We start from the raw sequence: 115,343 nt of genomic DNA on the forward strand, positions 1-115,343 counted from the left end.
AATAAAATGTACTTTCACATAAATTATTATTCTAAGTTTTAGGGGGGAAATGCGTGTCTTTTGGTAAGAATAAGCTGTACAATCCTGAACCGAAGAAGAAACCATTATTGAAGAAAGCGCTAATAAGTACAGGGCTTGTAACCATTCTTGCTACTGGGATTGTATTCGCAGAGGAATCTAGCAATGTAAGAACAGTTCAGCATGTGTATGTTAATGGTGAGCATATCGGACTAGTAAGTGATGCCAGTGTTGTTGAAGAAGTTATTCAATCGAAATTAGCTAAAGCTGATAAGTCATACGAAGATGCTGATCTAGCAATTGCAGAAAATGTAAAATTAGTTCCTGAGCTAGTCTTTAATCCTACATACAACAATACGACAATAAGTAATTACTTAGAGAGTAATCTAACAGTTAAAGCGAAAGCGGTAGAATTAAAGATTGGTAATGACGTAGTAGGATATTTTGATAGTAAAGAAGCAGCCGAAAAAGTAATCGAAGACTACAAGCTTAAATATGTTGATGCAGAAACATTAGCAAAAGTAGAAGCTGCAAAGTCTACGAATAAGGAATCAGACGTTCCCCAAAACGCTGAAGCTCCAAGTAAATCCGCAGACCTTGCAGTAGGAGAATCTACTATATTAGACGTTACATTATCGAAGGATGTTTCATTTTCTGATAAAAAAGTAGACCCAAATACTATTTTAACGGTTGCGGATGGTTTGAAGCTGTTAGAGAAGGGGACATTAAAGGAAGAGAAGCATACGGTTAAAGAAGGAGAAGTACTGGGATCTATTGCTTCCAAGTACAACCTGTCTCTAGCATCCCTATTAAAGTTAAATCCTTCTATTAAAGAGGATACGCTAATTCAAATTGGCCAAGAACTAAATGTAACCGAGTTAAAGCCATTTGTTGATGTTATTGTAAAAAAAGAAGAGAAGAAGGAAGAAACAATTGCCTTCGAAACAGAGATTAAAGAATCAAAGGAATTACTAAAAGGTGACGAAAAGGTAACACAAGAGGGCTCAGATGGTGAAAAGGTCGTACACTATACGGTGGAAATCCGAAATGGTAAGGTTAGTGACCGCAAAGTATTAGACGAGAAAACCATCAAGGAACCAGTTAATAAGGTTGTAGTAAAAGGTACAAAGGTGATTCCATCTAGAGGAACTGGGACCTTCAAGTGGCCAACCTCTGGTGGCTATATTTCTAGTCATGTTGGTTATCGTTGGGGAGCATATCATAAGGGACTTGATATCGCTGGCCCAAGCAATCGTACAATAACCGCAGCTGATAATGGAACCGTTGTTTTTGCTGGTTATCAAGGAAGCTATGGAAATAAAATTGAAATAAACCATAATAATGGAATGAAAACTGTCTATGCCCATCTTGCATCCATTAATGTAAGTGTTGGCCAGACTGTTCAGCAGGGTCAACAAATAGGAATTATGGGTTCGACAGGTAATTCTACAGGTATTCACTTACATTTTGAAGTGTATAAGAATGGTGCATTACAAAACCCACTAAGCTATTTAAAATAAATAGTATAGCAGGAAAAGAGCTGGTCCACAGAATACATGATGGACTAGCTCTTTTCATACTATTTAAAGAGGGATATAGCGCAGCGACAAGACATTTAGGTAAAAGTACGATAAAATAAAGGTCATATACGACTTAGTTGAAAACAATGTGAAATGATATATATATAAAATCTTGAATAAGGAAGTGTTAGGATGGCACAGAAAATTTTAGTTGTTGATGATGAACAGCCGATTGCAGATATTTTAAAGTTCAACTTAGAAAAAGAAGGCTATGAGGTTGTTTGTGCATATGACGGAGATGAAGCAATTAAACTAGCTGAGGCAGAAAAGCCTGATTTAATTTTACTTGATATTATGCTACCGAATAAGGATGGAAATGAGGTTTGCCGAGAAATTCGCAAAACACAAACCATGCCAATTATAATGTTAACAGCCAAGGACTCAGAAATTGATAAGGTATTAGGACTTGAGCTTGGGGCAGATGACTATGTGACAAAGCCATTTAGCAATCGTGAGCTAATTGCACGGGTAAAGGCAAATCTAAGAAGACAGCAACAGATGCCAGAGGATTCGGTTAAGGAAAACAAGGATATCACGATTGGATCATTGGTTATTCATCCGGATGCCTATACCGTTTCACGCGATGGGAAGGAAATTGAATTAACCCATCGTGAATTTGAATTATTACATTATTTAGCTCGCCACATTGGTCAGGTAATGACAAGAGAGCATTTATTAGAGACGGTGTGGGGCTATGATTATTTTGGTGATGTACGAACTGTAGATGTTACCGTAAGACGACTACGTGAAAAAATAGAGGAGAACCCAAGTAACCCAGCCTGGATTGTAACACGCCGTGGTGTTGGTTATTATTTACGTAATCCTGATCAGGAGTAGGTTATATGCATAAGGTTGGTTTTTTTCGTTCGATACAATTAAAGTTAATTCTTATTTATATTTTATTATTGCTAGTCGCTATTCAGGTCATTGGTTCATATTTTTCATCCTCTTTGGAAAGAGAATTAACAACGAGCTTTAAAAGCTCGATTAATGACAATATTAATGTGCTTGGCCACTATTTGGAGGGCGCTTTTACGAAGGAACGAACGGATGATGATGAAACCACACTAGGGGAAGACCTACAAGGAATCATTCGAGATATTGATACCAATAGTAATTGGAAGTTATTTGTGGTCGATAATCAAAGTCGCATTCAAGCAACCAATAACAATAGTGAGCAGTCGAAGGTCGGAAAAAAGATGACCTTCGAAATTGTACAAAAGGCACTGTTATTTGGAAATGAGCAGACTGCGGATAAGAAGGATAATAATAATAATCGTGTTTATCTAGTTGCAAAGCCATTATTTGATGATGAAGGTAGTGTAGCTGGGGTTATTTACGTAGAAGCTCCATTTGAAGATATTTATAATCAGTTGGAAGAAATCAATCAAATTTTCTTAAATGGTTCTTTTTGGGCTATTTTGATTACAGCTATTTTAGGGGTTTTAGTAGCAAGGGCTATTACAAAGCCAATTATGGAGATGCGTAGACAGGCGCAAATCATGGGTAAGGGTGACTTTACCCAGAAAGTAAATGTCTATGGTACTGATGAAATCGGTCAGTTAGCAATTGCTTTTAATGATTTAAATGCTCAGCTTAAGCACTCCTATGCGAAAACAGAAGAAGAAACAAGAAAGCTTAACTCCGTTCTAGAAAATATGTCTGATGGTGTTATTGCGACTGATGAGACAGGTGCCGTTACGTTGATGAATGAGGCTGCTGGATTTCTACTTAGTGTCAATCCAGAGGAAAGCTACGGAGAGTTTATCATTGATGTGCTAAAGCTTGATGAAAAAAATGTGGATCTTAGCGAACTACCGGATAGTGGATCAATGATTATCGATTTTAGTGATGATCAAGAAATATTCCTAATTCGTGCAAACTTCTCAACAGTGACAGATGATAATGACGAGATAACTGGTTTTATCACAGTCATTAGTGATGTAACCGAACAAGAAAATTTGGAACGAGAGCGTAGAGAATTTGTATCGAATGTATCCCATGAATTACGAACACCATTAACGACGATGAAAAGCTATCTAGAAGCGTTAATTGATGGCGAATGGCAAAACAAAGAAATTGCACCGAAGTTTCTAGAGGTTACCCAAAATGAAACAGATCGTATGATTCGTATGGTTAATGACCTTCTTCAATTATCAAAGATTGATAATAAGGAGCATCAACTGCATATGGAAAAGGCTGACTTTGTTAGCTTGTTCCATCATATTATTGATCGATTTGAAATGAATATGCCTGAGCATATCGAATTTGTACGAGAGCTTCCTAATGAAAGGCTTTATGTTTGGATGGATAAGGATAAGCTAATCCAAGTTATGGATAATATCATCACAAACGCGATTAAGTACTCGCCTGAAGGTGGAACGATTACCTTTAAGTTGTTGAAGCAGCGACATCAAATCATCGTCTCCATTGCTGACCAAGGTATGGGAATTGCCTATGACAAGCTAGAAAAGATATTTGAGCGTTTCTATCGTGTTGATAAAGCCCGGACTAGAAAGCTTGGTGGAACGGGGCTAGGGCTTGCAATTTCTAAGGAAATAGTGGAAGCACACCATGGTAGAATCTGGGCTAAAAGTAAAGAAGGAAAAGGAACAACGATACTATTTACACTACCGCTAATGGGTAAGAAGCGGAGGGGTAGCAAATGAAATTAGAGGTAATTAAATCCTATACGCTAGCAATATTAGTCGGTATTAGTTTTCTATTGACGTTTAGCCTTTGGAGCTATCAATCAAATAGCCCATATTTAGAAGAGGAAGGATTAGTAAATGAGGAGGAAATTGACTTAGGGGGTACCACGGTAACGAAGAAGTCAATTGTTCAGCCAACATCCATTATTTTTAATAAATATGATAACTATTTTGGCTTCAGTGATCCCGGTGAACGTGAGGATCTCTACCATGATATACAAACCTGGGTCCTTTATAATTTTCGAGTGACAGATGCAAATGGTGCACCCAATGAAGGTCCGCAGGTGGAGTTGACATTTCCTGATGCGCTACCAATGGAAATGATTCCGTCTATTTTTACGGTAAACAATACTGCTGAAATTGACATGCCTGAGAATATGTTCTTTCAACGAATGTTTATCTCGTTAAAATCGAACAACAATACATTAACCTTTATTTTTCTCTCCACAGATGGAAAAACACAGGTTAAAGCCGATGTTAATAACACACAGAAGCGTGAATTACTAAATGATTATATGGTTAAATTAACGGGGCTAGAAGAATATACCATGATTGACGATCCAGGCTACCCGATTTATATCCCGATAAATCCAGTGGATATTACTAAATATTATTTGGACTCAGCAATAATTGCTCCAGATGTTATGAAAAATATCCTATTCTTAGATCCAGCTGAGGTCGTAGAGAATGTTTCTGATGATAATGAAATCTGGTATCAGGATGGACAACGATCGATGCGAGTTTTTAAAAATAAGCTAAGCATGGAATATATTAACTCACAAGAAACGGTGTATAACCCGATGTCGGTTACCGATTTATTAGATAAAAGCATTAATAGAATAAATAGCTATAAAGGCTGGACAGATGACTTCCGTCTAGAAAGTGTTAATACAGCACAAAACAATATACGTTTTCAAATGTATTATGATGGCTATCCAGTTTTCAATCCTGATAATTTAACGATTATCGAACAGCGTTGGATCAATGATGAAGTCACGGAACAACGACGCCCATTATACCAAATCACGGATCCATATCCAGAAAGCTTTAAATTAGAATCAGGAAACGAGTTAATAAAATATTTAAAAAGTCATCAAACGTATAATTTAACCAAGATAGAAGATATCCAGATTGGGTATCGCTTATATAGTATGGAAAGTCTAGGAAATTCAAGAACGCTTACCTTAATGCCTTCGTGGTATGTTAAGATGGACGGTGAATGGCTTCAGGTAACAATAGACAGTGAGAATGTAAATAGAAAGGGAGTGAGCTGAGGATGCAGTGGGGACAAATTAAAACATTATTTATCCTCTGCTTCTTCCTTCTCGATATTTATTTATTATTTCTAGTTATTCAGAAGCAGAGTAATGAGGATCTTCCTTTAAAGGAGACAGAAGAGCTGCGGGAACAGGAACAAGAACTGGAATTAGAAAATATTAAATATCCAGATAATCTACCAGATTCCATTCCAGACGAAGCATATGTCTCGCTTAAACAAAAAACGTTCGATGAGTCTGAAGTGAAGCAAATTGAGTCCCAAGAAAACCAGGAAATACGAATTGTAAACAACAGTTTTATCCTAGGAAAATTTAAAAAGACAATTGCAATTCCAGAAAATGCTACAGACGAAGATATAGAAAGACTGATATCCAGTACGGTATACTTAGGCAATGAGTATAAATTTGAGTATTGGGATGAAGAAAGTAACGTGCTCGTCTTTTTCCAGGTGATAAAAGATGATCGGCCGGTATATTACAATCAAAATGGCATGATCATGATATATTTAAACGATAAAAATGAAATGATTGCCTATACCCAATCATTACTAGGAGAGCCTTCACCTATTAATGATGAAAAAACATTAATAACCCCGTTAAAAGCAATTTACACACTGTATGAAAATAGATTGCTACTATCCTATGATGAGGCAACAGAGGTTGAAATGGGCTATCATTCGATGTTACCACTGGAAAGCGGGACACAGGTTTTAGTTCCAACATGGAAAATTACGATTAATGATACGAAGGAACGTTTCGTAAATGCTGCACAGCGCTATGTAATCAAGGTTAATGATGACTTTGTGAACAGTGTTTTGCATATGAGTATTGATAATCTTATTGCCATCAAAGGACAGGATGAATTTAAAGAGAGCATGCTAGAAATATTACAAAGCAGGCTAGGAGATAATCGGAGTGAATCAGAATGACATTACGTTTTAGTGTTCTAGCATCGGGGAGTACGGGAAATGCTTTTTACATCGAATCTGATAAAGAGAAGCTCTTAGTCGATGCAGGACTTAGTGGGAAACAAATGGACAAGCTTTTCAGTGAGGTACAGCTATCTCCGAAAGACTTATCAGGGATTCTAGTTACACACGAGCATAGTGATCATATTAAAGGTCTCGGTATTCTTGCACGAAAATATGATTTACCAATCTATGCAAATGAAAAAACCTGGAAAGCGATGGATGGCATGATTGGCAAGCTATCCATTGACCAGAAATTCACCTTTAATATGGAAGAAGTAAAAACGTTTGGCGACATCGATGTGGAATCCTTCGGTGTATCCCACGATGCAGCTGAGCCAATGTTTTACGTCTTCCGAAGCGGTGGAAAGAAAGTCGCACTTGTTACAGATTTAGGCTATGTATCCGAGCGAATCAAGAAAACAGTCGAAGGCGCAGATGCCTATATATTCGAAGCAAACCACGATGTCGGCATGCTCCGAATGGGGCGCTACCCTTGGAGTGTAAAACGCCGCATACTCGGTGATTCTGGTCACGTATCCAACGAAGACTGTGGCTTAGCCCTAACAGATATCGTTGACAATAATACAAAGCGAATCTACTTAGCACACCTAAGTAAAGATAACAATATGAAAGACCTTGCACGCATGTCCGTCGGAAATATTTTAACAGAACGCGGTATTAATATAGAACTACATGATACAGACCCAGCAGTACCAACAGCATTGTATGAGGTTATTTAGCATTGGTGTAGGCGAGTCTAAATAGAAGAGCGCTAATAGACTGAGTTGGTGGAAAACGCGGTTTATAGTCTAATAGAAGTGTTCTAATAGACTGAGTTGGTGGAAATCGTGGTTTACAGTCTAATAGGAGTGTTCTAAAAGACTGATTTAGTGAAAATCGTGGTTTACAGTCTAATAGAAGTGCTCTAAAAGCCTGAGTTAGTGAAAATCGGGGTTTACAGTCTAATAGAAGTGCTCTAAAAGCCTGAGTTAGTGAAAATCGGGATTTAAAGTCTAATAGGAGCGTTCTAAAAGACTGAGTTAGTGGAAAACGCGGTTTATAGTCTAATAGGAGCGTTCTAAAAGACTGAGTTAATGAAAAACGTGGTTTACTGTCTAATAGAAGTGTTCTAATAGACTGAGTTAATGGAAATCGTGGTTTACAGTCTAATAGGAGCGTTCTAAAAGCCTGAGTTAGTTGAAAATCGTGGTTTATAGTCTTATAAAAAAACCTAATAGCCTAATTTCATCAGTACTCCCATAAAAACGGCCCTTTCAAAAGCTAAAAACTCCTCCTTAAAAATAAAGGGGGAGTTTTTTACTCTATTCAAAGTAGGTCCATCGTTTAACACCTGTCGCTTTAAAATTTTGCTCCAGAATCCTAGAGATTGTCTTTTTTGAAACAAGGCCACACCACTCATAAATTCCACTAGTTGTAATTCTCTCTTCAGGAAACAATATTTTATACTCCTGTACATTCCGCAATACCGCATGTTCTAACAACTCTGTATAACCGCAATTAGAACAAATACAGTTTTTCCTTCTTCCCTCGATATCGAGGCTAATGGCATGGCAATGCTGACAGCATATTCCCTTCTGCAATTGTTCATATTTATATTGTGGTAATCGGGTATAGGGCGATTCCTTTTGATGAAGTGAGATTAGCTTATTAGCGAGGGCTTTGTGTCGATTTGTGATTCGACTGGGATTGGTATTTAGTCGTTTTATTAATCGATTTAATTGGCTTGGAAAAATAAAAGGTTTGTTTGCTGGTGCTTGATAAAGCATGAATTCAGGGTTGATGAAAATAACAGAAGCATGAATGGGGAGATTGATTCCTTGGTTTTGCAGTAGCTGCCTTAATAATGACTCAGTACGTTCAAGCTGTATCAGGGGATTATTAATTTCAAAATTATCCTTTGTATAAAATCGGTTGGAATCATAGTAGAAGTCCCCCTCGTAATTCTTAACCTCAAACATATAAATCGCATCCGTAATTAATAGGGAATCAATCTGAAATGTAGTGTTATTCACTTGAAGCATTAAATCATTTACTAAAATGTGGTCAATTTCGAGGTTTTGTAGGAGGGTATCGAATAATACTTCTCCCTCATAGCCTTTCGCCTGATTATAAAGATCTTGCTTGTTCTCATCATCTAAAACCATACGACTGTTTAAAATCTCTAGTAATTCTAGTTTGGCGGGTTTTATTCTTTCCTTAAGAATCATTGTTCACAACCTTTCTATTATCTCTTTAAAGGCTATTATATAAAAGGCTCCGCACAATAGCTACCAAAATTAATAAAATTCTAACAACAATGCAAATAATCAAGTGATAGATGTTTATTCCTGTTAGAAAAGCTCATAATATAAATATGATTTGGCCACTAAAGGCATTGCAAAGGAGTTTAAATGTATGGGCTATTATAATCAACATTATCCCCCAGACCCGAATAGAAAAAGAGGGAACCGCTGGGTACTCCCACTTATCATTGGCATTATTGCGGGTGCATTGTTTGTTTCTTTTATTATTCCAGGAATAGTGGATAAGGGAGATAGAACAGCAGATAATGGGGCATTACGTAATAATGACAATTCAACTGATATTGGAACGAGGCAGGTTGTTTCACTAGATGTCTCAACACGGATTACCGAGATAGTGGGAAATGTTTCCCCTACCGTTGTAGGGGTTTCCAATATCCAGAATCAGACAAACTATTGGGCGCAGCAGGAAGCTGCTGAGGCGGGTACTGGTTCAGGGGTGATTTACAAAAAGGATAATCAATATGCCTATATCGTTACCAATCACCATGTAATTGAGGGCGCTGATGAAATTGAAGTACAGCTGAGTGATGACTCCGTACTCAAAGCAAGGCTACTAGGAACGGATTTATTTTCTGATTTAGCAGTTTTACGTGTAGATGGAAGTAAAATTAAGAGCACCATTGATATGGGAAGCTCTGATGCACTTAAGGTTGGGGAACCAGTTATTGCCATTGGTAATCCACTAGGACTAATGTTTGCAGGATCCGTTACGCAAGGAATTGTAAGTGGAAAACAACGTACAATACCACAGGATTTTAATATGGATGGTCGTCCAGACTGGCAGGCAGAGGTGATTCAGACAGACGCTGCGATAAATCCTGGGAATAGTGGTGGTGCCCTCATCAATATGGATGGGCAGCTTGTTGGGATTAATTCGATGAAAATTAATCAGGAAGCGGTAGAAGGGATTGGATTTTCTATACCCATTAATACAGCGAGACCGGTAATTGATGAGTTAGAAAAGACAGGCCAGGTGAAACGGCCGTATTTAGGTGTCGAGATCTATTCATTGGACGAGGTACCTCGTTCAGAATGGGCAGAAACATTAAATTTACCAGATAATATTGAAGGTGGGGTTTACGTCTGGAGTGTAGAACCACTATCGCCAGCGGCTAAAGCTGGTATGGAGCGGTTGGATGTCATTACTGCATTAGATGGGAAGCCAATAGGTAATGTTATTGAGCTGCGAAAGGTTTTATATCAGGAAAAAGAAGTAGGCGATCAAATTAAAGTCACCTATTATCGAAATGGTAAAAAGCTGCATTCTACCATGACATTACGTGCACAATGATAACCATTGTTTAGAGATAGAGTAAATTCTTTATGAAAATCTGTGCCAGGAGTCGAGATATACGTATGTATTCGCAAAAAAAGCTAAGGGAGCGATATACATACAGATACCGACTGACCTGGCAATTTTTATTTGTAATAAAGAGCTTTATGAATCTCCATTAACCACAAATTTTCCCCAATGAGACAAAAGAATGAGAGTATAATGTCCCACAAGTTATCCCCATTTTTAAAAAGTTATTCACATTATGTGTATAAAAATAACCGTATATCTATATTTTGTGGTCGAAAAAGGATGAAAACACAAAATACCTACGAACATTTGTGCATATGTGGATAACTTTGTGCATAACCCAATAGAATACAGTTGATAATCTGTTTATAACTGAATTTTTCCTAAATATGCTTTTCCCGAGGCTGTAAACATAATATAAGTAAAAGAATCATAGCAACAACATCCAGTCTAGCCTGGAAGGCAAATACGAGAAGACCTTGCTCAAATAGGATTGGGAGTTTCGTTAAATAAATGGCACCTGCCATAATTACGATTAATGGAATCGCAGCTTTCTTTACATATAATCGTGCAATGATAAGCGAACCACATCCAATTTCTGTGAGGGCAACAAAAAATGCCGTTGTACGAGGATATGGGATTTCTAAATTTAAAAAATTAACCATATCCGGTGCAAGTAGTTTCATCATACCTGAGGTAATAAAAACAAATCCAACTACATAACAAATCCAATTATCGATTCTCATTTGCCATCTAATAGACGTCTCCCCCTATACGATAGTGTGTCGTCCATTCAATATATGCAAAAGATAGGACAAACTTTCCTATTTTAATTTGTACCAATTTAATCTTCTTCCTCCTAAACTACTGATTATCAAAAATATGCAATCACCAAATGATTTGAATCGAAAATGAGCTTGTCTCTTGTCCACATATCCATATGTTATGAATCTGTATAGGAAAAATATAAGTGAGTCGTTCAACATAGCAACGAACCTCTCGCCCTTTCTTTAGCATTCTAAAAACTAAATATGGTTGGGGAAATTGATTTCGCACAGGTAAGCGAGCTTCGGATAGAAACCGATTTGTATAGAGAAATAGTCCAATCACATGACATACAAGAAATGTTCATGAAAAATGCTTGCGACAATAGTTAAATAAACTTATAATTTTCTTTATAATTTGTAAAGATGTATAGTAGATAGGAATGACCAATCCTAGAATCGATTTGATACATAAAGGAAGTGCTTGCATGTTAAAACGTTTTTTCTCGTATTACAAGCCACATAAGCGGCTTTTTATTATTGATTTTACCTGTGCGGTATTTGTAGCTATACTGGAGCTTGCTTTTCCTGTAGCAGTACAGGAATTCATTGATAGGCTTCTACCAACGGAAAATTGGAATATAATTGTGCTAGTAAGTATTTCCCTATTAGCTGTTTATTTATTAAGTACATTTATGCAATATATTGTCACCTACTGGGGACATAAACTAGGGGTAAATATTGAAACCGACATGCGCCAGGATTTGTTCCAGCATGTACAAAGACAGTCCTTTCGATTTTTCGATAATACGAAAACAGGACATATTATGAGCCGAATTACAAATGATCTATTTGATATTGGAGAATTTGCCCATCACGGACCAGAAGACTTTTTTATTGCGATTATGACATTTATCGGTGCGTTTGCATTAATGTTCAATATAAACTTCCACTTGTCACTAATTATTCTAGTTATTGTACCAATTCTCATATGGTTAATTACGTACAGTAATATTAAAATGAACCAGGCATGGAAATCGATGTATGAAGAGATTGCAGAAGTAAATGGTCGTGTTGAGGATGCCGTATCAGGTGTCCGTGTCGTACAATCCTTTACGAATGAAGACTTTGAAACAAAGCGCTTCACAAAGGACAATTATAACTTTAGAAAGGCAAAGGTCGCTGCTTATAAAGTCATGGCGTTTGTTCATTCTAATATTTACATGATGATGCGCCTGATCGTACTTGTAGTGCTTGTCGTTGGTGCATGGCTGACCTTCAATAAGCATATGTCTTACGGGGAACTTGTTAGCTTTATTCTTTTCACGAACGTTTTATTCAATCCAATCAATAAAATAAGTGCATTACTAGAATTATATCCAAAAGGAATGGCCGGGTTTAAACGATTCACTGAAATTCTTGATACAGAACCAGATGTCCAAGATCGCAAAGGTGCGAAAGATGTGAAGGACCTGCAAGGCTTTATCTCCTTCCACAAGGTAACCTTTGGTTATGAGAAAACACAAGGGCCAGTAATTAAGGCAATGAGCTTCAATATTAATGCAGGTGAAACGGTAGCCTTCGTTGGGCCATCAGGTGCTGGAAAAACGACCATCTCATCCTTAATACCGCGCTTCTATGATGTCGATAGTGGTCAAATTACCATTGATGGAATAGATATTCGCGATATGACAAAGCGGTCACTAAGAGAGCATATCGGAATCGTACAGCAGGATGTATTCTTGTTTACGGGAACGCTTCGTGAAAATATAGCTTATGGAAAGCTAGATGCGACAGAAGAGGAAATACAGGAAGCAGCAAGAAGGGCCCATTTGGAGGAATTTATTAATGAATTACCAGATGGCTATGAGACACAGGTTGGAGAACGAGGACTGAAGCTTTCTGGCGGTCAGAAGCAACGGATTGCAATCGCGAGAATGTTCCTGAAAAATCCACCAATCTTAATTTTAGATGAAGCAACCTCGGCACTAGATACGGAAACAGAAATGATTATCCAGCAAGCATTAAATGAGCTTGCACAAAACAGAACGACATTAATCATTGCACACCGACTAGCAACGATTCGCAATGCAGACCGAATCATGGTTATTACGAAAAAAGGAATCGAAGAAGAAGGTAGTCATGAAGAGCTAATTAGAAGAAATGGTGTATTTGCTAACCTGCATAAGGTTCAAATGCACTAAAAGATTTACTACTTTAGATAGGTAGTAAATTACAATAACAAGGACTTCTGGTCATAGCGTATACCACCCGTGCGAACGGGTGGTATTTGTTTTTATAGGTTAATTATTATCAAGAACAAATTCTAGTATGGCACGAGAGAACTCTGCTGGACTTTCCACATAAGGATGATGGCCGCTTACCAATTGCTTATAAATCCCATTAGGAAAATGGAAGCTCTCTTGATGTCTAGGCCCAACAGAATGATCAAATAACCCCGACAGCACGAAAGTAGGTACTTTCACTTTTGCTGTTAGATGTGTGAAGTCTTGGAAATATTCTTCATTGGAAAATATGTACTGCTGAAAGTCAGGCTGTGGTGAGAGAGCTTCGTCGATTATCCCAAGTCTTTGCTCATCCTCAGGTGTTTTAAACTGTAATTTATAGAATAAATTCTTTTCTATTAGCTGTTTTACAGTCGAGTAAAATGTATTTACAATATTAGAGGTATCATTAATTGGATTAAGCTTTTCTGTAATTCCTAACCATTCTTGACCCTTCAAGATCTGGTGTGTGAATGAATCTGCCATATTTAATGTAGAATTTGTTAGGATGAGTCCCTTTGTATGTTCTGGAAAACGGTGTGTGTAATTTACCGCAAGTAACCCACCAAAGGAATGCCCCAAAACATACCATTCTTCTATCTGAAAATAACTACGCACTTCTTCTATATCCCGAATCAACCGCTCAAGGGAGTAATCACCGTTTTCAGCTAAATCAGAACGACCACATCCCCTTTGGTCTAAATAGATTATTTCCAGTTGCCCATGAAGGAACTCACTAGTAAAATGCTGAAAGGATTTACTCCAATAGCCAGGGCCACCATGCAAATAAATGCACGGAACTCCTGCACCTTCCTTTTCTATGTATAACGTAACTCCATCACTAGTTTTTATATGCATCGTATCCTCCTAAAACAATCCCCTAAAAATCACATTGGCTGAGACTGGCTTCCGTCCCATTTCTCTCGCCCAAACAGATAGTTGACCAATATGATGAATCTCATGAGCGATAATATGGTGGAGAATCTCTTCCTTCGTAAATTCTCCCTCCATCCATGGAGCAGTCACGATAGCATTCCTATTTCCAATACTTTCATTCGTAAGAAATGCCTCAATTTCATTTCGATATGTTTCGGATAGAGACTGAACCTCATCTATTGTTGAAAAACTACTAAAATCGATGGCAATATCTTCTTTCTCCTGTATGGCACGAATCCAGCTATATTCTACATCGATAATATGTAAAAAGGTATTTAGTATATTACCTACGCCACCGATACGCTCTTTAATCAGTTCTTCCTCTGAGAGCTGCTTACACCATTCCAGCCACTCATCCCGAACCTGCCAATTATATTGGAAAAACGTATAAAACATATCCACCCCTCCTAATCAAAATAAGTTCGACATGCGTTTCCACCATTTGTCGATATTTCCCGGGAAATGCTGAATATACAATTTAAAAAAACCGTTAAAACCCGTAGCGTAGCGGCTATTGATTATTTAACATATCCTCTAGTTCCAGTAGATGCTCCGACAGCCATAGCATCTCGTGAACAAAGCGCTTTGGTGGTCCTTTTCTAGTATCTAGCTCTGTATCCAGCCACCATTGACTTTCCATATACCATAATAGTTTCAACGATTTTGTTAAAAGACCAGTTTCACGGGGATGAAAATAGCGATACCCCTCTAAAAATGCCAGTGCATGGTGAACCTTGAATTGCTCGCCATCGAGTGCACCAGAAATAACGGCCCTTCCAATATCTAAGGTGAGAAAGTCATATTTCATTCTATCGAAATCAAGAATAGCAGCTAACTCATCAGGCTGGAATAAGATATTATCTACCCACAAATCACGATGAGACAGCCCAGTATGATGGGTAATAAATGCTACTGGATTAACTATTTCTAGCAGCTTCAGCTGTTGTTCGAAAATGTGTTCTAAATGGTGTTTATTCTGTGCGAGTACATTATTACGCATGGAAGCCCAGTACGAGTATCTTACTTCTTTCTTTGGTGGTTGAAATGCCGTGGTGTGATGTACAGAGGAAAAATTGTTTTTTAAGATGTAGTGTAGCTTACCAGTATAATACCCTAGGTCAAACATCTGGCTATCTGTTAGCTTTCCAGCGTTAACAGTATTCCCCGAACAATAATCCAGTACGATAAAATACTCCCCGCCACTAGATTGCAAGAATAAATCAGTGCCGTTAGTATGGATTTTAGGAGTTGGAAACGAATGCCGATGCAAATAATTTTGAATTTGATAAACATGCTTTAATTCTGCAATGGAATATTTCTTCAAGCGTTCCTTATGATATTGCTTCAATAAATAGGTACCATCATTCGTCTCAACCTTCCATTTTAGGTTCAGCCAACCTTTCCGAATCGGATCAACTGCTTCTATTCTCAGTCCGAATAGTCTTTGGAAATGATGTAAAATATCCTCTTGTATTTCCTGATCGGTTAGCAGACTCCCCATAAAATCACCACCCTTGCTCCCTATTATGTAACTATACCTGATTATCTACCCAATGACAAGAACATATGTTTGCAAAAAACCTAATGAGTGAACCTAATAATCCAATTCGTATTGAATAAGCCGAGCTTCTATCCCTTTAAACCATTCACTACCATTTCTATTAATCTCTTTAAAGCCAAGCTTTTCAAGCATTCTTCTTGATCGATGATTAGTTTCATGGGTCTCTGCATGAAATACATGAATCCCCAGCTTTTTGTTAGCATAGTCCATCATTTTCTTAGAAGCTATAAAACCAATACCCTTCCCCCATAAACTACTCTCTCCGATAGCAATTCCTAATTCTGCAGTATCTCCTACAATACAAGCTAAATCTGCATACCCAACTAATCGCTGATCTAGTTCAATTCCCATGCGAATGAAGTCATCCTTCTTGTGATGAACACATTGCTGCCACCAATTATATACTTCATCGGGCTCTCTATTTAAATCCCAGTCGTTAGCCAAACAAAATGCCTCATCCTTACTCCAAGCCAAGACAGAAGAATAATCTTCCAGCTTAATGGGTCTAATTTTTATGGCGGAAAATTTCTCAGCCACAACCATCACCCCTTCGATATAACAAAGCTGCACCTCAACCTGAGATGCAGCTCTCTGCTTATTCGCCAGACTGTCTATCGTAATTTCTCTTTAGCATGCCAGTCCCCTTCATCATGCCAAGCTTCTCATAATATGGGACCAGATCATCATCACAGCATAGGTCAATCATATACAAATGCTCGAGCTGCTTTAGCATTCTAGAAACTAATTCATTACCAATTCCCTTTTTCTGATAAGCAGGTAAGACCTCCAGTAAAGGAATATAGGCAGAAAGGACGCCGTCACTAATGGCAGTAATAAAGCCAACGACCTTGTTCTTACCCTCATCAATGGCTAATACCACATGGCTACTACCTGCTAATAATTTTAAATGTGTCCTTGCGCTAGGTGGATTTGGCCAGTCCACAAAAAAGCCATCTACCATCGCAGTCGAAATGCCATTCATTGAATTCACATACATCATATCTATCAACTCCCTAAATAATATGAAAAACAAGATAGGAAAATTGATAGAATCAATTATATAGCAACAAAATCAAAACCCCCTAAACGCTATAGAACAAAGTACATTCACTACGCCTTTTTAACCTGCTTCAGATGCTCCACTCGATTCCAATCCTTCAGCACCCAATCGCCATTTTCCCAAGCGATTGTGGAAATACTAGTATTTTCTATTTTTTGTTTACCTAAATCAACCTGGTCGCGAGAAACTATCTTTAGTATTCGATAGATTACTTGTCCGTGTGCAACTATCAAGATCCTTTTTCCAGCATGCTTTTCCTGTACCTTCTCAAGTCCAGTCATAATCCGCTTAGCAAATACGTCAAGCTCCTCCTGATTAGGGTAATTAAAATCAGGGTATAGCTTGGACCGTTCCTCCATCGTTAATCCTTCACCATCACCAAAGAAACGCTCCGCAAAGTCATCCATCACTTCAAATGGAAGCTGTAAATAGCTATTGATGATCTCCGCGGTTTTCCTAGCTCGCTGTAATCCACTTGAAATAACCACATCATAATCACTTGCTAAAAGCGAAGCGCCACAAGCCTCCGCTTGTCCAATTCCTTTGCTATTTAAAGGGATATCTGTCTGTCCCTGCATTCTTTTTTCCGCATTCCAGTCTGTCTCCCCATGTCTCACTAAATACACTGTAGTCATATGTGCCACTCCTGTCTAATCTATTTATCTATGCATATAAATCTATTATATATGTAATGAAGCTTTCTAGCTCACCATAATAATAGTCGATTTGGTCTAGATAGTAAAAAGTGGTAGCCGTGTTTACAGCTATTTCCTTGTCAGAATACAAATGGATCTTCTTTTCTAAGCCAATGCCAATTCCTAGCTCAATATGTGTACCCTTTCCACCTGGCAATAGCACCAAAATAACATCGCTAGCCTTAACCGCATCCCGTTCTGTTATTCCAATCGCACGTAAATCAGCTACAGCCATTGCTCGACTATTTTTCGTCCAGTCATACGTATGAACGTGACCAGCAGCTATCAACCGATCCCGTACTCTCCGTACAATTTCTTTATTATCTAACCCTGAAGCAATGTAAAAATTCATCGATTACCCCTCACCATTTCCCACTCATTGGCTAGTAGTCCATAAACCACAAGATCAACAAAGTGATCATATAACCATTCGCCCTGCCGAATTTGTCCTTCTATTGTAAATCCAAGGCGTTCTGGAATTTTACGGCTTTTGATATTTTCCATCGCTGCTCGAATCTCTATACGATGTAATCCTAAATTCTGGAAGCCATAATCAATCAATGCACTAGTAGCTCTTGTTATAATTCCTAATCCTTGAAAATCCTTTCCTTGCCAGTAGCCAATTACACCGGCTCGATTGGCCCAATCAAACTGGTTATATCCCATCATGCCACAGAGCTTACCCTGATAGTACACACCTAGAATTAATCCAAGTCGCTCTTCATACGATTGCCAAGCATAGCGAATAAAATCCTTAGAATCGAGTACCGTTCTTGTTTCGTCTACCCATGGGAGCCATTCCCGTAAGTACTCTCGAGAGCGATCAGTAAGGCGAAACAGTTCATGAGCATCCTTGACATCCAATAATCTCAACGTGATTTCTTCATCAACCGCATAAACAAACAAAGAATCGCCTCCCGATTTCTAACATCAATCATAACACAGTACGAATAAATTTAAGAAAATAATCTTTTTGCTTTCCTTAATTTTGTTATAATTATGATAAATTATTAAAGATGAAGCGTTTTTAGTACTAAAATTAGGAGAAAAAAACCTCCAAAGACAATATAGTGCTGCCAATGATTTTTGTTGTAGATGATTCTCCCATTGATATATCGCGAAATGAGAATCAAAACAATAATAAAGAGATAAAAAATCATGGATATTGTCACACCAACTATCTCTAGCAATGCAAAGCAAAGAAACAATGCGTGTACTGCAATGTAGAAATATAACACCTTGATTTGACTAGAAGAAAGAGATTCATGGTTTTTATAAAGCATCATAAAAGCTGCAAGTAGCATCATGATACAGTATAAGATGATAAGAATTATAGAAATCATATAATTTACCCCCTATCTATTTTTTTCCACTATACAATGTGGGGTTAACCCCATGTAAACAAGTAAATTAGGTGATGACATGAAAATTGGACAATTTATAAAGGAAGTTGAAACAACAAAGGATACCGTACGTCATTATGAAGCATTACATCTACTTCAGCCCGCATGGGAAAATACACATCGTATTTATGGGCAAAAAGAGGTGGAGGACTTTTTCGTTATTAAGGAAATGCAGTCATTTGGTCTATCCTTAACCGACATTCAAGCTTTATTTCATTTAAAACGACAAAATGGTTGTGGAAATCCCACTCTTATCGAGGGTGTCATGACAAAGCTTGAAGATATGAGAGAAAAGATAGAGGAAGAAGAGAAACAGATACAGAGGAAAAAGCATCAATTAACAGAGACGATGCAAGCAATACATTTATTAGCGGGTGATAAAAATGCCAACTTGTAAAAGCTGTGGAACGGAATGGGCATGGAAACAAACAGTAAAGAAAACATTCTCCAACATGAAGTGTCCACATTGTGGGGAGAAGCAATATTTAACAGCTAGGTCTAGAAAGAAAAGCAGTGTTGTCGCCTTTTTAGCTCCTTTAACGCTTCTGTTTTCTTTCATAGTTAATTTTTCATCGATTGTCACTATTATCCTGTTAATCGGATTATCTATCGTATGGTTTGGTTTATCTCCATGTATCGTTGAATTATCCAATGAGGAGGAGCCACTTTGGTAGCAATAGGGACTTCAGGAGGGAACAAAATAAAGGATCAAATCAAACAAACCTTTAACCAACTAGCAAAAGTTTACGAAAAATCGATTGATACAAAGAGTTTATACAATAGCGAGTATGAAAGACCGGCAATGATGAGTCAGCTACCGGATAGCCTTCATCATAAAAATGTTCTTGATGCGGGATGTGCAGCGGGTTGGTATACCGAGCAATTGCTTGGACGAGGAGCAAATGTTGTCGCCATGGATATTAGTCCAGAAATGGTACGGACAACAAAAAGAAGAGTTGGCGAAAGTGCAGAGGTAATCTGTCAGGACTTAGAAACGAAGCTACCATTCGCAGATAATTCCTTTGACTATATTATTTCCTCCTTAACCCTGCATTACATGGAGAATTGGGACCATCCATTTCGTGAATTCAAACGGATATTAAAGCCAAATGGAATTCTGCTTTTCTCCGTCCATCATATATTCACCGATTTGAAGCTGCGCCAGGACTATCATTATTTTTCTACTGAACAGCTAACAGATGAGTGGAATAAAGAAGGAAAAACATATACTGTTCCGTTTTACCGGAGACCTTTACAAGCTATCATCAATAAAACAATACAATATTTTTCTCTTCAAGAGATTATCGAACCCCAGCCTACCATGAACATGAAGGATCAGGCACCAAGGGTATATGAAAATCTCATGAAAAGTCCACAGTTTTTAATCATTAAATCAGGAAAGCAGTGAGAAAATGAGTAAGTTACATATTCGAAAACTAGATAATGAATTAGCGGAACTAATTTCCTTTATGACCAATAATACATGGGATTATCATACCGATCCTAAACCAAGGAAAGAGCAAATTGAAAAAGCCTTTCGAAACGGATGGTACCAGGAAGATAGGGAAACTTTCTGGGTTGAGCACGATAAGGACAAGATCGGATTAATCATTATTCATGATATAAGTGACACCATTCCCCTATTTGATATTCGTTTAGCAGATAATGCTAGAGGAAAGGGTTATGGAAAAATTGCAGTCAGCTGGATTGTAGACTACCTATTAAGTTTGCCAGAAAAGAAGATTAGGATTGAGGCATATACGAGAAGTGATAATCTAGCAATGAGAAAAACCCTATCTAACTGTGGATTTGTAAAAGAAGGCTATTTAAGACAGGCTTGGGAAAATAACGATGGCAGTGTTTCAGACTCTGTTCTGTACGGAATGATACGTCATGACTGGGAAAACAAGGCTCAGACACCAATAGAATTAGATAAGTTGCCTTATTGAGTGGAGGATGCCAGTCACTTCTTAAAAATAGCCCGAACCTATACCTTCCAAGAAGGTATGGAAGATTGCTATGTTTGATTAAAGAAAGATGAGTACATTGCTAGAGATTAATAAGAATATATAAGCTGAAAAACAAAATAGTAAATTACGAACTAGGAGGAACTTATGAATATTAGAAAAGCAGTAATATCGGATGCTAACGGAATTGCAAAGGTTCATGTGGATAGCTGGAGATCCACGTATAAAAATATTATTTCGGATTCGTTTCTAAATAGTTTATCTTATGAAAGGCGAACCGAATTATGGGAACGAAATACTACCAGAGAAGGAAATTATGTTTTTGTTGCTGAAAGTGAGAGTGGCGAAATCGTTGGATTTGCTGATTGTTGTAAAAGAGAAAATAATCATATCGAAAACGCAGGTGACTTAACCTCAATCTACCTACTGGAGAAGTATCAAGGACAAGGGATTGGTAAGCTGTTGTTGAAAGAACTTTTCCTAAAGTTCAAGGAGCTTGGATATAATAAAGTATTTGTTGAAGTATTAGAAGATAATAAAACACGGTACTTCTATGAATATTATGGAGCAGCCCTTGTTAGGACAGAACAAATAACGATAGGAGATGCTGAATTAAATCTACTAATCTATGAATGGGACAATCCTAATAAGGTATTGGAAAGACTACTAGGTGAAGCAAATGATTAAAGAAAATTATCCATAACTGGAAAAATTACTGCACAGAAGCCAATTTCATTAGAATAGGTTCTACTAGAAAGGCGTACCGGGTTGCGGATTATGTTGTAAAAGGTGTATTTACATCCAATTGGCAATAAGCAGTCCAAAGCAGAGTTGGATATTTATAATCAAATGGAGGAAAAAGGGTTAAGCTTTCTTTTTGCAAAGACGTTCTATGTTGATAATCATATATCCATTCAACAATACTTTCAGCCATTAGAGCTACTTGATGGTCAATCATTTGAAATTGACCCGAAAGCAAACGTGTCCCTTATTCCAAGCATGTATGAGGAGACATTAAGCCTATTAGATACCGAGTTTGATAGCTTTGACTTAAAGAATAGCAGTGATTATGGGTTGAATAATGCGAACCAGCTTGTTTTTATTGATTATGGTATGAGCAAGCATTTATATGAAACAGAGTGGGTACCGTTAGCAGAAGCGGGAGTTCTTCCGCAAATTGACTTTGCCACCTGCCGTGTCTGTGGATTGGAGAAAGAACTACGGATGTATGGAGATAATGATGATGATAAACGTTGTTATGCATGTGGGAAGGAATAGCATGAGTGGGATGAAAATAAAATAAAGGGAGCAGTTCTAAATCTAAAACTGCTCCCCACAATAAACGTATCCCATTATTTAAAAGTATAAATGCTAATTCGCAACCTTCTCCTCATGCTTATTCCGCTTTTTCCCTTTTTCTTCTCCATCAACAATAACGCTATTTCCGTTAAAAATACCGCCATCCTCAATGATAATGCCACGAGAGGTTGCACTTCCAGTTAGCTTGCCCTTTGCTTCAATTTGCACCTTCTCTGTTGTTTCTACATCGCCACGAACTTCTCCAGCAATGACGATATTTTTAGCCTTAATGCTTGGCTCGACATAGGCATCTTTACCAATGTAGACATCCCCATTAGAAACAATTTCGCCCATTACCTTACCATCTACTCGTAAGCTAGTTGCCAAGGTGATTTTTCCTTCGATAACCGTATCTGAACCGATAATGGTTTCAATCACTTTTTCATCCTTTTTCTTGCTAATCATATGTCGCTTCCTTTCTACTCCGCTATTCGATATCGAATTCCCCGTATATGTTGAAATAGTCTTTCGGATCAACTGGTTTACCATTGATGATCACTTCATAATGAAGATGTGGGCCAGTACTCCTTCCAGTGCTGCCAACAGAACCAATGATATCGCCCTTCTTCACCTTGTCTCCAACCTCTACGTCAATTTCCATCAAATGGCCATATAACGTCTGATATGTTCCAGAGTGTTTGATTTGGATAGCATTGCCGTAACTACCGTAATACTTAGCCAAGGTCACGACCCCATCTGCGGTTGCGTATACTGGTGTCCCGTAATACCCGCGAATATCGACACCAGTATGGAAGGAGGCCGATTGCTGTAATGGATCATTCCGACCACCAAAATCAGAGGTGATTACATTCGGATTGGTTGGCCAAGCGGTTGGGGTTGTTGCCAATTCTCCACTAACCTCATCCATTGTGGCAATTGTATCCTTATAACGCTCCAGTAGTTCAGTCGATGGCAGGAAGGTAAGCCCATCCGTTGATTCAGCAAGGCTTGTCTCATCTGCCAAAACAAGTAATCCACCACTTGGATCAACCATATTTGGTAGCTCGTCCATATAAGAACGCATTTGTTTTTCAAGCTCTGTTAATTCCTCTAGTCGTTCTTTCGTCTGACCTGTTTCTTTCTCTAAAGTACTAACCGTCTTCTCCAGATTCTCGCTCTTAGACGTCTCCACACGTAAATGATCGGAGAGCTTGTCTATTTCTGCCTTTTGCTCAAGATTTACACTTACAAAATAAATTAGTGCCATCACTGGCACGATTGGTAGTGCAAATAGCGTATACATTAAGCCGCGGCGAATCCGGAACCTTGTCACCACTTCCCTTGCATCATTGGAAAGAATAGTGAAGGTTAGCATACGTTTTCGCTTACTTTTTCCTTTCAAAACGGAACTCCTTTCTGAAACCACTTACCGATTAACGCAATGTGACAATCTGTAAGTCTTGCTCCAGTAAATAAGTGATAATTGCTGGTAGTGCATCTACTGTTGCTTTTGTTTCATGAAGAAGAATAATGGAACCAGTAACATCTGTAGTCTTAATATGTTGGATAATTTTCCCGGCATTCCGAGTTTCCCAGTCTCTCGTATCATTGTTCCATAAAACGGTTTTCTTACCGTGACTCGTGACAATACGTGTCGTCGTGTCATTCATTGCCCCGAACGGTGGTCGAAATAACGTTACCTGTTCACCAGTGATTGCTTCAATAGCCTCCGATGATTGAACTAATTCCTTTTCTTGCTTAGACTTGGAGCTTGCTGCTAAATTAGCGTGTGTCATCGAATGGGTACCAATGGAAAAACCATTTTCAGCGATATACTTCACCTGTTCAGGGTACTGCTTCACATTCGTGCCAATGGTAAAAAAGGTTCCGCCTACTCCAAACTCCTTTAAAATATCAACAATTTCACCCGTAAACTGTGAAGGGCCATCATCAAAGGTTAAAGCAACCATCCCTTTTGGTAGTTTACTAGAAATGTCTTCAATTAGTTCAACGTATGGAGTCTTATGATTCTCTACTATCGTGATGTTTTCTTTTAATAACATCGTTTTCGGCTTTTCTTTCACTTGCTCCTCTTCCAGCGATAATGCTTTGTCCGCAGAAGGACGATCTACCCATAACGCCTCACCACTAGGAAGCGTGCTAGCACTTATCAGTATAGAATGTCCTGTATATGCAGTGAAAATGGCAAGAACTGTGATAAGGAGAGGTGTGATTAGCCAAGAAAGCTTTCGCTTCGTTTTCGGTACACTACCATCTTTTACCTCTGATTCTAGCATTTGGCTAGCCTCTTGGCTAGTATTCTTCGCTAATTTACGAGAAATAAAAGGAAGTTTGTCTAATTCTGTTATCGCTTCCAATTGTTTTAATGCTGTCAGTGCTTCTATGTATTGGTCTGAACAGGTGAACTCGATACGTGTACTCTGGTCCAGATAGTGTTTGGTAATACTACTTTTATTGTTATTTGTATGAAAGGAAAGTCGATATAAATGTTCATTGGAAAAATCACTCACACGCTTCAGACTTAATGCCGTCTCGGAGTCGACCTCCCAGAAAACGTGAGCTTCCTCATCCAACTGTAGGTTGATCTCTAAATAAAAGCTATTCTCGTATTCATGAATGCCAAGCAACTGAAGTAGCTTTAATTGATACATCGCTAATTTCCCCCCTTCTATAATGAAGGTATTCCTTATCTCTTACGCTTGCTCTGTTGAACTCGTCGTTGTTTTCGGTGCAAAGCTAATAGACATCCGCTGGGTGAAGTCATTAATGGTTTGCATTAATTCATTCTTTTCATCTACGATTTGCTGGTACTGGGAAGCATACTTTTTATTCTCGATTTCGATACTACGAATCTTCTCTTCTAGTTCATTAATCTTCAGCATGCTTTCATATTGGCTTTTCGTAGATTCTTCTTTTAGCTTTTCATATTTGTCCTGTGAGGTTTCTAGCTGATTCACAATCTGTTCATACTCCGTATTGGAATTTTGCTGGTATTCTTTATAATCTTCTAACAATTGGTCATAGGACATCTGCTTGTTCGTTAAGCTGTTTTCTAGACCTTGAATTTCCTTATTCTTTTCATTTAAGAGCTGGTCACGCTTCTCCAAATCCTGCTTATAGCGGGTAATCATCTCATTCGCTTCCTGTAGGCGCTTCTCTACTGTGCTGTGTTTTATCTTCACTAATTGACGGTCTTTTAATAGGTTCTCCACAGCAACAATTACGTCCAGTGATACCTTGTCCTGATTTTCCTTGGAAAAAATAGATTTACTTGCAGTTTCAAGTTGATCGGCAACCTCTGGGGTAAGGGGTACCTCTTCTACGGGTGCTTGAGTGGTTTCCTTGTCTGTTATAATATTTTCCCAGGTTTCATTGGAATCTGAAGTGCGATTTCCCTTGAACCAGCCAAGCCCTTTCTTTTCAATAGTTTCCTTTGACATGTAATCTTCCTCTCCATAGTTCTAGCAATATATTTTTGTATATCAATGGCATTCGTGCCAAAATATAGAATACTCTTATGTTTATTGTAAATCCTTGTCGAGGAATGTCAACAAAGAATAGTAGTTTTGTAGGGTTTTGGGTTATTTTGTAGAGGGATTTTTAGGACTAATGAATCGGAAAATCTGAACTTTATAATATATATTCATCTTGAGAGATTAATAGAATAGAAATTATTAGGCGTTTCGTCCTGAATGCGAGGACGAGAAGTGTGGGTTTTCATAGGAATAAAGTCTTGTGTAGAGTGGTAAAAATCTATAGGTTTGGTACACTATTGGTAGACAATCCTTGAGAGGACGGAATGGAAATGAAGATTACAATCGTTTCAGTGGGAAAGCTAAAAGAGAAATACTTAAAACAAGGAATCGATGAGTATATGAAGCGGCTATCTGCTTATGCCAAGGTAGAGATTGTCGAGGTAGCGGATGAGAAGGCACCGGAGAATATGAGTGATGCGGAAATGATAGCGATAAAGCGAAAGGAGGGCGAACGAATTCTATCGCATATTGGGCAGGATACGTATGTCATTACATTAGAGATAGGCGGAAAAATGCTTAGCTCGGAACAGCTTGCAGATAAGATGGATGAGCTTGCAACGTATGGGAAGAGTAAGCTGGCATTTGTGATTGGTGGATCACTTGGGATGAGTGAAGAAGTGCAGAAGCGGAGTGACTTTGCCCTGTCGTTTTCTAAGTTGACGTTTCCTCATCAGTTGATGCGGTTGATTCTTCTTGAACAGGTTTATCGGGGGTTTCGGATTGTTAGGGGGGAGCCTTATCATAAGTAGGTAATGATTTTATTTAAAATATAAACCCTTTATGATGAAAGGGGTAGGTTTTCTAAATCGTATACAATATTTTTTAATAAATGAAGGAATCCAATTACTCGATTCATCTTCAGGTAGATGTGCAATGAAGGAAAATTGAATGTGCTTTTCTTTTTAGCTTCTATCTTATCAATAGACGCTGCAAGTAAGTGTCTGAATTCCAGAGGCCCTAAGTATTCTATTAAGTCTAGGAATTCTAGAAGCTGTTGGCGAATGAAATCTGGGGTCACAGGTTTTATGGATGGAAACGCAATACACCTACTGTTGAGAGAGTATGGAGAATAGCAATGGCTTTGGATATGCCCTTGAAGCTATTAATTACTAGATTGAAGTTCAAAGAGGAAGGAGGTAATATGAGTAAAGAGGGTAGTAAAAAGCAATTTATTCAAAGTTTATACTAAGGTAAGACAATTAAGTGGTTGTATAGTATAGTTTCTTTTGAGGGGAACAGGAAATAATTGACTTTCGTGGTGAAATCGCCACGGTAATATACTAAGGTATGTCACAGTCTTATTATGCTTAATTTTTTCGCTATTTATATATGTGCTAATAGAGAGGTAGAATTATACTGCTTTCCCGCTTAAGGTGGTTATTAGTAATAAAAAAAGTATGAATCCTAGTCTACTTACAGATAAAAACACCATTATAGATAAATTTAAGTCCTTGAAAGATTTTGAGGACATAGCGAATATGCTAGAGGTGCCCACCAAAGAACTATGGAACATATTGGTGGATTCAAATAAACAAAATTACAGCACATTTGTAATTTAAAAAAGATGGAAATGATAGAACAATTTACTCACCTAAAGAGAATCTATCTATCATCCAGAAGAAATTTTCAATGATTTTGACTCTTGATTACACTAACCACCCGAATTCACATGGCTTTATTGTAGGACGAAGTATAAAAACAAACGCATCAAAACATGTTCAGCGAAACTATATTTTGAATTTCGACCTAGAAAATTACTTTGAAAATATAAATTTTGGACGAGTTAGGTCAATGTTTACTTATTATTTTGGTTTCAATAATACTGTTTCTTCAACTCTTGCAAATACATGTTGCCACTATGAAGGATTTTTACCCCAAGGAGCATCAACCTCACCCATAATATCCAACATCATTTCATATAAAATGGATAGAGAGCTATCCAAACTGGCAGCAAAGAATAACTGTATATATACCAGATATGCAGATGATATTACTCTTTCTACGAAAAGCGAATTTTTACAGAAAAGAATAGCACTTATAAAAGACAATTCCGTTAGCCTATCGAAGGAAATTAATAACATAATTAAGAAAAATGGCTTTTTAATTAATGATAGTAAGACTAGATTAAGTAGTAAATATGAACGACAAATAGTTACTGGGATTACAGTAAATAAAAAATTAAACGTGAATAGAAGATACATTCGTAGAGTCAGATCAATTTTGCATTGCATAGAGAAAAATATAGATGATATTGAAATTGCAAAATCTATATTTAAAGAAAAATACAAGTTTCGTTAACAAAAAAATAATAGTGTTCCTGATATGTTTGATGTATTAAGAGGAATGATCTCATACATTGGACAAATAAAGGGAAAAGAAGACGATGTATTTTTGAAGTTCGCTAAGCGATGCAACGAGATACTTAAAAATAATGTGAACTTGCAATTTCCTTTTATAAGATTGCCTATTTTCTAAAAGAAAATTTCAAGAAGATAATACATTTGTAATTGAATCATTATACTATAGTTTTTCGTTTGATGATGGCGCTAAAGATGAAATTATTGTTGAACAGGGGACGGGTTTTCTCCTAAAAGGGATTGGATTGGTTACAAATGCACACGTTTTCAAGAGTTATATTGAGATGATAGATTTTGGGGCTAAGCCTGATACAAGGATAAAAATAAATAGATCTAAGTACTCGACTAAATCATATTATGCAAAATTATTAAGTTACGACACTATTAAAGATATAGCTATATTAGACGTAAATGGTATTGATATTAAAGGTCATGGTTTTGATTTCAACAAATCAATAGAAAAAGACCAAAAGATACAATTAATAGGTTATCCAGATTACCGGGAAAATATGGATTCTAGTATTAAAGATGGTATTGTTCTGGGTGAAAGGTATACAGATAAATCTCGTATCGGAACAATAGAAAAACGCTTTGAAATAAGTGCTACTATTTATGGAGGTAATAGTGGAGGCCCAGTTGTAAATGAGATGAATGAAGTAATTGCAATAGCTGTAAGAGGGATAACAAAACATGGTGTGGTTTCTAGTGAAGTAATTCCAATTATAGATGTTATCGAACTAGCGGTGAAAGAAAAGATATATAGTATGGAAAAGGTTGAGGAAATTGAAATCTAATAGCGGTCTAATAGTGACCTTTAATACTTTACTTTAGGAAAATTATATACAAGATGGGGGGAAGTTGGATGATAAGTAAGAGAACAATTCTCGTCTTTTATGATGTTTTAACTACTTTTAGTACATTGAATAGGATACAACAACTTTTTGAATCTGAGCACATATTTGAATCCGAATCACATACATCAAATTTAAGTGGTCAAAGGAGAACATTAGCAAACTCATATGTATCCACCCTTGACCTTAATAATCCGGGTGACATCAGAAAATTACTAAATATATTTGAACTGTTTTATATAGAAAACTCTGACAATAATTATTTTCTAGTTGATTCTTCGTGGAAGCAATTTCTAATGTTACTAGAAAGAGATGGCTTTATATTTAAAAATGGAAAGATACATGAATTAAACGAAACGAATATTCAATTGGATGTTAATGTCTATACGAATAATTATGAAATTCCTCATGTTCAAAAGGACTGGGAAAGAGCATTAACTCAGGCAAAAACTGACCCAGAGGATTCAATTACAGCAACAAGATCCATGCTTGAAAGTACTCTAAAGTGGATTCTTGACGATATTGGTTTGGAATATGAAGAAACAGAAAGTTTAAATCAGCTTTATAAGAAAGTGGCAAACAAACTTAAATTGTCTCCAGATCAACATGGTGAGGATATATTTAAACAAATATTAGGTTCAATAAATGGTGTAATTGGTGGATTAGGCTCTTTAAGAAATGCTTACGGTGACTCACATGGCAAAGGCAAGGTATACTATAAACCAAGTGAACGGCATGCAAAATTTGCAATCAATTTAAGCGGGACAATGTGCATCTACCTTTTGGAAACCTATTTTTCCTATAAAGAAGTGCCTACAAATTAAATAATATTATTTGTAACAACAATTAATACTTCCATTGATATGAGGGATTGGCAAAGTGTAAAGAATTGAATAAAGTTAAAAAGGGACAAACTCAGGTTAATCAATAAGGATGTCCCTTTTCGGATAAATCATTGCCTTGAAATGTTTTATAGATTTAACGCGAATGAAGAATCTAAAAAGAAGGCTATAAACATTTTATCTGATATATTGGAACCTCTTAGAGAAGAGCTAAAGGATTTATTAAATAATGAATACGAAGTAAATAAAAATTCACATGATAAATTAATTTTTGAAGTAGTAAATCAATTTATTATACGTCATAATAACCAGAAACAACGAACGGAATATAGTAGAGAAATATGGTATGACTGGATGATGCAGTATTATACCAGTGTAATTACCACATATTATAGATTAAAAGAAAAGATGGGTTAAATGATATAAGGGGAAGTTATTATGAAACTGCATTTCGAAGATTGGTTGGAAAAACAAAATATTGATTCTGAATCAATGAGTTTATTTAGGGAATCTATAGTTTGCTATAAAGCAGGAGCCTATAGGGCGTCATTATTGACCTCTTTTATGGGTTTTTTGTCTGTAATAAGATGGAAAATATTAAATTCTTCTAAGCCAGACAACATTCATGAGGGAGATTGGGAAAGGATAGTTTCCAATTTAAGAAATGATGATAGATGGGATACTGAAACATTAGAATGTATTAAGAGAACAGATGCAAGAAAAGTAATTTTCTCAATATCAGATGATTTGCGAAGACAAGTTTTTTACTGGAAAGACAGAAGAAATGATTCTGCTCATTCAAAAAGAAATAAAATAGACTATGCTCATGTTGAAACTTTATGGTTGTTTATCTCTTCTAATATGGGGAAATTTGCTGTAAATGGGAATATGGATTCGATTTTGTTAAAGATCAAAAGGCATTATGATATTGCGTATAATTCTATAGGTAAACCTACTGATCAATTGATAAATGAAATAATGCATAGTATTGAAGAAAGTGAAATTGAAACATTTTATAGTAGGTTACACCAGTTATTTTTAGAAGAAGATAGGCATTATTGCGATGACTTTATCATTCTTATTAGCAGTGATGATGAATCAACATTTCTACACTTTTGGAATGATCTAATACATATTAATGAAACATGGGAACGAACGGAATTTATGGTATGAGAGAATACCAAGTTATATAAATTGTTATTCGGTCTTATCAGAACTTTTTCGACATAATCTTATTGAAAAATCAGAGCATAGGGAAGTTTTCCAAAGAGTGATTAATCCCAAGTATGATAATCTTACAGAAGAGGATATTAGATTCTTTGATCAATTTGGATATTCAGAGGTCTTTGAAAACGGTGTTTTTACTGAACGTCTAATTGATGACTTTAGATGGGGAAACGCTAACTATAGGTTAGTAATAACATATATTAAAGTAAAAGGACTTAACGAATTAATAGTTTCGACCTTAAACAGTGTTTTTGATAAATACAAGTATTTCCCTAATACAGCACAAGTTAATCTTCATAGTTTTTTTAATGAAAATCAGGAATACAAAGATAAGTATATCGAGATTTGCACAGAAATAGGTATTACACCTACAGACTTATTAATAAGTGATTAGAAATAATAATTAAGGCGAGATAAATATTCTCGCCTTCTTTTATAGATGCTACCTTTAAATTGATACGGGGAGCCTTATCATAAGTGAGTGCGGTTACTCTAAAACAACGTTTTTAGAAGTGAATGAATATTTGCATACTTTAGTAATGACAGTATAATAATAGAGAAAGTTAGGTTTACAATTTCTATGTATAAAGGCTTTGAGGCCTGTAAAAGAGAAGGGTGGTTTATAAATTGGCTTTAGCAAATGTGTATACGCAGGTTCATGGACAAGCTCCAAGTAAGTTTACTCAGCAGCATCTAAAGGATATTGGGTTTGCCTCTACCAATTATAGGGCATTTATCCCAATCTTTAAGGCATTGGGATTTCTCTCTTCTGAAGGCGCTCCAACTTCAAGATACCATGAATGGATGCCCCACAATCAAGGAGGGAAATGGGTGAGACTATAAAAGAAGCATAATCTTACCTATTTTAATTAAGGAAAGTTTAAAAGCGCAAATAAATATCTTTGAGAGAAGTGCAGAACTTATGTGTAAAACATTTTTTGCTTTGTTGGATATAGCTGATATTAACCATGAACAAGATAGATCGAAAGAAATCCGGAATGTGACAATAACAACTGAAATAGCTCCTAAAGATAGAGAAGAAAAGAAAGAAAGTTTTAAGGCTGTGTCTCCAAGTTTGCAATATAATATACAAATTCATTTACCAGCTCCTAAGGACATTGAAGTTTATAATGCTATATTTAAATCAATAAAGGAGCATCTCATTGGATAATAATCTAAAGGCTTTGAGGGACTTTTTTTTAGAGGTTTAATATTAGAGTCGGAGGCATCAAAATTTCAAACGGCAGGTATTCAAATAGGGGCAAACTCAAATTTTACAGAAGAACAACTTCTAATAGAATCACTCTCATCTTTTAGCATAATTAGAAAGAATAATTCTCTTGAAATGGCGAGGCTTTATGCACTGTTACACTGTTTTGAGAATGAGATTAGGTCTTAAAAAAGAGAAACTTTAGAAGAAAAAGAGGAAGTCAATTGGTGGATTAAATTGCCAAATAAGATAAAAGGTTATGCAGAAATGCGCCAACGAACAGCCTTAAAGGATTCATGGTTGGAGGGAGAGAAAGAGGACTTACTAGGATTTGTTGATTTTGGAATGCTAACTGAGATAAGGTTTAAACAAATAATGGATGAGCTTGAAAAGACGAGAAATTTTATTGCACATAATTAGGATGCTCTTACCGAGAGAATTTCAAAGGGTTTAAATGTATGTAGCTGATAGGGTAATAGGTTTGTAAACTCCTTTTTACAACTTGAATTTGGAATACTAAATTAGTAAATGTAGATATAAACCTCATTTAATAATATCATTGCAAGCTGCATCAATAATAGATGAGCGTTTTTTACCAAGTAAATTCTTAAACATAAAATATTATTGATTTAGATTATTTATAAATATTATTTAAGGTTGTAAAAGAAGCTAAGGACCATACTTAGATGATCCAAACAGCGGAAGAATTCTTTTAGTCCAAAAAGATTAAATTAATTTAATTCTCTTTGGATTTATAAATATGATTCCAATAGGTAATGATAGATTTCTAAAATAATATTCATTTAAGGGGGATATGATATTGATAACATTAACTGATGAAATAAAAGATATCGAAACTGAAATTGAAACGATAAAAAAAATTGGTAAAAAATTTTCTGAAACAATAACGAGTGATCAAGCGTTCAATATCCTTGTTTTACAATATTATTGTTTTAAGGAAAATGAACTAGAAAATATTTGGTTTGATATAAAGAGTTGCATTACTGATGGTAGCGATGATGGGGGCCTTGATTTTGTTTATTTTGATGAAGAAGAGTATAAAGTAATAATTGGGCAAAATAAATATTCTCCAAATGTAAGTGCCCAGGAATGTCTATCAGAGATTCATAAAATTGTAAATACCATTGAAGATTTTTATAAAGGCCATACTGGAAAATATAATAAAAAAGTAAAAGAAGCCTTTCAAAATGCAATTGATAGACTTACAGATGAAACAGAAGGTAACATTGAGATTGTTTTCTCATCATTAAGCAAGTTTGATTTTGAAGGAACAAAAGAGCGAATAGGGGATTTGGAAAATAAGGTATCACAAATTGCGTTTTATGCACCGAATGATATAAACGACCTAATAGAAAAAGTTAAATCGAGTTTCGAAGTAGTTCCTGAAGATACAATTAAAATTGACAAAGCAAAAAACTGGTTAGAATACGATACTGACAAGCAAAAAGGAATGTTTATTAATGTTAGCTCACAGTCAATTTCAAGGTTATATAATAAATATAACAACAAAGGGTTATTTAATTTAAATATAAGAAGGTATATTAAAAGTAAGAGTGTAGACGATGGTATAAATCATACTTTAAATAAAAACAGAGATGAGTTTTGGTTTTTAAATAATGGGCTTACGATAGCCTGTAATGACTTTTCAACAGATGGAGACACGATTAGATTATATAATTTCTCAATTGTTAATGGTGGTCAAACGACAACATTAATTGGATCTTATAAGGGTAATAATAAAGAAGAGTTTTATATCCCTTGTAAAATTGTTGCGAGTAAAGAAAAAATGCGACCAGAACATTCCATGATGTTTTTCAATAAAATTGCTGAAGCTACCAACTCACAGAAGCCAATTCAACCAAAGGATTTGAAGTCAAATGCACCAGAGATGATAAATTTACAAAGGTTATTAAAGCGACATGGTATTGGTCTGGAGATTAAGAGAGGAGAACAATTACCGAAAAACTTAAATATAAAAATCAAAAACGATATTTTTGCTCAATTAGTTTATTCATTTGTAAATCAAAAACCAGGAACTGCTAGATCAAATAAGAAATCGTTATTTAATAATAACAAGTCATATAAACAAGTATTTAGAAAAAACTACGAGCAAACTGAAAAATGGAAATTTATTATAGACTTAATTGATTTAAATGAGCGGTTTGAAGCATTATCAAAAGAATATAAAAAGAAGGGAACAGAAGTATTCAATTCAGAAGAAGCAAATGTCTTTAGTAATGGAAAGTATATTTTATTTGGTTTGTTTGGGGTCATCTATAGAATAATCAATGATGATATTAAGTTAGCAGAATTAAGAGAGGATACTAGTATTATAGATAGTGATGATTTTATCTATGATGGTTTTATTTCGAATTATACCAAAGATGATATTAATAATAAATTAGATTCATTGATAAAGTTTTTAGTCGGAATACTATCGACTTCATACTCAAATCAATATGAAGCTGGAAAAGTGACAAGTGTTAGTAATTTTTTTAAAACTGACAAAAAGTACTTGGAAGACGTAGTAAAAACTTTTGCTTCTATGTTGAATCGAGAGTTTTACTTAAAAGAATTAATGGAGTATGGTGAAATATTTAAAAGAAGTAAAAATAATTAAAGACATATTCTGTAGTATAGTAAAAATTTTGGTGAAAAATTTAAGTATTACCTAGTCTTATCTTTTAAGATTTTATTCCAATTGAATAAGAGGCTGGGACGATTTTCGGAGCCATATTTTCAATTATTTTTGGGTAGTTATGTCCCACCCTCTTTGCGTTCTTTAAATCATAAGTGACTTTACGTAAATCTAAAATATTTCTAGCTAGTCTACCTACTTTATATACTAAAAAAATTTATCACCTAATCGAAGGTAATCCAATGCTTTTGCTAATTCCTGACGGTCGGATTTTGCACCACTTTGTTTTTACTGGAAGAATCTATGATAACCGTATTTCTGTAGCTGCTCTACTTGAAGTTCTAAATCTTGTGCAGGTAGTAACTCCTGCATATTCTAATATTGCCATGATGTATCATTCTCCTGGTTGTCTATAAGTCTTATACCTTCTGTGTGTTTATTTATAGACTAACTTCAAGACAATAACAAAATAGTTTTTTTGTGTCTAAAAGTTGAAGTTTTATACTCCATTAAATGTATGTTAAAACACTTTAAAAGTTTGATGAAAATTCAACAATCGAGTATATGAACCTATTTAAAAATTTGTACTATAATGTTCACTTTTAATAATTTAATGTAAATAAGGGGAAATAATAATGATCAAGATAACTTTATGGGAGAACGCATATGATTCAATAGAGCATGGGTTGGAACATTTAGAAATAGCTATTAATAATGATAATGCTTACGATTATAGGAGAGCTGTTTTAGACTTTTGTCATGCAGCGGAGTTGTTGTTAAAAGAGATATTATTCAGAATAGATCCTATTTACGCGTTCGATAAGAACGATTTGTTTAAGAAATGTTTAGATCCATTGCATCCGACAATTGAAGAACTTTATTCCTGTAAGTCTTTGGAGGTGCATCCATTATGTAATGCTGTAGAAAAATATGCACCTGAATTGAAGAATGAGTATAATGCGAATCTAAATGTTTTTTCTAAAGAAGCATCTAAATTAAGAAATAAGATTCAACACTTTTGTTATGAGTCAACAGTATCGGAAATAAGAGGTACTTTATTGAAGTTAAGCTATCAGTTGTTATGTCCAGTTTTTTCTTACCTAGATACCGAGATGAAATACGACCCATTAGAGGAAAGATTGTATGAGGCATTCTCAGTGGAAAATGTATTGAGATATTATAAAGAGATATATCACCAAGAGAATAGAGATTATTCTATAGGTTGTTGTTATGCCTGTGGTTCATATGGCTTAATAATGACGTATGAAGAAGGTTATCCTACTTCTTGTGAATGTCTAGCATGTAAGTTTACGCAGAAAGATATTCAAGTGGAAGATTATAGAATATGTCCTGATTGTGGTGGTAACTCACTTATATATTCTGAAGAACTTGATGGAGGGATATGTCTTTGGTATAAATGTGCAAACCATAAAGATGGCGGTATAGTTATTTCCATGGAAATGTGTGATAGTTGTAATGACTATAAAATTGAAAATGTTTGTAATTGCACTGAATCAGTGGAGTAACAAATGAAGTGAAAGGATTATACATATCTGAACTCGAATTTTCTTAATGAGAACTAAGTGGATTATCTAAAAAGTTATAGGTAGTGTCTTTTCAATTGGATTAATGCTTAGTGTGGCAAAGTTAGAATGCTAAAGGGGTTCAATTTAACATATTTTATGTAGTGATATATTTTTATTTAACCAAAGAATGTTAGTTTTTTTGAACTAACGTTCTTGTGTTGTTGGAATCAGATTTTATTATGTAAGTTTAATAGATATTGGTTGGTTAAAGTAGACTGTAAAGGATTACATAAATAATGTACTTAAAAAAGAATTATCTGGTTATAGATTTGTTAATAAAGAGTTAGTAAGAATCACGGCAGACGAAGAAATTAAAGAAATCGTAGAAGCAATAAGAAAACGTTAGGAGGTGATCTTTCCTAACGCTTAAGGTAATTGATATTAAATGTTAGCCCCTATTAATATCACTAATGTAATATTTATTAGGGAAATGTTTGTTTAGCATTGCAAGAAGTTCAGAACCTTTTAATAATTCTACACCTGTCAATTTACCTTCCTGTAATCCAGCTTGTGTATAATCAGAAGTAGTAATACAAATACCCTGAGTAAATCCGTCGGTCATTTTAACGCTGTTTAGACGTTGGATTGGTTCACTTCCAACATTACCAATCCATCTTTTCACTTGGAAAATAAACCTTTCTTGCTTGTTAGTACGTATATTCAATTTCGTTGCAACCAGATCTACTCCTCGGTCACCAGCTCCACCCATTCGAGCAACATTTTGATACCCTTCCTTAATTAGCAACTGTTTTATTAACTCTTCCAAACCGTAAGGGTCAATTGTCCTTAGATCAATCAGGTTTTCTCCATATTGATTTTTATAGGATTCTTTTCTGATAAAGCCACGGTCTGTTTCTTCACAAAAATTTAAAAGGAGATTGTTTATATCTGCTTCTTTTGATTTTGAGTCAATTATTTTCTCAAGTAATCCAGGGTCTCCATTGCAAAGCTTATCACTTATTTCAAAATAGATATCTTCCAAAGTGAAAAAACTGTTTTGTTTTACCAGTAGATTTTCAATAATGACAGGAATAATATCATAAAGTTTTACAAACAAGGTTTCAGAATCTTCAAGGTCTACATAGAGTTTATCTTCATCAAGGTAAACGTGATGTTTAAAATCGATCTTAAAATTATCCTTTATTATCCGCTTAACTCTTTCCTGTTGAGGAGAATTTGCGGTAGTACGATTTTTAATAACTTCACTTTCGATATCGATTATTAGCTTACTTAAGCTATACGGTGCAGAGCTTTCTTGGATTTTCTTGTAAACAAACCTTTTAATTCTAAACTCTACATTCTTATCACCAATAAACCAATATTTCTGGTCTTCAGGTAACTTAGTAAAGATCAAGTACATTTCTTTTGAAAGTGTGCTTTTAAAAGCTGCTTGCTTGCGTAATGTAGGGTCAGATATTGTCTTATCAATACGTGTTATATATTCAAACCCATTTTGTCTAGCTTTTAAAATATACTGAGAAAGCAAGTCGAAATACTTTTTCTGTCCAAGGTTTACGGCTAATACTACAAAGCCGTTGGTATTTATGCTACTGCTAAAAGCGCCAAACATTTTGTTAATATCACTTACATGATGATCGTAATCTTTATCTCTCTTTCTGGTTGGTGCGTTTGAAACAACGATTTCTTTTTCTAGGAGTTCACCTTTTAATGCATATTTAGATTTATCAACGAAGTGATATAGCCAATCACGGTATAACTGGTTTCGTTCCAAATAAGGAACTTGGTCGTGGTAGGGGGGATCAGTTAGAATCAAATCCACCTTATTATCCCCTGTGAAAGTTGATGACATAAAATCGTTGTAATCAGAATTCACAAGTGTAAAACTGTTTTTTAGCCATTCACCATTTTCTTCAATATATTTTTTGTGAAACTGCTTGAATTTGTTGTACTTTTCTTCAAATAGATACCAGACATTCATTTCCTGGGCTTGTTCACGCATAACCTGATAAATATACTCAGAGCCAGAACCATATTGCGCAATCCTAGAAAGGGTCAAGCTAGCAACTAGGAAATGTTGGAGCAAATTCTTTTCGTGGCACTCTGGTAAGGATGAAATTGCTTCTTGTAATTTTAATAATGCTAATTTATTACGGGTTGTAAAATTAGTATCATATTTGTCAGCGCCAGTTCCTTTTGTAATGTTAATCCTACTATTTTCTATTAGGTTATGGCTTGGAAATTGAGAAACATCACTTTTTTCTAGGGATTTAATCTTTTGCTCATCAAATGAGTCAAACTGCTTTGTGGTATTTCCACACTCCGGACACTTATGGAGCATTATTATATTTTTTCCATCCTTTATATCACGGTGTGCTTTAGGATTGAGATAATTGTCGGTTTCAGGGTCAAAATGAAGTTTCTTAATATAATTCTTTTTATTACAGCAACGGGTTTCGTAGAGAAAACGTATTTCTTCAAAGCATTGTTCTTTAACTTGATTAAACAACTTCAATAAACGGCCTAAATTTGCTGTTTGATAAAAAGTACTTACTACGTCAAATGTATAGTTATCTAGTTCACTTCCATAGAATTTTTTATTACTTTCGCTAGCTGAAATGATATAAGAGCCTGAACCAATAAAAGGATCAAGAACAATACCGTCAGAGTCAGTAAGTGTATCCATTATGATTTTTCCTATTTCGGGGGATTTCCGCCCCTTAAAATTAAATTGATTCTTTAAAAGGGTTGGTACACTATTTTTTACATCACGAAGTTTCCTTCTTAACATCAAGGTTTTTTCAATTACCTCTGGGTCGGCTTTCGAAGCCATTGATTGGTATGAAATGTGATTCTCCATGTTAATCCCCCTCATTTTTAAATAAATCACCAACACTAATGTTGAAATAGTATGCAGCTGTAACAATAAAAGTCCATGACAAGTTCCTTTGGTGGTTCCGCTTTCTTTGTAGGACATAAAAATAGTTACTTGAGTAGTTACTTTCAAAGAAGCTCTCAAATTTGTCTGGATTTTGAATGTCATGCTCAATCAAGAGTTTCAGAATGTTTTGTTTAGCAACATTCGATGGTATGAAAACATCCGGACTTTGCGGTAAAATATTATCCTCAGTAATATTTGTGGACACAAAATCTGAAAAATGAACCTTCAAGCTACTTGTTAGCAAAGTTATTTCCGCATGATGAAGCTCTGGAAGTTTTTCTTTGTAGTACCAGCTAGAAATTGTACGACAAGGAATGCCTGTTTTTTCACTAATACTTTCAAAGAAATCTTTGTTTTTAGACCACCTATAATGTCTAATAAGAAAGTTAATATTGGTGTACACCTGTTCTTTAACTTCATCTTTTTTCATATCAACTATTTTTTTGAATTGGTAATCCAACTGAAACACTCCAAAATTTTAAGTTGTTATCAGTTTATTTCAATTAGCAACGATTATTTGTTACTGAGGGTGGAATTCTATGGTATGATAAATTTAAGGAGAATGATCAATACAAGGAAAATGATTTATTGTTGTCGAATTTTAAGATATAATGAGAGTTTGAAGACAAGAGGTGGAACAATGAAAAATGAATTCCCAATACTTAATTATCCAGGTAGTAAGCGCAACTTGCTAAGCTTTATTGATGAATATACAACTAGCCATATTCCGAAAGATAAGGCAGTCTTTGACATATTCGCTGGTAGTGGAGCGGTTTCATACTTTTATAAAGATAGATTTAAGGTATATGCAAATGATTCGGAACAGTATTCATCAGTAATACTAAATGCGCTATTAAAATTTCAGCCTAAAAATAAGATTGATGAATTATTAAAAGAAATGGATCGTTTTAGCGAATTTAATAAGCAGAAACTAATAAGTGTATATAACGATTGGATTAATAAAGAAAAAGAATTGTTAGTGTCATTAAAATTTGATGAGATCGAACAGTTTTATTTGTCTTTCCCTAATGTATGGAAGGAAAATGTGGTTTTAAATAATATGGAAGTAACTATTGAGAAGTTAAGAACACTCCCTTTTTATTGCCTTTTTACTAGTTACTATTCGGGGAATTATTTTGGCGTGTATCAATCAGTGGAAATAGACAGCATAAGGTTTGCAATAGAGGAAGCTGACTTAAATATTGAAACTAAAAATATGCTCCTTTCAGCATTGTTTTATGCAATGAAAGAAGCGGTTTTTAGTAAAGACGGTCACATGGCGCAGCCACTTGGATTGAGTAATAACTTGGAAAAATTATTTAAAAGAAGAAATGTATCGATTTATGAAAAATTTGTTCAAAAGGTAACAGATTTTTTTTCTATTAGCTTTTTAACGGAGGATAAAGGCAATAAAGTTTTTAATTACACTTTTGACGAGCTGTTTTTCAATAAAATGGATTTATTTAATGATGTAGGCTTCATCTATGCTGATCCACCATATACAGATATGCAGTATTCCCGCTATTTCCACTTGCTAAATACGTTAGTAAATTATCAGTATCCAGAAATGACAATGTATAGGGGTAATTTATCCAAGGGTCTATACACCGAAAATAGATTCCAGTCACCTTTGAGTCAGAAATCAAAGGCGATAGTTTATCATAAAAAACTTTTTGATTTTTGTAAGGATAAAAAAATTGGACTTGCATTTAGTTTTGCTTATCCTTTTGATCCGGTTAGTCAACCGACTAATCGTTATGTTCTTAACATATTCGATTTAATTGACTATGGCAAAAATGTATTTAAAGGTGATTTTCAATATTATACTCAAGACTATAATCATTCTAATAATCGCAATAGCAATTCGAAGAAGGTACTCGAATATCTATTGCTATATACACCATAGAAAAGAGGGGATGAAAAATGGATTTATATTCACTAAAACAGAAGATTTCAGGAATAAAACCAACAAATCGTAACCCTCTTTATCAATCTCATTTGTATTGGTCACAAAAGCCGTTTAATATAAGTGATTTGCTAATTGAAGAACTTACTGAAGAAGGCGATATTGTATTCGATCCATTTATGGGTTCGGGTGTAACTGTTATAGAATCGGTTTTGCTAAACCGTAAGTCAGTAGGTGTGGAAATAAACGAACTACCAATTTTCATTGTTGATACACTGTTAAGTAAAGTAGAAGACATGGAGAGCCTAAATAATTTTCTTAAGGAATTTGAAGAGTTTGTAGACGGACTAAACAAATATTATAAAACATGGTCAGCTGAAAATGATGATCATGGAATTGTAAAGAAAGTAATATTTGATCGAGATTCACCATTCGCTGAACCAATAATTAAGGAAATACACTATCAGCATCAAGGAAACAGAATCAACTATATAAAAGAGCCAGATATTTTTGATGTTGAACAATTTTCTTTAAATAAAGATTATAAGTATATACGTGATTATGTGATGGTGCCAAATAGTCGTTTAGCAGTTCAAAATGAACAAAGTGTAGCTTCACTTTTTACACCAAGAGCATTATGTGTTATTGATGAAATCTTAGGGTATGAGGCTAGCTTAAACGACAGAAATTATCAGGACATAATCAGATACGTCTTAATGAGTTCACTTCATTTGATAAAAATTACAGATTTGAAATCTAATTCTCAATGGCCACTCTGGACGCCTAGGGAAAATTGTTTAGAAAAAAACGCTATTGATGTAATTAAAAAACGAATCCGGTTATTTTATGACTCGTATGATTTTGTTGATAAAAATTTCAATGAAACAATAAAGCGAGTATCAAATTTTAAAGAACTGTCTGATGATGGAAATTACCTAATATTAAATAAAGGCACTCAGCATCTTAATAGTGATGACATTCCTGATAACAGTATAGATTTAGTCATAACCGATCCTCCATACTTAGGACAAGTGTTATATTCTGAGTATATGCAGTTATACTATCCATTTTTAGACCTAAACTTTAATCTAGAGGATGAAATTGTTATATCCAATGCAAAGGGTAGGGATAAAGATGAAAAATCATATTTTAATTTACTTGACCAGAGCTTTGGAAAAACAACCAAAAAGCTTAAAAAGGGAAAAATAATGTGCCTATATTTTCATGACAGTAATTTAGATGTATGGAACAGGCTAATAAATATTACGAAGAAACATGGTCTGCACTTTTTAGGACAAGTTCATGTATATAAAAAACTGACACTTAAAAATATCCTAAGTCCTAAAAAATCACTCCAAGGGGATTCCATTTTATTTTTTATAAATGAAAAAAGAGATTACGAAGTAATTGAAGCAGAAACAATTGATGAAATAGTTGAGAATGTTGTCGCTCATGTTAAATTTGAACTTAAAAATAAAGGTTCATTAACTACAACGCAATTGATGGATGACGGATTAATGGAATATATAATACAAAACAACTGGTTAGCTGAGCTTAGTTCAAAATATAAGAGTATTATTGATGTTTTTGAACCTTATGTTAAATGGGACAAAGAAAAGGGTAGATGGGTTTTGTAATAAATTAGAAAAAGAAATGTCGACGTTAGGTGTCTTTTCTTATTTATACATGAATGAAAGAAATTAAAAAGGTGTCCAGCCAAACCTGTGGCCTATTATAGAAGTAAGAAAGCTCGCAAATACTGCGAGCTAAGTTAGGACATCCTTGGGTTATTTCATTGATTTATCGTGCTAAGTTCAAGCCAAGTTAAATTACAAACCATTTTACTCTATTAGAAGAAATTGCTTTATATCAAAGGTTTGACCGGGTTTATTGCTAATCATTTCGTGCATTTTTAAGTAAATTTAATCAAATTTGAGATGTAAGGTTCAATCAGAATAACTTCTTATATAAAAAAGAATAATAGTTATTGAAAAGACAAACAGAAAACAAAGTATCATCTTCTTTATAGAAAATTTTAGAAGCATGTAATATCTTTCGGATGGAAGCATAGATTTTTAAGAGAATAGATTAATTAAAACAGCATTTGGAATAAAATCCAAATGTTTTTTATTTACTTTCTAAGATGAACCAAATTATAGGAAGTAAAATTTAATAATCAATCAATACCTCTCTTACTAAAAAATAATAAGTTATAAATACATTAAATAAATCTCATTCTCCTAGAAGGAAATTACAAGAATTTGTTGAACTACTATTAATAGTAATAATAGAAGAGAGGTAACAAAATGAACCACGACTTCGACCGATTACGATGTCCAAATTGCAAAAGATTATACAAAATGAACGATCAAGTTTTCCTAGATAATTTAAATACTGTTATTCATCAAAAGTGCTACAACCCTAATACCATTTATACTGTAAAAGATAAAGGTACCTATAAAGAGATTATAGAACGGAATCCTTTCTTTAGTGACCTAACTCCTCAGAGCTCCACTTGACAACGATTTGATTAAACTGGTCCTTTCCAATTGCTTAAGTAATTCTAATATAGTTACATCCATCTTGATCTGATTTCCATTTTTGAATATTACTAGAGTTTGATGGTACCGTGAGACATCCTCAACAATACTCTCTACATGATTATAAAATATCCAACCACACTTCCAATCCTTCAAGGCACGTGTTGGAAAGGCAAAAATATTTCTATAAATACTTATTGGGATAGGAACCTTTCGGCTGAACCCAGTAAGATACTTAATCGACTCCCGTCTACCTTCAAAAGAGCAAAAGTTATCCAAACAACCCCTTTTGATAATCTCAAAAGGGGTTTTCTCTATATATAAAGTTTGATCTGTTTCCATTGCAATTGTTTCATAACTAATATTATTACTAGGCAACAGGGCCATTGTTCGTTCGTTTATTTCATAATGAGGGAGTATCCTGCTCATTAAACCTATCTTCCTTTATTAGTTGAAAATTCTCTTTCTATTCTTTCCTAATATCCAATCCTCTGGAATTCAATTCCTTAATGATATGATCAAAAATACGATTGATATCTACTCCTGCATTACGCAATCTTAACAGCGTTTCAATACGAGGCAATTTAACTCCTCTTTCGATTTCACCAATATGTTCAGGGCCAATGCCAGTATCTTGTGCGAATCTTTCCTGAGTGATATCCCTATCAACCATTCTATGTTTTCTTAGTTCATTACCGAAAAGATCGGATATTAGCTTAAGCTGCTCTTTTTCCACATGGGCACATCCCTTTTTGTACCTAATTTTCATAGGAGTATCGGGAATGCTCCACAAACGAACGTATGGATTTTTACAAAATATGTAAATTTATTATTTCTTATTTGAGTGATTGAAAAAACTACCTAACTTGAAGTTCCTACCCGAAAATTGAATGATGAACGATTTTTATATAACAAAATTTAAACTCCCTAACATAAACCGCATTTTTTCCCGCCACATATCTAAAAGTTAGGCAATGTGACAACTTCTAACAGACAAACTATCCTTATCGTGCCGGCACACATAAAACTATGAAGGAGAGTATTGGATGGATAAGGATTTCACCTTCGAAGAAATAGTTAAGCAGAATGAAAAGCGAATTTATTATCATATACACAAGCTACAGATTAGAGATCCGCATAATGAGTTCTATGTAGAGGGACTCTATGCGATGTGGCTTGCCTATAAAAACTATCAACCAGATAAAGGACCACTAGCGACTTACTTTAATTTTACAATTCGGAATCGCTTAATTGATTTGATTCGCAGTAAGACGAGAGAACAGAAAATTAATGAGGCTTATGTACAGAAGGAAACCATTGAACAACTGGATGGAAATCGTCTGACGATTAGTAGTGTACCACTACGACCATCTGAAGGTATTGAGGTTGCTGATACGGAAATATGGGACGAGATAAAGGAGATTTTAAGTACAAACCAGTGGAAATGGGTGAATTATTTTATTATTCAAGGGCTGTCGCAAAAGGAGATTGCGGAAAAAGAGGGAGTTAGTGTAGATGCAGTAAAGAGCTGGTCACGGGAGGCTAAGAAGAAATTACTGGCTTCCGATTTGCTTACTAGTTCCGAGGGCTTTTCAACTAAATAGATTCGGGTGGGGCTATCCTCACCCCTTTAATAGAAAGGGAGATATATAGGTGAATTATATTAAAGAGATTAATGCCTTTTATGACTTGATGGAGAGAGAACCATTGTCTGCTTCAGCGGTAAATTTATGGCATACACTAATGCACATTAACAATAAGGCAGGTTGGATAGAGGAATTCACGGTGCCTGCTACCGTATTGAAGTTAAAGGGTGGGCTAACTGATAGTTCATTTAAAAGAGCGAGAAAGGAATTGGAAGAGCGTGGATTAGTAAAGTGTCGTTCAAACGGGCGTAATGCGGCACCAACTTATAAAATGAAACGATTGTATAAGATGAATTGCGCTGTCTTTGGAGAAAAGACAGCAATTGAAGAAATAGATGGGAAGCAGAAGGCAGACTACACCAAGAACCAGCAAACGGGCTATCACTTTAACCGGTTGACGAACGTTCAGCCGAACCAACAGTGGAATCCCCAAATAGACCGCCAAACGAACCTATTAAATAAACAAAAAGAAATAAAACAAAATGAAAGAAAACGAAATGAAAAAGTAGAGGTATCTGATGCGATTGTATTTTATCAAGAGAACTTTGGAGTGGTAAGTCCATTTCTAGCGGAGGAACTATTGTCATGGATTTATGAATATGGTGATGACTTTGTCATGGAGGCGATGAAGCGAGCACTAGAACGTGGGAAGTTTACATTTGGTTATGTGAAGGGGATATTGAAATCTTGGGTAAAACAGGGGATTGAATCGGTGGAAACGTTGAAGGCTAAGGAAATAGCGATGAATAATGCGCGTAGAAGTAATTCGCATTATCACAATGCACAAAACCAAGAGGTTGTACCAGATTGGTTTTTAGAGAGGAAGCGTAAGAAAAGGATACATAAGGAAAATGTAAGTGAGGAAGACATTGTACAGATGGAGGAAATACTAAAGAAATATAAAAATTAGGGGGAGGGGATTTAATGGCGAAATGGTGGATGATTAGGGCTGGGGATTATAATGAGTTGATGCAAATCTGCATTCAAGAACATGTTGAGATAGAGATGATTAAAGAAAAGATTACTGGCCTTGACCCTTGGGAAATGCAAAAGCTTGCTGAAGGATTACTAATTGCGATGGGTTACTATACTAGAGAAAGTACCAAGGGTCCTGATGGCGGCGTGAATATTCTAGCTTATAAGGATGCGCTGGGGTTTCAACAACCAATTGTAAAGACTCAAGTGAAGCATCGAAAAAGGAAAACTTCTTCTAAAGAAATCCAACAATTATTAGGTGCACACCCAATGGACGCAAGATGTCTTTTTATATCGACTAGTGGATATACGGCTAATGCATTACATGTTGCCAATCAATATTCTGTTAGGTTAATAGAAATGGATGAACTGTTGAGGATGGTTGTGGAGTGGTATGAGAAGATGCCTTTTGATGTCAAGGAGATGTTGCCTTTGAGGAGGGTGTATGTGCCGGAATGAAATAAGAATATAGTAACTAGAGATTGTTCAATGTTATTTTGTAAATATTAATCCAAATTCTTCTAATACTGATGTAAGCATGGGATAGAGTAATGGCGCTATTACTTTTAGGTAATAGGTCACACTAGAACAGTACTACAAATAACGCTTAGTTATATTATTAATTGTATGTATTTAGAAGATTAATCTCTATGTTAATATTCTATTAATAGAATATTATATAAATGGGAGTGGTTTTGCATGGAGTATATTTTTTTAGCTGGTGTACACGGAGTTGGCAAATCAACTTTAGGAGCAAGAATAAAAGACAAATTGAGTGTAAAATGTATGTCGGTTAGTGATTTAATAAGGAAATCTGGAAATAATCTCAAACAGGAAGATAAATATACAGCAGGAATCTCGCATAATCAAGAATTATGGAAAGAAGAATTAAAAAAGTTAAGTATAGAAGAATCTATATTATTACTAGACGGACATTTTTGTTTGCTCAATGAAGAGGGGGAAGTTACTTCATTGCCCTTCTCTACTTTTAATAACACTAAAATGAAAAGTATTATTCTTATGAAGCATAAACCTGAGGTTTTAAGAGAGCGTCTTTTATCTAGAGATAAAGTAGATTACTCATTAGAATTAATTAGGGAGTTGCAAGAGACGGAAGTAGAAAGAGCGTATAATTACTCTAAGATTAAAAATGTTAAAATGTTTATTTATGATGAAGTTGAACCATTTAATGATTTAATAAATTTTATTAAAAAACAGGGATGTAATTATAATGGAACATAATTTGAAAATAAATAAGGAGTTCTTTCCTTATGTACTTGATAGGACAAAACCATTTGAAATAAGAAAGAATGATCGTGATTTTTGCATAGGAGACATTATTTTTCTGAATGAATGGGACGATAAAATTTTACAATTTACAGGTAGAAGTATTAGTGGCAAGATTACATAGATTACGGATTATGAGCAAAGAGAAGAATATGTTGTCTTTAGTTTTATAATAGAGTATTTATGAGGTTACTTAGATAAGTTTCCTTTTTTTGTAAACTAAATAAATATAAAATTCTAAAAAGAAGGATTTCGGAGTTCAATTGTAGAATATTGTAAAAAATATGGAAGGAGCATTCTGATGGAAGATAGTTTTCTAAAGTACAATTATTTTAAAAATATTAATTTAAATGATCCTTTTTTCGATTCTTTAAAACAAGATTATGAGGAATTTGAAGACTGGTTTAGAAGCAAAGGGAACAAAAAAGCATATTACTATGAAAACAATGAAGGAATTCAAGCTTTTTTATATTTGAAAATTGAAGCTGAAGAATTAAAAGATACAGACCCACAATTCCCTTTTGAAAAAAGAATAAAGATTGGTACATTAAAAATAAACCCACACGGAACTAAACTAGGGGAGAGGTTTATCAAAAAAGCAATAGATCATGCTGTTGATAATGATATCAAGGAATTATATGTAACCGTTTTCCCAAAACACAAAAGTCTGATAGCCCTTTTAGAAAAGTATGGTTTCACGATAAAGGGGAAAAAGAAAACAAAAAATGGCATAGAAAATATGATGTTTAAAAGGTTCGATGAATTGACTGGTGATATAGTTAAAGACTACCCTGTTGTAAAAACTAGTAATAATAAAATATATTTATTAGGAATATATCCACAATATCATACTAAAATGTTCCCAGATTCTATACTAGATAATGAGAGTTACGATTTAGTTAAGGATGTGTCCCATACAAATAGTATCCAAAAAATATATATTTGTTTCATGAAACGTGCCGCTTCAATTAAAAAAGGTGATATAATAGTAATTTATCGAACAAAAGATGAAAAGGGGCCGGCTGAATATAGGTCAGTTGCAACATCTGTTTGTGTAGTTGAAGATAAGAAGTTAAAAAGTGATTTTAATGACTTCGAAAGTTACTATAGTTATTGTAAAAAACATAGCGTATTTAGTGATGAAGAACTTCATAAGATGTATGCTAAGGAAAATCTTGTAGTTTTAAAAATGACTTACAACCTTGCTATGGAAAAAAGACTCATAAGAAAAACTCTTATCGAAGATTGTGGTTTGGACAGGGATGAGTACTGGGGTATAATGTCAATTGAAGATTATCAGTTTAATAATATAGTTAAATTAGGTGGTATAAATGAAAGTTTTATTGTCAATCAAGCCTGAATTTGTACATAAAATATTCTCAGGTGAAAAAAAGTATGAATATAGAAGAAGTATTTTTAAACGCCAAGATGTAGAGAGTATAATAGTTTATAGTACTAAACCTGAGGGTAAAATTGTAGGGGAGTTAATAATTGACAAAATAATTGATCGAAATATTGAATTATTATGGTCAGAAACACAAGAATACTCAGGTATTAGTTATGATTATTTTAAGTCTTATTTTCAAGATAAGGATAAGGGATATGCAATTAAAATTAAGGAAGCTATCTTGTATGATGAACCTATATCTCCTTATGATTCAATTGATGGTTTTAAAGCTCCGCAATCATTCTGTTATATTGGTTAAATAAAAAGGATATATTTTATACTAAGAAAATGAATTAGTCGAAATGAGTTCTTTCTTATTAGCAAAGTGTTTACTAACTATCAGAATAAAAGTTGAATATGTTATTTAACATAATCATAAGTAATTTAAATGGCTCAATAGGTAAGCGCCTATTGAGCCATTAAGTAAGTATTAATCTAAACTTTCTATAGTATCCAACTCGTTTGAGAAACAGATTTGGTAAAAAATACTATAATGAAATTGTAATTGGTGATAATGCATGAAAGGTAAGGGAGGTGAAGTAATATAAAAAAGACCCTCCCACCCAAGAACTATTACCTCACAACCAGAATAAAAAAATCGAAATAATCGTCATCCTCATTTGCATGTAGCTTCAAATTAAAATCAGCCAAGCGGCAGTTTTCTAAAACAGCGAATAAAGTGGGAGGAATGGTTTCTAGCTAAATCGTATCGCACTAAACGTTATTACAATTATGGACTAGATCGTATAGATAGCACCTTCGTATCTACAGCCTCAATTCTATTAACATCTTCCATTTCCCTGAGTATTCCGCGCCACAAATAGAAAACAATCTACCCCTACCCCTCCAACGGATAATTCCGCTCAATCATAAAGTTTGTCTTATCTCCGCGAAAGTAGGAACGTGAGAATTCTATTATTTGGCCTAATTCATTTTCAGCGGTGGTTTCAATATAGAAGCATGGCAAGCCCTCTTCACAATGTAGATATGTACTAGAGCGTTCATCAGCAAAGGCAATTTCTATATGTTCAATTGTTTTTGCAATGTGAACATTAAAGTCATTCTTTAGGGAACCATACAATGATGTCTCAGCGTGTTCTTTTGTAATACCAGGTGCCACATCCCATGGTATATACGCTATTTCATATTGTGTTGGTTCGCCATTCGCTTTCCGTACTCTCTCAATTCGCTGGATAGGATCCTGTAAAGTAACATCCAATGCTTTCACTAGAAACTCATTAGCCGGAACGACATTAATAGCGATAAGCTCAATTACTGCCTTTTTGCCTTGAACAGCTACCTGATCACTGTATCTTTTCACGGTATGGGATAGTGTTTGTTTTAGCTTTTGTTCGGCTACAAAGGTGCCTTTACCCTGCTGCCTTGTTAGGTATCCTTCTAGAGTGAGCTGATTTAAGGCGGTTCTTACTGTAGTTCTACTTACATCAAAGTCCCTACACAGCTCAAGCTCAGTAGGGATTTTCTCTCCCTTTTTATATTCATTCGATTTTATTCGATTGAGTAATTCCTCTTTTATATAAGCATGTAATGATTGGCTTTTTTCCATTATAGTAACTCCTTAAAACTTTCTGTGTATTTTTAGTGTACAGGATAATATAAATAATAACAATTGGTAACAAAGGACACTACAATTTCATCGCCCATTCATATTGTACGTACAATATGAATATTAACACAAAATGTATGGACAATTATAAATTTGTATGATACATTTTGAGATAAGGAAACACACGTAGTTGCTTAAATTTACGTAATTTAAAATTTAAGCGCTTTCAACAAGAGCTTAAGGAGTGAACTTGTAGTGACACTAAAACTAGTTATTATAGGTGGTGGGTCCAGCTATACACCAGAAATTATCGAGGGAATTATTAAACGGCATGAAAGCTTTCCAGTAACAGATATCGTACTTGTTGATATTAAGGAGGGGGAGGAAAAGCTACAAATTATCGGGAATTTAGCATTGAGAATGATTGAGAAATCGGCGAAACCTATTAATCTATCATGGACATTGGATCGGAAGGTAGCACTGAAAAATGCTGATTTCGTATCCACACAAATCCGGGTAGGTCGACTGGATGCGCGTGCAAAGGATGAGAGAATTCCATTGAGTCATGGCTTTATTGGTCAGGAAACAAATGGTGCTGGTGGCGTATTTAAAGCATTCCGTACCATCCCAGTGCTTATGGAGCTTGCACAGGATGTGCATACCATTTGCCCAGATGCATGGATAATTAACTTTACCAATCCTGCTGGGATTGTAACAGAAGCGCTGTTAAAACATTCGCCACATAAAAAAATTATTGGTGTCTGTAATATTCCTTATAATATGCGCCATTCGGTTGCGGAAATTCTTCGTGTATCACCGGAGGATGTTCGTATTGAATTCGTCGGTATGAATCATTTCGTATTTGGTCAGAAGGTATTTGTTAAGGGAATCGACCGAATCGATGAGGTTCTGGAAAAGTTAATGGAAAGTGATGGGCTTGATTATTCACCAGCGAATATCGTTAGTCTTGGCTGGTCCAAAACGTTTATAGCGTCTACGAGGCTCCTCCCGAATCCTTATCATCAATATTATTTTCAAACGAAAGATGTGCTGGAGAAGGACCTTAAAGCCTATGAAGAACATGGCACAAGAGCAGAGGTTGTCCAGCAGCTAGAGGAATCACTTTTTGAGCTATATAAAAACCCAGAATTGCGTGACAAACCAGTGGAATTAGAAAAACGTGGGGGCGCGTTCTATAGTGATGTCGCATGCAGTCTGATGGATTCTATCTATAATAATAAACAAGATATACAAACAGTAAACACCACGAATAATGGAGCTATTTCTGATTTGCCGGATGATTCGGTTGTGGAAATTAACTGCGTTATCACGAAGGACGGTCCTAAGCCAATTTCGATAGGCGCCCTACCACATAGTGTCAAAGGGGTAATTCAGCAAATGAAAGCCTTTGAAGAGCTTGTCATTCGCGCAGCAATTACGGGAGAGTATCATGATGCATACTTGGCAATGGTCATGAATCCATTAATGAAGGATGAAAAACGTAGCAAGGTAATTCTGGATGAATTATTAGAAGCACATAAACATGATTTACCACAATTCAAATTAAGGGGGAATTAAAATGCAAAATGTATTCAAAGCTTTTGAGAATAAGTTTCTTCCTGTTGCAGGAAGAATAGGGTCACAACGACATTTAGTAGCAATACGTGATGGATTTGCTGCTATATTACCGTTGATTATCATTGGGTCATTAGCTGTACTTATTAATAATCTACCAATTGAACCTTTCCAAAACTTCATGGTGAATATATTTGGAGAAGGCTGGAAGGATCTTGGCGGTTATATATGGAATGGAACATTTGCAATCATCTCATTAGTTGTGGCTATAGGGGTCAGCTATAGCCTAGCAAGGTCATATAATGTGGATGCTTTAGCGGCTGCGTTAGTATCTGTTGCGTCCTTAATTATTATATCTCCAATGACGGAAGATGGTGGAATTTCACTTCAATGGATGTCTGCAGCAGGTTTATTTGTTTCGCTTTTAGTAGCAATTGTAGCAACGGAAATTTTCAGAAGATTATCGCAGTTGAATCTCGCCATAAAAATGCCTGATGGTGTTCCGGAAGCTGTTTCTAGATCATTTGCATCCCTTATTCCTGCCATGATTGTACTCTTTATTTTTGGGTTATTACAGGTATTGTTCATTGATGTAATTGGTGTAAGCCTGCAAGACTTAATCTATAAGGCAATACAGGCACCATTCCAAAATGCCGCTGGTACATTGCCTGCTGTTTTGGGTATTGAATTTACCAAATCATTTCTATGGTTCTTTGGATTACATGGGTCGAATATTTTAGAGCCTGTTATTGAAGCGGCGTACCTGCCTGGACTATTGGAGAATACAAAGCTATTTGAACAAGGCGTATCTGCACACGATGTACCATACATTATCACAAAACCATTCTTGGATGTGTTTGTTGCAATGGGTGGTACAGGTACAGGAATTTCGCTGCTAATCGCTTTATTTATAACAGTTAAGGCTAAACAAGTAAGAAGCTTAGGAAAAATGAGTGCACCAGCTGCACTATTTAATATTAATGAGCCTATCATTTTTGGATTACCAATTGTTTTGAACCCAATGTTATTCATTCCGTTTATTTTGGTACCGCTTGTGAATGTAACAATCGCATACTTTGCGACATCTATCGGACTTGTACCAAAAACGGTAGTTATGGTACCGTGGACCACACCGCCAATAATCGGAGGTTACTTAGCTACAGGTGGGTCTATAGCGGGATCTATATTACAAATTGTTAATTTAGCTGTAGGTGCATTACTTTATCTACCATTCTTAAAGGTTCTAGACAGGTCAATGGCTAGGAATGTTACGAATGCTAGTACAAGTAAAAAAGTAGTTTAACGTTGACGTAAATATAGCGTCATTAGTATTTTGCATATATACGTGAATCATACACAGAATCGAGGTTAATCAGATGAAATTAATAGTAAATGCGGATGATTTTGGCTATACACGTGCGGTTACTTATGGAATAGCAGATGCCTTTAAAAATGGGATTGTTACATCAACAACGATGATGTGTAATTCTCCTCATGTTGCTCATGCGGTGGATTTAGCGAAACAGAATCCTGATTTAGGAGTCGGTGTCCATCTAGTTCTAACGAGTGGGACACCAATTTCCGAAAACGTCTCTTCATTAACCGATACTAATGGAAGCTTTTATAGCCAGAATAATGTATTCGATCATGCTAAACCAGAGGATATTGAACGCGAGTGGACAGCCCAGATTGAAAGATTTTTGTCTACTGGTTTAAATCCGACTCATCTGGATAGTCACCATAATGTTCACGAGCATGCTATAGCGCTACCTATTGCGATTGCTTTAGCGGAGAAATACGGTCTTCCACTGAGAAGGGCAATGAATGTCCCGAACTTAGATGTAGCATATAACACGGTAAAGAGAACGACATTCATGATGCGGGCGTTTTATGGAGAACAGGTGAGCTATGAAACGCTTGAGGGACAATTACGAAACGTTTCTGTGTTAGATAAAAATGAGACAGTGGAAATTAATTGTCATCCAGCATATATTGATCCTGATCTGATTTCCAAAAGTTCCTATGTTGATACACGATTGAAAGAGTATACAATCCTGACATCAGATCGAATTAAAAACTATGTAAATGAATTAGGGATTGAGCTAATTAATTATCGAATGCTATAGGTAGATAAATAGACTATCACCCTATTATTTTAGTGGTATAGTAGAAGATATATCGTGAGCAGGTCAGAATTGGAGGATGAGCATGCAATCATTAGAAGATATTCAAACACTATCTTTCCAAATAATTCTTCATGCTGGGAACGCTCGTTCATGTGCAATGGAAGCGATTTCCTATGCAAAAGATTATAATTTCTCAGCGGCAAGAGGAAAAATCGAAGAAGCAGAACAGGAATTTGTTCAAGCGCACCATGTACAAACAGACCTTTTACAAAATGAGGCAAACGGAAAGAAAAATGAGGTTACGGTCATATTAGTTCATGCACAGGATCATTTAATGACAGCGTTAACTGTTAAGGAACTAGCAAATGAAATGATTACCATGTATGAAAGAATACAACAATTGGAGGGGAAAAAATCATGAAAATTCTCTTAGTCTGTTCAGCAGGTATGTCCACATCGATGCTCGTTACAAGGATGCGAGATTCCGCTAATGAACGAAATATAGAGGTGGAAATAAATGCTGTTGCAGAGTCCCAATTAATTAATAATCTAGAAAACCTCGATGTTGTACTAATAGGTCCACAGGTTCGATACCTTGAAAAGAAAATAAGAGAGTTCGTGGAACCAAAGGGAATTAAAGTTGATGTTATCGACCAGATGGCATATGGTATGCTCCAGGGAGATAAGGTCTTGGATCAAGCGATTGCTATGACAAATTAGGTAAGAATAAAAGAACGATGAAGCTTCTTGGGCTATCGGATAACATTCGATAGCCTTTTTTTAATGCTTTTAAAATCATGGGTTCTGCCTGCGTGAGAATAGATCTTTTAGCGAAGCTTTTTTCTATTATTACCCGTTCAAATTTGGTACAAATAAATCGTATCGATGATTAATTCTATTGAAACAATTGTAACAAACCCTGTGCGCAGGCTGTTCTAATAAGAGAATCATCCTAGTCTAGAAGAAGTGCACGATATGTAATATCTTTATTCAGCTATTTCTTTTTTACTCTTTATGTGATCTATTTTCTTTATCGCACCTACAAATCCCCTAATCGTTAATAAAGTAAAACTGACACTTCCAAAGGTATGGAGGGCTGTCCATTTTTTCCATTTAAATAGCTTGGAATTCCTCTCGAAGTACCATTGACCAATACTCATCGGAACACTAAAAATCAGACTTTTCCATAGGATTTTCTGAAGGTTATCCCTATAAGAAAGCTTCACCCATAACACACTTAAAAGCGGGAAGAACAACATGTCATACATAATATTGGTTCTAAAGATTTTTGCAAAAGGGCGTACAGGATATTCAATTCTTCTGGTCGCCACAACATAAGCATCAATAAGAGTAGAAAGAATTCCTTTAGAGAAAAAAATAACAAGGTTTTCTCTCATTTTTGGGCCTCTAAATAAAAATGGCAATGAAGCTATACACAAAGCAGTAAGTAGTCTTAGCAGTTTTTTCTCCACGTATGGCCATCCCTTCAACGGATATAATTTACTATTAAAATTACCTATCCAAGAAATATTATCCTTTAAATGTTGTCAAAAACTTTTTATTACATGGTTATAAATTAAAAGGTATTGTTCTATTACCTCTCTAAATACTCAAACAGTGGTTCACAATATCCTTACCGTTTACACATAGTTGGATATAGTAAAGATAGTCGTATCAATTGTTCCAGACTGATATGTGGTGCGATACTGATATTGAAATTGGTTGGAAATCAACCATATATCACAGCTGTAATAGGAAAAAGATAAAAAAAATGCCTTCCATTTTTGGCTTGGAAGGTCCCCTTTTATGGTAATAGTTAATCTTCTTTAATTTTTTGTTTTATAAATTCATCAATTGCTAAATTTAAATTAGCTACTAATTTATCTTGATTTTCTTTTGGTTCAATTGGATCGCCAGCCTTGAATACTCGTAATGAAGCTTCCTCTATGTTTTGTAATAATTTTATTTCTTCTTTATCTGTTGATAAAGTGGCGAAATGTTTGGCGTAATCTGTAATCCATCTTGCGACATCTAATTGCCATAATTCTTTGGAAGGATTTTCAAAACTAGGTGGGTTAGAATTCAATTCATATTTAGCACTTATAATAAATTCTTCTACATTTTTATATTCACTACTTGGGAGAATATCTGGATTATTTTTGTCTATATGAAAATCTGAAGCTCCGTTTGAAACTGTTTCATCAACTGTCATATTAGTTGCCAGTCCTTCTTCTTTAGAGGATAATTCTAGCTTATCTATCAGGAAATAATTCGTTCCTATGAGAAAAAGACAAGTTAAGCTAATGCTGATTATATTCATGAATATAGGTTTAACATGAATAGTTTTTTTGCTGGTAGTTTTATATAAAGACCTTCTAACATTTTCTTTATTTTTCTCGCTAAAATTTACTTCCTTTAGTACCGTACTATCCATGATTTCTTTTAAATCATTAAATATATGATTCATCTAACTCACCTTTTTCTAATGATTTCTGTAATTTAAGACGGGCCCTATGCAAACGAGATTTTATCGTTTGTTGACTCATATTTAGCAACTTTGAAATTTGGTTATATGACATTTCTTCATAATAATATAAGATAATTACTTCACGATATTTAAGGGGTAATGCTAATACCTTCTCACCAATTACTCTATTTTTTTCCAAATTCATATATTCAGTTTCAGGTGTTCTATTAGTAAAGGAAAGTTTATTGAAAATATCTGAGATAGTTATGTGTTTATAGTTCCAACTTCGAAAGTAATCCCTACATAGGTTTATGGTTATTCGGAAAACCCAAGTTTTATAGGAGGACTCATGGCGGAATACATCTAAATTTTGATAACATCTAATGAAAACTTCCTGTGCTATATCTTCTGCTAATTGTTTCTCCTTTGTATATGTAAAAGCCAAACGCACAACATCTCTACCAAATTGGTTCATTAGTAATTCAAGTCTTTGTTCCTTACTTAGTTCGTTGGCTTCTCCGTTCTTATTTAATTCCTCAAACATCATCCACCATCCTCTCATTTATTAGACGTAGTGTGGTTAATTTGGTTCCATATAATTTAGCAATTCACATTAATGATTGTAAAAAAAACAACGGATTATAAATTCGTTGTTTTTAGTGAGCGAAACAGTATTTATCTTTAATTTAATGGAGTGAAGGACTAGGAATATTATACCTTAGTTAGGAAAAAATTTTTCTTTCCGTCAAGTGTCCTAGTCCTTTCATTATAACGATATGCTTCCATAACATTTCTAGTAAATTCTTTCATTTGGCAGTTCGCGGTTGGGAATATTCCAAAATTTTTGCTTCGTTTAATTTGTTACGACTAGATTCTCCATAGTGCGAGAATAAATAATACCATAGCCGCAAGACTTGCGATTGTTCGAACATGGTTCCAGGCCTTCCAAATTACAATATATTCCTTCCATTGAGTTGCACTTGCTGCATCCTTTACGTCTAAATTTGCTAAAGAATCGTTAAGGGGGACATTGCACACTCCTGTGACCAGAAAGCTGCCAAGAAGATATAGCAAACTTCCAGAAAGGATAAACACAACATCGGTGTCTTTCCAATTAAATAATGAGATGAGGATTAGAATAAAACTTACCACTGCCGTACCTGTAAATACGGTGAGAAATAATCGATTGAGTACGACGATGTTTATCGATTGCATGGCTGCTATTCCTTGATGTGAGGGAAGCCGGGCGAGGGCATTCATGACAAAGGCTGAAAATGCAAAGAATGTTCCAGCAATAAGCCCTGATCCAAGAGCTGCAAACAAGGTTAGTAATGATGTGATTTTTTCAATCAAGTATTCCACACCCCAGTTGCAGCAGCACTTTTCGCATATTCACTAAAATCTCGAGGCTCCCGGCCAAGGACACGCTGGACTCCATCTGTAGTATGAGAATTACGACCATCTAAGACTTTAGTGAATAATTCCATCATGAGAGAGATAATATCCTCTGGAAGTTCAGCCTGCTGTAACCCATAACTAAATTGTTCCGTAGAAATATAGTGATAACGAACGTCCTGACCGCTTGCTTTGGAGATTTCTTCCGTTGCTTCAGCAAAGGTTAGTGATCTAGGTCCAGATAGTTCATAAAGCTGACCGATATGTTTAGGGTTAATAATTGTTTCAACGGCAACATCTGCAATGTCTTCAACATCTATAAAAGGCTCTTTCACGTTTGCAACTGGCAAAGCGATTATACCACTGAGCACATAGTCTAAAAGAAAATGTTCACTAAAATTTTGTGCAAACCAGCTACATCGTAGAATCGTCCAGTCTGCCCCAGAAGCTTTCAGGGCCTCCTCACTTCGCTGTGCTTCCTCTTCTCCGCGTCCAGATAATAATACCAATCGTTTTACCCCTTTTTCCACAGCTAGGTTTGCGAATGATCCAACTGCATCTGCAGCTCCTGGAGCTGCCAAATCAGGATAGTAGGTAATATAAACAGCACTTGCCCCTTCAAGAAGTGGTTCCCAACTCGCTTGATTGTTCCAATCAAAGGATGGTGTTCCTGATCTGGAAGCAATTCGTACAGGATACCCTAGCGCAGAAAGTCTATTGGCCACGCGTCGTCCGGTTTTACCCGTTCCACCTAGTATCAAAATTGGTTTCTGATTGCCATCCCCTGTTTTCTCAAGTCTCTTTTTGTTTACATTCTCATTCTTCATTTCATTCATAAAAAATTCCTCCTTATTTTTTAAAATTTTTATTTTCAGAGCTCGGTAACTTGCAGAAGAATTTCACCACCTTTCAATCTTTATAATTAGTTGTTTGTACATACAACTAATTGGTTAGAAAATAAAGAATGGTTATTCCTTATTTTCTAATTGATTACTAACTTGATCCAGAAGAAGAGTTAATTCATCTCCTTCTTTTTCCCCTAATATGTCTGAATAGCGACGTCTAAGATTCATCCAGCATTTGTAAATCGTTTCTTCTAGCTCTTTACCCTTTTCAGTTGTATAAATGAGCGATAATCGTCCTTCTACTTTGTTATAGATCAAATTTTTAGCAGTAAGCTTTTCAATAAAACGTGTAATGGTAGAAGGGTTGAGATGGAGAATTTCACCTAACTCCTTTTGAGAAATTCCCTCTTTGTCATAGACAGCCATTAATAAATAAGCATATGTTGGCGATAAGCCACTAATTCTAAATTCTTCCTCTGCCATTTTTGCAACAATTCTACTTAGTCGATTGGCAGTAAAGTATAAACATTCCTTAAGATAATTTTCGAGCATCATTAACCATCCCAGTCTTTAAAATAAGTTTTATTTTGTTTGTACATACAACTATATATTGTTTTCGGAAAATTGTAAAGTACTAAAACTTTTTTTCTGTAATTTTTTATTAACGTCATCCAACAAAATCCCATCCTGCCATCCTAAAAAGCTACCAAAGCCATGAAGATTCCAATTTTTCTTTATCTAATCTTTACATGTTATTGTTATAATTCTAGTAATGAATCCGAATTTAGAATTTTTCAATGTTATTAAAAACAGGGGTAGTTATTATGAGAGAAACTATTTTGATTGTAGAAGATGAAGATATACTAAGAGAGATAAGTAAGGACTACTTTTTAGATGCTGGATATAAGGTGTTAGAGGCAAGAAATGGTACAGAGGCATTAACGTTATTTGGGAGCTTGAATGTTGATTTAGTCATTCTCGATATTATGATGCCAGAATTAGATGGCTGGACCGTCTGCAAGAAAATACGTGAAACGTCTGTAGTACCGATCATTATGCTGACAGCAAGGTCGGATGAAGAGGACACATTATTAGGATTTGAATTAGGGGCGGATGATTATGTTACGAAGCCTTTTAGTCCAAGGGTACTGCTAGCGAGAGCGAAGCGTTTGCTTACATCACAGGTAAGTCATCCATTGAGTGAAAACCATGAAGTGCTAACGAGTAATGACCTAGAAGTAGATCTCCGTTCCCATACCGTTAAAGTGGAAGGCAAGGTAATCGCATTAACCCATACCGAATTTGAAATATTAACCTACCTCATGAGAAATAAGAACATCGTCGTATCAAGAGAGCAATTGATTATCAAAATATGGGGCTACGATTATGCTGGGGATGATCGTACCATCAATACACATATCCGTAATCTACGACATAAGCTTGGCAAAAGGGCCAATCAAATCAAAACAGTTGTCCGTGCCGGATATAAATTTGAGGAAATAGAATGATAAATCGTATTGTTGTAAAGCTGTTTTTACTGACTTCTGGCTTATGCTTATTAATTTTGGCGAGCATTTTTGTTGGTCAAACGATACTGTTTAAGGATTATTATGCGAATAATAAGATGAAGCAGTTATCAGAAGCCGTCGATATGTTTAAGCTAGATTATCAAAAGCTAGAGGATGATAGGGATCGACAGGAATTAGAGCAACAGTTTTATCAAGAAAACAATGCATGGATTGCGGTGTTAGATGAACAGGGATATATCAAAGGGACGAAGGACTTCTCTGTGAAACTGTATAATCGGTTTGTCTCTGAAAATAGCAAAATAAACTTTACCGAAGAAAGTATCTCCATACCCATCTACTATTTAGAAAACATGTATGATGACAATGAACAGATTGCTATCTTTAAAGAAAAGGAAAAACAGGTAATTGAAATTCATGGTTTGGAAAAAGATGGCGTCATTTATCCTTATGAGCTCATTTCAAGTACGGAAGAATCACTCTATGAAGCAAAGACTCCGTTTTACATGCTAGACGGAGGACTTGATAATGTTGATTATTGGAAGAACAATCTGCTTGCATCAGCAGTAAATAAAAATGTGGAGAATAAGGACACGGTAAAACAAATATTATATGGACGTATTGATGAGGTACACATACCAGACGATAACAGTCTCTTATATGCCACACCACTATCAAATCGACAATTCCTCGATAGAATTAAGGGATTTCAAATCGATTTGATTTTTGGAAATGTGGATACCACTGTACCGCAGGAATTAACCTATGAGGAAAATGGTATCAATTATCGCGTGTTAATCGATCAGGGAAAGGACAGCAATGGAGAAACCATCTATTACTTTACGATGGCATCGCTACAGCCTATCGATGAAGCGATCGAGATGATGGAGGATTATTATATCTACATTATTATTGGTGTCATTCTATTGATATTGTTAGCAGCATTCTATTTTTCTAAAAAAATAGCAAGTCCATTATTAAAAATCAATCGTACAGCAAAACGGATAGCTAACTTAGATTTTGCCGAAAGAGTTCCCGTCAAATCGAAGGATGAGATTGGTGAATTATCGAAGAACATCAATTTTCTATCAGACACATTACATTCCTATATTCAGGCATTACAGCAGGACATCGAGAAAGAAAGGCAATTAGAATTGACTCGTAAAAATTTTATTGCCGGTGTATCACATGAATTAAAGACGCCGCTAAGTATTATAAAAAGCTGTATCGCAATCATTGAAGATGAAGTAGCCAAAGAGAAAAAGGAATATTATTTCTCTGCGATGAATCACGAGGTTGACCGAATGGATCGGTTAATCGTTGATATGTTGGAGTTAGCGAAGTTTGAATCAGGAACCTATAAGATGAAAATGGAAGTGTTCTTCATTGATGAATTAATCAATAATGTGTATCAACACCTGCAAATCAATGCCCAAAACAAGGAGCTAACGGTTGATGTACAGCTACAGCCCATAGAAGTTGTTGCGAATGAACATTGGATCGAACAGGTGGTTACGAACTTCTTAGTCAATGCCATTCGCCATACGCCTGAGTCGGGACAGATTACGATTTCTACCGTCGAGGAGAACGCAACCGTTAAAGTAATGATTGAGAATGAAGGTAAGCCAATTGATCCGAATCAATTGGAGAAAATATGGGATCGTTTTTACCAGGGTAACAAGGAGCAGCGCTCGAAGGAAGGGACAGGATTAGGACTCGCTATATCGAAGAACATTTTAAAATTACATGATGTCGACTATGGCGTATATAATACCGAGACAGGTGTTTGCTTTTATTTTTATTTAAATAAAACTATTTAATGAAGTTAGCCGTCTAATAATTGACATAGTGTCATGCGTTGGATGGCTTATTTTTGTTGAGTTGGAATTTCTGGTGAATTGTTTTCAAAACTTTACCTTATATTCACCTTATCTTCCTCTTATCTTTATTTCATTCCATTACGCTATGCCTAAACGGAGAGTTAATGCAGCATACGAAAGGAAGGTAAGCGAAGTGCTAAAGGAATACCGTCTACAAATCATTTGTGTATTTTTGATTATATTAGTTTTTTTACTAATAGATAGTAATAAACCTAAAACGGTTAGCTCGAGCGACTATGAAACTAGTAATGAAAAATTAATAGAGGTCGATTTAGAAAATGTCATAGAGGAAGTGGAAAAGAAAACAGCTAGTGAAAATGAGAAAAAAGCAGAACAAGATAATAAAACAGCTAATGAGAACGAGAAAGAACCAGAACAAGATAATAAAACAGAGATTACAGTTTACTTAACCTTTGATGATGGACCTAGCTCGGCGTCACATGAGATTTTGGATACGCTTCAGCAATTTAATGCAAAAGCAACATTTTTTATGCTTGAACCAGCAATGCGAGCCTATCCAGATATGGTGAAACGTATGATAAAGGAAGGGCATGCTGTCGGATTACACGGTGTTACCCATGATAGAGATAAATTCTATCAATCCGAGCAGGCTGCATTAAATGAAATGAGGACAGGGCAAGCAACACTAGAACAAATTTCCGGTGTTCGTACGCATTTAATACGTTCCCCTTTTGGTAGTGTCCCTTATTTAACAGACTCATTTCGAACGGTTCTAGAGAATGATGGATTTAAATTATGGGATTGGAATGTAGACAGCAGTGATTGGAATTTATCAGCGGATGAATATGTCCAGCATGTCATTTCCCAGGTAGAAGAGCTAGTACAGGCTGGGGGAACGCCAATTATTCTCATGCATGATCGCGGTGAAACGGCTAGTCATTTGTCCATTCTATTAAGCTACTTACAGGAGCATGGCTATCAAACAAGCGTAATCGATGAAAGTGCAGAACCGTATAACTTTAATTGCTATAATCGCTGTTATCGGATTGGTAAATAATTGGGTCGTTTTCTAGCATTGTTAGCTTTGGTAGATGATTGTCATTTGCTAGACTAGGATAATGTCTCCTTAGTTCTATTGCGTCTATTTATAAGGCAAATTAATATTTTTATCCTTCTAGTGTAGTTATTGAAATCTTAATTTTATATTTATCCTATCTTCATTTCAGCTTTACTTCACCATGTTAACCTTTGAACGATAACTAGAACAGCGGGTATCGCCAAGTGCTTTGATTTCGAAAGAATAGAGTCCTTGAAAAATGTGAAAACTGTTGTTCTCCAGTTAAAAATGAGTGTAGCAAAAAGGTGCATAGTAAAGGGAGAGCGTATAAATGAAAAAATGGATTGGATTATTCGTAGTTATACTAGTCGTATTGCTGTTATTTTTTACTTGGAAGGATCATCAGGAGCAGGTTCCTAAAAATGAGGAACGCATAAGCAATCAAGAAACAAAAGGATCCAGTCCTAAAACAGATAACTATAAAGTTGTGATTGATGCCGGACATGGTGGCGAAGATCCAGGGGCAATAGGTGCTAGTGGTTCCTATGAAAAGGACTATACGTTGAGTCTGTCAAAAAAGGTTAAAGAATTATTAGCGCGAGAACCTCAGGTAGAGGTATACATGACTAGGGAGGAAGATGTTTTCCTTTCTTCTGAGACACGGGAAAGACCAAACTTTGCTAATAGCCTATCAGCCGATATATTCGTTTCCATCCATGGGAATACATTTGATGACCCAACGGTATCTGGTACAGAAACATACTATTACCATCAGAATTCAAAATTACTAGCAAATAAAATACATCAACAATTAATTGAGGTAACAGGATTTCGGGATAGAGGTGTGAAAAAAGAAAATTATTTTGTTTTAAAAGATACAACCATGCCTGCTGTTTTATTGGAGGTAGGCTATTTAACAAACCCTCAGGAAGAGGAAAAGCTGTTATCGGAGCAATTTCAACAATCTGTTGCGGAAGCGATTCGTGATGGGATTATGGATTATTTAATCGATTAATATTAGGATGACTGTTTTTATGGATTATATTAGAGCAACGTAGTTACCTAATACGTAAGATCCACTCAACAATCCCTCCTCACAAAATTAGTTGTAAGGAGGGATTGTTTTTGAATATTACTCTCATACATATAAAAGGTTCTATTATGTACGTTGTAAATCCCTTTTAAAATTTTTATCTCATAAATAGCAGGTTAATATAATAGTTACTATCCTTAAAAAGACATGGAAGATAAATACACCCAAAAGGTAAATGATTTACAATACTATTAGATTATGTAATCATCTATTATGTTCAGCATGAATGACGCGCGAAATGATTGTATACAATATTGTGTACGCGATAAAAAAATTTCTGGTAGGATGACAAAATGAAAAATAATGTTACGTTAACAGTAAAAGGTAAGTTTGCAAATAAATATAAAAGCGGTTATCCGCTCATATCAAAGGAAGCCATCCTTAATATGAACGAAGGTATGAAAGAAGGAACTATTATTCATCTTATTGATGAAAAGAACAGGTTCATCGCAAAAGGCTATTTTGGCAAACAAAACAAGGGTTACGGCTGGGTTCTTAGTCGAAATGAGAATGAACAGATCGACCAACGTTTTTTTGTGAATAAATTGCGAGATGCGATTAACTATCGAGAGTCATTTTTTAATAGTCCGGATACGAATGCCTTTCGAGTCGTGAATGGAGAAGGCGATGGTTTAGGTGGCTTAACGATAGAGTATTTTGATGGCTACTATTTAATCAACTGGTATAGTAAAGGAATCTACCATTTTCGGGAGTATATTATCAATGCTCTGAAAGAACTGGTTACATTTAAAGCCATATATCAAAAGAAAAGATTTGATGCCAATGGGAAATATATTGAAGAAGATGATTTCGTAGCGGGAGAAAGAGGAACGTTCCCGATTATAGTAAAAGAAAATGGCGTGAACTTCGCTGTTTACCTAAATGAAGGTGCAATGGTTGGTATATTTTTAGATCAAAGGGAAGTCAGGAAGAAAATCCGTGATGCTTATGCGAAAGGTAAGAACGTACTGAACACCTTTTCCTACACAGGCGCCTTTTCGGTTGCTGCTGCCTTAGGACACGCAGCTAAAACAACGAGTGTGGATTTAGCAAAAAGAAGCTTAAACAAGACAGTTGAGCAGTTTAGCTTAAACGGAATAGATGATGACGCACAGGATATCATTGTGGAAGATGTGTTTCATTACTTTAAGTATGCGGTGAAAAAGCAGCTAGAGTTTGACTTGGTTATCCTAGATCCTCCAAGCTTCGCAAGGTCAAAGAAGATAGTTTTCAGCGCTGAAAAGGACTACAAAAATCTTCTGAAGGAAGCTATTTCCATAACAAAAGATGAGGGGATTATCGTTGCGTCCACCAATTCAAGTTCTTTTAATATGAAAAAATTTAAAGGTTTTATTGATCAGGCATTCAGAGAATCAAACAGGAAATATCAGCTAGTGGAGGAATTTTCCCTTCCAAAAGACTTTAAAACAATAAAAGAATTCCCAGAAGGAAACTATCTTAAGGTCGTGTTTATAAAGAATCTGCCATAGAAAAATGCGAATGGGATCTATCCAGTGAAGTATTGGAAGTGGCAAGTAAATGAAGTTTAACCCGAAATAAATCAGCATCTTTCTTAATTGAGAGGGAGATGCTTTTTGCATTTCTGATAGTTATTCAGCCTAATTCAGCCAAACCATTTCTTGGAAATTGGAATATCTGAAAAGAGGGCAAAACAAAAAGAGTGAGGATGAGTTGCGGAAAAACGAACGGAATGTGTCAACTGCACATGTGGATGTCGTGATTGTTCCAATCTTTCGTAATGGAAACAGGGTATTTTAATCAGGTATAAGGCTGTCAGCCCGGTAATAATCCAGATGCTGTTCTTTGATTGCTATGGCTCATAAGTCTATTATTTCCACCTCCTAGAGGGATTTTCTTTAGGAAGGATAGTAACACTGTACTACCATCAGTTTCACCGTCATAAATGTGAGTATAAAAAAGTTTGATTGAAATAATAGAACGTTTTGTATCTACCTAAGATTTTTTAACAAGAAAGGATGAGGTAATATTATTGCGATATATTACTTCATCCTTTCTTATATCTAATGTTGGGGGCGAAGGAAACTATTGGGAAGAGTAGAATGAGGGCTCCAGTGGTCATTTACTTCATTGTGAAGCAAAAGGTCCTTTCACGTGTTTTTATTGGTAATTACTGCTAGAATAATTAAAAAATAGACAAAACAGAGGGCAAGGGGATGTGCATGGGTAAAAGTAAGTTAGGCAAGCTAGTACCTTATTATGGGTTACTAGCAATATTAATATTTTTATTTGGGATTGTTATTGGATTGACGCCTTTACAGGCACCGGATAGGGATAAGGCAAGTCCGTCGGAGGTTTCTTTTGAAAGTACTTGGGGATTTATTGAAAATATTGCACAGAAACCTCATCCGGTTGGATCAGAAGAACATGAGAGGGTAAAAAACTATCTCATCCAAACATTAGAGGAAATGGGTTTGGATGTGGAAATACAAGACACGATAGTTCATAAACCGGAACGAGAAAGGGCAACCCGTGTTCAAAATATCGTAACGAAAATGGAAGGTTCCGATTCCTCTGGTACCGTTATGCTTGCTGCTCACTACGATAGTACTTTCGTGAGTCCTGGTGCGAGTGATGATGGCTATGGTGTTGCAGCATTGATGGAAACAGCTCGAATACTTCAAGATATATCCCTTAAAAATGATGTTATTATCTTAATAACAGATGGGGAGGAATTGGGGCTTCTTGGTGCAAATGCTTTTGTCAATGAACATCCGTGGGCAAAAGATGTGGACGTCGTGTTAAATTTCGAGGCAAGAGGAATTAAAGGGGCCACGGTTATGTTTGAAACGAGTGGTGGAAATGGCGCGCTTATTAAGGAGTTCCAAAAAGCAACGAGTAGCCCAGCCTCCAATTCATTTTTAAAGGAAGTATACGACGTGATGCCAAATGGAACAGATCTAACAGAATTTGTTGGTGCTGGTATGCAAGGGTTGAATTTTGCTAGTGCACAGAGTTTTAACTCTTATCATACTACTATTGATAGTTTAGATTTTGTTGATAAAAACACACTCATGCATCATACTACATACGCATATGAACTTGCGACTCACTTTGGAAATATCGACTTAAGCAAGATAGATAATCAATCAGAGAAAAATGCTGTTTATTTTAATCCGGTTGCTCATACATTCGTTTCTTATTCCGATAGCCTCGTCATACCTTTATTAATCGTTACATTAATTGGGCTTATTGCCACAGTCATTCATGGAATCAGAAGAAAGCTTGTATCTGTATTAGGAACACTAATCGGATTTCTTTTATTCTTAGTATCGCTTGCTGTTGCCTATGGTATTTCTTTATTCGCTTTAAAACTTGTCACATTTTTTGCTGAGGATGTGAGCTGGCTATTGGAATTTGACCAGCATATTGCAAGTATCTATTTAATTGGTTTTTTACTTATTACTGCGGCAGTGTTAATTCTTTTCACTTACGTCGTTCAGAAGAAAATAGGGGCATTTCAAGTTGTGATGGGGGCTTTGATTGGATGGTTTCTATTAGCTTGTGTTTCTAGCATTCTCTTAACTGGAGCAAGTTATTTATTTGTTTGGCCATTAATTTTTAGTTTGATTGGAACGAATCTAGTATTTTGGAAAGACAGGAAGTTTTCGACTGAAAATAATGTTCTCTTGTATAGTGCTTTTCTTGTTCCAGGTATCATACTATTTACATTTTTAGTTTTTGCCATGTATATTGCGTTAACAATAACCGTCATCCATATCGTTATGACCGTTGCTGCTTTATGTCTAATGTTATTCGTACCTGTTTTTGCAAGGTTAAAAGGAAGCTGGAAATATGCGATCGGACTACTCTTACTTGGGGTCAGTATCGTAACCTATGAAACAATAGCGGTGGAGGCAACCAGTGAACATCCGATTGGAAATCAAGTCTATTACTTGGCTGATGGGGACTTGGAGAAGGCCGTTTGGGGAATACAGACAAAGCCAGATTCCTTTACGAAACAGTTTGTAGCAGATGAATCACAGTTCGATGAGCACCCGCTTCCATCCTTCACATTTGAGGAAATGTATACAGCAGATGCACCATACTATGATACCAATCTTCCACAATCCGAGTTAATTTCGGATGTGAAGAAAGATGGGTGGAGGACGATTACATTAGATATTGCAGCACCAAATGCAATTGCCATCGAACTTGGTACAAATAGTGATATTTCAATAAACGAATTATCCATTAATGGTGGAGAACTACAATTAGATGAAAAGCATTACTCAAAGGAGAATCCCTATTTTATTGAGCTTTTTGGCTTAAGTAAAGGCTTTACGATGTCCTTTACGATAAAAGCCGGGGAAAGTCTCGATTTTTATTTAATAGGTAAGACGTTTGGACTTCCGGAAGAGCATTCTTATTCGGAAAGACCTGCTAATATGACGACGCATGGGGATTATAATATGGTTTTGAAGTCTTTTCGTTATTAGTATTTAGGGTGGCAATTAAAAAGATATTTAATGTTTCGGTGATAACAACTTTACATGATCTTTCCGCAACTGATTTTATATGGTTGATTCGTACAGACGCTTCATCCTCCACCGACATAAGAAAAACTAACACATTCGCTAAAGAACAAAAGAATGTGTTAGTTTTTTAATAGTGCCATGAATTGAACGTGCTTGATTTTCCCAACGCTTCAGACTAGTATGTTCCGCATGATAGACAAGATTGCACGTTTCTTTCAGTCCTGCGGTAACAATAACGAAGGATACTTCCAATATATCCCCATTTGTAAAAAGAACTCGCTGAACTGGCCTATCATACTTGACTTCAATTACCTTTCGATGGTTCATGATCGTGACTCCTACTAATTCAGCTTGATGTTTAAGATCCTCAATGAGTGTTCCCCAGCCTTCCGAAATATAAAAAGCATTTCCGTTGAAAGTCCGTTGTAGTTGCCGTATGGCAGGTCCTGCTAGGTAAAGTTCGGGGTAAGGGACGTACGTGTTGGCACGGGAAATAGCAAATAACAGAAGGTGGACTAATGGATCATGAGTAGTCATCTCGGCCCATTCTTTCAAGCTAATATTATCTATCTTTTCCGTATCTATCTTATTCAACTTCAACATAAGCTTGGTCAGACTAATTTTTCCTTTTAGTGAAAACAGGTTGTTTACGAGGCGAATAGGGGGATGCCTTTGTGACAAACACGTTTCTCTTTTTGAAAAAAAGCAGCAGAATCTCTGTTGAATAGGCGCTTTAGTATCTTTAGTTGTTACAGGGGGGATGTCTCACTGCCTAGTTCAATCAGATTGTTTTTAGTTAGCAAATAAATCCTATGCTCGTGAAACAGTATTTATAAATCCGTATACAAAACCTACTATTCTGAGCGATAGATTTCCAAAATACTAGGAAGTTCATTTGAAAAATAAATAGTTGTAACGTTTATAATAATTATAATATTTGGTAATATTATTTCTATATACACCTACAGGTACACTCCAGAGAGGGATATTGAATTTAGATAAAAGTTTTCCAAAAGGAGGAGTAGGATCAAAATGAATCAAGAAGTAACATCATTTATCGAAAGCCTTAATCAACCGTGGCAAGTTGAGGTTTCCAATCGACTTCGTGAATTGGTACATCAAACCATTCCTGAGGTCGAGGAGCGAATCCAGTACAAAAAGCCACATTTTCTGAAGAACGGACATTACGCAGCAGTGATTTCCCCATCCAAAGATGCCGTAGCGTTTATGATCATGAATGCTACCGGTTTGGAAGTTCCGAAAGGATTTGAAGGACCACCTGAGCGAAAATGGCTGAAAATCCGTGAAGGCGATTCACCAGACTACGGCCTTTTAAATCAATTGCTCGAAAAGGCATCCAGTTCGCTCTAACGAGATTAACCGGTGGGGTACGACATGAACATAACAACTAGGAGTGAGTTAGCTAATCCCCACCTCATTCAGATTGTCGTGGTACATCCAGAGTCTAATCAACGTTCCGATAAACTCTATCTCGAGCCTTGTCAAGAGATGGATTGCTGGTTAAAGGCATTTCGTAGCGCGTTGGATAACTGACTTAACAGTTATGGATAATTTTTTTAGGATAATAAAGATGAGGAAATCAAGGAGGAATTAGAATGGATAAAAATCCGGTTGAACCCAATGAATTGGTACTGACCCGAGACTTTTACGCTCCACGTGAGCTTGTATTCAAGGTATGGACAGATCCGAAGCACTTCGGTAATTGGTGGGGACCGAAAGACTTTTCACTAAACGTCGAGAAGATGGATGTACGCCCGGGTGGTATGTTTCTAGGCAGCCAGACGTCTCCAGAGGGACATGTCATGTGGGGAAAGTTCGTGTATCAAGAAGTGAACGGACCGGAAAAACTCGTGTTTGTTCAATCGTTCTCGGACGAGGAAGGCAATACTGTTCGAGCGCCTTTTAACCCGAATTGGCCACTCGAGATTATTAACATCCTAACGCTCACGGAAGAGAATGGAAAAACTTCGCTTACCCTGCGTGGTGGTCCGTTTAATGCAACTGAAGATGAGCGTGCGGCATTTGAAGGAATGCGACCTAATTTGGAGCAAGGCTTCGAGGGTACTTTCGATCAACTCGCTGATTACCTTGCCAGCCAGCAATAAAATATTATTACATCTGAAAGCACCCGGAGAGGACGGTATCAGCTGTTTACTTCGAGGTGTTTTTTACTGCAAGTCGTGGGAAGGTAAAATGATTAAGCTAATGATCCCGCAAAATGCAAATGTTAGGATTGCTGTTTTTTTTTGCCCCTTTGAGGGCTTAAAATGGTTATCCTAAAGCAAAGGTTTTACAATAGAAGATAGTTTCCAATATGAAAATGATTAGGAGCTATACAAATATGAAAAATAATAATCAAGGATTAAGGCCTTTTTTATCACTTATTAAATCAACAAATATCCCAAAAGTCGCTTTAACTTTCGGATTAATAGGAAGTGTTATTACCACCCTTATTGGATTGGCTATACCGCTTTTGACTGGTCAATTAGTGGATGGATTTTCATTAGAATCGTTGAGTGCGGGAATGATCATCGCCATTGCTGCCGTGTTCATTTTACAGGCAGTAACAGATGGGGTATCTTTTTATTTACTTGCATTTGTTGGACAGAGAGTTGTAGCAAGACTACGTGAGAGTATGTGGAGTAAGCTTATCCGCCTCCCGGTACGCTATTTTGATAAGCAGACAAGCGGAGAATCTGTTAGTCGAGTCGTGAATGATACTGGAATCGTGAAGGATTTAATTACCCAGCATTTCCCTCAATTTATTAGTGGGATCATTACAATTATTGGGGCAGTTATTATTTTACTTATCATGGATTGGAAAATGACGTTGATCATGTTAATAGCTGTACCTTTTACAATGGCCATTATGATTCCATTAGGGTCTAAAATGTCAAAAGTATCTAGAGGACTACAGGATGAAACGGCTGCATTTTCAGGGACAATTCAACAGACAATCAGTGAAATTCGTTTGATGAAGGCATCTACTGCTGAATCCGTAGAGAAACATAAGGGAAGAGCAGGAATTAATCGATTATTTCAATTTGGATTAAAGGAAGCACGAATTACTGCCTTAATCGGTCCATCGATGTATACCGTAATGATGATTGTTGTTGTTGTGATTATTGGTTATGGAGGAATTCGTGTTGCTGAAGGAACCATGTCTACAGGTTCACTAGTGGCATTTTTACTATATCTATTTCAAATTATCTTCCCCATTACCTCTTTTGCGATGTTTTTCACCCAATTGCAGAAGGCTAAAGGAGCGACAGAACGAATTATTGATATTCTTCATTTGCCTGATGAGAACGGGCAGGCTGGGATAGAGATGGATATAGCCAATCAACCTATTTTTGTATCCGATATATCGTTTGCATATGAGGAAGGAGAAACAGTCCTGCAAAAGATATCCTTTAACGCAAACCCGGGGGAAATGATTGCTTTTGCTGGTCCAAGTGGTGGTGGAAAGTCGACTATATTCGCTTTAATCGAAAGATATTATGAGCCGAGTTCTGGGGAAATATTCGTTGGCGATACACCGATTAACAAATTATCGTTAGCGTCATGGCGAAGTCAAATTGGCTATGTATCGCAAGAAACTGCGATTATGGCTGGGACGATTCGTGAAAATTTAACCTATGGTATGCCTGATGCAGATCATATTCCAGATGATCAATTGTGGGAAGTTGCAAAAATGGCATATGCGGACGAATTTATTAAAGAATTTAGTAAAGGTCTAGACACCGAGGTTGGGGAAAGAGGGGTAAATCTTTCCGGTGGTCAAAGGCAGCGAATTAATATAGCAAGAGCATTTTTACGAAATCCAAAAATCTTAATGATGGACGAAGCAACAGCAAGCTTAGATAGTCAATCAGAGGGAATTGTTCAAGATGCGTTAACGAGATTAATGGAAGGGCGAACTGCTTTTGTTATTGCCCACCGATTATCAACCATTGTAAATGCTGATAAGATTATCTTTATTGAAAATGGGGAAGTAACTGGGATGGGTACCCATCAAGAACTTGTGGATACACATGAGTTGTATAGGGAATTTGCAGAACAGCAATTAACCTGAGGTAGAAGTAGGGGATTTGTTAAGCGTATTACAGTAGGTAAATAAATGGAATGGCGTATAAACAAGATCTATGAGTTATAACTAACCCTGTCACGAATCATAATAAAATTTGTCACGATTATAACTTAAATATGTCACTGAGTTATGTGTTGTTTACTGTCCAATAGCAGTATAGTTAGTAAATTTTTTATTAAAGTTGGTAAACTTCAAAAAAAGTAGATAGATACATTTTTTCAACCTCTGTCCCTATTTAAGGGCAGAGGTTTTTTGTGGTTACTCTTGAGTGATTGGAAATCTTACAATTTATCGGGGCTATTTGAGCTAGGATCGGATATTTATGTTAAAATATATAGGATTCTGAATATTTAGTACTCCAACTAACCAAGCAGTTAAGTAAAATTAAATAATTTGCATGTGATTTAAAAAATAGGAGGTTATTATGTGAAAGGAAAGATAGATTATAGTATACTGCCACCAGAAAATTTTGAAGAATTATGGAAATTATATGAGCTATTAGGATGGAATTCACTTAACTTAACCGCTAATGATTTAGAACGAATGTGCAAACAGAGTTGGTATGCAGTATATGCTTATGATGAGCAACAATTAGTAGGAATGGGACGTGTTATTTCTGATGGGGTTATTACAGCAATTATCTGTGGAGTTTGTGTACTGCCAAGTTATCAGTCCAAAGGTATTGGTAAAGAAATTGTAAATCGAATTATACAACATTGTGAGCAGAATAAAGTAATTCCTCAACTGATGTGTGTAGACAGTTTGGAGCCCTATTATAAAGATTTAGGGTTTAGGAAATTTTCAATAGGTATGACCAAAGAAATTAATCGGTAATAAGCTTCTGTTACCTATGTTTCTGAGTACCTTAAGTTTTTAAAACAGGATTGTGAAAAAGTGTACTTAGGCTAACGGGTAGCTTTAGTTTAATAAAAAGAGTTTAAGTCAAAAGACTTCTATCGGCTTTTTATGTCGAACACGGACGAAACTATTCACACCATATCTTTTATGAAACTAAGGAGCAGGATTATCTAAAGAAATAAAGTATTAATTTTGGTATTAAATCTATGGAGGTGCTCACTTGTATAGACCAATTGAAAATAGGATTGATACTGTTTTTGTTCATGTGTCGGATTTAGAACGTTCAATAAAATGGTACAGTGATTTGCTTGGGTTGCAAGTAAGGGAGGGAGAACATACTGGACCAATATATACCTTGAATATGGGTGACGGACGCCCGGGGATAACCCTTGATAACCACTGTTTTGAGGAAGGTTATAAAATAATTCCATCAAATCAGCCACTCTTTAACCTTAGTGCTTCCGACATTAACGCAGCGTTTAACCATGTTACTAAAATGGGTGCTGAGATAATAACTGAAATTATTACGTATCCCGATTTGTCAGAGTTCTCCTTTAAAGATCCTGATGGTAATATCATAATGGTGTGTTCTTGTTTCAGTTAAATACAAATAATTTTATATAATGCCCTTTATAATAAAAAAATGTTAGTTTTTTATTATAAAATCGCCAATTTACTGTATCTTATTATAACAGTTTAATTATAAACGGAAGTTCTTTTGAATTTTTGGATTTATAGTAATCTGGCCAGATTGTAGAAGAGAACTTTTAGGAATTGATATAGAGTAATAGTAATATTCGTTAAAATACAGTAAATTAAGTTGCATTTTCAATGAATAGAAATAAAGTAAAAAGGGAGTGGCAAAAATGCAGAAAAGTTTCGTGTTAACAAAATATGCAAGAGCTCATGCAAAGCCGAGTAATAAAAGGGCGATTTCTTTGCATGAGTCTATCGTATTAAAATAATCGCCTTTTGACCAAAATACTAGGCTTTGCACCTTATTTTAATGAACTAAAAAATAAGGGGCTGGCAAAAGTGAAATATGTAAAAGCAACTACTATTTTACCTGAAGAACTTTTGGTCGAGATTCAAAAATACGTTCAAGGTGAAGCAATCTATATACCAAAACAAAAGTGTACGTATCAAAAATGGGGCTCACTTTCAGGTGGAAGAAAGAAAATCGATGAAAGAAACGCTTCGATAAAAAATGAATTTTATAATGGCAAGTCCATTGATCAATTAGCTCAAGATTATTTTCTCTCAACCGAAACAATTAAAAAAATCGTTTATTCGAAAAAGTAGATACAAAGCACTGGTTTCTTATTAAAGAAATCGGTGCTTTTTATGGTGATTTTGTTTCCTAATCATTGTTTCTATATCTATATTCTGATGATGATTTAAAATAAAGGGAAGAAATCTTTAGCAATGATAAGGAAGTTAAAGAAAATTAACGATGATCTTTTAATCTAGTATTCCATAGGGAAAATATCAAAAAGATAGTTACAAATACCGAGAAGAATCGAGGAGATTATATAAATGAGTAAACCTCTAATTCGAACATATAAAAATTCAATTGATTTAAAACGAATGCAGAAACTTACACAGGCTATATGGTCACTGGAATCGAATTACCATATTGGCGATTTAGCTTGGCAACGTTATCGACACACTGGGCGTGAGGATGAATGGATGACTGCAATTTGGGAGATAGGTGATAAACCAGTGGCTTGGGGTTGGATAAAACAACCTGACAACTTAATGTTCCAAGTCGACCCTAATTTCCCGGAAGTTTCCAAGGATGTCATTGAATGGTTTGATAAAATGACCGAAGCCAATGAACAAAGGGTAACCGTTCTAGAAACGGAGTCCCATCTTATTTCAGCTTTAGAGGATTCTTTATTCAAACCATTAAAAGAAACATCCGAAGTTCTCATGAAAATTTCAATAGAAAGTGGTCCTTTCCCTGCTTATTTGCCAGATGAATTTAAAGCACGACATCTCAAGGGGAAAGAAGATTTAACAAATAGAGTGAGCGTACAGAAGGCTGCATTCACATCATCAAGAGTCACTGAAGAAAGCTACCGGAATGTTATGAATTGCTATCCTTATGATCCTTCTCTGGATTGGGTAATCGAATCCCCTAATGGTCAATTCGCAGCATTTTGTTTAATTTGGTTCGATGAAATAAATAAGGTAGGTTTACTGGAGCCTGTCGGAACGGATCCGATATTTTGGCGGATGGGGTTAGGCAGTTCCGTTTGTAAGCTTGCTCTCAATGCTTTGCGTGATAAGGGGGCAGACACTGCCATTGTTGTTTGCACTTCCCCTAATACACAGGAATTTTATGAGTCTATGGGGTTTGAACCATATGCTCAAACAAAATCATTTCATCGTCTTAAAAATACAAATAATGATTGATCACTATATAAAAATTGGGCGTGTTGGAGCTTAGCTGCCGGATTTTGTGGCATTAGGAGTGTCTACTAGTAATGGTGCTGAATAGATAAGGTATGACAGTAACTATCCTTCAGCCATATAAGCTAGAAAAGGAGAGGATTTTGTATGACCGAACCATTGGATAGATTTCCAGTATTAGAAACGAATCGGATACTATTAAGACGGATTGAGAAGAGCGATGCACAGGATATTTTTGAATACCTATCTGATAAAGAAGTAATGAAACATTATGGCACGGAACCGTTCCAAACAGTTGATGAAGCTATAAGGGCAATTTCAAGGTATGAATCATTGTTCACGGAAAAAAGAGGGATCAGATGGGGAATTACATTAAAGGGAGATAATAAGGTTATCGGTAGCTGTTTTTTTTATGATATGGATGCTGAGCATTACAGAACTGATATTGGTTTTGTATTAAATAAAAATTATTGGGGGCAAGGAATTGCTCAAGAAGCAGTAAAAGCAACATTAAACTATGGATTGGAGTATTTGAACATAAATAGGATCCAAGCAGTAATAGAACCAGCTAATGTAGCGTCACAAAAATTAGTTGAAAGACTCGGTTTTCTAAGAGAGGGATTACTAAGAAGTTACGAATATTTTTGCGGAAAATTTGATGATTTATATATGTATTCCTTGTTAAAGTCTGACTTTAACCCTGAAGAATAGAGATTAATAGAAAAAAGGTGATTAAGATGTCTTATAACTATTGGCAAGGCAAAAGAATTCGATTACGAGCACTTGAGGAAAAGGACGTATCGTTCTTTCAAACCTATGATGATGAAATAATGAGAAGTTTTGATGAAATTCAACTACCAGAAACGAGAGAGCAAATACTAGAATGGATGCAAAAGGAACAAAACCCCAAAGCAGAAGACCAGTTTTTTTGGATAGCAGAAGATGAAGATGGTAATGTGGTCGGAGAGATTAGTACATCCCAATGTAAGAGACGACATGGAACATTCAAGTATGGAATTGCTTTATCTAGAAACTATCATGGTAAAGGGTATAGCAAAGAAATGATTTTGCTCGTGTTGCGATACTTTTTCATGGAACTAAGATATCAAAAGGTAACACCTCATGTATATTCATTTAATGAGCCATCGATTAAGCTTCATGAACGAATGGGTTTTGTACGTGAGGGACAATTAAGAAATATGGTATATACGAATGGACAATACTATGATGCGATTTATTTTGGAATGACAAAGCAAGAGTACGAAAGCTTATATGGAGATTATTTTAATTAAGGAAAAATCAATTGGCAATAAGAATTCATTATAACCAAGGAAAGAAAATGGTGGACCAAAATAAGGTACTTATAGAGACTTTATTACACTATCCAGGGAAACAAATAGAAATGCTAATTTAAAGCAATAGTAATAAGACTACAGATTACCAACTACCGGTAACTCGAATTATTTATCCTCCTCCTCTTTTATTAATTCAATTAATTGCTAATAAACGATAACGAAATCCTAATGAATCTTATTGCGATAACGAAGCAGCTCGAACAGAAGCATTATTTGAGCTTCTTTTAACCTCTTAGATAACCACGGTCTAGCGTACCATTATTAAGTGAATTTCTTAAAATAAAAAAACAGCATCCTCTAACATTGGATAGAGGATGCTGTTTTTTTGAAACGGAGGCGGAATTTTACTCAAAAATATTAGAAAGTCAGAATGTACGTGAATACTCACTTTCTCTAGGGGGAAAGGATCAATAAAACACACTCTCTATTCAAATTTTGAGACCGTGTTACGTATACTCTAACCGTTTATTCTTACTGTTCTGGAAAAAAATTTTAACTTTTTATAAAAATTACTTTGACAGATGGAGTAATATAAATTATTATTACTCTATGACATAGAATAAAAAGAATGTGATGAAATAATCGTTTTTGGCATAGTTACTTTGACAGATAGAGTAATTCGAGGATTTAATACTCGATGAAGTGGAGTAATAATGTTAACAGAAAGGAGACCGAGAACAAAGTTGATTAGAAGTGATATTATTCGTGGACATTTAGATGCGATTATTTTGCGTTTGATTTATGAAGAAGACAGGTATGGCTATGAAATATCAAAGGAAATCAGTTCACGAACAGAGAATCGATTTCAGATTAAGGAAGCGACCTTATATGCTGTGTTCCAGCGACTGGAAAAGAATGGTTTAATTGAATCTTACTTTGGAAATTTTTCACAAGGTGGAAAAAGAAAGTATTATCGGATTACATTACTTGGAAAAGCCTTTTTGAAGGAAGCGGCGGAAGAATGGAAGGAAACGAAAGAAATTATCGATTTATTAATGGAGGGGTTAGATTGAATCAATTAAAAAAGCATGTCAATCAATTGTTTAAAGACATTCCAGAGAGTGAGAAAAAAGAAATCATCGTTCAAGAGGTCTTACAGAATCTTGAGGAAAAAGTGATGGATTTAATGGAGCAAGGAAAAAACGAAGAGGATGCGATTAATAAGGCCATTGTTGATTTTGGTGATATTGAAGATTTGAAGCAAGAATTAGATGTGCCAGATCCAAAGAAAAATGATATGGCTAAAATTAATCTAGCCTATTCTATTTGGGGCAGCATTTTAATTATTTCTTTAGTTGCATTTGTCAATTTTTATTACACACCAAGCGTCATCTGGTTTGTATATCCAACGTTTGCGGTCTTATGGTGGCCGTTATCGATGTACTATACTTGGTTAAGAAGGAAACAGAGGTGACAGGAATGAAAAAAAATGACGTTGGTTTTATTGTGACCGGTAGTATCATGACATTACTGTTTCTAATTGTCATCAACTTTATTTCCAGCAGTGATCATCTCTGGTTTATTTATCCGGCATTTGTATTAATCCTGTTTCCAATTGGATTAACCTGTATTCTTAGACAGCGATATAAATTGTTTTCAATCATTGGAAGTACATGGATTATGGTATTTTTGATTATCATCAATGTCTGGCATACACCAGCTATTCCATGGGTTCTATACACCGTTGCACCACTCGTCATGTGGCCAGTGTTAGTCTGGCTGGATGAAAAGGTAAAATTAGTATCTGTTGCGATGTTTGGAAGCATCACGGTTACACTCTATTATTTAATTTTAAATGTGGTGTTATCACCTTATTATCCATGGTTTATATACCCTGCTTTCCTAATAATTTGGTGGCCGCTATTACTATATCATTTCAAGAGAAGATCCTATTTTTCTTTATCAATTCATGGAAGCATTGTCATAAGTGTGTTCTTTATTATCGTGAATATTGTTTCTACTCCAACTAATATATGGGCAATTTTCCCAATATTTTGTATACTGTGGTGGCCTTTAAGTATGTATTATTTTGTATATAAGAAACAAAAAGAAGCAAAGTGATCAATCACAGCGGATCTTTTATAACATATTATTCGTTCTCAGCGAAAACAGAGGTAGTGATCAAATGGAAGTGTATATCGTACTCACACATACAGGAACATTGTTTACAAGGTTTATCCGATTATTTACAAAGCAACCTTTAAATCATGCTTCCATAGCGTTTACGAAAGAGCTAGATGAAACATTTAGCTTTGGTAGAAAAAAACCAACGAATCCATTTATAGGCGGATTTGTAAAAGAAGATCTGAAGGGACAGTTATTCCGAAATGCGGATTGTGCTATATATCGATGTTCTATTTCAAGGTCGCAATATGAACGGATGCAGCGTTTTGTCCAAGTGATAGAAAGTAATCAATGTGAGTACAAATACAATTTTATCGGATTACTAGGTGTCTTATTTAATAGGACAATAGATTTAAAGAAATCGTACTTTTGCTCCCAGTTTGTAGCTGCTGTATTGAGCAATGGGGGAATTACAATCAAAAACAAACCAGAATGCCTTGTTAAACCTAGTGATTTTATGGATTCCCATCAATTTCAGATGGTATACGAAGGAAAGCTAACCAGCTTTCTTGAACAGCAAGGCAAAAATAAAGAGGTATTAACAGGAAAGAAAAGATTCTATTTACTCCCATCTTAGCGATGGCATAAATAAGAATGTAGATGATCAAATGCCTATGGCTTCGGTAGCTGCTATGTCCTTCATTAGTAGATAGGAAAGTGTATAAAAACCTTTCCTGCCTGCATAAGAAAAACGAACGCATTCGCCTAAAAGACGAGTGAATATGAGTTTTTCTAAGAACCGATATCCTTGGCAATACAATGGAAAGGAATTGGATATATGTCAAAACAACTGTTAGTCCGTTTGAAGAAAGAAATGGCTCCCTATGAAAAAGCAGAGTTAAGAAAAAGTATCTGGCAGTTAATTAATACGCTAATACCATTTTTAGGCTTGTGGTATCTTGCCTATGTAAGCATGGAAATTTCCTATTTGCTTACATTATTACTTTCGGTAATTGGAGCAGGATTTCTTGTCAGGATTTTTATAATCTTTCATGATTGTTGCCACTTCTCCTTTTTTAAAAGTAAAAAAGCAAATCGTATCGTAGGGACAATTACCGGGATTATTACGCTATTTCCTTTCAGTAAATGGCAGCATGACCATGCCATTCATCATGCAACAAGTAGTAATCTAGATAAACGGGGAACAGGGGATATTTGGCTTTTAACCGTTGACGAGTATAGGGATGCATCTATTCTTACAAAAATTGCGTATAGACTTTACCGAAATCCTTTCGTTATGCTCGTCTTTGGACCGATCTATAGCTTTCTAATCGTTAACCGTTTCAATCGTAAGGGTGCGAAACGGAAGGAGCGGTTAAATACCTACTTTACGAATGGAATGATTGTGTTACTATATGGCCTAATCATTTGGTTGATTGGCTGGCAGGCGTTTTTACTCGTTCAAGTTCCGATTTTTATGATTTCTGGGACTGCAGGCATTTGGTTGTTCTATATTCAGCATACGTTTGAACAATCCTATTTTGAAGTGGATAAAAAGTGGGAATTTGTGAGAGCTGCAGTGGAGGGAAGCTCGTATTACCGATTACCAAAGGTGTTACAGTGGCTAACTGGTAATATTGGGTATCACCATGTTCATCACTTAAGCCCAAGAGTACCGAATTATAAGCTGGAAAAGGCACACAGCCAGTCGGAAGCACTGCAGCATGCACCATTGATTACACTTGCCACCAGTCTAAAAGCGCTCAAATTCCGACTGTGGGATGAAAAAAAGGGGAATTTCGTTGGCTATGGCGCTTTGAAAGAGATCAATCGGAGCTAAATTCTTTGTATATCGGGCCAGATTGTGGAAAATTGGTAGAAATAACGAAATAGCAATCTGGAAGAAATGAAAGAAAGCAGCAGATGGTATAGTAACGATAAAAGTAAAGGAGGTAGCATGTTTGGAAACAACAAAGGTAGAATTCAAAGGTGGAAATAACATTGCTCTAAAGATTCCTAAATACAAATACGACGAGACGGTACATTTTTATAAGGAGGTATTAAAGTTACCATACTTAGGATTCATGTCTGAATCCCATGCCTTTCAGTTTGGCGATGCGACACTGTGGTTGGATTGTATGGAGAACTATTCCCAACAAGATGTATGGCTAGAAATTCAGACAGACAATGTGCAGATAGCGGAAGAATATTTACATGAAAATCACATTCATAGAAGAGACGAAGTGGAGGTGCACGAGAACTCAGCGGGTTACTGGATTTCGGATCCCAGTGGGACGATCCTTAGAGTCAATCCACAAAAATAGGAGTAATGATGCTAGTTTAATTAATGGAACAGCACCTCTTGTTAACGGCTGTTTATACTGTCAGTAATAGAGAAGGACGAGGGGAGAACCTCGTCCTTTTTCATGGACAAAAATAGATTCAATTGCCAACTTCATGAAAAATATTCGCATTTTTCAGAAATAACAGCTATATTTAATATAGAATTTAGAAGATAAGTAGGTGTTATTCAATGGTAGATGCTTCGTTTAAATTACTTCAGTCTGACACTCGGAAGGAAGTAATTCATAATCTCGCAAAGGATTTGAGACGTTATTACATTTTTCCAGAAAAGGCAGAAGAGGCTAGTAACTCATTAGTCGTAAAGCTAGCTAATGGGGAATATGATCGATATGATGATGAGGATGGTTTTTGTAATGCTTTGACAGAGGAGCTACAGAATATCACACAGGATAAACATTTACGAGTAATGTTTACTAGTGATCATAAAGAAACGAATGATGTGACTAATAGCTTAGAAGACTTAAAAACAGTAGTTAATAATTATGGTTTTCACAAGGTTGAACGATTAGCCGGAAATATTGGATATATCAATCTTAAGCAATTCATCGATACGAAGCTAGCAGGGGAGACTGCCATTCATGCGATGAATTTTATCGCCAATACGGATGCGTTAATTTTTGATCTTAGAGAGAATGGAGGCGGATATCCATCGATGGTTGCTCTCCTTTCCAGCTACCTCTTTGAGGAAGCGACATATCTAAATAACTTTTATAATCGTTCGGAAGATATGTATATACAATCATGGACACAGCCTTATGTCCCTGGAAAGAAATATTTGGACAAACCTGTGTATGTCCTAACAAGCGACTATACATTCTCCGCGGCTGAAGAATTTATTTATAATCTACAAAACTTAAAGAGAGCAACAATTGTTGGAGAAGTAACAAAAGGTGGCGCACACCCTGGAGAAGTAAGACAACTTACGAAGCACTTTGAGGTATTTATCCCTACTGGAAGGGCGATTAATCCGATTACAAACACTAATTGGGAAGGTTCAGGGGTAGAGCCTGATATAAAATTAAGTAAGGAAGAAGCATTCGACTATGCTTACAAAGATGCATTAACTTATGTAAAAGAGAAATATAAGGCACAGCCTGAATATCAGTTTTTAATCGATGAAATAGATGAAGTATTGGGAGGATTATGATTGGATTTAACGGGAGGAGAAGTTAAATTAAAGGAATACTTTACTTTCTAATCGATTCAATACATAAGTGTGTTCAATATGGATAAGTAAAAGAGTGTGAAAGACCTCCAGCTAATTAGGCTGAGGTCTTTTTTTCGTGGTAAAGTTGAAAGGGAAAATATATAGAAAAGAAATCATAAATGTTTTTACTATCCTGATATAAGGAACTAATTATGTGTCCTTGTGCAAAATCATTAAAACTTCTTTCTTCCTTCTTTTCATGAAAAGGTGAATAGAAAAGTATTTTACTGAAATGCGTAAGATGAAATTGGGATACAATTGTATGTTTTTAGTGCAAAAACATATCCTAGTAAGAAGTACAATATGCCAATGGAATTAAAAATGCGTTTTGGCATGAATACTATATGGATGGAGAGATTAATATGAAACTAAAAGACAAGGTAGCAATCGTAACAGGAGGAGCGAGTGGAATTGGCGAGGCAACGGTCCGCCTTTTTGTTGAGGAAGGGGCAAAAGTTGTTATTGCCGACTTTTCTGAACGAGGTAAGAACATATCGGAAGAGTTGAATTCAAATGGATATGAAACGTTATTTGTTAAGACAGATGTAACACAAGAAGAAGATATTAAAAAAATGATTGAAGAAACAGTGGATCAATACGGGAAGTTAGATATTATGTATGCAAATGCTGGAGTGGCTGATGATGCACCAGCACATGAAATAACCTTTGAAAAGTGGAAGCGAACGATTGATATTAATCTTTCAGGGGTTTTCCTTTCTGATAAATATTCAATCGAACAGTTTCTTAAACAAGGTACAGGCGGTGTCATTGTTAACGCTGGGTCAATTCATAGTTTTGTTGCATTATCAGCTATACCAGCCTACTCCTCTGCAAAAGGTGGTGTGAAGCTATTAACGCAAAACCTATGCACGGCCTATGCAAAAGATGGTATTCGCATTAATGCGGTCTGCCCTGGATATATTGATACCCCTTTACTTTCAAAGGTTGATCCGCAACAGAAAGATTATTTAGCATCTCTTCATCCACAAGGCAGACTTGGAAAACCAGAAGAAATAGCGAAGGCAGTTCTCTTCTTAGCAAGTGATGATGCTAGTTTTGTGAATGGCACAACACTTCTAGTTGATGGCGGTTATACGGCACACTAATAGTGAAGGACGAGGGGAAACCTCGTCCTTCTTCAACCTCAAGACCGTCCGTGTCTGTAGACCGTCTCCTGGATTTCCTTAAACTTGTACTTCACTCATCAATGCATGCGTATTATCTTCTGTATCTTTAAAAAATACCATCCATGTTTCTGTATTCCCCATTTTCGCTACAACATGTGGCTCGTCAATAAAGGTAACTTCTTTATCTACTAGACGCTCATAAGTATCCTTCATATCAGTTACTTGAAAATAAATTACTGAACTTGAATGGGCGAATTCCTCCTTTTCAGGAAGTGATAACATGAGCCGAAACCCGTCACATTCAAAAAATGCCATACTATCCGTGTTAAACAACAGAGATAGGCCTAATTTCTCCTTATAAAAATCTAATGCCCGATTTAAGTCTTTAACAGGTACCCCAATTTGTCCGACACGTTGAATCATCATAATCCTTTTCCCCTTTCAACTATCTTTTTCAATTTAAGAATAAGTGGTTTTCACTAAAGTTTCTTATCCAAAATCACCTTTTTCCGATATTCTTTAGGCGCGATACCAACATGCTGCTTAAACATTTTGCTGAAGGATACGGGATTTTCATATCCAAGCTCGAAGGTTATTTCGGTCATAGTATAATCGAATTTCGCTAGTAGTTGTTTAGCCTGTTCTATTCTTAAAACTGAAATATGCTGGTGGGGCGTTCTACCGTAAATTTGTGCGTACGTTCTTAATAAATGGTTCGGTGATAAACAAGCAACTTTAGCAATTTCGTCAAGCTTTATCGGTTGATGATAAAAGGATCTAATATAATCATGTGCTATGCTTACCCTTTTATATAATTCCTCTCTTGTAGAACGGCGAATAGCTTTTAATGATTCAATTTCTTTATAGCTATTAATGTGTTCATTCAAAATAGAAATCATTATCCGATAAAATTGTTCCTCATAACCGACCGATTCTTCATCAAGACAAGGTGAAATCTGTTTAAAAGCCTCTAGTTGAGAAGATAAAGCATTATTTTTTCGATAGGTCTTTTCAAAAAAACCAATAGAGCTTGTAGCTTTAAATGGGTCACTTAGAAGGCTATCATTTGTTTCCTTTATAGAATGAAAGACTTCTTCTGCAAATCCATGTCTAAAGAAAACACAAAACGATTCTACAGCCTGTGATTCATCAATCGCTATGGTGTAAGGACCCTCATTTAGAAGAAGGTATCTACTCTCTTCAACAGCAAAAAATCCCTTATTCGTTTTATAATGAGCTTTACCGTTAAGGAATGTTTTAATGGACAGCTGCCCTGTTCCTTCCCAGTAAAACTGATCACTCTTTGCATGCAATACGAAATTTGTAGACGCATTTTTTGTCATCATCGTTTCTCCATCATAGATAAGTTATTTTAGGAATGGGAGGATTATAATGGATTAATTTGCCCAGATTCTTTAATACTTCCTCATAAAACCCATTAAATTCCTTCTCCTCTTCCTAGCCAATCGTTATTTTTAGTGCAGGATAAAACAGTAGTTGTCAAAGCATGTTCATTTCTATATTTTTCTTACACCCTTCTATAAACCAATATTATCAAAAAATTATGTCTAATTACAGTGTGGCAGTTTGGAAAAATTTTGTCTAGAGTAATCTGTAGTTTCTAAAAAGCGCAGATACATTGAGCCGACGGAGTGTGCGGTTTTTGTCCTACGTGAGGCACTTGGCTTTCAATATGCTGCAGTTCAGAAGGAAGAGACGAATTGCCGAAAACGGATGAGCAGAGCAAGGGACAAGATAGGGATAACGGAAGAAGAAGTGAATACTGTTGAACCTGTCGATATCAAATGGCTAAGCGAGTGTAAACAGAAGACGTCGACCTAATATCAGAATAAATTATCCCTTAACGACTTTTTTATAGGAAAACAGGCCAAGTAAAAATCCTCCTAAACTAACTATATCCATCCAAAGAAGGATATTCATAGTTGAATATAGAATACTATATTCACAACGATAAGGGGTGGTATTAATGGAGTAGTTCCTATAAGTATCGTATCTAGCGTAATGAATGTCCGAACACTTAGGAGGATTAAATACTTATATGCATACAAAGTTAATTATTGTAGAAGGTTTACCTGGATTTGGTAAATCAACCACCGCAAGTCTTATCCATGATAGTTTGCGTGAAAATAATAGAAATGCAGAATTAATTCTAGAAGGAAATTTAGACCACCCGGCTGATTATGATGGTGTAGCTTGTTTTAATCAAATGGAGTTTGAAAGTTTGCTATTGAATAGTGGAGATTTTAAAGATATTTTCACTAAAAGAGTTGAGAAAAAGGGTAACGATTATTTATTACCATATCGAAAAATAATGAACGAACATGGTTCATTTTCAGATGAGCTAATGAATACAATTTTCAAACATGATATATACGAATTACCACTCGACCAGAATATCGAGTTAATTACGGATAAGTGGGCTGAATTCGCCGAACAAGCCTTCCGTGAAGATAAAACCTATGTCTTTGAATGTTGCTTTATCCAAAATCCAGTAACGGTTGGAATGGTAAAATACGGCGAAGAACAGGAAAAGGTTATGGACTATGTTCTCAAATTAGAAAACATCATCGAGAGATTAAACCCGGTATTATTTTACGTGGATCAAGATGACCTTGAATTTTCTTTTAGAAAAGCGTATAAAGAAAGACCAAAGGAATGGTCATCTGGGTTTATAGACTATTACACAAACCAGGGTTATGGGAAAGAGCATGGCTACGAGGGATTTGAAGGAACCTTGAAGGTTTTACGGGCAAGAAGTGCAATGGAAGCGGAAATAGTGGAAGCCTTGAAAATAAATAAGGTGAAAGTAAATAATTCAGGCTATGAGATGGAACAATATAAATTTATTATATTGGATCAATTGAACCTGTTTGGGGTTCTGAAATAATTTTCAAGCTGTAAATAGTGGAGAGGATGTTATTACCTCTCCATTTTTGTTTTCGAATTTTCGGGAACTAGATTATTCACATAAAAAAAATACAGGTAGAGTCAACTGGTAGGTTAAAGAGAGGTATGAGGATAAGGGAAGCACTTCCATATTGAATTTTACAAAACATGTTCGATGACTTTGACAAATTTTCATTAACAATAAATTGAAAAAGTAACAAAAAACCAAAGCTCTCCTATCCCCAATAATTTTAAGTAATAATCCATTCCACGGACAGCTGCCCAATAGCTAATGTAGGCATTTGCATATGCTAAAGGGATGAAAAAACGAAGAATTGAGGGGAAGCGTTATGAATAATGAATGGTATCAGGCAAATCCAATGCCTCTGCCTGTAGAACAGGATTTAAGTCAGGAGGAAACGATGAGAACCCATCAATGGCACTATGGCCAACAAGGTTCTAATATACAACATGGCACCCATGTACCACAAGGTATGCATGATTTTCAGGGCTTTTATGGTGGTGGACATGGTTATCAACCGCATGGACCGCAAGGAGGTTTTCATGGAAGACCACCATTCTTGGGTGGGCTTGCAGGGTCAATGCATGCTCCACATGGTCCCTATCCGTATAATCCGTATCCTAATTATGGGTACCCAGGTTATCAGCCAAACCCGTATCCATATCCGTCGACGTATCCAAATTATCCGTACCCGTCATATGGTGGAACCTACTAATTTAATAGCGTCATGAATGAAAAAGGAGCCATCACATGGGATAAATTGTGATGGCTTTTAATGTATCCGTATAGACCCTTACTAAAGAACTCTGCTCATTCACTCCATGGTAGCTCTACCAAAAGTCCAGAAGTATGTAGCCAAATCTCCAATAATAAATAAAGACATTTTGGTAACAATCCGCCTAGTAAAAGAATACGTTATAGGGGGAGTGAATTAGAGGAGGTCTGTTTATGCAACCGTATAGTAATCAAAATGATGCATTTACTGAAAGGGATTTGAATGATCATCACAGCAAATGCAGAAAACATTTGTACCAGTTTATTCAGGTTGAACTAAATGATGGTTCTGTTTACCAGGGAATACTTCATAGCTTTGACAGGGAGAAAATGTACCTCATTATGCCGAGAGCGGGGCATTCTCAAACGCCACACACGATGGATGAAAGTAACGAAAGTAGGTTATTCCCCTTCCTAGGACCCTTTGGGTTATTTGGGTTTCCTTTCTTTGGGATAAGAAGATTCGGACCATTTTTCCCATTCTTTATTTAAAGCTTGGTACAAAAAAGCCTGTGGGTGAATTGACCCCTAAGACATTATACGGGGTTACTTGTCAGGTAGCTGCTGAAAATGAGTTCGGTATTATACCGGACTCATTTTAATTTTGTCCTCATCCGTTTGTATTCTAATCCTTTTCTGAAGATTAACGAAGTATTGGGATGTAGGATAGATGCTATCATATTCGTAAAGTTTGGAGTAGATAACCATCTTAATCTCTGCCCTTTATGGTTAACGAAAACGGTTTCGATAAGATTAGACAAATTGAAATTATTCTACTCACAAAAACCCACTTTTTGCATTAATATTGTACTAATTTCGTACACCAATAAGTGAACCTCCTAAAAGGCATTAAATATTTTCAAAAAATTACCTAAAAAATAGATTGATTTTTGTATATTTTGAACATATAATATTTTGTAAGCGGTTACCTAATTATTTTTTTGAGTTTAACAGAAACCGGTTTCCATGAAACAAAACCTTAATTTGGTTAGGGAGGTGCTCATCACTAGAATGAGACAAGCAAGCAGCTTATATAGGAAGACCAATATTTTTTATTATAGGGGGTTATCGATGTGAAAAGTATGAAACGATGGTTCGTTCTAAGTTTATCCGTATTATTTGCACTTTCATTAGCAGCATGTAGTGATAAAGATGCTAGTGGTAAGGGGGCAAGTGGTGATAAAGAAGAAATCACCTTGAATTTTTGGACATTTGGTGCAACTGGATATGAAGAGCTTGCAAAAGAATACGAGCAGAAAAACCCAAACATAAAAATTAAAGTGAAAACATCTGAAACAGCCGACCATCATGATGCATTATTTACTGCATTGTCTGCTGGAAGCGGTGCACCTGATATCGCAATGCTGGAAATTGACCAGTTTGACCGCTTCAAGGTAGCACAAGATAGATTCAACAACTTATATGATCTTGGTGCAAAGGATATACAGGACCAATATTTAGACTGGAAATGGAAAAGTGGAGAAAACAATGATGGGGGCTTCTTATTCGGGCTACCAACAGATATCGGACCGAAAGCTTTGTACTACAGAATTGACTTGTTTGAGCAAGCAGGGCTTCCAACAGAGCCTGAAGAGGTGGCGGCACTAATTAATTCACCGAAAGCATTTGAAGAAGCAGGATTAAAAGTGAAGGAAAAAACGGGAATGCCCTTTGTTGATAGTATCGAAATGGCATTCAGAGCCTACTTAGATGCTGCTGAAACAGCTTATTTAACACCAGACAATGAATTAAATCTTGGTGAGGACAGTGAAGTAAAGAAAGCCTATGACTACGCTGTTCGCCTGAATGACCTAGGAATAGTCGGTAAATATGAAATGTGGAGTCCTGAGTGGGCTAATGCGGTTAATAAGGGAGAATTTGCTGCAGAGCTAGGTGCTGGCTGGTTAAAAGGCTGGATGGAAGGAAACGCTCCTGATGCAGTTGGTAAATGGCGAGTAGCGACATTACCAACAGACTTTGCTGCGAACTGGGGCGGTTCCTATATTGCTGTGCCAAGTGAAACAAAGAATGCCCAAGCAGCATACGACTTTGTTGAATGGCTTGTATCACCGGAAAATCAGCTGAAGTCCTTCCAAAGCCATGGATTATTCCCTTCAGCTCAATCGGTATATGATCAAGCTGAGTTCAAGACAAATGCCGATGATTTCTTCGGTGGTCAAGCAACAGCACCAGTATTCGCACAAGCAGCACAAGATATTGCAGGTATCCCGTATAAAGGCGAAAAGTACTTCCCAGTTCATAATGAGATATTGAATGCATTGAAAAATGTACAAAATGAAGGTGCCGATCCAGAGAAAGAATGGGAAGCAGCTGTGAAACGTGCAGAAGATCTAATGAAACGCTAATCTACTAATCTAGAAAAATAGTTAAAATTTACTGTGGCCGGCCTAAACATACCATTCTACACATGAAAAGGATGGGCCGGCTATCTGTACAAAAGCTCTTTTGGTGAATGGTGATTGCAGCTTGAATTTGCATACGGGCACCATACAACCTTGAAATGGAAAAGAGGCATGAACATGAAGTCTATCGGTAAGGAAGAACCTATCTTAAAAAGAAAAAAATACAGGTCTGAACAAAAGAAAGATATGATTTCAGGCTATTTATATATAGCACCTTTCTTCATCATTTTTGCACTAATCGGTCTGTATCCTGCACTTTTTAGTATTTACCTCGCTTTCCAGAAATGGAATGGGTTAAGCCCGATGACATTTAATGGATTAGCTAATTTTGAAATGGTGTTAACGGACCCCTTATTCTGGAAATCGGTTTACAACACCATTGTGATGGGAATTATGGGCACTGCGCCACAATTAATTGTCGGACTTATTCTAGCATACCTACTAAATATGGCTTTTCTTAAATTGAAAGGATTCTTTCGTGTCACGATATTTATGCCTTATTTAACTTCCATGGTTGCTGTTGCCCTTATATTTAGTGTGTTATTCAGTAATCATGAGTCTTCACTTGCTAATTATGTATTAACCCATTTCTTTGGGCTTGATCCAATTGCTTGGGCTGCGTCTGAATGGGGAACGAAAATCGCCATTTCTCTCATGGTATTCTGGCGATGGGTGGGCTACAATACGATTATTTATTTGGCAGGAATTCAAAGTATTCCTAATGATTTATATGAAGCAGCGACGGTTGATGGTGCGAATAGATTTCAGCAGCTGTGGTATATTACGATTCCAATGATGAAGCCATTTATCATTTTGACCGTGTTCACATCAACGGTTGGTGCGATGCAGCTGTTCTCTGAGCCAACTGTATTCTTAGGAGCGGATGCATTTACAAGGGATGAGGCGATGACAATTGTTATGTATCTGTACCGTGATGCCTTTCGATTACAATCATTTGGAACAGCATCTGCAACTGCGATTATTCTATTAGTTATCATTACGATATTTGCCGTGATAAATCTAAGATTGACGCAAGGCATTGGAAGGAAAAAGCGAGGTGTCATGAAATGAGTAAACAGGCGCGAAAAAATCGAAAAAAGCTCTCCGTAGGTAGAATCTCTGTTTACGTATTTTTACTCATTGCATCTATTCTTTCTCTTTTTCCTTTTTATTGGATGTTTGTAATGGCGACACGGCCAAGTGCCGCATATAACTCAATTCCACCGACACTTACACCAGGAAATATGCTTATTGAAAACTTTAAAAAAGTATTAAATCAAATTGATTTCTTTGGTGGCATGTGGAATTCATTTATTCTATGTGCTGTCGTTACGATTGTGGTTCTATTTATCAGTTCGTTAGCTGGCTTTGCGTTTGCGAAATTTAAATTCCCGGGTAAGAACATATTGTTTATTGCCATATTAGTAACGATGATTATCCCGCCACAGCTAGGGTTAATTCCGCAGTACTTTTTAATCTCGAAAGCAGGACTTCTGGATACCCTACCAGGAGTAATGATTTTATTCTTTTTAAATCCATTAGGGATATTCCTGATGCGACAATACATCTCGGGAGCAGTACCAGATGAATTAATAGAGGCATCGAAATTAGATGGGTGCTCGAATTTCCGAATCTACTGGAGAATTGTCTTACCGATTATCCTACCGGCATTTGCCACGCTTGGAATTATTGTCTTCACAGCAGTTTGGGGAGAATTCCTATGGCAGTTTACCGTTTTAAGAGATCCAGAAATGTATACAATTCAGGTAGCACTAGCACAGCTAAGCAATACACAGCATGTTGACTTTGGCATGATTTTATCAGGTGTATTCTGGGCAACGGTTCCGTTATTAATTATTTTCCTATTATTTAATCGATTGTTTATTTCTAGTATAACGGAAGGGTCTGTTAAATAATGAATTTTCCTGTCTAACTATTGTTTCATTCTATAACTCTTAGTAATCTAGCAGTAGGAAAGATATTTTGACAGAATAAAAGGGGTAACAAGATGAATTTAACGATAAAAGACATTGCAAAGATGGCAGGTGTTTCACAAGGGACCGTTTCAAAGGTGATTAATAATTATGGGGGAATCAGTGAGAAAACAAAGAATAAGGTCATGACTGTAATTAATGAAATGGGCTATGCACCTAATTTCTCAGCTCGATCACTGGCAACGAAAAAGTCGAATCTCATTGGTCTTATATATGCGGGAAAGATTAATGTTGATATGACACATCCATACTTCAATGAGGTTATTACAACCTTTAAGAAAAATATTGGGTTATTAGGTTATGATATCTTAATGTTTTCCAATGAATACTTTTTGCAGGATAAAGGGAGTTATTTGGCTAGGTGTAAGCATTTCAATGTGGACGGCTGTTTAATTATTGCTGGTGAGGAAGTAGAGGATGCTACATTTGAGCTTGCGGAAAGTGGTTTCCCTTGTATTGGCATAGATATTGAACTAATGGGCCCGAGAGCAAGCTATGTTATGACGGATAATGTGAGTTTATCAAGAAAAGTGGTTGAGCATTTTTATTTAAATTCCCTTCGAAAAATCGGCTATATCGGTGGGATGCGTGAGTCTGTTATTTCTAATTACAGATTGAAGGGATTCAAGGATGCGATGAATCAGTTTGGACTTGAAATAAGAGAAGAATGGTTAGAATACGGTGATTTCCAGGAGGAAAGTGGCTATATCGCCATGAAGAAAATGCTAAAGCTAAGGGATTATCCGGAGGCTATTTTTGCTGCATCAGACTTAATGGCATTAGGTGCGCTAAGGGCTATTAAGGAAGAGGGCTTACAGGTTCCTAAGGATATTCGAATTATTGGCTGTGACGATATAGCTGCTTGCCGTTATAGTGACCCGAAGCTGACGACAGTGAAGCAGGATAAGGAGAGAATTGGTAAACTATCTGCTTATATGCTAAATGATCTCATTGAGGGAAAATCAAAGCTAAAGCCTGTGTTTACGGAATCAGAGCTTGTTGTCAGGGAGTCTTGTGGAACGAACTAAACCTTCTGGTAAATTCCCATCGTGTTCAAGATTTCACTTTTCGAAAAACAATAACAACGAGATTGGTATGGTGTTAGGAGGTTTTTTGGTGACCTATTATGCAGTTTTTGATGTTGGTGGATCCGCAATAAAATATGCTCTTATGAATGAAGCAGGCCACTTTATAGAAAAATCCTCTATTCCAACACCGATAGATGGCATCGACTCTTTTGTAAATGCGATTGATTTCGTAGTGAAGAAATTTCAAAAAAGTCATGTACTAAGTGGCATTGCCCTAAGTATGCCTGGAGCGGTAGATGTGGAATCTGGATATATTAAAGGAGTAACCGCTCTTCCCTATATCCATGGCCCTAATATGAAGAAACTGATTCAAGAACGAACAGGGCTTACGGTTGAACTTGAAAATGATGCAAACTGTGCGGGATTAGCAGAAGGCTGGATTGGCGCTGCTAAAGGGAATCAAGATTATATATGCATTGTAATTGGTACTGGAATCGGTGGAGCGCTCATTTTAAATAAAAAGGTTCGTCACGGTAGTAATCTATTTGGTGGCGAATTCGGTTATATGATCCTCGAGGATTATTTCGAGCAGCCTATCGGGGAGACATGGAGCTCGCTTGCTGCTACTTGGGGATTAGTGATGCAGGTTGCCAAGCGCAAGAATATGGACCCTTATTCACTAAATGGAATAACCGTATTTGAAATGGCGGATGAGGGCGACCTAGAAGTACAGGATGAGATCGAGAAATTTATTAAGCGCTTAGCAGTTGGAATATATAATTTGCAGTACATTATTGATCCGGAAAAAATATTAATCGGTGGAGCAATTAGTAGACGTGAAGGACTGATTGACCAGATTAATGAGAAGCTAAAGGTGATGAAACCGAATGAGGATTGCGTAGACATTCAAGTGCATCCGTGCCAATTTGGAAATGACTCCAATTTAATTGGAGCGTTATATCATTTTTTACAAAGAAAGCAAGATTCTCTGTCTACCAGATAATAGGAACCATCGAGCTGATGGTGAGAAGGAGTAAAATCGATAAATAGGAGAGAAAAATATGATACACAAAAAATTAAAACCTTTTCCTAGTGAATTCCTGTGGGGATCTGCTTCTGCAGCCTATCAAGTAGAAGGTGCATGGGATGAAGATGGGAAGGGACCCTCCAATTGGGACCAATTTGTTCGAATTCCTGGCAAAACCTTTAAAGGTACGACTGGTGATATCGCAGTAGACCATTATCATCGTTATCAAGAGGATGTTCGTCTGATGGCAGAGATGGGCTTGAAGGCTTATCGATTTTCTGTTGCATGGTCTCGTATTTTTCCGAAGGGTAAAGGAGAAGTAAATGAAAAAGGCATCCAATTTTATAGTGATTTAATTGATGAACTGATTAAGCACAAGATTGAACCGATTTTAACCATCTATCATTGGGATTTACCACAGGCACTTCAGGATGAATACGGTGGCTGGGAGTCCCGCGAGATTATTCAAGACTTTACCAATTATGCGGTTACTTTATTCAAGCATTTTGGTGATCGTGTTAAGTATTGGGTAAGCTTGAATGAACAAAATATTTTCACGAGCTTCGGATATAGAACAGCCCTTCATCCTCCAGGAATAAAGGATGAGAAGCTTTTCTACCAAGTCAATCATCATGCGAATCTTGCAAATGCAAGTGCAATTCAAGCATTTCGTAACTATGTACCAGACGGAAAAATTGGCCCGAGCTTTGCATACTCTCCAGCCTATCCGGCATCCCCTAAGCCTGAGGATGTCCTATCCGCGGAAAATGCGGAAGAGCTTAATGCTCATTGGTGGATGGATATCTATGCATGGGGAACATACCCTCAGGTAGCCTGGGATTACTTAGAAAGAAAAGGCGTTGCTCCAACCGTTGAAAGTGGAGACTTCACATTATTAAAAGAAGGTAAACCAGATTTTATGGGATTGAACTATTACCAAACAACAACCTTTGAAAAAAACCCGTTGGACGGTGTGTCTGAAGGGAAGATGAATACGTCAGGGAAGAAAGGGACAACCGAAGATACAGGTGTGCCGGGTCTCTATAAAACGATCAAAAATGATCATCTGGAAAGAACCAATTGGGATTGGAATATCGACCCGACAGGACTTCGAATTGCTGTTCGTCGAATTACGAATCGATACAGTTTACCAATTTTAATTAGTGAAAATGGCTTAGGTGAATATGATAAGCTGGAAGAAGGCGATATCGTTCACGATGATTATCGAATTAACTACCTTCAAGTACATCTAAAAGCAATCCAAGAGGCTATCAGTGATGGGGTAGACATTATGGGCTATTGTACATGGTCATTTACGGACCTGCTTAGCTGGTTAAATGGCTTCCAAAAACGCTATGGCTTTGTCTATGTGAACCAACATGAAGAGGGAGAGCATGATCTTCGTCGTATTAAGAAGAAAAGCTATTATTGGTATAAGGAAGTTATAGAGACGAATGGAAATAACCTATAATTCCATTCGTGCTGCTTGATATTATTTTAGGGTGCTTAAGGATGAGAAGCTAAAGATGATTTATCAAAAATAGTAGCACACTACGTAAGCAGCTGTAGTAATCAACCAAACGAATAGCCATCACAAGAAGGAATATGTGATGGCTATTCGTAATTTACCGATAGTGGTCATTTATCATTTATATACTTAGAATCCAAGTCATTATTCGTACTTCTCTGGTAGGAAGAAAAACTGTTAAATTCTTCATCTTTCCAAATCCATAATCCCTCTTCTCCAGTTTCATTCAAATAGGTGTTATGGGATAGTGTATTTCCGCTGTTTTTCTCATGGATATTTACTAAAAATATCTGAGAGCTACTGGCTGATACTTTGTTTTTTTCAATCCGATTATCTGTTACATAATATTGGAGAAGCAGCTGTCCACCTTCAAGTCCCTTTGTGTCGTTTCCATAAATGATATTTTCGGAGATAATAGAGCCGATGGTACCCCCACGTTTTTCGTCATATCCTCCAATAGATATGCCGGTGAACGCGTTGTCGTACACTTCGTTGTTTGTGATATGGATTTCACTAGCATTTTTACCATAATGCTCCGATGTAGCCTCAATACCGATATCATTACCGTAGACCTTATTTTGACGGATGGTAATGTTACTTCCACCATCTACATAAATGCCTCCAGCTGTGTATTCATCTCCATAGGCAGGATTTCCATAGGAAGAATTATTATAGACCTCGTTATTTTCTACAATTCCATTTCTTACGAAGTCATTATCGCTAGCTGTTCCTTCGTAGCCTATTAAATCAATACCGATATTGTTATTTTGCCGAACAATATTATTTGCAATGAGGAACCCATTAATATTTCCGTTTAAAACAAGTGCTTCGCTAGCACCGAGTGTCAAATTCTCAACCGTATTATCCAGTACTTGAATATCTTCCATTTTACCTGTGCCATAGACAGCAATGCCGTGCGCATTGCCGTCATCGACATGTGTTGCAATACTGTGGACATGGTTTTGCTTCAAGGTTATATGGCTGCTTGTACCAGAAACGTTAATCCCCATTACAGTAGCATCTTCATGTGATGTGGTAAGCTCTTCGACTGTAAACCCTTGGATGGTAATATAATCCTTATTATGAATTTCAATAAGGGCTGTATCTTCCTTAGGTTCTTTTAGATGTTTTCCACTAATTATCACTTTCTCATCCTGATAGTTTTTGAAGTTAATAGGTTTAGATTTTGTCCCACTATGTTCTACATAAAGGGACTCATAGTATGTTCCCTCTCTAACGAAAACGGTAGTACCAGCTGTTGCTTTTAGAGCAGCCTGCTTCAATGTGCGAAATGGACTAGAAATGGTACCGTCATTTTGATCACTTCCATCTGGTGAAACGTAAATATAGGTATCATCTGTTCTTTCATCAATGGATCTGTTTTGATATATAAAATAAAAAGAAATTATGACAATGCATCCGACAACTAACAATAAAATTTTAATTTTCATCGATTTTCTCCTCATGTGATAGCTTTTATTGTACAGGCTCGAAGTGATCTTCGCAATTGGTTATTGTGTGGAGAAATGCATATGAAAATAATTGCGCTGTACAGAAGAAATATATTTAACAGCATCGATTATTTTTACCAGTTAATCATCCGTGGGATATACCATAAAAAAATAAAACGAATGCATTCGCTCCTGCTTTTACGAATGCATTCGTTTTTAAATCAAATGTATTTCTTGATAAAGGATAGAACATTTTCAAATGCTTCCTTTACCTGCGGATGGGACATATTAGTATCAAACACATGCTTCCCATTTTTAATCGTAATAAGCTGATGAGGAACATGCTTCTCTTGTAATACCTTTGCGAATTGAACCGATTCTTCATAAGGTACGTCCTCATCACTATCTCCATGTAATAGAAGTGTTGGTGGATATGTTTCATCCACTTTTTCTATTGGACAAAATTCTTTCAACTGCTCTTTATTTAGACCTGAAGCGGTATCTGTCACATAATCCAACCATTTCCCTTGTTGACGACAGAATATATAAATAGCATAACGTTTTTCGATTGGCGCTGAAGAAATTTGCTTAGGCTGAATGAGTTGCTTCGCTAACATTTCAGGTACCATGGTGGTTTTACTGTAATGAGGGCTCGGCTCTAAATACCAGTCATTGAGAATATTTCCATAGCCATAAAAAGAAACGATGGCATTTGGTTTTACCTTCAATGTACCACTCGTTAATGCCAGATAGGCTCCTGCAGAACCACCGATGACACCGATTCGGTTACGGTCAAATGAAAATAATTCCTGGTTTTTTACCCAGTGTAATGCATCTTCAATATCCGCTACAATTTCAGGAAGCTTTGCTTCGGGAGCAAGACGATAATCAATGGAGAATACGTGATAGCCGGCATTATTATACAGTGCCACTTGTTCCTTCAAAATGTCCTCTTTCGTTCCCCAGACCAATCCACCACCATGAATGTAGATAATTAACGGTGCATTGTCATTTTCAACCGAATACAGGTCCCCTTTAATTTCACAATCATTTGTTTTTTTATACACATATGTTGCAACCACTCTTATCCCCACCCCTTTATTTTTGTTTTATTTATCTCATTAAAATTTCGCTATAGAGTTACTTCCAGCCCCAATGATTGACTCCTGTGATCCAATGATAAGCCAACAGGTTGATTATTTCTGTTAGATCCTACTGCTTGTCAAGTCGATATGTGTGAAGGACCATGTTGCTATTTCATGTTATAAATCATACATGAAAATAAAAGCTGAGGAAGATGAAATGCTCATTTTTAATGTTTTTTTAATACGACATAATTCTTCAAGTCTTGCAAACTCACAGATTTACAGAGTTTTTAGGTTTTTGTAATGTAAACACTTACAATTTTATTCGATTGTAATGGACACCATTATATACTCCAGATGTACGAATAATAGTCGCCAATGTTTTATGAATGCGAGACGGCGTGAGGTATCTAAAAATTCTTAATGAGGTGATTTAAGGTGATTCATACAATTATTAAAAAGAATTCTTATCAAGACTCTATTAACCTTATGCTCCTAACAAACGCGGTAGCTGCAACAGAGGGAGTTAATAAAGTCCAAATTATGATGGGGACACCTGCAAACAAAGATATTTTCAAGGGTGCAGGATTATACACAGATGAATTAGAAACTGCAGAGTCTAATGATATGGCAATTGTGATTGATACAGATGATGAAGGAAAGGTAGAAGAAGTATTACAGAAGGTTGATCAATATCTACAAGACCAATCGATTAGTGGTGCTTCTGAAACGTTCGAAACTGTGCGGACTTGGGAACGAGCAAAAAAGGCATTACCAGATGCAAATGTTGCACTTATTTCCGTACCGGGACAGTATGCTGCGGAAGAGGCACACAAAGCGTTAGATATGGGACTTCATACATTTTTATTTAGTGATAACGTATCCATGGAGGATGAGGTTGCATTAAAGAAAAAGGCACATGATAAGGGATTACTTGTAATGGGTCCTGACTGTGGTACTGGAATTCTTGATGGTATTCCTATGGCATTTGCTAACGTTATTAATAAAGGACGTATTGGTATTGTAGGTGCTTCCGGAACGGGTATTCAAGAAGTAACAGCAATTATCGATCGTTTAGGCGAAGGTGTTAGCCATGCAATTGGTACAGGTGGTCGCGACTTAAAAGAGCCGATTGGTGCAATTACCATGATAGATGGAATTAAGGCGTTAGAAAATCATAACCAAACAGAAATTATTGTTGTTATCTCTAAGCCACCAGCAGAGTCCGTGCGTAAAGAGGTAGAAGCATTACTTCACGGTCTATCAAAGCCAGTCGTTGCTATTTTCCTTGGAGAAAAGCCAACAAAGCACGAAGGAAACATTTATCAAGCCTATACGTTGGAAGAAACAGCATTACTTGCTGTTGATTTAGCAAAGAAAAATCCAATCAAAGAAAACTATGCAGATGGTGACTATACGGTTGAAAATATGGAGCTTGCAGAAGGCCAACGTACAATAAAAGGTTTATTCTCTGGTGGTACATTAGCTTCTGAAGCAGCTGTATTAATTTCAGATGCACTTGGTTTAGGCAGCCATATTACGAATGTGGATGGTTATGTATTAAAACAAGATGGACATGAAGTAGTTGACCTTGGAGATGACAAATATACACAAGGTAAGCCACACCCAATGATTGACCCAGAAACGAGAGCACGCTTCATTGAACAAGCTGCAGATGATCCAAGTACAGCAGTAGTTGTTCTAGACTTTGTGCTTGGTTATGGCTCACATGATGATATGGCAAGTGCATTACTTCCATATATTGAAAAAGCTGTTGCAAAGGCAAAATCACAAGGCAGAACATTACATGTTGTTGCATCGGTTTGTGGTACAGCAAATGACCCACAAAGCTATTCTGACCAACGCAAGAAATTAGCAGATGCAGGAATTATCGTGAAGGATAATAATAACCAAGCTGTTCGTACGGCGTTATCCATTGTTGGATTAAAGGTAGAAGATCCACAAAAGGTACTAGTTCCTTATGAAGGCGAAGTAAGAAGCTTTGATTTAACTGTTTCAGAGGATATTACCAATCTACTAAACAATAAGCCTAGCATCATTAACGTTGGATTAAAGAGCTTCACAGATGCGATTATTGCTTACGGTGGCCGTGTTGTACAGTTTGACTGGCGACCAGTTGCAGGCGGTAATGAAAAAATGAGAAAAATTCTAAGCCTACTAAAATAAGCTAAGAATTACGGTTACAGGCTGAACATAAGAAGAACAATTATGTTCAGCCCTCTAATAGAGATGGATGCGCATGTATACGAAAAACAGGTAGTCGACAGTTTTCGAATAGGAAGGCCATCTATAAGGAAGAGATCCTAAAACAAGAAATCTAGGAGGAATGGAAGATGAAATATAACTCAGTAACAGAAGCAAATGAAGCAGTTGTTGAAAAAATTGTAAATTCTGCTCCTTTTCTAATTGATGTTGTTCCAGCGAAAGAGAAAATTGCTGTATTAAATGAAGGAAAAGTGTTATTGCATGCTGGTCCCCCAATTAAGTGGGAAGACATGACTGGCCCAATGCAAGGTTCTTGTGTTGGTGCAGGATTATTTGAAGGCTGGGCTGATACAGAGGAAGAAGTAAGAAGCATGCTTGAAAATGGTGAAGTTCGCTTCATCCCTTGTCACCATGTAAATGCAGTAGGACCAATGGGTGGAATTACTTCAGCAAATATGCCTGTATTTGTTGTTGAGAACCGTTCAGAAGGTAATGAAGCCTACTGTATCATGAACGAAGGTATTGGAAAAGTACTACGCTTCGGTGCGTATTCTGAGGAAGTTATCAATCGTCTACATTGGATGAAGGATGTATTAGGACCTGCGATTGGACAAGCTCTAAAGCTTACAGAAGATGGACTAAACTTAAACGTTATGATTGCTAAAGCAATTACAATGGGGGATGAATTCCACCAACGTAATATTGCAGCATCACTAATCTTCTTAAAAGAGATTAGCCCATACATTGTACAGCTTGATATGAGTGAAAAAGATAAGAAAGATGTTATTCAATTCTTAGCTGATACAGATCAGTTCTTCTTAAATATTGCAATGGCTACAAGTAAGGCAGTTATGGACGGTGCAAGAACAATTCAAGAAGGTACAGTTGTTACTGCAATGTGCCGTAATGGTAAGGATTTTGGTATTCGTATTAGTGGAATGGGAGATGAATGGTTTACTGCACCTGTTAATACGCCACAAGGTCTATTCTTTACTGGTTATTCACAAGAAGATGCAAACCCAGACATCGGTGATAGTGCCATTACGGAAACATTTGGTGTTGGTGGAATGGCTATGATTGCTGCTCCTGGTGTAACACGTTTTGTTGGTGCTGGTGGTTTCCAAGATGCACTAAAAACGAGTGAAGAAATGAGCGAAATTTGCATGGGTCAAAACAGCAACTTTACCATTCCTACTTGGGACTTCCAAGGTGCATGTCTTGGAATCGATGCTCGTAAAGTAGTTGAAACAGGAATTGAGCCTGTAATTAACACTGGTATAGCTCATAAAGAGGCTGGTGTTGGACAGGTTGGAGCAGGTACTGTTCGCGCTCCTAAAGAATGCTTCGAAAAGGCATTGGAAGCATATGCAACGAAGCTTGGCCTAATCTAAAAGAAGATGAACAAAACCTTTTATATAGAGGAATATGCAAAAAATATTCCTCTTTTTCTTTCAGAAAATAAGACAGGTCATGTCCACAGCGTCTTTAGCAATGGGTTAAATATTCGCTTCGGGGAACGGCTGTTATATATCGGTACGACTAAAAATGGCCGACTTCCGTTTGGGGCACATATATCCAAAATGGTGTGTGGGCAAGTATTACAGGACATAGATAGCCAATATCCTGTTGTTTGGAACCAGAAGGATCGAACAATAAGCTTCAATAATGGAACGATTACTCTCTCATTTGAAAATGCAATCGTATACGAAAATAGCATACGTATTTCTGGTGAGATAGACACCATGTCCAAGAGCATTGAAACTTTATTAATTTCTTTACTAAAGTATGATGCGATGACTGGTTTAGATGTACCAATTGAATCGTTTGTTTTAGATTACCTACAAGGAAAGACAGCAAGTGAAGCATTAGACAATCCTTTATATATACAGCTGACGAAACTATCAGATTCCTTATTTATAGAAGATAAAGAAGCCTGTATCACCGCGCTTCGCTATTTCCTAGGAAGAGGTAAAGGCTTAACTCCTTCTGGTGATGATCATATTGTGGGATTACTCGCGGTGCAAGGGGCATGTCATTCGTTTACTTCTACACTTAATGAAGCTGTATTGTCGTTAATGGAACATGAGTCCATCACAACAGATGTTGCAAAGGAATATTTGTACTATGCTGCTAATGGTCAGTTTAGTTCAACTGTCATAAGCGTTATCGAACATTTAATAGAGAATATAGATGAATTACCAACTAAACTTGAGGATCTACTAGCCGTTGGACATAGTTCCGGCGTAGATACAATTTTTGGAATTTTATTCGGTTTATTAGCGTGGAGGAGGAAATCAATATGTCAGAAAAAGTAGTAATTGCCCTTGGTGGAAATGCTATCTTACAACCAAAACAAGAAGCAACCTATGAAAATCAATTAGAGAACGTACGTAAAAGTAGTGAAGTGATTGCGCGAATTGCTAAGCAAGGGCATAAGGTGATCATTACCCATGGTAACGGTCCACAAGTAGGAAATATTTTACGACAAAACGAAGAAGCAAAACACGTTGTTCCTGCATTACCACTTGATGTTTGTAGTGCAGAATCACAAGGTTTCATTGGCTATATGATGGAACAGACATTGAAAAATGAATTAATTAAGGCAGGCCTTAAACGTGATGTTGTAGGTATTCTAACACAAACAGAGGTTTCTTTAGATGACCCGGCATTTGAAAACCCTGATAAACCAATTGGTGTATTTTATGATGAAGAAGAAGCAAAACAACTTGCTAAGGAAAAAGGTTGGGTTGTAGCAGAAGATGCTGGTCGTGGCTGGAGACGTGTTGTTCCTTCACCAATGCCACAATCCATTGTCGATGCACCAACAATTAAACGTCTTGTAGAATCAGATGCGATTGTTGTAGCATGTGGTGGTGGCGGAATACCTGTTGTTTTAAATGAAGACGGAACATATCAAGGCGTAGAAGCAGTTATTGATAAGGACCGTAGTGGTTTCCGTTTAGCGATTGAAACGAAAGCAGATACATTTATGATTCTTACAGATGTTAAAAATGTTTTCGTGAATTACGGTAAGCCAGACCAAAAAGCGCTTGGTGTAATTTCTTTAGAAGAAGCAAAACAATATCAAGCAGAAGGCCAATTCTCAGCAGGAAGCATGGGACCTAAGATGGAAGCAGCTATCAAATTTGCAGAGCTAGGTGGAAAAGCAATTATTTGCTCCCTTGATGAGGCAGATTTAGCAATGGAAGGCAAAGCTGGTACACAAATTCATAATTAATCGATATGGTATTAGACCTACATGTACTTGTAGGACTAATACCATATTTGTGTATAAAAGAGATATCGTAGCACTGGTTATTAAGATAAAAGTCACAGTGCCATATAAGATGATGCTATAATCGATTACAATATATGTTCATAAAAAATTAACTAGTATCATCCTATCCAATAATGCTATTGTAAGGAAAGGAGGAACTACATGAAGAAGCTGAGAAAATCACGGACATTTAAAGGGAAGCTTATTTTATCGTTTTTAACCGTTACACTGGTTTCTATTGTGCTGTTAGGTGCATTTCAAATATTTCAGTTGTATACGTTAGTGAAGGAAGATAAAGAGAAGCAGTTTCAAACAACGGTCTTTTTAGACGATTATATCGATAATTATATTGAAAACTACCAGCATGTCGTTGAAATGTTAGCATTTAGTATCGAACCACTATTTGTCGAACGAGACCTCACTTCCATTGAAAAACAGCTAGAACAAATAAAAAAGAATTATCCTGGCTTTATCAATTTATATGTGGGAAATGAAGCAGGAGAATCACTTGTTTTTTATCCAAAGCTTTATACAGATGGGGTTAAAAGAGAGAATCTTGATTATAGTGATCGACCGTATTATCAAGAACTGAAACGGACAAAACAACCAGTATTATCTTCCGTATTTCATGGGCGTGGTGGCACTGATATGATTCTGGTAACAGTGGCCGTACCTATCCTGAATGATAATAATGACATGATTGGCTATGTATTAGGAGCATTTGACCTAAATGCCCTAGCAGATGATATCAAAACGAGAATCGATGATGAAAAAAGGTTTGCAATCGTATTAGATCAGGAGGACAATGTTGTGGTCCATCCTAATGTAGATACGCGTAAGGAACTTGTTAATCTTAAGGACGCACCCTTTGTTCAAACGCTCTCCCAATTACCGACTAAAAATAGTGGGGATTACATTGCAGTTGAAAATGGGGAAGAACAATATTTTACGTTCATCAAAAATGAAAAAATAGGCTGGAAGGTGTGGATTGGTACACCTACAAAATATTTAAGTGATACGTATGAGGATGCGATATTCACGGTTTTATTATTTGCTCTTTTAACAACGATGTTAATGATAGGAGTTAGCGTCCTATTTGCGAATCGTTTTGAGAAAGCGCTACAAAATGTACTACGGTATATTAAACAGTATAAAGACTACACTCGGGGACTGAATAATAAACCGACATTCCAACCATCGACAAAGGGTACAAGAGAAATTGTAGAACTCTATGATCATTTTGGCAGTTTAATTGACGATGTGGAGCACAGCCGTAACCGACTGATTAAGTTAAATAAAGACTTAGAAGACCGTGTAAAAGAAAGAACGGCAACATTAGAAAATAAAAATTTAGAATTAAAGGCTGTTAATAAATTAATAACCTCTGTATCGACAGAACGGGATCTAACACAATTTATTCAGCATTGTCTCATTCAAATAACACCATTTATGGAATATTCCATTCATGTTATTTTCCAGAATATCGCGGTTACACCGAAGGAAATTACGGCTATTGAGGACGTTCAACAATATTTAAATAGTCGGATAGTAGGCAAACAGCATATGGAGCCAATCCAAATTGGTAAAAACCTACAGGGCTTTTTAGTTGTTGATTTAAATAATAGCCAGACAATTAATACCAGTGAACAAGAGTTTCTAGAGACATTTGCAAGCTCACTAGCAATCATGCTAGAGAACAAGTTTTTATTTGAGAAAATCCGTAACAAGCATGCTGAACTAGAGGCTATTTTACAAAGTATGTCAGAAGGATTAATGCTACTCAATAAAAAGGATGGAATCGAGTATGTAAATGACTTTTTCCAGCAAATTGTCTTTTCGGATACGAACTACAAAGTATTAGATTTGGAAGATATGTATAAACGATTTATGGAACTCTTTCAAATTAGCAAAGAGGAATTACAGAGCTTTATTCAGCAGGATGAGTCAGTATTAAAGCTCGAGCGTAAAGAAGGCAATGATAAAGTAAAATCCTATATGCTGCATAGCTTTTCCGTTTTCCTTGATGATCTTATTATCGGAAAAGGTTTATTATTACGGGATATTACAAAAGAGGCTGAAATTGACACGTTAAAGGATAATTTGATTTCATTAACTTCCCATGAGTTTAAAACACCAATAACCAATATACGAGGCAGTGTTGAAACATTGCTCCGAGAGGATGTCGAGTGGGATCCCGATTTTGAACGGGAATTATTAGTGGGAGTCCATGAAGATATTGAACGTATCCAGCATTTAGTTAGTGACTGGATGGATATCTCAAAGATTGAATCAGGCACGATGTTCATTGAGCGAAATATGGTTCGGGGAGATCAGATTATTGAAAAGTCGATCCAACAAATACCAAAAGAGTTACAAAATCAATTAGAAATAACCTTTCAAAATAAACTAGCTGAACCTGTCTATTTTTACGGGGATAAAATTCGAATCCAGCAAGTTCTGCTCAATTTAATGATGAATGCCATTCGTTACAATGACCAGGTGATTAAGAAGATTGCCGTAACACTTGATCAGTCGGCAACGGATATCATTATTTCGGTAAAAGATAATGGAATTGGTATTGAGGAAGACCATCTAGAAAAAATTTTCACGCGTTTTTATCAGGTAGATGTTACTGGAACAAGGCGTACTGGTGGGACGGGCTTAGGCTTGTCGATTTGTAAGGGGATTATGGAAGCACATCATGGTAAAATTACAGTAGAAAGCGAACGTGGTAAAGGGAGTACATTTACGTTGTTTTTCCCTTTAGGAGAGGAGGGAGTATAAAATGAGAATGCAGACAATCTGTATTGTAGATGATGAGCCAAAGATTTTACGCTTTGTAGCAGCAAACTTAAAATCAATGGGCTATCTAGTATCAACGGTAAGCTCTGGTGATGAGTTATTGGAGAAGTATGATTTAATATCTCCAGACCTTATATTATTAGATATCATGATGCCGGGTCATGATGGATTTTATGTGTTAGAGGAACTACGGAAGTTTACGAATGTTCCTGTCATCATGTTAACTGCTCGTAGTAACTCACAAGACAAGGTCCAAGCATTGAATGTTGGAGCAGATGATTATTTGACGAAACCATTTTCATTAGATGAGCTGTTTGCACGCGTAAAAGCAGTATTACGTAGAAGCCAGCCATCCATTGCAGATCAACAAATGATAAATACTTCAATCATTACAACAGGAGAATTCTCATTAGATGTGGCAAGTAAAAGAAGCTGGATTAACAATGAAGAGTTTAAATTAACATATACCGAATTTTCCTTAATGGAGATTCTAGCATTAAATTTAGATAAAGTTGTTCAACATGAAACATTGCTAACAGAGGTTTGGGGACCGGAATATCGTGATGATGTCGAGTATTTACGAGTGGGGATTGCTCGAATCCGTAGGAAAATAAAAGAAAAACTAAAGCAAGAGCAAGAATATATTATCACCTATCCTGGACTTGGGTACATGCTGAAAAGTATCACACCAGTGGAACAATAGAAGTATTATACTGTCTAAAGTGTACGTACGCTAAACGAGAAAAGGTATTTCTTTAGTAGGTTAAATCATTCCAAGAAAAGAATAGAAAGAAATAAAGAGGTTGTCTTCGAATTGGTTATTCGCCATTCTAGGACAACCTCTTTTACATTACATACACATAAATGATTTCGATGAAAAAGGATACATCGATAGGTCCAGTATAAAGTTCATCTAACTTCAGGAAAATTTTCGATTCCTTTATCCCAGTGCTTTTTCAATATTTATTCAATCGTTACATTTAATCCGATAATTTTTATGTTTTTGTAATGTAAACTCTTTCATTTTTATTCGACAGTTATGCCGTTTGTCGTATATTTCAATTGAGAAAGTAATTTAAATTCAATATAAAACAACAAACTCGTAGGAGGAAACGTCATGGGAGAACCAAAAGAAAAAAAAGAGTTAGTTCCCTATTGGATTAAGGCTGTTATTGTATTCTTTCTAGGATGGGTAGCGATTTACGGTACACGTTCTGTTCTTAATCCGGTAATGGACAACATTCAAGGAGAATTTGGACTTTCTGCAGCACAATTAGGAATGATTAGTAGTATCTTCTTCATCGGTTATGCTGGCTTAAACGTACCATCAGGTATTTTAGGAGACAAGATTGGGAAGAAAAAAGTTCTTGTTCCAGGAATTATCCTATTTGGTGTATTTGCTGCCGTAACAGGTATGATGCCATCGTTTCTATTATTTATGATTGCATGGCTACTCGTTGGGGTATTTCAAGGATTCTATTATGGTCCTCAATACGGACTATCATCTGAAGCAATTCCTGCAAAACATATTACAGTAGGTAGTGCAATTATCAATAGTGGGATGGCATTCGGTTTATCCATCGGTTACTTCATTTCTTCGTATACAGTAGGTACACTTGGTATGAGCTGGAGAGCGCCATTCTACATTATTGCTATTCCAGTTGTCTTGATTGGTCTTGCAATGTGGTGGGTAATTAAGGACAAGCCTAAATCGAAAGAAGAAAGAGCACAAGAAAATGGCGGTCAAAAATTAAAAGTCAAAGATTTATTTAGCAAAAACATGGTCTTTGCTTATATTACAATTTTCTGTGCAATTTACGCATTCTTCGTTGTTGTAACATGGATTCCATACTACTTACAACATGCTCGCGGAATTGAAGGAACAGAAGTTGCAGTTGTATCATCGTTAGTTCCATGGGCAGCTATTCCTGGTTCTATTCTTTTCAGCTGGATTGCTGACAAAATGGGTAAACGTCGTCCTGTACTATTAGTGATGATACCACTATCCATCATCGCAACTGTAAGTATCGTTGCTTTCGATAGCATGTGGGTTCTATATGCAGCATTAATTGGTTACGGTATTTTCGGTAAGATCAGTACAAACCCTGTTCTAGTTGCAGTTATTGCTGATAATGCTCCAAAACATGCATTAGGTACAGCATTTGGACTTTACAACTTTATCGGAATGTGTGGATCTATCCTTGCACCATATATTACGGGGCTTTTAACTGATATGACAGGTTCATTAAATGCTGGATTCTACTTTGCAGCGGCATTGTTAGGAATCGCGTTTATCTCCGTATTATTTATTAAAGAAGATAATCGTCCTAATGTAGAAGGTACAGCAGCATAATTATCATATACCACCCTTAAAGGGCTGGATATGATAACATAGGAAAAGCTTGTAGAGAAATTAGCTTATTTCTCTACAAGCTTTTTTGTTGATTTGTACTAATTTAAAGCCTAATTAAATACAGCTACATTACTACATGAATTTTTTAATTAATTTTCATACTCACCTTTAATCACAAAAAACGATCCCCGTATGGTTCCAGCTAGCTTTGACTTCTGTCTTGCAAACTTAAATTTGCCTTCTAACTCTGTTGGTACTTCCATTCCTTCAGAAAGCTTGAAGCCGACAGCGCGCTTTTTAGGGTCATCAACGGTATACATGACGTTGAGGACAAGACCATCCTCATAAATAACGTACACAAATCGGATGTTTTCCACTTGAAAACGAGACGTTTCTAACGGTTTAGCCGAAAACGCAATATCTCGTTCTTTCTGCAAAATAAGGTTCACATAATCAAGGGTCTCCTGGCTCTCGCTAGCAGGTACAACGGTAAATTCATGCTTGTATTTGTTCATAAAGTAGCGGGCTTCATTCGCACGTAAACCAGCAAGTGCTTCTGCTACAGGCGACGACTCTAGACCAATGGTAGATACATTTTTAAAATCAACAACATAAGCCATTGCTATCCCTCCTTAATTCCTCACAACTGGAATCCACATTTCACCATAGATGAGACCATCTCGTTCTCCCATCACAACAGCTGTATTTGGTCCACCAACATAGGCAACATGACTTGCTTCAGGCAGCGCTTCCCCAAAGGCAATCCCGGTAAGCTTATTGCTTAACTCTTCATCTGTATTTGCTTCCCCTTTTACAACGAGATATTCCCCTTGAGGAAATTGGATAGCTCGAGATGCTTCAGGTAGAGACTCCTCTGTCATCACACCAGCATAATGCATCATCTTATTATTCACTGCCTCATTCACGACAAAGATGTAATCATTTTTGGCGATGGATTTTAACTTATCAAGTGTTCCATCCTGATTGACAGCCTGCCAAAATTCTGCCTTTTCCTTGTTAATGCCAGCATAGTCTGTGTAGTCACTCTTCAGCTCAGTCCCAATTCCTAAAACCGTAAATCCATTTTTTTCTTCTAAGGTATAATTTGCCATAATACCTTCCTCCTTTTTTAAATTATCCAAATGATTTGTGTTTTTCCTTGCTAAGGTTATAATAGCCTTAAATCATGTCAAAAAGTGACACTGTTTAGGAGGCTCCAATGAAAAAAGTTGAACGGATTAATACGATGATGCGATATATTAACAACCGGGCCCACTTTACTATTTCAGAAATTATGCAAGAATTTAATATCTCCCGCTCAACTGCTATTCGTGATATCCGAGAAATTGAAGCCATGGGGATGCCACTTGTCGCTGAGGTTGGGAGGGACGGGGGTTATTTTGTCATGAATAATTCTGTCTTACCCACTGTTCGCTTTACAGATAATGAGATTAAAGCTTTATTTATCGCATTTATGGCAACCAGAAATCAACAGCTTCCTTTTTTAAAGAGTCGTCACTCACTAGCTGAGAAATTACTAGGCCTCATCTCAGAAAACCAGCAGGATGACCTTGTCCTTTTAAATAAAATCCTCCTTTTTGAAGGAACCAACCCGAATAATCCAGACCTACTTGATCTGTCTGACTTACCAGATCCGATGTTAGAAAAGCTTATTCAAACGCTGCTTTTGGATAGCTATTTAACCATCACCATCAAGGAGGAGGCAGCGTTAAAATCGTATTCTATTTATCTCTTGTATCTTTACCATGAAAAAGGTTCTTGGTTGATTGAAGGCTTTGACTTAAATGATGAAAAGAGACAAATTTTTCCTGTTAGTAAACTTACTGATGTCGAATTATCCTCTGTTAAGAAAAGATTAAGTAAGAAAAAGATATTGGAAAAGCTAGGACAGCAAGGAGAAAAAATTAATCTGGTCCTCGAACTTGGGCCAAAAGCAATTGCCCAATATAAAAAGTATCATCCTATAAGTGTTTCCATTTCCTATACAAATCCATACCAAACCACGGCTATTTTAAGGACATTTATAGATGTTAATAATCTCGATGAAGTATCGGAACTAACCAATTGGATCCTTTTCCTTGGTGAGGATAGTAAGGTTAGGGAAGTACCTGAAGAAGTCCTGGCAGTGATACAAAAGAGATTAGGTAAAATGGTGGTACCACACAATTAAAAAAAGATGCCCTCATTAATGAGAGCATCTTATCGTTAATCGGGCAAGCTTCATTTAAAAATCAATATTATCAGGATCTGGTCCTACACGATGGTTTTGATTCAGATCATCGATGCGTTCCATATCCTCTTTTGATAGTTCAAAGTCAAAGATATTGGCGTTCTCAACAATACGATGCTCCTTCGTTGATTTAGGAATCGTGACAACACCATTTTGTAAATCCCATCTTAAAATAATCTGTGGTACTGTTTTATTATATTTCTTAGCAATATCACTTAAAATTGGCTGATCTAATAATTGGCCCTGCATTAATGGTGACCAAGCTTCTAACTGAATCCCATTGCTTTGACAAAAGGTTTTTACCTCCATTTGCGTCAAACGTGGGTGGTATTCTACCTGGTTAATCATTGGTTTGATGTCAGCATCCTTCATTAATTCTTGGAGATGATGAACCTGGAAGTTACTCACCCCAATTGCTTTTACTTTACCTTCCTTATAAAGCGTTTCTAGTGCACGCCATGCCAATTTATATTTACCTTCTACTGGCCAGTGAATAAGGTATAGATCTAAATAATCAAGACCAAGTTTATTTAAGCTTGTTTCAAAAGCTTGGATAGTTGATTCATACCCTAAATCAGAATTCCATACTTTAGATGTAATGAATAGTTCTTCTCTGGAGATACCTGCCTCTTCCATCCCTTCTTTAATTGCCTGTCCAACACCAGCCTCATTTCCATAAATTGCAGCTGTATCAATACTCCGATATCCATGTTTAATGGCAAACTTGATCGCATTCACTAGCTCAGGACCTTCCTCCACCTTAAAAACGCCAATACCAAACCAAGGCATTTCGACGCCATTATGCAATGTTGTTGTTTGCTGTAAACTTTTATTCATGTTTATTCCTCCAATTATTATGTTGAATATAAAACCTCTATTAACTATAAAATGAAGGGAAGTTACCTAATTTTAGGTTTCCCTTTATTTTCAAGTGATTGACTCCAACCTGTTAGAACGACGGCTACGAGTACCATAAGCGCACCAATCCAAGTGGTATGAATAAGCCCAATCGAATCTGTAACAAGTCCACCTAAGAAGGATCCTAGTGCTATACCAGCATTGAATGCAGCAATATTAATTGCTGATGCTACATCGACCGCAGTAGGGACAAAACGCTCTGCTAGTATAACAACATATACTTGTAATCCTGGCACATTCATAAAAGCCATCAGTCCCATGAAGAAAATGGTCGCTAATCCAACGATTTTAAATGGTGCGGTAAAGTATAAGATAAATAGGATAATAGCTTGAACAATAAACATATAAAATAATGCCTTAATTGGATTTTGATTCGATAGCTTCCCACCTAGCATGTTACCAATTGCAATGGCTATACCATAAACAAGTAAAATTACGGCAACAATTCCTTCTTTAAAGCCTGTGACATTTTGTAACAATGGGGATAAATAAGTAAAGACGACAAATGTTCCACCATAACCTAAAGCTGTTATGATAAATATCAGCAATAAGCGGCCATTCGTTACTAATTTAAGCTGATCTTTAAGTGGCGTACGAGCTCCCTTACGTAGATTGGCTGGGACCAGAATACTATTGGCAATAAATGCAAGGATTCCAACAGCAACAATAACCATAAAAGCAATTCTCCAGCCAAATTGTTGGCCGATGAATGTTCCAAAAGGTACCCCTGTAACGGTTGCTACTGTAAGTCCGGTAAACATAATGGATATCGCACTAGCTCTTCGGTTTTCTGGGACTAGATCAGCGGCAATCGTTGAGCCGATAGACATGAAAACACCGTGAGAAAAGGCAGAAATCACACGTGCCACGAGCAATACGCCAATACTTGTAGAAACTGCAGCAATACCATTTCCGATAATAAATACCACCATAATCCAAAGCAGTAACGATTTTCGTGACATACTAGAAGTTATGGAGGTGAGGATTGGTGCTCCAAATGTAACGCCTAATGCATATATAGAAACGGTTAAGCCAGCCGTAGTAACAGATATATTTAAATCCTTAGCAATCAATGGCAGTAGCCCGACACTAATAAATTCAGTGGTACCAATGGCAAATGCACTGACCGCTAAAGCTAACAATGCAAAGGTGCTTCGTTTTTTATCAAGTGACATTCTTCTCCTCCTATAATCGTTATATTAATGGGATAAAGAGATACATAAATGAAAGCTGGAAAAAATAAATCCTGTTCTCTTTAACTCACAAATGCTATTATGTAATAAAAGATTCTTTATGAGAAGTACGCACTTTAAAGTTATATAGAAACCAAAAAGTAACATAGGTACCTTTTAGTGCCTATCCTTTAGGAGGAGTTAATAAATGCAACAGAAGAAATACAATATCTCTGTAGAGGCGACATTAGAGGTCATTGGTGGAAAGTGGAAATGTGTGATTTTATGTCATTTAACCCACGGAAAGAAACGTACGAGTGAGTTAAAACGCCTGATGCCAAATATTACCCAGAAAATGTTAACACAGCAATTACGGGAGTTGGAAGAAGACGGAGTCATTAATCGGATTGTCTATAATCAAGTCCCACCAAAGGTGGAATATGAATTAAGTGAGTATGGTCGTAGCTTAGAAGGGATATTGAACGCCCTTTGTGATTGGGGAGAAAAGCATATTACCAAAGTATATGGAAATAAATTTGATGTATTAGAAGAAAACATACTAAATGAAAGTCTGAAGTAATATCATGAAATATTAAACCTCATAAAGCGTGTTTGGAGCGGATGGTTTAGATATAAAAATAAAAATGAACAATCCAGGGCTAAAGTGTAAACACGTTTTGGAAATTTATATTTCGCTCTCACTTCTTCAGGAGTTGTGCAATTAATCTATCAGCAGCCGTCTAGTTAACCAAATATGAAGATGAATACTTGGATTCTAGAAACTAATCGGTGAATAAGTGAGCAAGACGATCATCAAGATCGTCTTTTTTAATATGGTTCAAAAAGAGGTCTATCAAGTTGTAAATAGGCAGGTTCTAGCTGGTTTTTCTGCCCTAAATGAATTACAAGCTAGTGTTCCTGACTTTATATCTCATGCTTGATAACTCTCAATCATATTAGCCATATGAGCGTAAGAAGCTCCAGCACGTACTGCAGAGGCTACCATTATGGCTTCTGCAAGCTCCTCGCTTGTTGCTCCTTGTTTTCCTGCATTTTTCGTATGAACATCAATACAATATGGACATTGAATAGCGTTTGCTACTGCAACGGCAATCATTTCTTTAAATTTCGTACTCAATTTTCCAGCCTTTGTTGCTGCTGCGCTAAATGCTTGATATCCTTTAAAACCATCTGGAGCAAATTTTCCTAACTCGCCAAGATGTTTTAAATTAGAACGGGCATAAAGTACATCTGTTGCTTCTTTATCTCTTGCATTGTGTACATGAGTACTATGGGTAACCGTACCACCTGCTTCGACTGCAGTTGTAACGAATACCGCCTCAACCAATTCCTCTAGTGTAACACCAGCCTTTTTCGCTGCCTTTGTATGGGAGTCAATACAATAAGGACATTGTGTTACATGTGTAATTGCAACAGCTATGATTTCTTTTT

119 protein-coding genes (1 of these 119 cut by a window edge) are annotated in these 115,343 nt (G+C 36.2%); 83 read left to right on the plus strand and 36 right to left on the minus strand.

The genetic code is table 11. The features are described from left to right. The first annotated feature begins 53 nt into the window (after positions 1-53). From KI338_RS14360 to KI338_RS14385, 6 genes are all read left to right on the plus strand, one after another. On the plus strand, positions 54-1,538 hold the full coding sequence (locus KI338_RS14360; protein WP_244853636.1) for a peptidoglycan DD-metalloendopeptidase family protein: 1,485 nt from the start codon (positions 54-56) through the stop codon (positions 1,536-1,538). 192 nt (positions 1,539-1,730) lie between these two features. Further along, the gene (gene yycF, locus KI338_RS14365) at positions 1,731-2,435 is read left to right on the plus strand and encodes a response regulator YycF (protein WP_212921702.1); all 705 of its coding nucleotides are present in this window, start codon (positions 1,731-1,733) and stop codon (positions 2,433-2,435) included. A 5-nt stretch (positions 2,436-2,440) separates the two neighbouring features. Beyond that, a complete protein-coding gene (gene walK, locus KI338_RS14370; protein ID WP_212921703.1) occupies positions 2,441-4,267 on the plus strand; it encodes a cell wall metabolism sensor histidine kinase WalK in 1,827 nt (608 codons plus the stop codon). Beyond that, entirely contained in the window at positions 4,264-5,583 is a 1,320-nt protein-coding gene (locus tag KI338_RS14375) for a YycH family regulatory protein (protein WP_212921704.1), read from the plus strand. Before walK ends, KI338_RS14375 begins: the two co-directional genes overlap by 4 nt. Before the next feature lie 2 nt (positions 5,584-5,585). Continuing rightward, positions 5,586-6,515, plus strand: coding sequence for a two-component system regulatory protein YycI (locus KI338_RS14380; RefSeq protein ID WP_212921705.1), 930 nt, complete (start codon positions 5,586-5,588; stop codon positions 6,513-6,515). Continuing rightward, entirely contained in the window at positions 6,512-7,297 is a 786-nt protein-coding gene (locus KI338_RS14385; RefSeq protein WP_212921706.1) for an MBL fold metallo-hydrolase, read from the plus strand. The genes KI338_RS14380 and KI338_RS14385 overlap by 4 nt, the downstream gene beginning before the upstream one ends. A gap of 582 nt (positions 7,298-7,879) precedes the next feature. Here the strand turns inward: KI338_RS14385 and KI338_RS14390 are convergent. Beyond that, positions 7,880-8,785 (minus strand): nuclease-related domain-containing protein, encoded by a 906-nt coding sequence (locus tag KI338_RS14390; RefSeq protein WP_212921707.1) that lies wholly within the window; start codon positions 8,783-8,785, stop codon positions 7,880-7,882. A 187-nt stretch (positions 8,786-8,972) separates the two neighbouring features. Between KI338_RS14390 and KI338_RS14395 the strand changes: the two genes are divergently transcribed. Continuing rightward, positions 8,973-10,172, plus strand: a complete 1,200-nt coding sequence (locus KI338_RS14395) for a S1C family serine protease (RefSeq protein WP_212921708.1) — start codon at positions 8,973-8,975, stop codon at positions 10,170-10,172. Between the two features lie 395 nt (positions 10,173-10,567). Here KI338_RS14395 and KI338_RS14400 read toward each other — a convergent pair whose 3' ends face one another. Next, a complete protein-coding gene (locus KI338_RS14400) occupies positions 10,568-10,930 on the minus strand; it encodes a DoxX family protein (RefSeq protein WP_212921709.1) in 363 nt (120 codons plus the stop codon). A 506-nt stretch (positions 10,931-11,436) separates the two neighbouring features. Here KI338_RS14400 and KI338_RS14405 point away from each other — a divergent pair. After that, a complete protein-coding gene (locus KI338_RS14405; protein WP_212921710.1) occupies positions 11,437-13,152 on the plus strand; it encodes an ABC transporter ATP-binding protein in 1,716 nt (571 codons plus the stop codon). Positions 13,153-13,251: 99 nt separating this feature from the next. Here the strand turns inward: KI338_RS14405 and KI338_RS14410 are convergent, their stop codons facing one another. From KI338_RS14410 to KI338_RS14450, 9 genes are all read right to left on the minus strand, one after another. Next, positions 13,252-14,091: an alpha/beta fold hydrolase gene (locus tag KI338_RS14410; protein ID WP_212921711.1), complete on the minus strand. Its 840-nt coding sequence runs from the start codon at positions 14,089-14,091 to the stop codon at positions 13,252-13,254. Positions 14,092-14,100: 9 nt separating this feature from the next. After that, the gene (locus KI338_RS14415) at positions 14,101-14,565 is read right to left on the minus strand and encodes a DinB family protein (RefSeq protein ID WP_212921712.1); all 465 of its coding nucleotides are present in this window, start codon (positions 14,563-14,565) and stop codon (positions 14,101-14,103) included. A 115-nt stretch (positions 14,566-14,680) separates the two neighbouring features. Then, a complete protein-coding gene (locus KI338_RS14420) occupies positions 14,681-15,670 on the minus strand; it encodes a phosphotransferase (protein WP_212921713.1) in 990 nt (329 codons plus the stop codon). A gap of 93 nt (positions 15,671-15,763) precedes the next feature. Further along, entirely contained in the window at positions 15,764-16,267 is a 504-nt protein-coding gene (locus tag KI338_RS14425; RefSeq protein WP_244853639.1) for a GNAT family N-acetyltransferase, read from the minus strand. A 58-nt stretch (positions 16,268-16,325) separates the two neighbouring features. Further along, positions 16,326-16,730, minus strand: a complete 405-nt coding sequence (locus KI338_RS14430; protein WP_212921715.1) for a GNAT family N-acetyltransferase — start codon at positions 16,728-16,730, stop codon at positions 16,326-16,328. 110 nt (positions 16,731-16,840) lie between these two features. Beyond that, positions 16,841-17,425 (minus strand): histidine phosphatase family protein, encoded by a 585-nt coding sequence (locus KI338_RS14435; RefSeq protein ID WP_212921716.1) that lies wholly within the window; start codon positions 17,423-17,425, stop codon positions 16,841-16,843. 28 nt (positions 17,426-17,453) lie between these two features. Further along, complete coding sequence (locus tag KI338_RS14440) at positions 17,454-17,837, minus strand: nucleoside 2-deoxyribosyltransferase (protein WP_212921717.1); 384 nt, start codon at positions 17,835-17,837, stop codon at positions 17,454-17,456. Further along, positions 17,834-18,391 carry a GNAT family N-acetyltransferase gene (locus tag KI338_RS14445; RefSeq protein WP_212921718.1) on the minus strand — a complete coding sequence of 186 codons (558 nt, stop codon included), beginning with the start codon at positions 18,389-18,391 and terminating at the stop codon, positions 17,834-17,836. Before KI338_RS14445 ends, KI338_RS14440 begins: the two co-directional genes overlap by 4 nt. A gap of 104 nt (positions 18,392-18,495) precedes the next feature. Continuing rightward, positions 18,496-18,828, minus strand: coding sequence for a hypothetical protein (locus tag KI338_RS14450; RefSeq protein ID WP_212921719.1), 333 nt, complete (start codon positions 18,826-18,828; stop codon positions 18,496-18,498). 79 nt (positions 18,829-18,907) lie between these two features. Between KI338_RS14450 and KI338_RS14455 the strand changes: the two genes are divergently transcribed. The 6 genes from KI338_RS14455 (at position 18,908) to KI338_RS14480 (ending at position 22,133) form a co-directional block, all read left to right on the plus strand. Then, the gene (locus KI338_RS14455) at positions 18,908-19,285 is read left to right on the plus strand and encodes a MerR family transcriptional regulator (RefSeq protein ID WP_212921720.1); all 378 of its coding nucleotides are present in this window, start codon (positions 18,908-18,910) and stop codon (positions 19,283-19,285) included. Beyond that, positions 19,272-19,562 (plus strand): TIGR04104 family putative zinc finger protein, encoded by a 291-nt coding sequence (locus KI338_RS14460; RefSeq protein WP_212921721.1) that lies wholly within the window; start codon positions 19,272-19,274, stop codon positions 19,560-19,562. The genes KI338_RS14455 and KI338_RS14460 overlap by 14 nt, the downstream gene beginning before the upstream one ends. Before the next feature lie 26 nt (positions 19,563-19,588). Then, a complete protein-coding gene (locus KI338_RS14465; RefSeq protein ID WP_212921848.1) occupies positions 19,589-20,296 on the plus strand; it encodes a class I SAM-dependent methyltransferase in 708 nt (235 codons plus the stop codon). Between the two features lie 4 nt (positions 20,297-20,300). Beyond that, entirely contained in the window at positions 20,301-20,837 is a 537-nt protein-coding gene (locus KI338_RS14470) for a GNAT family N-acetyltransferase (protein WP_212921722.1), read from the plus strand. A gap of 165 nt (positions 20,838-21,002) precedes the next feature. Next, complete coding sequence (locus KI338_RS14475) at positions 21,003-21,542, plus strand: GNAT family N-acetyltransferase (protein WP_212921723.1); 540 nt, start codon at positions 21,003-21,005, stop codon at positions 21,540-21,542. 102 nt (positions 21,543-21,644) lie between these two features. Then, positions 21,645-22,133 (plus strand): protein kinase, encoded by a 489-nt coding sequence (locus KI338_RS14480; protein ID WP_212921724.1) that lies wholly within the window; start codon positions 21,645-21,647, stop codon positions 22,131-22,133. 93 nt (positions 22,134-22,226) lie between these two features. On the opposite strand, the gene KI338_RS14485 is transcribed toward KI338_RS14480, so the two are convergent. From KI338_RS14485 to KI338_RS14500, 4 genes are read right to left on the minus strand one after another with little or no spacing between them, the layout of a single operon-like run. Then, positions 22,227-22,619, minus strand: a complete 393-nt coding sequence (locus KI338_RS14485; RefSeq protein ID WP_212921725.1) for a bactofilin family protein — start codon at positions 22,617-22,619, stop codon at positions 22,227-22,229. A gap of 22 nt (positions 22,620-22,641) precedes the next feature. After that, positions 22,642-23,556 carry a M23 family metallopeptidase gene (locus KI338_RS14490; RefSeq protein ID WP_212921726.1) on the minus strand — a complete coding sequence of 305 codons (915 nt, stop codon included), beginning with the start codon at positions 23,554-23,556 and terminating at the stop codon, positions 22,642-22,644. A 31-nt stretch (positions 23,557-23,587) separates the two neighbouring features. Beyond that, positions 23,588-24,826, minus strand: a complete 1,239-nt coding sequence (locus tag KI338_RS14495; protein WP_212921727.1) for a polysaccharide deacetylase family protein — start codon at positions 24,824-24,826, stop codon at positions 23,588-23,590. A 42-nt stretch (positions 24,827-24,868) separates the two neighbouring features. Beyond that, positions 24,869-25,615, minus strand: coding sequence for a hypothetical protein (locus tag KI338_RS14500; RefSeq protein WP_212921728.1), 747 nt, complete (start codon positions 25,613-25,615; stop codon positions 24,869-24,871). 365 nt (positions 25,616-25,980) lie between these two features. On the opposite strand from KI338_RS14500, the gene rlmH reads away from it, so the two are divergent. From rlmH to KI338_RS17940, 13 genes are all read left to right on the plus strand, one after another. Then, a complete protein-coding gene (rlmH, locus tag KI338_RS14505) occupies positions 25,981-26,460 on the plus strand; it encodes a 23S rRNA (pseudouridine(1915)-N(3))-methyltransferase RlmH (protein ID WP_212921729.1) in 480 nt (159 codons plus the stop codon). 862 nt (positions 26,461-27,322) lie between these two features. Further along, on the plus strand, positions 27,323-28,009 hold the full coding sequence (locus KI338_RS17795; protein WP_244853666.1) for a reverse transcriptase family protein: 687 nt from the start codon (positions 27,323-27,325) through the stop codon (positions 28,007-28,009). A 304-nt stretch (positions 28,010-28,313) separates the two neighbouring features. Beyond that, on the plus strand, positions 28,314-28,862 hold the full coding sequence (locus KI338_RS17800; RefSeq protein ID WP_244853641.1) for a S1 family peptidase: 549 nt from the start codon (positions 28,314-28,316) through the stop codon (positions 28,860-28,862). A gap of 68 nt (positions 28,863-28,930) precedes the next feature. Next, positions 28,931-29,743 carry an abortive infection family protein gene (locus KI338_RS17805; RefSeq protein ID WP_244853643.1) on the plus strand — a complete coding sequence of 271 codons (813 nt, stop codon included), beginning with the start codon at positions 28,931-28,933 and terminating at the stop codon, positions 29,741-29,743. A gap of 456 nt (positions 29,744-30,199) precedes the next feature. Further along, entirely contained in the window at positions 30,200-30,934 is a 735-nt protein-coding gene (locus tag KI338_RS14520; RefSeq protein ID WP_212921730.1) for a hypothetical protein, read from the plus strand. A 97-nt stretch (positions 30,935-31,031) separates the two neighbouring features. Next, on the plus strand, positions 31,032-31,382 hold the full coding sequence (locus KI338_RS14525; RefSeq protein WP_212921731.1) for a hypothetical protein: 351 nt from the start codon (positions 31,032-31,034) through the stop codon (positions 31,380-31,382). Between the two features lie 233 nt (positions 31,383-31,615). Then, positions 31,616-31,831, plus strand: coding sequence for a DUF5343 domain-containing protein (locus KI338_RS14530; RefSeq protein WP_212921732.1), 216 nt, complete (start codon positions 31,616-31,618; stop codon positions 31,829-31,831). Positions 31,832-31,910: 79 nt separating this feature from the next. Further along, a complete protein-coding gene (locus KI338_RS14535) occupies positions 31,911-32,159 on the plus strand; it encodes a hypothetical protein (protein WP_212921733.1) in 249 nt (82 codons plus the stop codon). Positions 32,160-32,435: 276 nt separating this feature from the next. Then, positions 32,436-32,618, plus strand: a complete 183-nt coding sequence (locus tag KI338_RS14540; protein WP_212921734.1) for a hypothetical protein — start codon at positions 32,436-32,438, stop codon at positions 32,616-32,618. A 400-nt stretch (positions 32,619-33,018) separates the two neighbouring features. Continuing rightward, on the plus strand, positions 33,019-34,839 hold the full coding sequence (locus KI338_RS14545; protein ID WP_212921735.1) for an AIPR family protein: 1,821 nt from the start codon (positions 33,019-33,021) through the stop codon (positions 34,837-34,839). Positions 34,840-35,099: 260 nt separating this feature from the next. Beyond that, entirely contained in the window at positions 35,100-35,273 is a 174-nt protein-coding gene (locus tag KI338_RS14550) for a hypothetical protein (protein ID WP_212921736.1), read from the plus strand. Between the two features lie 219 nt (positions 35,274-35,492). Continuing rightward, positions 35,493-36,383: a hypothetical protein gene (locus tag KI338_RS14555; protein ID WP_212921737.1), complete on the plus strand. Its 891-nt coding sequence runs from the start codon at positions 35,493-35,495 to the stop codon at positions 36,381-36,383. 289 nt (positions 36,384-36,672) lie between these two features. Beyond that, positions 36,673-36,789 carry an AbiJ-NTD4 domain-containing protein gene (locus KI338_RS17940; protein WP_212921850.1) on the plus strand — a complete coding sequence of 39 codons (117 nt, stop codon included), beginning with the start codon at positions 36,673-36,675 and terminating at the stop codon, positions 36,787-36,789. Between the two features lie 42 nt (positions 36,790-36,831). On the opposite strand, the gene KI338_RS14565 is transcribed toward KI338_RS17940, so the two are convergent. Beyond that, on the minus strand, positions 36,832-39,261 hold the full coding sequence (locus KI338_RS14565) for a restriction endonuclease (protein ID WP_212921738.1): 2,430 nt from the start codon (positions 39,259-39,261) through the stop codon (positions 36,832-36,834). 1 nt (position 39,262) lies between these two features. Continuing rightward, positions 39,263-39,802, minus strand: a complete 540-nt coding sequence (locus KI338_RS14570) for a hypothetical protein (protein ID WP_212921739.1) — start codon at positions 39,800-39,802, stop codon at positions 39,263-39,265. A 180-nt stretch (positions 39,803-39,982) separates the two neighbouring features. Between KI338_RS14570 and KI338_RS14575 the strand changes: the two genes are divergently transcribed. Together KI338_RS14575 and KI338_RS14580 are read left to right on the plus strand one after the other, a co-directional pair. Next, positions 39,983-41,248, plus strand: coding sequence for a DNA adenine methylase (locus KI338_RS14575; protein WP_212921740.1), 1,266 nt, complete (start codon positions 39,983-39,985; stop codon positions 41,246-41,248). Positions 41,249-41,265: 17 nt separating this feature from the next. Beyond that, a complete protein-coding gene (locus KI338_RS14580) occupies positions 41,266-42,885 on the plus strand; it encodes a DNA methyltransferase (RefSeq protein ID WP_212921741.1) in 1,620 nt (539 codons plus the stop codon). Between the two features lie 858 nt (positions 42,886-43,743). On the opposite strand, the gene KI338_RS17945 is transcribed toward KI338_RS14580, so the two are convergent. Both KI338_RS17945 and KI338_RS14590 read right to left on the minus strand, forming a co-directional pair. Next, positions 43,744-44,217, minus strand: a complete 474-nt coding sequence (locus tag KI338_RS17945; protein WP_212921742.1) for a competence protein ComK — start codon at positions 44,215-44,217, stop codon at positions 43,744-43,746. A gap of 37 nt (positions 44,218-44,254) precedes the next feature. Then, entirely contained in the window at positions 44,255-44,524 is a 270-nt protein-coding gene (locus tag KI338_RS14590) for a helix-turn-helix domain-containing protein (RefSeq protein WP_244853645.1), read from the minus strand. Positions 44,525-44,834: 310 nt separating this feature from the next. Here KI338_RS14590 and KI338_RS14595 point away from each other — a divergent pair, with 310 nt between their 5' ends. The 7 genes from KI338_RS14595 to KI338_RS14625 all read left to right on the plus strand — a co-directional run bounded on the left by KI338_RS14595 (position 44,835) and on the right by KI338_RS14625 (position 49,402). After that, entirely contained in the window at positions 44,835-45,392 is a 558-nt protein-coding gene (locus KI338_RS14595) for a sigma-70 family RNA polymerase sigma factor (RefSeq protein WP_212921743.1), read from the plus strand. 49 nt (positions 45,393-45,441) lie between these two features. Further along, positions 45,442-46,344, plus strand: coding sequence for a DnaD domain-containing protein (locus tag KI338_RS14600; protein WP_212921744.1), 903 nt, complete (start codon positions 45,442-45,444; stop codon positions 46,342-46,344). Between the two features lie 14 nt (positions 46,345-46,358). After that, a complete protein-coding gene (locus KI338_RS14605; protein ID WP_212921745.1) occupies positions 46,359-46,868 on the plus strand; it encodes a restriction endonuclease in 510 nt (169 codons plus the stop codon). 240 nt (positions 46,869-47,108) lie between these two features. After that, positions 47,109-47,651, plus strand: coding sequence for an ATP-binding protein (locus tag KI338_RS14610; RefSeq protein ID WP_212921746.1), 543 nt, complete (start codon positions 47,109-47,111; stop codon positions 47,649-47,651). Then, positions 47,641-47,820: a DUF3850 domain-containing protein gene (locus tag KI338_RS14615; protein WP_212921747.1), complete on the plus strand. Its 180-nt coding sequence runs from the start codon at positions 47,641-47,643 to the stop codon at positions 47,818-47,820. The genes KI338_RS14610 and KI338_RS14615 overlap by 11 nt, the downstream gene beginning before the upstream one ends. Before the next feature lie 177 nt (positions 47,821-47,997). Next, positions 47,998-49,056, plus strand: a complete 1,059-nt coding sequence (locus KI338_RS14620) for a GNAT family N-acetyltransferase (protein WP_212921748.1) — start codon at positions 47,998-48,000, stop codon at positions 49,054-49,056. Beyond that, complete coding sequence (locus KI338_RS14625) at positions 49,028-49,402, plus strand: ASCH domain-containing protein (protein WP_212921749.1); 375 nt, start codon at positions 49,028-49,030, stop codon at positions 49,400-49,402. Before KI338_RS14620 ends, KI338_RS14625 begins: the two co-directional genes overlap by 29 nt. Before the next feature lie 579 nt (positions 49,403-49,981). Here the strand turns inward: KI338_RS14625 and KI338_RS14630 are convergent. Then, a complete protein-coding gene (locus tag KI338_RS14630) occupies positions 49,982-50,710 on the minus strand; it encodes a GntR family transcriptional regulator (protein WP_212921750.1) in 729 nt (242 codons plus the stop codon). 255 nt (positions 50,711-50,965) lie between these two features. Here KI338_RS14630 and KI338_RS14635 point away from each other — a divergent pair, with 255 nt between their 5' ends. The 5 genes from KI338_RS14635 (at position 50,966) to KI338_RS14655 (ending at position 55,131) form a co-directional block, all read left to right on the plus strand. Beyond that, complete coding sequence (locus tag KI338_RS14635; protein WP_212921751.1) at positions 50,966-52,288, plus strand: 6-phospho-beta-glucosidase; 1,323 nt, start codon at positions 50,966-50,968, stop codon at positions 52,286-52,288. A 1-nt stretch (position 52,289) separates the two neighbouring features. After that, positions 52,290-53,588, plus strand: coding sequence for a PTS cellobiose transporter subunit IIC (celB, locus tag KI338_RS14640; protein WP_212921752.1), 1,299 nt, complete (start codon positions 52,290-52,292; stop codon positions 53,586-53,588). Between the two features lie 73 nt (positions 53,589-53,661). After that, positions 53,662-54,411 (plus strand): chitin disaccharide deacetylase, encoded by a 750-nt coding sequence (gene chbG / locus KI338_RS14645; RefSeq protein ID WP_212921753.1) that lies wholly within the window; start codon positions 53,662-53,664, stop codon positions 54,409-54,411. An 82-nt stretch (positions 54,412-54,493) separates the two neighbouring features. Beyond that, positions 54,494-54,832 carry a PTS lactose/cellobiose transporter subunit IIA gene (locus KI338_RS14650; protein ID WP_212921754.1) on the plus strand — a complete coding sequence of 113 codons (339 nt, stop codon included), beginning with the start codon at positions 54,494-54,496 and terminating at the stop codon, positions 54,830-54,832. Further along, positions 54,829-55,131 carry a PTS sugar transporter subunit IIB gene (locus KI338_RS14655; RefSeq protein ID WP_212921755.1) on the plus strand — a complete coding sequence of 101 codons (303 nt, stop codon included), beginning with the start codon at positions 54,829-54,831 and terminating at the stop codon, positions 55,129-55,131. Before KI338_RS14650 ends, KI338_RS14655 begins: the two co-directional genes overlap by 4 nt. A gap of 266 nt (positions 55,132-55,397) precedes the next feature. Here KI338_RS14655 and KI338_RS14660 read toward each other — a convergent pair whose 3' ends face one another. From KI338_RS14660 to KI338_RS14685, 6 genes are all read right to left on the minus strand, one after another. Continuing rightward, positions 55,398-55,808 (minus strand): CBO0543 family protein, encoded by a 411-nt coding sequence (locus KI338_RS14660; protein WP_280530760.1) that lies wholly within the window; start codon positions 55,806-55,808, stop codon positions 55,398-55,400. Positions 55,809-56,227: 419 nt separating this feature from the next. Continuing rightward, positions 56,228-56,878: a hypothetical protein gene (locus KI338_RS14665; protein ID WP_212921757.1), complete on the minus strand. Its 651-nt coding sequence runs from the start codon at positions 56,876-56,878 to the stop codon at positions 56,228-56,230. Continuing rightward, positions 56,862-57,425, minus strand: coding sequence for a sigma-70 family RNA polymerase sigma factor (locus KI338_RS14670; protein WP_306345320.1), 564 nt, complete (start codon positions 57,423-57,425; stop codon positions 56,862-56,864). The genes KI338_RS14665 and KI338_RS14670 overlap by 17 nt, the downstream gene beginning before the upstream one ends. Before the next feature lie 320 nt (positions 57,426-57,745). Further along, positions 57,746-58,240: an anthrone oxygenase family protein gene (locus tag KI338_RS14675; protein WP_373306347.1), complete on the minus strand. Its 495-nt coding sequence runs from the start codon at positions 58,238-58,240 to the stop codon at positions 57,746-57,748. Next, entirely contained in the window at positions 58,228-59,109 is an 882-nt protein-coding gene (locus KI338_RS14680; protein ID WP_244853650.1) for an NmrA family NAD(P)-binding protein, read from the minus strand. The genes KI338_RS14675 and KI338_RS14680 overlap by 13 nt, the downstream gene beginning before the upstream one ends. 132 nt (positions 59,110-59,241) lie before the next feature. Next, positions 59,242-59,673: a MarR family winged helix-turn-helix transcriptional regulator gene (locus KI338_RS14685; protein WP_306345321.1), complete on the minus strand. Its 432-nt coding sequence runs from the start codon at positions 59,671-59,673 to the stop codon at positions 59,242-59,244. Positions 59,674-59,942: 269 nt separating this feature from the next. On the opposite strand from KI338_RS14685, the gene KI338_RS14690 reads away from it, so the two are divergent. The 6 genes from KI338_RS14690 to KI338_RS14715 all read left to right on the plus strand — a co-directional run bounded on the left by KI338_RS14690 (position 59,943) and on the right by KI338_RS14715 (position 69,113). Continuing rightward, the gene (locus tag KI338_RS14690; RefSeq protein WP_212921758.1) at positions 59,943-60,626 is read left to right on the plus strand and encodes a response regulator transcription factor; all 684 of its coding nucleotides are present in this window, start codon (positions 59,943-59,945) and stop codon (positions 60,624-60,626) included. After that, complete coding sequence (locus KI338_RS14695; protein ID WP_212921759.1) at positions 60,623-62,464, plus strand: sensor histidine kinase; 1,842 nt, start codon at positions 60,623-60,625, stop codon at positions 62,462-62,464. Before KI338_RS14690 ends, KI338_RS14695 begins: the two co-directional genes overlap by 4 nt. A gap of 193 nt (positions 62,465-62,657) precedes the next feature. Beyond that, positions 62,658-63,542: a polysaccharide deacetylase family protein gene (locus KI338_RS14700; protein WP_244853652.1), complete on the plus strand. Its 885-nt coding sequence runs from the start codon at positions 62,658-62,660 to the stop codon at positions 63,540-63,542. A gap of 331 nt (positions 63,543-63,873) precedes the next feature. After that, positions 63,874-64,557, plus strand: a complete 684-nt coding sequence (locus tag KI338_RS14705; protein WP_212921760.1) for an N-acetylmuramoyl-L-alanine amidase family protein — start codon at positions 63,874-63,876, stop codon at positions 64,555-64,557. Positions 64,558-64,928: 371 nt separating this feature from the next. Beyond that, the gene (locus KI338_RS14710) at positions 64,929-66,125 is read left to right on the plus strand and encodes a class I SAM-dependent rRNA methyltransferase (protein WP_212921761.1); all 1,197 of its coding nucleotides are present in this window, start codon (positions 64,929-64,931) and stop codon (positions 66,123-66,125) included. Positions 66,126-66,836: 711 nt separating this feature from the next. Next, positions 66,837-69,113: a M28 family peptidase gene (locus tag KI338_RS14715; RefSeq protein ID WP_212921762.1), complete on the plus strand. Its 2,277-nt coding sequence runs from the start codon at positions 66,837-66,839 to the stop codon at positions 69,111-69,113. Between the two features lie 138 nt (positions 69,114-69,251). Here KI338_RS14715 and KI338_RS14720 read toward each other — a convergent pair whose 3' ends face one another. Beyond that, complete coding sequence (locus KI338_RS14720; RefSeq protein WP_212921763.1) at positions 69,252-69,833, minus strand: FAD-dependent oxidoreductase; 582 nt, start codon at positions 69,831-69,833, stop codon at positions 69,252-69,254. Positions 69,834-70,184: 351 nt separating this feature from the next. Here KI338_RS14720 and KI338_RS14725 point away from each other — a divergent pair, with 351 nt between their 5' ends. The 18 genes from KI338_RS14725 to KI338_RS14810 all read left to right on the plus strand — a co-directional run bounded on the left by KI338_RS14725 (position 70,185) and on the right by KI338_RS14810 (position 84,632). Beyond that, on the plus strand, positions 70,185-70,523 hold the full coding sequence (locus tag KI338_RS14725) for a DUF1801 domain-containing protein (RefSeq protein ID WP_212921764.1): 339 nt from the start codon (positions 70,185-70,187) through the stop codon (positions 70,521-70,523). Positions 70,524-70,547: 24 nt separating this feature from the next. After that, positions 70,548-70,706, plus strand: a complete 159-nt coding sequence (locus KI338_RS14730) for a hypothetical protein (RefSeq protein WP_212921765.1) — start codon at positions 70,548-70,550, stop codon at positions 70,704-70,706. Positions 70,707-70,768: 62 nt separating this feature from the next. Beyond that, complete coding sequence (locus KI338_RS14735) at positions 70,769-71,278, plus strand: SRPBCC family protein (protein ID WP_212921766.1); 510 nt, start codon at positions 70,769-70,771, stop codon at positions 71,276-71,278. Positions 71,279-71,514: 236 nt separating this feature from the next. Further along, positions 71,515-73,248 (plus strand): ABC transporter ATP-binding protein, encoded by a 1,734-nt coding sequence (locus KI338_RS14740; protein ID WP_212921767.1) that lies wholly within the window; start codon positions 71,515-71,517, stop codon positions 73,246-73,248. 441 nt (positions 73,249-73,689) lie between these two features. Further along, positions 73,690-74,097: a GNAT family N-acetyltransferase gene (locus tag KI338_RS14745; RefSeq protein WP_212921768.1), complete on the plus strand. Its 408-nt coding sequence runs from the start codon at positions 73,690-73,692 to the stop codon at positions 74,095-74,097. A 244-nt stretch (positions 74,098-74,341) separates the two neighbouring features. Beyond that, positions 74,342-74,725, plus strand: coding sequence for a VOC family protein (locus KI338_RS14750; protein ID WP_212921769.1), 384 nt, complete (start codon positions 74,342-74,344; stop codon positions 74,723-74,725). Between the two features lie 431 nt (positions 74,726-75,156). Continuing rightward, a complete protein-coding gene (locus KI338_RS14755; RefSeq protein ID WP_212921770.1) occupies positions 75,157-75,423 on the plus strand; it encodes a CD3324 family protein in 267 nt (88 codons plus the stop codon). A 234-nt stretch (positions 75,424-75,657) separates the two neighbouring features. Then, complete coding sequence (locus KI338_RS14760; protein WP_212921771.1) at positions 75,658-76,539, plus strand: GNAT family N-acetyltransferase; 882 nt, start codon at positions 75,658-75,660, stop codon at positions 76,537-76,539. Positions 76,540-76,683: 144 nt separating this feature from the next. Next, the gene (locus KI338_RS14765) at positions 76,684-77,247 is read left to right on the plus strand and encodes a GNAT family N-acetyltransferase (protein WP_212921772.1); all 564 of its coding nucleotides are present in this window, start codon (positions 76,684-76,686) and stop codon (positions 77,245-77,247) included. 26 nt (positions 77,248-77,273) lie between these two features. Next, the gene (locus KI338_RS14770; RefSeq protein WP_212921773.1) at positions 77,274-77,828 is read left to right on the plus strand and encodes a GNAT family N-acetyltransferase; all 555 of its coding nucleotides are present in this window, start codon (positions 77,274-77,276) and stop codon (positions 77,826-77,828) included. Positions 77,829-78,574: 746 nt separating this feature from the next. Continuing rightward, complete coding sequence (locus tag KI338_RS14775; RefSeq protein WP_212921857.1) at positions 78,575-78,904, plus strand: PadR family transcriptional regulator; 330 nt, start codon at positions 78,575-78,577, stop codon at positions 78,902-78,904. Next, positions 78,901-79,305 carry a permease prefix domain 1-containing protein gene (locus KI338_RS14780; protein ID WP_212921774.1) on the plus strand — a complete coding sequence of 135 codons (405 nt, stop codon included), beginning with the start codon at positions 78,901-78,903 and terminating at the stop codon, positions 79,303-79,305. The genes KI338_RS14775 and KI338_RS14780 overlap by 4 nt, the downstream gene beginning before the upstream one ends. Positions 79,306-79,310: 5 nt before the next feature. Continuing rightward, positions 79,311-79,952, plus strand: coding sequence for a hypothetical protein (locus tag KI338_RS14785; RefSeq protein ID WP_212921775.1), 642 nt, complete (start codon positions 79,311-79,313; stop codon positions 79,950-79,952). 64 nt (positions 79,953-80,016) lie between these two features. Next, entirely contained in the window at positions 80,017-80,592 is a 576-nt protein-coding gene (locus KI338_RS14790) for a hypothetical protein (RefSeq protein ID WP_212921776.1), read from the plus strand. 201 nt (positions 80,593-80,793) lie between these two features. Further along, positions 80,794-81,795 (plus strand): Delta(5) desaturase DesA, encoded by a 1,002-nt coding sequence (desA, locus tag KI338_RS14795; RefSeq protein ID WP_212921777.1) that lies wholly within the window; start codon positions 80,794-80,796, stop codon positions 81,793-81,795. 121 nt (positions 81,796-81,916) lie between these two features. Further along, entirely contained in the window at positions 81,917-82,279 is a 363-nt protein-coding gene (locus KI338_RS14800; protein WP_212921778.1) for a hypothetical protein, read from the plus strand. Between the two features lie 209 nt (positions 82,280-82,488). Next, positions 82,489-83,466, plus strand: a complete 978-nt coding sequence (locus tag KI338_RS14805; RefSeq protein ID WP_212921779.1) for a S41 family peptidase — start codon at positions 82,489-82,491, stop codon at positions 83,464-83,466. A 422-nt stretch (positions 83,467-83,888) separates the two neighbouring features. Further along, positions 83,889-84,632, plus strand: a complete 744-nt coding sequence (locus KI338_RS14810) for an SDR family NAD(P)-dependent oxidoreductase (protein WP_212921780.1) — start codon at positions 83,889-83,891, stop codon at positions 84,630-84,632. Positions 84,633-84,710: 78 nt separating this feature from the next. On the opposite strand, the gene KI338_RS14815 is transcribed toward KI338_RS14810, so the two are convergent. Beyond that, the gene (locus tag KI338_RS14815; protein ID WP_212921858.1) at positions 84,711-85,076 is read right to left on the minus strand and encodes a VOC family protein; all 366 of its coding nucleotides are present in this window, start codon (positions 85,074-85,076) and stop codon (positions 84,711-84,713) included. Between the two features lie 56 nt (positions 85,077-85,132). Continuing rightward, entirely contained in the window at positions 85,133-85,996 is an 864-nt protein-coding gene (locus KI338_RS14820; RefSeq protein WP_212921859.1) for a helix-turn-helix domain-containing protein, read from the minus strand. Positions 85,997-86,712: 716 nt separating this feature from the next. Between KI338_RS14820 and KI338_RS14825 the strand changes: the two genes are divergently transcribed. From KI338_RS14825 to KI338_RS14865, 9 genes are all read left to right on the plus strand, one after another. Next, entirely contained in the window at positions 86,713-87,561 is an 849-nt protein-coding gene (locus KI338_RS14825) for a P-loop NTPase family protein (protein ID WP_212921781.1), read from the plus strand. A 349-nt stretch (positions 87,562-87,910) separates the two neighbouring features. Then, the gene (locus tag KI338_RS14830) at positions 87,911-88,297 is read left to right on the plus strand and encodes a hypothetical protein (protein ID WP_212921782.1); all 387 of its coding nucleotides are present in this window, start codon (positions 87,911-87,913) and stop codon (positions 88,295-88,297) included. Between the two features lie 233 nt (positions 88,298-88,530). Continuing rightward, the gene (locus tag KI338_RS14835; protein WP_212921783.1) at positions 88,531-88,848 is read left to right on the plus strand and encodes a hypothetical protein; all 318 of its coding nucleotides are present in this window, start codon (positions 88,531-88,533) and stop codon (positions 88,846-88,848) included. Positions 88,849-89,438: 590 nt separating this feature from the next. Next, positions 89,439-90,722, plus strand: coding sequence for an ABC transporter substrate-binding protein (locus KI338_RS14840; RefSeq protein WP_212921860.1), 1,284 nt, complete (start codon positions 89,439-89,441; stop codon positions 90,720-90,722). 174 nt (positions 90,723-90,896) lie between these two features. Further along, positions 90,897-91,850, plus strand: a complete 954-nt coding sequence (locus tag KI338_RS14845; RefSeq protein ID WP_212921784.1) for a carbohydrate ABC transporter permease — start codon at positions 90,897-90,899, stop codon at positions 91,848-91,850. Continuing rightward, positions 91,847-92,695, plus strand: coding sequence for a carbohydrate ABC transporter permease (locus KI338_RS14850; RefSeq protein ID WP_212921785.1), 849 nt, complete (start codon positions 91,847-91,849; stop codon positions 92,693-92,695). The genes KI338_RS14845 and KI338_RS14850 overlap by 4 nt, the downstream gene beginning before the upstream one ends. A 92-nt stretch (positions 92,696-92,787) precedes the next feature. Continuing rightward, positions 92,788-93,801: a LacI family DNA-binding transcriptional regulator gene (locus tag KI338_RS14855; RefSeq protein ID WP_212921786.1), complete on the plus strand. Its 1,014-nt coding sequence runs from the start codon at positions 92,788-92,790 to the stop codon at positions 93,799-93,801. Between the two features lie 88 nt (positions 93,802-93,889). Beyond that, positions 93,890-94,804: an ROK family protein gene (locus tag KI338_RS14860; RefSeq protein ID WP_212921787.1), complete on the plus strand. Its 915-nt coding sequence runs from the start codon at positions 93,890-93,892 to the stop codon at positions 94,802-94,804. Positions 94,805-94,862: 58 nt separating this feature from the next. Continuing rightward, positions 94,863-96,299: a glycoside hydrolase family 1 protein gene (locus KI338_RS14865; protein ID WP_212921788.1), complete on the plus strand. Its 1,437-nt coding sequence runs from the start codon at positions 94,863-94,865 to the stop codon at positions 96,297-96,299. A gap of 167 nt (positions 96,300-96,466) precedes the next feature. Here the strand turns inward: KI338_RS14865 and KI338_RS14870 are convergent, their stop codons facing one another. Together KI338_RS14870 and KI338_RS14875 are read right to left on the minus strand one after the other, a co-directional pair. Beyond that, positions 96,467-97,807, minus strand: coding sequence for a right-handed parallel beta-helix repeat-containing protein (locus tag KI338_RS14870; protein WP_212921789.1), 1,341 nt, complete (start codon positions 97,805-97,807; stop codon positions 96,467-96,469). Positions 97,808-98,028: 221 nt separating this feature from the next. Then, on the minus strand, positions 98,029-98,889 hold the full coding sequence (locus KI338_RS14875; protein WP_212921790.1) for an alpha/beta hydrolase: 861 nt from the start codon (positions 98,887-98,889) through the stop codon (positions 98,029-98,031). Between the two features lie 441 nt (positions 98,890-99,330). Between KI338_RS14875 and fdrA the strand changes: the two genes are divergently transcribed. From fdrA to KI338_RS14910, 7 genes are all read left to right on the plus strand, one after another. After that, positions 99,331-101,079, plus strand: coding sequence for an acyl-CoA synthetase FdrA (gene fdrA, locus KI338_RS14880; RefSeq protein WP_212921791.1), 1,749 nt, complete (start codon positions 99,331-99,333; stop codon positions 101,077-101,079). A 167-nt stretch (positions 101,080-101,246) separates the two neighbouring features. Next, complete coding sequence (locus KI338_RS14885) at positions 101,247-102,509, plus strand: YlbE family protein (protein WP_212921792.1); 1,263 nt, start codon at positions 101,247-101,249, stop codon at positions 102,507-102,509. 6 nt (positions 102,510-102,515) lie between these two features. Beyond that, positions 102,516-103,433, plus strand: a complete 918-nt coding sequence (locus KI338_RS14890; RefSeq protein WP_212921793.1) for an oxamate carbamoyltransferase subunit AllH family protein — start codon at positions 102,516-102,518, stop codon at positions 103,431-103,433. Beyond that, complete coding sequence (gene arcC, locus KI338_RS14895; protein ID WP_212921794.1) at positions 103,418-104,356, plus strand: carbamate kinase; 939 nt, start codon at positions 103,418-103,420, stop codon at positions 104,354-104,356. The genes KI338_RS14890 and arcC overlap by 16 nt, the downstream gene beginning before the upstream one ends. Positions 104,357-104,557: 201 nt before the next feature. Further along, on the plus strand, positions 104,558-107,179 hold the full coding sequence (locus KI338_RS14900; RefSeq protein ID WP_244853657.1) for a sensor histidine kinase: 2,622 nt from the start codon (positions 104,558-104,560) through the stop codon (positions 107,177-107,179). Position 107,180: 1 nt separating this feature from the next. Further along, positions 107,181-107,900: a response regulator transcription factor gene (locus KI338_RS14905; protein WP_212921795.1), complete on the plus strand. Its 720-nt coding sequence runs from the start codon at positions 107,181-107,183 to the stop codon at positions 107,898-107,900. 414 nt (positions 107,901-108,314) lie between these two features. After that, positions 108,315-109,550, plus strand: coding sequence for an MFS transporter (locus KI338_RS14910; RefSeq protein WP_212921796.1), 1,236 nt, complete (start codon positions 108,315-108,317; stop codon positions 109,548-109,550). 149 nt (positions 109,551-109,699) lie between these two features. Here KI338_RS14910 and KI338_RS14915 read toward each other — a convergent pair whose 3' ends face one another. Then, entirely contained in the window at positions 109,700-110,170 is a 471-nt protein-coding gene (locus KI338_RS14915; protein ID WP_212921797.1) for a DUF8821 family protein, read from the minus strand. A gap of 12 nt (positions 110,171-110,182) precedes the next feature. After that, on the minus strand, positions 110,183-110,662 hold the full coding sequence (locus KI338_RS14920) for a GyrI-like domain-containing protein (protein WP_212921798.1): 480 nt from the start codon (positions 110,660-110,662) through the stop codon (positions 110,183-110,185). A gap of 107 nt (positions 110,663-110,769) precedes the next feature. On the opposite strand from KI338_RS14920, the gene KI338_RS14925 reads away from it, so the two are divergent. Then, positions 110,770-111,741 (plus strand): helix-turn-helix transcriptional regulator, encoded by a 972-nt coding sequence (locus tag KI338_RS14925; protein ID WP_212921799.1) that lies wholly within the window; start codon positions 110,770-110,772, stop codon positions 111,739-111,741. A gap of 54 nt (positions 111,742-111,795) precedes the next feature. On the opposite strand, the gene pgoN is transcribed toward KI338_RS14925, so the two are convergent. Both pgoN and KI338_RS14935 read right to left on the minus strand, forming a co-directional pair. Continuing rightward, complete coding sequence (pgoN, locus tag KI338_RS14930) at positions 111,796-112,638, minus strand: glyoxal/methylglyoxal reductase (RefSeq protein ID WP_212921800.1); 843 nt, start codon at positions 112,636-112,638, stop codon at positions 111,796-111,798. Positions 112,639-112,700: 62 nt separating this feature from the next. Continuing rightward, on the minus strand, positions 112,701-113,894 hold the full coding sequence (locus KI338_RS14935; protein WP_212921801.1) for an MFS transporter: 1,194 nt from the start codon (positions 113,892-113,894) through the stop codon (positions 112,701-112,703). Positions 113,895-114,099: 205 nt separating this feature from the next. On the opposite strand from KI338_RS14935, the gene KI338_RS14940 reads away from it, so the two are divergent. Further along, positions 114,100-114,471 (plus strand): winged helix-turn-helix transcriptional regulator, encoded by a 372-nt coding sequence (locus KI338_RS14940; RefSeq protein WP_212921802.1) that lies wholly within the window; start codon positions 114,100-114,102, stop codon positions 114,469-114,471. A 351-nt stretch (positions 114,472-114,822) separates the two neighbouring features. Here the strand turns inward: KI338_RS14940 and KI338_RS14945 are convergent, their stop codons facing one another. Further along, positions 114,823-115,343, minus strand: the 3' portion of a protein-coding gene (locus KI338_RS14945) for a carboxymuconolactone decarboxylase family protein (RefSeq protein ID WP_212921803.1). 133 nt of this gene lie beyond the right edge of the window; 521 of the gene's 654 nt are visible here — the last part of the coding sequence; the start codon falls outside the window, past its right edge; the stop codon is at positions 114,823-114,825.

Origin of the sequence: Ornithinibacillus bavariensis, from assembly GCF_018333235.1 — a bacterium.
Lineage (GTDB): Bacteria > Bacillota > Bacilli > Bacillales > Amphibacillaceae > Ornithinibacillus > Ornithinibacillus bavariensis.

Excerpts from the sequence above, each read along its gene's own strand:
- yycF (WP_212921702.1), top strand. The coding sequence starts at position 1,731 with ATGGCACAGAAAATTTTAGTTGTTGATGATGAACAGCCGATTGCAGAT.
- walK (WP_212921703.1), top strand. The coding sequence starts at position 2,441 with ATGCATAAGGTTGGTTTTTTTCGTTCGATACAATTAAAGTTAATTCTT.
- KI338_RS14375 (WP_212921704.1), top strand. The coding sequence starts at position 4,264 with ATGAAATTAGAGGTAATTAAATCCTATACGCTAGCAATATTAGTCGGT.
- KI338_RS14380 (WP_212921705.1), top strand. The coding sequence starts at position 5,586 with ATGCAGTGGGGACAAATTAAAACATTATTTATCCTCTGCTTCTTCCTT.
- KI338_RS14385 (WP_212921706.1), top strand. The coding sequence starts at position 6,512 with ATGACATTACGTTTTAGTGTTCTAGCATCGGGGAGTACGGGAAATGCT.
- KI338_RS14390 (WP_212921707.1), bottom strand. The coding sequence starts at position 8,785 with ATGATTCTTAAGGAAAGAATAAAACCCGCCAAACTAGAATTACTAGAG.
- KI338_RS14395 (WP_212921708.1), top strand. The coding sequence starts at position 8,973 with ATGGGCTATTATAATCAACATTATCCCCCAGACCCGAATAGAAAAAGA.
- KI338_RS14400 (WP_212921709.1), bottom strand. The coding sequence starts at position 10,930 with ATGAGAATCGATAATTGGATTTGTTATGTAGTTGGATTTGTTTTTATT.
- KI338_RS14405 (WP_212921710.1), top strand. The coding sequence starts at position 11,437 with ATGTTAAAACGTTTTTTCTCGTATTACAAGCCACATAAGCGGCTTTTT.
- KI338_RS14410 (WP_212921711.1), bottom strand. The coding sequence starts at position 14,091 with ATGCATATAAAAACTAGTGATGGAGTTACGTTATACATAGAAAAGGAA.
- KI338_RS14415 (WP_212921712.1), bottom strand. The coding sequence starts at position 14,565 with ATGTTTTATACGTTTTTCCAATATAATTGGCAGGTTCGGGATGAGTGG.
- KI338_RS14420 (WP_212921713.1), bottom strand. The coding sequence starts at position 15,670 with ATGGGGAGTCTGCTAACCGATCAGGAAATACAAGAGGATATTTTACAT.
- KI338_RS14430 (WP_212921715.1), bottom strand. The coding sequence starts at position 16,730 with ATGATGTATGTGAATTCAATGAATGGCATTTCGACTGCGATGGTAGAT.
- KI338_RS14435 (WP_212921716.1), bottom strand. The coding sequence starts at position 17,425 with ATGACTACAGTGTATTTAGTGAGACATGGGGAGACAGACTGGAATGCG.
- KI338_RS14440 (WP_212921717.1), bottom strand. The coding sequence starts at position 17,837 with ATGAATTTTTACATTGCTTCAGGGTTAGATAATAAAGAAATTGTACGG.
- KI338_RS14450 (WP_212921719.1), bottom strand. The coding sequence starts at position 18,828 with ATGATTTCTATAATTCTTATCATCTTATACTGTATCATGATGCTACTT.
- KI338_RS14455 (WP_212921720.1), top strand. The coding sequence starts at position 18,908 with ATGAAAATTGGACAATTTATAAAGGAAGTTGAAACAACAAAGGATACC.
- KI338_RS14460 (WP_212921721.1), top strand. The coding sequence starts at position 19,272 with ATGCCAACTTGTAAAAGCTGTGGAACGGAATGGGCATGGAAACAAACA.
- KI338_RS14470 (WP_212921722.1), top strand. The coding sequence starts at position 20,301 with ATGAGTAAGTTACATATTCGAAAACTAGATAATGAATTAGCGGAACTA.
- KI338_RS14475 (WP_212921723.1), top strand. The coding sequence starts at position 21,003 with ATGAATATTAGAAAAGCAGTAATATCGGATGCTAACGGAATTGCAAAG.
- KI338_RS14485 (WP_212921725.1), bottom strand. The coding sequence starts at position 22,619 with ATGATTAGCAAGAAAAAGGATGAAAAAGTGATTGAAACCATTATCGGT.
- KI338_RS14495 (WP_212921727.1), bottom strand. The coding sequence starts at position 24,826 with ATGTATCAATTAAAGCTACTTCAGTTGCTTGGCATTCATGAATACGAG.
- KI338_RS14500 (WP_212921728.1), bottom strand. The coding sequence starts at position 25,615 with ATGTCAAAGGAAACTATTGAAAAGAAAGGGCTTGGCTGGTTCAAGGGA.
- rlmH (WP_212921729.1), top strand. The coding sequence starts at position 25,981 with ATGAAGATTACAATCGTTTCAGTGGGAAAGCTAAAAGAGAAATACTTA.
- KI338_RS17805 (WP_244853643.1), top strand. The coding sequence starts at position 28,931 with ATGATAAGTAAGAGAACAATTCTCGTCTTTTATGATGTTTTAACTACT.
- KI338_RS14520 (WP_212921730.1), top strand. The coding sequence starts at position 30,200 with ATGAAACTGCATTTCGAAGATTGGTTGGAAAAACAAAATATTGATTCT.
- KI338_RS14535 (WP_212921733.1), top strand. The coding sequence starts at position 31,911 with ATGTGTAAAACATTTTTTGCTTTGTTGGATATAGCTGATATTAACCAT.
- KI338_RS14550 (WP_212921736.1), top strand. The coding sequence starts at position 35,100 with ATGCTTTTGCTAATTCCTGACGGTCGGATTTTGCACCACTTTGTTTTT.
- KI338_RS14555 (WP_212921737.1), top strand. The coding sequence starts at position 35,493 with ATGATCAAGATAACTTTATGGGAGAACGCATATGATTCAATAGAGCAT.
- KI338_RS14565 (WP_212921738.1), bottom strand. The coding sequence starts at position 39,261 with ATGGAGAATCACATTTCATACCAATCAATGGCTTCGAAAGCCGACCCA.
- KI338_RS14575 (WP_212921740.1), top strand. The coding sequence starts at position 39,983 with ATGAAAAATGAATTCCCAATACTTAATTATCCAGGTAGTAAGCGCAAC.
- KI338_RS14580 (WP_212921741.1), top strand. The coding sequence starts at position 41,266 with ATGGATTTATATTCACTAAAACAGAAGATTTCAGGAATAAAACCAACA.
- KI338_RS17945 (WP_212921742.1), bottom strand. The coding sequence starts at position 44,217 with ATGAGCAGGATACTCCCTCATTATGAAATAAACGAACGAACAATGGCC.
- KI338_RS14595 (WP_212921743.1), top strand. The coding sequence starts at position 44,835 with ATGGATAAGGATTTCACCTTCGAAGAAATAGTTAAGCAGAATGAAAAG.
- KI338_RS14605 (WP_212921745.1), top strand. The coding sequence starts at position 46,359 with ATGGCGAAATGGTGGATGATTAGGGCTGGGGATTATAATGAGTTGATG.
- KI338_RS14610 (WP_212921746.1), top strand. The coding sequence starts at position 47,109 with ATGGAGTATATTTTTTTAGCTGGTGTACACGGAGTTGGCAAATCAACT.
- KI338_RS14615 (WP_212921747.1), top strand. The coding sequence starts at position 47,641 with ATGGAACATAATTTGAAAATAAATAAGGAGTTCTTTCCTTATGTACTT.
- KI338_RS14620 (WP_212921748.1), top strand. The coding sequence starts at position 47,998 with ATGGAAGATAGTTTTCTAAAGTACAATTATTTTAAAAATATTAATTTA.
- KI338_RS14625 (WP_212921749.1), top strand. The coding sequence starts at position 49,028 with ATGAAAGTTTTATTGTCAATCAAGCCTGAATTTGTACATAAAATATTC.
- KI338_RS14630 (WP_212921750.1), bottom strand. The coding sequence starts at position 50,710 with ATGGAAAAAAGCCAATCATTACATGCTTATATAAAAGAGGAATTACTC.
- celB (WP_212921752.1), top strand. The coding sequence starts at position 52,290 with ATGCAAAATGTATTCAAAGCTTTTGAGAATAAGTTTCTTCCTGTTGCA.
- chbG (WP_212921753.1), top strand. The coding sequence starts at position 53,662 with ATGAAATTAATAGTAAATGCGGATGATTTTGGCTATACACGTGCGGTT.
- KI338_RS14650 (WP_212921754.1), top strand. The coding sequence starts at position 54,494 with ATGCAATCATTAGAAGATATTCAAACACTATCTTTCCAAATAATTCTT.
- KI338_RS14655 (WP_212921755.1), top strand. The coding sequence starts at position 54,829 with ATGAAAATTCTCTTAGTCTGTTCAGCAGGTATGTCCACATCGATGCTC.
- KI338_RS14660 (WP_280530760.1), bottom strand. The coding sequence starts at position 55,808 with ATGAGAGAAAACCTTGTTATTTTTTTCTCTAAAGGAATTCTTTCTACT.
- KI338_RS14665 (WP_212921757.1), bottom strand. The coding sequence starts at position 56,878 with ATGAATCATATATTTAATGATTTAAAAGAAATCATGGATAGTACGGTA.
- KI338_RS14670 (WP_306345320.1), bottom strand. The coding sequence starts at position 57,425 with ATGATGTTTGAGGAATTAAATAAGAACGGAGAAGCCAACGAACTAAGT.
- KI338_RS14680 (WP_244853650.1), bottom strand. The coding sequence starts at position 59,109 with ATGAATGAAATGAAGAATGAGAATGTAAACAAAAAGAGACTTGAGAAA.
- KI338_RS14685 (WP_306345321.1), bottom strand. The coding sequence starts at position 59,673 with ATGATGCTCGAAAATTATCTTAAGGAATGTTTATACTTTACTGCCAAT.
- KI338_RS14690 (WP_212921758.1), top strand. The coding sequence starts at position 59,943 with ATGAGAGAAACTATTTTGATTGTAGAAGATGAAGATATACTAAGAGAG.
- KI338_RS14695 (WP_212921759.1), top strand. The coding sequence starts at position 60,623 with ATGATAAATCGTATTGTTGTAAAGCTGTTTTTACTGACTTCTGGCTTA.
- KI338_RS14705 (WP_212921760.1), top strand. The coding sequence starts at position 63,874 with ATGAAAAAATGGATTGGATTATTCGTAGTTATACTAGTCGTATTGCTG.
- KI338_RS14710 (WP_212921761.1), top strand. The coding sequence starts at position 64,929 with ATGAAAAATAATGTTACGTTAACAGTAAAAGGTAAGTTTGCAAATAAA.
- KI338_RS14715 (WP_212921762.1), top strand. The coding sequence starts at position 66,837 with ATGGGTAAAAGTAAGTTAGGCAAGCTAGTACCTTATTATGGGTTACTA.
- KI338_RS14725 (WP_212921764.1), top strand. The coding sequence starts at position 70,185 with ATGAATCAAGAAGTAACATCATTTATCGAAAGCCTTAATCAACCGTGG.
- KI338_RS14730 (WP_212921765.1), top strand. The coding sequence starts at position 70,548 with ATGAACATAACAACTAGGAGTGAGTTAGCTAATCCCCACCTCATTCAG.
- KI338_RS14735 (WP_212921766.1), top strand. The coding sequence starts at position 70,769 with ATGGATAAAAATCCGGTTGAACCCAATGAATTGGTACTGACCCGAGAC.
- KI338_RS14740 (WP_212921767.1), top strand. The coding sequence starts at position 71,515 with ATGAAAAATAATAATCAAGGATTAAGGCCTTTTTTATCACTTATTAAA.
- KI338_RS14760 (WP_212921771.1), top strand. The coding sequence starts at position 75,658 with ATGAGTAAACCTCTAATTCGAACATATAAAAATTCAATTGATTTAAAA.
- KI338_RS14765 (WP_212921772.1), top strand. The coding sequence starts at position 76,684 with ATGACCGAACCATTGGATAGATTTCCAGTATTAGAAACGAATCGGATA.
- KI338_RS14770 (WP_212921773.1), top strand. The coding sequence starts at position 77,274 with ATGTCTTATAACTATTGGCAAGGCAAAAGAATTCGATTACGAGCACTT.
- KI338_RS14785 (WP_212921775.1), top strand. The coding sequence starts at position 79,311 with ATGAAAAAAAATGACGTTGGTTTTATTGTGACCGGTAGTATCATGACA.
- KI338_RS14790 (WP_212921776.1), top strand. The coding sequence starts at position 80,017 with ATGGAAGTGTATATCGTACTCACACATACAGGAACATTGTTTACAAGG.
- desA (WP_212921777.1), top strand. The coding sequence starts at position 80,794 with ATGTCAAAACAACTGTTAGTCCGTTTGAAGAAAGAAATGGCTCCCTAT.
- KI338_RS14805 (WP_212921779.1), top strand. The coding sequence starts at position 82,489 with ATGGTAGATGCTTCGTTTAAATTACTTCAGTCTGACACTCGGAAGGAA.
- KI338_RS14810 (WP_212921780.1), top strand. The coding sequence starts at position 83,889 with ATGAAACTAAAAGACAAGGTAGCAATCGTAACAGGAGGAGCGAGTGGA.
- KI338_RS14815 (WP_212921858.1), bottom strand. The coding sequence starts at position 85,076 with ATGATTCAACGTGTCGGACAAATTGGGGTACCTGTTAAAGACTTAAAT.
- KI338_RS14820 (WP_212921859.1), bottom strand. The coding sequence starts at position 85,996 with ATGACAAAAAATGCGTCTACAAATTTCGTATTGCATGCAAAGAGTGAT.
- KI338_RS14825 (WP_212921781.1), top strand. The coding sequence starts at position 86,713 with ATGCATACAAAGTTAATTATTGTAGAAGGTTTACCTGGATTTGGTAAA.
- KI338_RS14830 (WP_212921782.1), top strand. The coding sequence starts at position 87,911 with ATGAATAATGAATGGTATCAGGCAAATCCAATGCCTCTGCCTGTAGAA.
- KI338_RS14835 (WP_212921783.1), top strand. The coding sequence starts at position 88,531 with ATGCAACCGTATAGTAATCAAAATGATGCATTTACTGAAAGGGATTTG.
- KI338_RS14840 (WP_212921860.1), top strand. The coding sequence starts at position 89,439 with ATGAAACGATGGTTCGTTCTAAGTTTATCCGTATTATTTGCACTTTCA.
- KI338_RS14845 (WP_212921784.1), top strand. The coding sequence starts at position 90,897 with ATGAAGTCTATCGGTAAGGAAGAACCTATCTTAAAAAGAAAAAAATAC.
- KI338_RS14850 (WP_212921785.1), top strand. The coding sequence starts at position 91,847 with ATGAGTAAACAGGCGCGAAAAAATCGAAAAAAGCTCTCCGTAGGTAGA.
- KI338_RS14855 (WP_212921786.1), top strand. The coding sequence starts at position 92,788 with ATGAATTTAACGATAAAAGACATTGCAAAGATGGCAGGTGTTTCACAA.
- KI338_RS14865 (WP_212921788.1), top strand. The coding sequence starts at position 94,863 with ATGATACACAAAAAATTAAAACCTTTTCCTAGTGAATTCCTGTGGGGA.
- KI338_RS14870 (WP_212921789.1), bottom strand. The coding sequence starts at position 97,807 with ATGAAAATTAAAATTTTATTGTTAGTTGTCGGATGCATTGTCATAATT.
- KI338_RS14885 (WP_212921792.1), top strand. The coding sequence starts at position 101,247 with ATGAAATATAACTCAGTAACAGAAGCAAATGAAGCAGTTGTTGAAAAA.
- KI338_RS14890 (WP_212921793.1), top strand. The coding sequence starts at position 102,516 with ATGAACAAAACCTTTTATATAGAGGAATATGCAAAAAATATTCCTCTT.
- arcC (WP_212921794.1), top strand. The coding sequence starts at position 103,418 with ATGTCAGAAAAAGTAGTAATTGCCCTTGGTGGAAATGCTATCTTACAA.
- KI338_RS14900 (WP_244853657.1), top strand. The coding sequence starts at position 104,558 with ATGAAGAAGCTGAGAAAATCACGGACATTTAAAGGGAAGCTTATTTTA.
- KI338_RS14905 (WP_212921795.1), top strand. The coding sequence starts at position 107,181 with ATGAGAATGCAGACAATCTGTATTGTAGATGATGAGCCAAAGATTTTA.
- KI338_RS14910 (WP_212921796.1), top strand. The coding sequence starts at position 108,315 with ATGGGAGAACCAAAAGAAAAAAAAGAGTTAGTTCCCTATTGGATTAAG.
- KI338_RS14915 (WP_212921797.1), bottom strand. The coding sequence starts at position 110,170 with ATGGCTTATGTTGTTGATTTTAAAAATGTATCTACCATTGGTCTAGAG.
- KI338_RS14920 (WP_212921798.1), bottom strand. The coding sequence starts at position 110,662 with ATGGCAAATTATACCTTAGAAGAAAAAAATGGATTTACGGTTTTAGGA.
- KI338_RS14925 (WP_212921799.1), top strand. The coding sequence starts at position 110,770 with ATGAAAAAAGTTGAACGGATTAATACGATGATGCGATATATTAACAAC.
- pgoN (WP_212921800.1), bottom strand. The coding sequence starts at position 112,638 with ATGAATAAAAGTTTACAGCAAACAACAACATTGCATAATGGCGTCGAA.
- KI338_RS14935 (WP_212921801.1), bottom strand. The coding sequence starts at position 113,894 with ATGTCACTTGATAAAAAACGAAGCACCTTTGCATTGTTAGCTTTAGCG.
- KI338_RS14940 (WP_212921802.1), top strand. The coding sequence starts at position 114,100 with ATGCAACAGAAGAAATACAATATCTCTGTAGAGGCGACATTAGAGGTC.